A 115343-nucleotide genomic window follows, 5' to 3' on the forward strand; every position below is an offset into this window, starting at 1 on the left:
TGCGTTTCCTTTTGCTAAAGATCGAGCCCTCAAAACGTATAATAGACACCCTTTCCAATTTTGGCTTATTCCAACCCGTATAATTGTTCTAAAATGTCATCAATCTCTTTTTGTGTAGTGGAAATTTCTGTGCCTGATTTACAATTCATTTTATTCGCATCCGTTAATAATCTATAGGAACGATGCAAATCAGTCCGTGCGTTAAACCAATACTCTTTTAATATGAACTGTCCACTACGGTCTACTAATTTCGCAGATTCTTGAATTATGGATGAGCAGGAATTTGTTTGATCAACGTTTAATGCTTCAATTTTTAGCGACACTTCATGACATTGATTTGCAAGAAAGGTTTTTTCTTCCTCGGGCATACCGTATGCTGAGCATGATAATAAGAAAAAAGCAGCAACGGATAGAAGATTTTTTAACATGTGATGATCCTTTATCTATTTAAGTCCAATTTTCACATGGAATTCTTACATGGGATGTTCCACTTTTCAATCCTATTCATTTATTAATTCACGCACTTAGGTAAAAATACAAATCGACTAACAGGATCAATTGATGTACAATAATTCTCATTATTGATCAGTTCAAATTCAATTATGTTCAACTTAATTTATGAATTAGCACTACAAGCAACATCCAAAGAAGACTTACGCTCGAGATTAAAAGGATTACATATTGATGAGAAAAGAGGCGATAATCCATTAATTACTCCAGCAGGTCTTTTAGTATTAAAAGGAAAATTTCAACAAGTTGAGTGGTTGCGGGAACTAGGAGCAAGCGTTGATCACATTGCCTATGCCCATGCATTAGCTGGAAATCATACTCAAGTTGGAGAATATCGCACAAGACATAACGCAAGCGTTGATCTAATTGCTCAAGGTTATGCTTCTGCGGGAGATATATATTTTCTGAAAGTTGAAGAATATCGAGAAACACATAAAGCCAGTGTCCATGCAATTGCAAAAGGTTATGCTTTTTCAGGAAAATATAAAAGAGTAGAAGATTATCGCACAAAATATAATGCAAGCGTTCATGAGATTGCGGAAGCATATGCTTCTGCAGGAAAACATGAAAAGGTTGAATATTATCTAGAAGAACACAATGCCAATATTGATAGCATAGTTAAAGGTTATGCTTTAACTGGAATTCACCCAAGGGTTGAATACTATCGGGAAGCAAGTCAGAAGAAATCATGTGTTGACGCAATTGCGCAAAGTTACGCCAGAGCCGGAAATCATCTTAAAGTTGAACGATATCGTAAGGAGCATGACGCAAGTGTTGATGCCATTGCTCAAGGCTATGCGAGAACGGGCAATCATATTAAAGTAGAAGAATATCGGACGAAATATAACGCAAGCGCAAATGCAATTGCCGAAGGCTACGCGATTGCTAATTGTCATGAGAAAGTTGAAGAGTATCGGATGCAACATTCAGCATCTCCCAGTTCAATTGTTAAAGGTTATGCGCTCGCCGGTAATCATCAAAAAGTTGAAGAATATCGTAAAGAACATCGCGTAAGTGTTCATGCAATTGCTAAATATTATGTTTTAGCAGGAAATGATAAGAAAGTTGACGAGTATCGTATCCGGCACAATGCAAGCGCTTACGGGATTGCTCAAAGCTATGCAATAATTGGGAATCATAATAAGGTCGAGGAATATTTACTTTTACCTAACGTAAGTACTCATATAGTTGATTTAATTGCTCAAGGCTATGCTATAGCTGGTAATCATGACAAAGTTCAAGAATTTCGGAAGCGGTTCAATGCGAGCTTAACGGCGATTGCCCAAGGTTATGCTTTGGCTGGGGATCACAAGAAAGTTGAAGAATACCGTACAAAAAATAATACTGATGACATTGTCAAAAGTTATATTTTAGCTGGAAATCATGAGAAGGTAGAAGAATACCGCGTGAAACATGGTGCAAGCATTGAGAAAATTATCCAAGAGTATACTTCACTTGGAAATAAGAAAAAAGTCAGGGAATATGACATCAGTGCACTCCTTACCGGCTATCTTGAGGATAGAAAAAAAGTAGTGGATTCTGAAGGGAATACTAAAGAGTATTTTCATAATTTTTTTACCCGCTTTCAGAAAAGTTTTAAACAAAAAAGTGAAGCCGTTGATGCCGTACGCAAAGCCTTAAAGGGAGAGCGCGTTGATTTAACCCCGCATATAGCGACTTTGGAAAACGGTAATTTAGGTAAAGAATTAAGCGCCTTTATTAAGGCAGGTAAAGCCGACTGCCTTTTGGGTCAGGAGGTGCGTACAATCAGAAATTTTGTGAGTGCATTGCAACAGAAAAAACAGCCTCAACCTACAGTCCATTGAAATTTATTATAAGGCTCAAATCAGATTTGATAACAGAATAACTTCGAAGTATCGAGTCTGATTCATTGGTTGAGTAACCTCTGTTAGACTCATTTTTAAATTTTAATTTTGTCTAATTTAAAATTGCGGTATATTCTAGATTTTCATCATAGTTCTGGCATATTTTGTAGATTTTGCTTTAACTCGGCCTTTTTATTTCAAGAGGCTGTAGTAAATGAACAGCACATCAACAGAGATAGGTAGCAACAAAAAAGCAGATTATGCAAAAGCTCTTTTATCGATAAGTTATAAGGACAATTATGCACCGGTTTATGAATAGAGTTTTATATAACATCCTTTTTTTAGTGAGCACTTCTGTTCTTGCTTCTCCTGTTGAAATTAATCTTGAGCCTAATAAATCAGTGGTTTTAACGAACACCAATAAACAGAAAATATCTATGCTTTGTGAAGTGCATGCCGTTTCAAGCGTAAAAAGCCAGATTTCTATTCAGATAATTCGTGGGAGAGGGACATTTAATGGAACTACATTTAAACAAGGTGATTTTTTAGTATCAACCGTGTCCAACATGCAACAGATTCCTGTGTTGGCAGAGTCTGGAACTCAAGCGCAAGTTAATAATTTAGGAACTTATCCGATAAGAGCAATCTGTAATTAAATATCCAGTTTGTAGGGCTGGTAGCCCTACATCCGATCTCTTATTCCCTATTTAATCCATCTTCCCGACTCTGTTTTTCCTGCGAGATCATTATCCAAGATATCCTCTCCTGTAAATCCTTTATTCGAGCCCCGTGTTCTTCCGTTTTTATTATGACTATTGTTTTTTATTTAAAAAATTTATTCGATTTAGAAGAATAAAAAATTAAATTTTTAAAAATTCTATAGCTTACCGGTAATACATTGGCTATCCTCAGTGAGGAAGTAATCCATTTACCATCACAAGGAGTGACCGACTATGAATCGTTTCTTTTTAAAAGGAATCGGTATAGCTATTCTTGCAATGTTATGTTCCTTAGCTACTTATGCTGATACGCCGGACGATTTTCAATCTCGTTGTACTAATGCCTGGATGAAAAAAGCAGATGATGTAAAAGACAAAGTAGATTTTAAGAATTTTGGGGAAAAATATTGTGCCTGTGCAGCTAAACAACAATTAGATAGTGAAGCAGCCGTTCAAAAAGCAGCTCAGATGTGTATCTCAAGAACCTTGCTCCATGATGCGATGGATTCCATAGAAGCTGATGTTGGTTTAGATAAAGCCAAAGATAGTGATGTAACTGATTATTGTCAGGATCGCTGGGCCCTGGTTATTCCCAAACAATCTGATGAAGATAAAAAATTAATCACTACTTTCTGCGATTGTGCCAAACCCAAATTAGTGGATTTGCTCAAAAAATCCAATGATATGACGGACAAACAATATGACGCAGAAATTGATACTATTGCTGATGCTTGTGCCGAAAGTACTGCTGCTTCTTCCAAATCTGAGGCTGCACCAGCCACTACATCAGCTCCAACTTCTACACCAGAACCTGCATCTAAACCTGCACATTAAGTAGTTTGAACCGTTGAAACCGTAACCCAGGTTGATTTGATAAATAGATCATCATGGGGTACGGTTCACAACATCACGCTTGATTTTCGCTGCTTTTGCCTTATATCTTATACAATCACGTAGGGTCCGACATATTAATGGAAACGTTCTCTAAGAATAAATACGGTCTTTTTAAGGAGTTAGCCCACCCTCTCCCCCAACAGGTTTGACAAGGTATAAACCGCTTGATACAGGCAATTTTTTCTTTGGTGATATAAATCATGCAGGTTCGAAACGCAATATGATATTCCAAACCCGCGCCAATTTTTTTTGCTATAGCATCACAATCCGGCTCTACCACCTGTGTTGCTAATGCTTCTGTTGCAGCAATTGATGCAACAGGGGTTAAATTACTATAGAGCTGGCTAAATTTATTGTCATAAAAGACCATCTCTTTTTCCAAACAATAAGCATATCTATCGCGAGTCAATGTAAACTGACATCTACCACTATAGTTAAGATAAGTTGCATGTACATGAGCCGAAAATAAAAAAAGACCTGAAAAAACGATATGTGATGTTTTTTTCACAAATATACTCCCTGTTTCGATAGAGTACTTCATACTTCTATCGAGTTAATAGAGCTCCCTTAAAATTACTATAAATGTTAATGCAACATTAATTCAACTAATCCATATGTTATGATAACAACCTGATAAAAGAGATAATAAAAAGCATGCACTACTCTAAATTTGGTTATAGGATAAAACAACAGAAGAAAGGTTTTGGCTATTCCTGGCTATTCTTACCTGCTGGTCCAGGTTTAGGATCGGAATATCTCACTGATTTATGTAACACATTACATTTGCCTGGCTCTTCTTTTCTTTTAGACTTCCCTAAAGATGGCACCAATACTCAAGGTGAACTGGGTATTCAATATTGGCAAGATGGTTTAATTGATTTATTAAAATCATTTCCTAAACCGATATTGGTCACGCACAGTTTTTCAGGAATGTTCGCTTTAAATCTACCCGAATTAAAACACCATCTGGCCGGTTTAGTATTAATGAATACTACTCTGGAAAACAGTTTCTTCCAACATGTACATGCCATGCAGCAACTGCACCATTTACCCGATCTGGTTCCTGCTGCCGGTCAATATCATTTGAATCCATCAAATGATACCTATAAAGAATTTTGGAACACTTATAAATATTATTGCTTTACATCCGATGAATTGGAGGCAGGAGAGAAAGTTATCGCTCTTTTTGCGTTTAATAATGCAGCTTATTATCATGCTATTGAACATTTTTATCCAAATTATTCCTGTAAATGGATTCCAAAATCCATACCTACAATGACAATTGCGAGCGAACATGACTTTATTTGTCCGCCCAAAATCTTTGTCGAAAACCAAAGCTTTCAAGAAAAAAACATTATCAATAAAATAATCACTAAAGCAGGGCATCTACCATGGTTAGTTGCTTTCGAGCAAGTTCAACAGTGCTTTTCGGATTTTATAGATTCATTTTTAGAGGAGGAATAAATGTATCCGGTAACAACCATCAGCAGTTCCTTATTGGCTCTAGCTTATGTTTATCTCTCAATTTATGTTGTGACCTTGCGGCGAAAATATAAAGTGACTATTGGCTGTAACGAATGTGTTGATCTGGAAAAGGCAATAAGAGCTCATGGCAATTTTAACGAATATGTTCCGCTCACATTGATATTGCTTTTTTGTGCGGAAGCAAATAAGGCTAGCTGGATAACTCTGTCTATCTTGGTATTTTTCTTTTTCCTGGGGCGATTTTTCCATGCATATGCATTTCTTAGGAAACAACATCATTTAAAATTTCGTGTCCAGGGAATGATTTTGACCTTTCTCGTAATTGCGTGCCTTTCATTTTTAAATTTGGCATTAATTCTTCTAAAATAATAAGCATACTTCTTATTTGATATTTTTGAGCCGATCCATTATTTTCTTTTAATAAAGATCATAAGCCTAGGTTATGGATGACCAATCACCTTATCAATAAAAATATTGATATTTATAAATTTCCAAATGAGTTGCAATACAATTTAGGCTCTATCACTCTCGGAGATTTACATGGCAATCCAATCAACCTCATACATTTCCTTTTTCGGCATCAAATCATTCGATTTAAAGATTCCGTTAAAAATGCTGAAACAGCCTATCAACAATTTGTAACACTCTATGAAGAATATGGTGGGATCCTTGAAGAGTACCTGGAAGCTCGTACTCTTTTGCAATTAACTCAAATCAAAATAGATAATGCAAAAGAACGCATTGCCCATCTTGATAAATTATTATCCGTTGAAGGCAACAATGAAACTCAACAGTATCAAGCCCTGCGGCAACAAACACTAGAAAAGTTACAAACAGCTGAAAAGGAACACCTAAAATTAAACAACAAGTTAACTGAACCTAAAGATAAGCTGTCTCATTATGTTGCCCAATTTAATCACTTCTTGGAACAGATAGAAGTCCATGATAATCAAACCATGATTCGCCTTCTTGGTGATGAAATTGCGGATCGTGGAAATTGTGATTTCTTCACACTCAAAATTCTCAACTTACTTCAACAAAATCGTTGTCCCTTAAATATTCTTATCTCTAATCATGGCAGTGAGTTCCTCTACGCGTTCGAGCAGTTGATGGCAGGGAAACCCTTTTTGCCTGCAGGTTATATAGGCGATTTCCAAATCCCTTCATTTTGGGGACTTAAGCTCTTACTTGAAAACGATATAATTTCCCATGAAGAGCTAAGGCGTTTAGTCAATGAATGCTATAAACCCACTTTAAAAGTACTGGACTACACAATAAGTGAGCAGGGAATTACTTTATTTAGTCATGCCCCCATCCGTTTTGATGCCATTCAATTGATGGCTAAAAGTTTGGGGGTAAACTATGACGACTCCACCGCTGAAGCTTTAGCAGCAACTATTGAACGAATAAATCATCAATTTCAATTCTATCTTGACAGTAATAGTGTTCACACTCTTTTTCATACGGATGCAATCCACGACAGAACCAATATGTCAGAACAAGAAAGAGCAGCATGGCCTTTAGTTTATCTTTTCTGGAACCGCTGGGATGCAACAAAAGAAACCGAAACAGCAAGACCAGTAATACACAATAACTACCATATTACTTATGTTCACGGACATGATGGTTTTCAAAGTCTCCTAGCACATATTTTCAATTTAGATACACTTTGTGGAAAGGAAGCACGCAAAACTGAAGAGAAACAAATCGAGCAGGTATTTCGCTATATTTTGGAGAATCGTGATAAAGCAGTGGATAAAACAACTGCAGAATTTTACCTGCGCAATGTTTTAAGATGTAAAGTGCTTAATTCAGATGAAGGCCCGTTAGCATATAAAGAACGAAACAAAGCAAGGAGCCAAAAAATTCTTCCGGATAATGAATTAAATAGCAGTATACAAAAACTAAGTCTCCTTGGTAGACCTGTAGTACCATCCCCAATATCATTCATGGAGTTAAACACCTCAAACAAAATCAATCCCAAAGAATTGATCCTTGCATCGAAGGAGGAAGAAATCGTCCTTCCCCCGGTGCGTTTAGTGAACTAAAGATTAAATGAATAATAAATCATGTAGCCTATGCTGCAATCAACTGGGGCTTGATATAAAGATGGCGCCCCTGAGCTTAGGCTACGATTGATGGATTATCTTTGATGCTGAAAGAATAGTTTTTTGTCACCATAATTTGAAGCCAATAAAGGACTTTCCAAGACTAAGGTGCCAATATGGTACTCTGTGCCTTGATATTCTCCATAGACTTCATATAGAGGTCCCATAGGTACTTGCAAGAACGAAACTCTAAAATCCTCTCGAGAGGTTTCCGGAATCAAATCTTTGACAAAGCTAGTGGGTCTAAAATAAAGTCGTTCAGGAAACACAGGTATCCCATTATATTTCCCTTCATTTGACCAGGCGGCTAAATGCCATAGAGGTAGATTATTCGCTGGGTCACGAGTAAATTCGAATATTTTCTCAATGGCAATCAAGGTCCAACTGGTAGGATGGGGGATTTGATTGGAAAAATCTTTTGCAAAATAATTCCAATTCTCTTTTTGTCCCTCAAGCAAATTCATGACGTGTAAATTTAAAGAAGAGTGATTCGAGATTAAAATTTTAATTGCCATTCCCGGAATATAAGTATCATCTGCAGGTGGCGTGGCCAGAGAAAGACGTACAAGCCCAACTCCACCGGATTGATAAATACCCGTGAACGGATGACCCTCTGCAGGAATCCAAGCGATTTTTCCTACCGAACCATTCGCATGAATAATTTTTACCCGCCCCTCGGGCAGTTCATCACTGGCATAATCAAATGTAGGTTTTAAGTTAAAAAGACCTTTTAATTTATCGAGTACTTCGTTAAAACTACTACCCGTTAATGGAGGTAATTGATCTTCTGAATTACTTAAGATGATTTCATTCCATAATAAATTTTGCTTTTCTGCAGCAGATAATTCCTGATAATCACAGGGTAACTGAGCATATAAACCAAAACTCAGGAACAAATAAACGAGTCCATGAATAACCAAAGTCAAACAACGGCGCATCCCAACCTCCTTGTCAAAGTTTAATTTTGTGACAGAGTATACGAAATAAGAGAGCTTTTCTAACATTTTTTTGAAAAATCCGTCGTATTTGGTGCAGCGCAGCAAAACCCGGGTTTATGTGATAGATACCGGGGTTAAATGAATAGGATGACCATTATGACTTCATAAAATGATCATAAATAGCGCGACTGGCAAGTGCAATAGCGCGGCTGCGAGGATAATCACTCGCTGATTTAGATTTAACATATACTGCAATTGCAATGTGTCCCTTATTCTTGGGTAAAGTAATAATCCCAACATCACTGACAAAACGATACAGTTTTTTGGAACCGGGATATCGTAAATAATCTCGTTCATAAATTGACCAAGTCCCCGTTTTATGAGCTACCTTCACATTGGGTGGTAGTAACCCTTTTATTCTACTTCGACCCGTTCGGCATTGCTCCATAATATTCATCAGAAGATCAGTACTCGATTCCGAGAGTGCTTCCTTTTTGTATAATTTAACGAGTAATTTTGCCATATCATCAGGCGTTGTGGTGTCGCGAATATCTTTTTCAAAACGTTGCCATGCTTGCTGCTTTTCTTTGAGAGGCACACGATTGGATATTTTTTGCCAGGAAGAGATAGGTTGACGTTTTCTTAAAAATGAATGGTCTACATGGTTTGTATCCAAAAACATTTCCATAATAGATCGATTAATAAAAATATTTTTAAATCCCAGTACGCTCATCCGTTTTGCTACATATTTAGGCCCATTAGCCGCTTGTAATAACGCATCACTCGCACTGTTATCACTATTTTTGAGTGTATGCATCAATATCTGCTTTAATGAAATGCTGAGTTTTTTCTTTTCAAATAGATAGTGCAATGCTCCAGAACCTGGAACAGAATCACTCGAGTCCATTTTAATCACGCGATCTAAGGAGTCTTTTTTTTCATCGACACGGTGCAGAAATGCCATTGCGATGGGTAACTTGATAGTACTTGCCATGAAAAAACGCTGGTTACTATTGTGTGTAATTGTTTTATTTTTCTCTATGTAGATAGCAGTAATCCCCATTACTGTATTCGAATTCTTTTCGATAGCTTGTAATTTTTTAATGAGTTCAGCCTCGCTAGGAGCCGTAAAACCATTCACTGAAAACACAAAACAAAAAAGCCAACATAGTAAGGTACTTTTTATCCTTAAAATATTGACGCATTGCGCCAGTAATTTTATTTTCATAAAGTATTAATCCATTTCTCATTATTTTTATTCAATATTTTTTAGCGTACCTATTTTATAAATAGGTCCATTTCTGGGTAGTTCAACTCATGTGATCCATATAATTAGACATTTCCCTATCAGCATGTAACAGTCCATAGTTTTATGAAGGTGTGGCCTGAATAAGGGTGTACTTTGTATCAATGAGACGGTACAGATTACTATGCAATTTTTTATTCTATTTTTAGGTTGATTACAACCTATTTTACATTTCAACCCGACAATCTGTTTATTATTTTTTTGAAAATAAATCACTCATGCTTGAGATGATATAATTTTTACGCATGGAACAAAAGATGACACTTCAAAATGTCTTCGATGAAGTTCATATGAGCCCGATAAAGGATATGCCGTTTTGGAACGCTTAATGTATAATCCTGAATCAAATTTGAGCTTCCACCTGAAAATAAGTATGTTCCATATATTCCAGTAATGCTTCCTTATTCACTGGCATTTGAGTTAAACCAATATATTTATCCGGACGAATCAAGACGGCAGTGGCTTGATTGAGTTTAAAGAACTGATGCATTTTTTGATTCTCGTCAATTAATAGCGACATCTCTTCAACAGGTAATGTTATTTCAGAATTAGAACATATTATGTGTGTTTGGATTAACCCTTTAAATCGCTCCTCCATAGCGGCTAATATTTTAAATAAAAGAGCGGATTGATTCGATGCAAGACCAGTAAATAATAATAAATGATGTCGTATCCCTTGGGTTATTTGGTGTAACCCCTTTTTCTCTTTACTGTGGGCATCAATCAAAGGAAAATCAAGAAGAAATCCACCTGTTTTGAACTGCGTCTTTTGACCCAGAACTCTTACGATGGGGCTCTTAGCATAATTCACGGACAATTCAGCCAGATCATTAAGGATGAAATTTTTCATCGCATCAAACGACATGGCAGTATGTAAAATAAAATTGCGTAACCTAATTAGCAATGGATTGCTTATCATAATTAAATGGGTCATTACCCCGGTTTTTTTCAAAACTCCTGCTGCAATGGGGTGACGTTCACTGTGGTAACTATCCAGTAAGGCATCATGTGCCAATCCTTTATGTACGAGCGCTAATTTCCAAGCCAAATTATAGATATCTTGTAAGCCAGTGTTTAAACCTTGTCCCCCCATAGGACTATGAACATGCGCTGCATCACCTGCAAAAAATACCCGACCATAACGATAATTTTGTATCTGTTTGTGATCGATACCGAATTGGCTGATCCAAACAGGATCATGAAGTGTGGCTGGATCCGTACATCGCAATTTAAAAGCCTGGACTATATCCTCCATTGTGGGCTCCTGGCTCATAATTTTTTCGGGGGCGGTCATAACGATACGATACCGTTTTTCTCCCATGGGAAAGCATGCGGCTGGGCCTTTGTCACTGACATAAAGAATAAATTTATCTTCAGGTAATTTCCAATCAATCAATACATCAGCCAACCACCATGTTTGCTTATACGAAGAACCTATAAATTCGGCATTAACTTGCTTTCTTAAGGTGCTGTGTGAACCATCACACGCAATAACCCAACTCACCTGAACTACTTCGATACGGCCATCAACATGTTTTAGGGTAGATACGACATGATTGGAGCCTTGTTCTATTTGTGTAAGTTCCGTTTGCCACTCAACATGCAATCCTCTATCAATCAACCCTTGATGGAGAATTTGTTCTGTTTTACTTTGTGGAAGATCAATAACAAAATGGTAATTTGCTTCTACGTTTGCATAGGTTGCATGAATTAACTCTTGACCTTTAGATTTAAACAAGACGCCATCAACTTTATGTCCTTGAATCAGAATTTCTTCGATAAAACCACAATCCCTAAGAAGATCAAGTGTTCGAATATGAATCGCTAATGCTTTGGATTTATCACTAGTTGTTAACTTTTTATCAATTATCCGACAATTCAAACCCTGACGAGTTAGTTCGTTTGCACAAAATAAACCCACAGGTCCAGCCCCAACAACCAGGACATCTAGTAATTCGTCCGACATTGTCAGTCTCTCATAAGCACACTTATTTATTGTAGCAATTTTATTTCTACAAGTTCGAAGCTCTAAATTTTTCCCTTATAACTATCATTAAAAAGTTGAGTTAATCCTTCTCTATAAGAAGGATAAAGCAGGTCTATCTTTAATTCTTCTTTAATCTTAGCATTAGAAACCCGACGATTACTTGCATAAAATTGTTGTTCCATTGGAGATAGGGTTGCTGTTTCCCATGAGAGAAGTGGTAAAGGCGGCCGATTGAGTAATGATGCAGCGTAGGCATCCACAATATGCGCCGGGGTAGGTTCATCGTCCGCAACATTATAAATTGAATAAGGCTGCGAATTCATTATGGAGGCCTTAATGACTGCAGCAATATCCGCAACATGGATTCTGGAGAAAACTTGTCCCTCTTTGTAAATACTGACTTTTTTTCCGCCGATGATTCGTTCTATTGCATTACGATGTGGTCCATAGATTCCTGCCAATCTAAAAATATGAAATGGAATTCCTTGTGCTCTGGCGAAAATCATCCATTTATTTTCGGCAACTAATCTTAACTTACCTTGACTTCCTGCTGCTTTAGAGTCCGATTCCTCCGTTACCCAAGCCCCCTGATGATCCCCATAAACACTTGTAGAAGAAAGATATCCCATCCATTGAATATGTGTTTTGTTTTGCATGATTAAATCACTAAAACATGAAAGGACAGGATCACCTTGTCCTGAAGGAGGGATACTGATTAAAATGTGAGTTGCCTTATTTAAGAAATAGGTTATTTCCTCCCCATTAAAATCAATGAGTTTGTAATCTTTTTGAACATTATTTAGAATTTTATCTTTATCTCGAGTTGTACCAACCACTCTAAAATTCAATTGAGAAAGTTCTCTTGCTAAAAATTCGGCCGTATAACCAAAGCCAAAGATAAAAAAGTATGGGAATTCAGGAAAATGTTCCATGACTGTAAACCTATAAATTTATAGTAATAGTTGATCTTATTCTTTGACCACCAGGTCCGCTAAACTAAATCCCACCACATTTTAATTCTGTTACTAACCGTGAACTAATTTCATGACACGCTTTCGAAAATTTGGACCGGGATCCTCTTTATCGGTTTGATAATTCGGATCGCGTTCAAGCCAAAGTGAGGTGTTTTTAAAATTCAAATATTCATTATGTCCAATAACATATTCTATTTCAGGATATTTCTTTTTGAGATAACACACTAAAAATGCATTGGCTTTAGTTTGGGCCTCAGTTAGATCATCCTTACCATCTATTCCGCCTATATTTTCAATGCCGATCGCATAATGGTTCAATCCAATAACATGTCTTGCCATCCAGTGTTCTGGCATGAGCTGATAAATACTTCCATCACGATCAACTAAAAAATGACTTGAGACATTCAAGGTACCCGGCAATTCTTTAATACGGGGTGAGTTCTGTGGGAACGTAGGCGAATCAAAAACACGAAAAGTCGCCTTGAGCGTAGAAATACATGTCCAATGCAAGACGATCATTTTCGGTTCAATTTCAATTGAATTAGAGTCAATCCCATAATGAGCTAATTGATATTGGCGTGTTAAAGCAATTCGTTGTTTATTAAATTGGATAGGTTTCTGATGGATAACTTGCGGATCATAACACGAAAATGCATGGGCCAAAGAGTTTAAAAACAATGAGCAGAATATGAAAGTTTTCATTTTTTCAACACCATAAAGTAGGCAGCCACATAATCGGGCAAATGACGAGCTGCTTGGGTGAACTCCTCTCTCCCCGCATAACTCCCTGCTAGAAAATCAACTTGGTATAAATTGTTTTGGAATGCACCACCTGTATCTGCAAAAATACCAGCTCGGGTCACCACTTTACCTGTTCGATCGGGGTATTGTATCAACAACAGTTTCCCTAAACCAAAATGTTCAAGATCTGCGGCAAAAGTGACCTCTGGATTTACTGTAATTTTATGATCTGCGTCTTTTCCATACCCTTTAATTCCTGCTACCCCTTTAAAATACCAGTAACGTTCTTGTTGATAGGGGTTTTTAGCTTTGTCGTATGCAATATTATTGCAACGATGAACATTAAAGATTTTTGTCTGGTTCTTGCCAAAATCTGCGACCAGAGTGCCCTGCATTAATGCCGCTTCTAGATCATCTCGGTTAAAATAAGCCAAAACAGGAACATTCTTATTCGTCAATGCACCTTTTAATATAGCTTGCTTCCCATAGTGGAAACGTGTCAATTCGGGTTTTGCATCGGCCTCTTCAACTGTTAATGATTCCTCATCTCGAGGAAGTCCGTACAGAGCAAATGGATAGGCTGCGCTAGGCTGGGTTGATGCCTTTGCACGGTGTACATAATATTTGGTCATTAAAATTTTATCTTGGGGCAAATGAGCAAGAAGTGATTTTTTTCTCTTCAAAGGTTTCGCTTGTTCCAGATCAGGATACCAGCGAACGAAATCAAAATGTTTTTTTATAAACGCAGGATTGTTCAATTCGTTTTGGTGTTGGCAAATGAATATTAAAGTGGCTTTGACTCGTGCTACGGGTACAGGGAAAACAGTACCCTCATGAATAACACGTGAATCATAATGGTTGCCCTTATTTAAATAAGCCAGGGTTTCTTTAGCAGTTGAACATAATGCAGCTCCGTTGATCTCATACTGACTGGCCGAAGATGGTTCCGCCGGTACAAAATGAGGAGCAGCAAAAACTTGAAGATTTACTAATAATCCATAAAAGAAAATTTTAATTTTCATTCTTTACAATAAGTACGTGTGAAAACAAAATGATACCACATGCACCTCTTGAAATTCTAAGAATTACATAAGAAGAACTTTATACATCCTGGATTATGAATTTAATCAGAGTCTTCCTTGGGTAAATAACGTGCAGACTAGGCAGCTTCTGCCTCACGCAATCCTGAGTCATCCGATTCGGCTGTTAGACGATTAAAATGCCAAGAACTATAAAGCGCACCAAGTCCACAAACAATTAAACCTAAAGGCAAGGCATTTAGCGTTTGCATTAGCAAATAGGCACTTATGATTGTTAAAACCGATGAGCCAAACATACGCACGGTATGGATTATAGCCAGTGCAAGTCCGGTATTTTCTTTATAATCTGCGAGCATGATGGACATGGTAGCAGGAGCAGCTAAGCTAATTCCTAAATTACAAATTAATGCAAAAGATAGAGCATACAAATTGAATTCATAAAAAGCTGCGCACACTAACATCGCAAACCCACCAATAATAATAAACCAAGCTCCAAGATAAATAGTCGATGCCATGCTGAAATATTTACGAAGCCAAATACCTAAATAGTTGCCCACAATTATATTTAAGCCATTAATAATAAAAATAATACCGTATACCAAAGGGGAAAACCCAAATTGATCAATAATAATATAGGACGAATTAATCACCGAAAGCATTACGGCTGCGAAACTAAACATCATAATAAAAGAACCACTCCAAAGAGTGGGAGATGGAATGATCTCTTGGTAGGCTTTAATTACTTTATTAACCATAAAAGATTCTTGAGGTTGTTTCCAAAAAGGAGACTCAAACAATCCTTTACGCGATTGCAGTAATAGTGTTATTCCAATTACCGCCATTAATATGAAATTAGCCTGCCAACCATAATAGGTAAAAATCAGTGAACCCAATACCGGAGCAAGAATAGGTGATATTGAAACAATCATCGAAACATAGGACAGAACCTTAGCTCGCTCTATGGTATCCTCAAAATCCCGAGATATTGAAAAAGCAATCAAATTCGCACAACACAAAGCAAATCCTTGTAAGGCGCGTCCCAGAATGAGTACATAGATATTCGTTGCAAAAGCACAGATTAAACTGGCAAGAACAGCAAGGAACAAGCTGCCTGGTAACAAACGGCGTCGTCCAAAATGATCGATTAATGGTCCCCAGATCAATTGGGTCACACCAAACACAAGCAAATAAATACTTAAGGTTAATTGACTTAAGCTATGAGTGGTACCAAAAACATTAGTGATATAAGGCAGCGAAGGTTGATAAAGGTCAAAGGTAAGTAAGGAAAAGGCTGATAATAATCCAATTAGCAAAATCGAAGTTCGTGGTTGGGACATAATATTCATTTTAAAAAAGAAAGCGGGCCATTATAGTAAAATCTCGCTATTTTTGCTCTAAGTTTAAGAAAAAATTTGGGACCTTCGGCCATGATTTCTTGAGGCTTTGATAAGCGCAGCAAGACCTAAGACATCCCGAATGTTACGGGAGATGGTAGCAAAATTCCCAAGGGTATGCTGCGCCTCCTAGCGCTATTTCCAATTAACCTTTACGAATCAAATAATTACTCCCAGCATGAATTACTTTTTTCATCCGATTATCTTCTTCTGGGTTAGGTTGACATGCTTTAAAGGAGTCTTTTAGTGAGGCTACACTAATAGGTAAGACAGGACGACTATCGGTTTCTAAATAACCTTCTTTATTCTTAAAAATAGTAAAATGGTCCGAGGCAAATTCTTCACATTCGCTTAACGTTTCATCCTGACAAATCGAAAATTTAATCGATCGTTCCACACGGTAAGACTCACCTACTTCATCCGCAAACACCATATCACCATATACTATGCTATGCCGGGTTCCACAAAAATAATAGCCATATTTATATTGACCATTCTCTGTAACATCAGTTCGAATATATCGTCCATCTCCTTGAGTAAGCCCATTGAGTGTCACAATATGGCGGACTTCCTCTTTGGGACCACTTTCCGCAATGGCTCCACCCGTTAGGGCCAATCCCATGATTAACAATGTAATTCTTTTCATTTTTATTCCTTATCTGAAAAAACATCCTCAAGGAACCAGTCTTTAAGGATCAATGATCTACTCTAATATCAATTTGGAGGAAAAAATTTTTACCAAACTGACATCGTGGTCTCATTATCCTAAGAAAAAATCACTTTGAACAGATAAAAAAATATTGCTTTTTGATTAAACGAAAGTCAAGTTGAGCACAATAGTACGAAATCAAAACCTTTTGCACAAAGAGTCTCGGTGTATACCTACAACGAAAACGCACGTATTCTAAATAGACCTTCAGCATTCGCATGATTCATGTTAGAATGATTTTTGTACATTGGGGGTGCCCGTTAATGGCTGAGAGGAATTAAACCAACCCTTTGAACCTGATCTCATTCGTCTGAGCGGAGGAAAATGTGTCTATTGTTATGCTCTCAGGTATGATTGCTTTTATTACTTCCTTTATTGGTTTATTACCCCAAATTATCAAATCGTTAAAAACCCGATCAACCCAAGATCTCTCCATGATTATGCTGATTAATTACCTCATTTGTTCAGTAGCTTGGATCATATATGGAAGTAGCACCGACTCATTTTTTGTAACCAGCTCTAATGTAGTGGGTTTAATTGTCAGTTTGCTCCTTATTTTATTAAAAAGACATTATGATACACGATGTAATTAATTTAACTGGGTATCAATCCATTTTATGCCTCAATGGAAATTTACCTGATTCATCTTTTTTCATTGCGATGAATTTGCCAATTATTGCAGCTGATGGCGCGGCAAATAGTTTATTTGAACAGGGAATTCGTCCTCAATTAATCACTGGGGACTTAGATTCAGTCCATCCAGCTCTTCTGAAAAACCACCCTTTTCTTCATATCCCGGATCAAAGCAGGAGTGATTATCAAAAAGCCCTGGGTTATTTAAAAGACCAGGATTTATTACCCGCTATTGTGGTTGGGGTAAATGGGGGACATTTGGATCATGTACTAAATAACATGAATATCTTTATGGGGACCAACTGTCTTTTATATGCACCACCGATAAGGGGATTTGTGCTGAATGCACAATCCAAGATTAATCTTTCCTTGCCAGTCCATACAAAAATTTCATTAATGGGAATACCAGAAGCAATCCTCTCTTCAATTGGTCTGCGATGGGAGCTCAATAATACTCATCTTTCATTTCCAGGACAAACCTCATGTTTTAATCGAGCTCAAACACCTGATATTGTTTTGGAGGTTCATCATGGTTCAGTTTTAGTTTTGGTTTATGAACAAATGATCGAGGATGCAGCACTATCATTCCGATAGACTCCATCTCGATGATGTTTCATTGAATACATCATAAAGCATGAACTAATTCTACAGTTCCTATTTAATTAACTACAATTGAGCAACTATCACCTTTAGTAATTAAAGTGACAATACTATCTTTAGTTAGAACTTGGGATCCGCATAGCACGTCGGGACCAAAGGCCGAATTTTTCCTAAATCCAAACACATATTCTCTATTTGCCGGCCCTTTTCCTTCATAATACTTTCCTCGAGCTCCTACTTTTTTACCATCTACAGTATATCCTAATGCAGCAGCTGTCTTTTCATTCGTTTTGACATGCACTCGAATCGTATCATGGGCAAGGGCTTGAATTGAAAAAGAAAGAATGACAAGACCACTCAAATTTTTTATGGAATTTCTTATCATAATAAACACTCCTTGTTTATGAACTTTTAATATACCTCATTTAATGAATTAAATTATAGATAAAAATATTATGGCCTCTCTTCAGCTTTTTTTCTAATAAAACGACGAAGCTCAAGAAAAACAAATATTCTTATCTTTCAACGAATACTAGTGAAAACTTAGAAGATCTTCTTGAATTCCAAACTAGATACACTATGATAAATATATGCTCTTATTGATTATTTTATTGCCCGCATAACCAAAGGAAAACTGGAGTCCATTGCGATATATGCACAAAAGTTAAGGATCTAGATTATGTTAGGTCGGTTGAGATTTTTCAGAGGTCGTGTATCTGCAAATGACATTTATTCTACCATTCATGAGGTTCACTCCTCACATAGACCCAACCTTCTGACAGGAAGCTTATCTGGTAATCTTTGGCGCCATGATAGTATCCACGAAACAATAATTAAAGTAACTACTCCCAAGGAATATCTAGATTTACAGAAAACGGCAATTAGTAATTTCGAACGTTGGAAAAAATTAAAACCTGTGGCTTCTTCGGTTGACCCGAAAGTTGAAGTCCAATATCAGGATTGGGGAAGTGCCACGTTAACAGCAACCAAAAAAAATGCGGTAATTTACACCGTATTGAATATGGCAAATTCTCGATATCCCGGAGGTGCTGTCCTAGAAGGTGGGAGTGCTCAAGAAGAAAATATGTGGCACCGAAGTTCATGTTTACTTTCATTGATGGATAAAATCGTCAAACTCGATAAGACTTCAAACCTGTTTATATATACTGAAGAAGGAGCCTCATTAGTAGAAGCTAGAAAAAGGATGACCCAACTCGAGTACGATATTGTAAAAGCACGTTGTCCTACATTAGATACTGCAGATATTTATAAAACCCTCCATAGTGCAGAACCTAGAATATGTTTTAGAGGTCCGGAAGTATTGCTGCCTTCGACGGTAGATGACTATGGAGGATCTGGACTTACATCCAGTCCAGAATTAAGTTATGCGTTTCTCCCTTCAGAGAGTATTTTTTCTTTTTATGAATTAAGATCCGCTGCGCCCGAGCACTTTGCTGAATCGCAATCACAAGAGCCTAGTGTATTAAAAGAACATAGAGAAGATTTACGCCGACGAATTGCGGCTCAACTGGATACCTTAATCCTTGTGGGACAAACCCATGCAGTTCTGGGTGCCTGGGGTTGTGGCGCTTTTAAAAATGAGCCTGAACTTGTAGCAGAGACCTATGCCGAAGAAATCGAAAAAAGAGCCGATTTTTTTCAACATCTACTTTTTCCCATAATTAATACCAATTCCCATTCCAATAATTATGAGGTATTCGAAAAAATACTTAATGGGATGAAGCTTAGCCCCTCAGCCAATAATAGTTTTAAAATGTAAGATGGATACAACTATTCTTTGATTACTTTTTAGCCCAAGAGTTTCCGCTCAGTAACGCTCAGTAAATAATTGTTCTTAAAATACTTTTTTATTAAATATGTGATTTAAATATTGTTTAATTTATAATGTGGCGCGAGGAATAATTTTTTTGGATCACGAATTAGGAGTACTAATAATGTCTTATGAAAAGCAACAACAAACCCCCTCACAATCTGTATCTACGTACAACCTTTTGAACTGGCTCACTGTCTATCGTGGCTACAATGCCATCATTGCAACTTTAGTTATGGTTCAGTATCTTACTAATCCAGATGCCTCAGCAATTGAATATCTTCCCGACGTGGCAATTCACGCATTAGAAGCAATCGCCCCTAACTCATATAACAATTTGGGTATAGGTGGTAATGTTGGCCGAGGAATACAAGCAGGAATCGCCTTTTTTTCAGGTAACTCTACAATTCCCAGGATTGCAAACGCTGTTGATGTCTTTAACCATGGAGTGAATGTTTATCATCGTTTGTCATGATATGCAAAATAAATCCTATGGCATCACTGAAAGTTCCTCATTGGAACTAATCGATTAAATTATTTGTTTCATCTCACTTCATTCATCGTTTACATGCTACTTCATGTGCATGTAAACGTTAGTATTTGCAATTATTATGCTTCCAGTTTTATGGTTCTATGTCTTACTCAAAACTTGATTCTCAATGAAGGGGTGGATACCGTATGAGTCTTGCCTCATGAGTCACTCCTGTTAAAGCTTAGCCCATGGGTTCTTATGAATAGCCCGGGAGTTTTGTCTCCCGGGCTAGGTTAATGTGACTAATGAGTGGTTTCTTTGGTTTTTCCAAACAACCAATCCATACTGACCTCGAGCTCATTAGCAACTTTTTGCATGGAGGTAGAGTCCAAAGCGATGACTCCATGTAAAAGAGCTTCAATTTTAAATTTAGGTAATTGGAACAACTTAGAGCACACTTGTACGCGTTCTGTCATTAAGGCAGGAACTCCAAGCTCATCAAGTTCCCGATTTAAACGTTCAGTTAGTTTCTTGTTTGACATGGTAGTCTCCTCTTGACTTTTTATCAGTGTAAAACACATAAGCTTAAGGATTGATTAACACGGAAAACTTTATATAAAAAAATTAAATTAAATGAAATCCAAAAATTTTAAGGCCTATAGATCTCTCTTTAAACGCCTTGCCCTAAGTTTATTCTTTGAGATGGGATTGAATTGCCAGCTAATTTTTATCTCAAGATGCCTTATGTTTTTTTACACTTACATATAAACGGAGTACGTAGAGCAAATTTTGTTTTTTTGCGGTTCAATCTCAAGTTTGAGAAATTTCTTACACGAATATGAGATAAAAAGGCAATGCTAATTTAAAACATTTTGTTATGCTTACTACAACGAGGAATGACAGTGGATGTCTTAAAAGGAATTTATAGCATCATGGAAGACGCTATACCACAAGGATGTGGTTACTCTCCTCGTTGTAGTCTGCATGTAAGTCTGGTTATGCGCCCATTAATCAGACTTACTCCCATTTCTTTACCTCCTATTTCAATGTATTTCTCATGGATCAAGCTAGAATATTTTTTGCAACTCCCACTAACAACTAAATCCACAAACCTACTGTTTTTTTAATGCATACCATGCTCTATTTTTAGAGTGGTTAATATTTTTTTTCATTACCGATCTTCCAATATCACTGAGCTCAAATTTGACTCTGAAAGCACAAATAATATCTTGACTCAAGATCATTTGTAGTACATCTTATGCTTACGTTACCCTTTCGAGCCAAAAGATGATCACAAAGCTTTTTAACTGGCTTCAAAGTGATGAAAAAATTTTTCATCTATCTAATCAACACCTATCTCGAGAACTTCTCGAACTGGAAGAACTTCAAGCACGTCACACTAACCGTGTGCTTCTGAGAAATGCCCGTCTTGGAAAGCTACAAGGTCTTGATACTCAGGAAGACATTAAGAAGGTAGAGCAACACATTTTATTCATGGATTATCTTCAATTTTGCAGAAAAACATTCGAAGAAAATCCGCAGGATTCTTTATTTTTAATTACCCTTAAATATCTACTACCTAAAGTGGATAAAGAAAATTCGTTGCTCCATGCTAAATTGTTCGAATTGTTTCGGGCTTTATTGCAGGAAGACAGCGGCCATACACTTAATTTTTATCAACAAAATGATGCATTGTTTAAAAATCTTCCTGAAATCCAAAAATGTGTTGATTCTGAGTTGCATAACCAGAAATTTATTGACGACATTCAACAGGTTGAACACCATCTAAGCCTGTTTAACAAAAAGCTATCCCAGCAAAAAAATCCGTTAGGGATCATAGGATTATGTAGAGATTGGATCTCTGATACACAGAAGTTCGCGGCATTTATACTCTGGTTAGTTCAGCGCAATACTAGCCCGGAACAGATTTTGCAAACCTATTTACTTCATGATTTTTTGAAATACAATTTATTTACATTACACTCCGAAGACAACGAAGTGTTTCTCTTATATGCTTTACTTAATCATTTTCCGGAAGCCAAGCCCCTTGTGGAAGCGGTTAAAAAAACAAGTAGTGATGAACGAGGATTTCAAAGCTACTCACTCCAGGGAGTGTTTAGTGAGCACGAACTTCAGAATATTCCTCAAAAAGAAGAACCCCTACAATTTACCTTAACCGCAACGAATTTTTCAGCCCTATATGAACTATTTGGAACAACATTTTTACACGCAGCACTATTAACTTGTGAAGAAGATACCGATTCGAAATGGGTGGAAGCCTTACGAAATACTCTGAATGAGGCTGAGACGCTCACCAAAGTACTACCTGGCCTCATTAATGTAATTGCCCGCGAGTCTTCCCCTGCTATCCTAGAACATTTAGCGCGTTTAATTGACGATCAACATGCACAAGAATTATTATCCAACAATGAAGGCGCCATATTTTACCTATTACCTTATAAACCAAAACTTTCTGAATACATCAATGAAAAAAATATCAGTGAATTTATTCAGCAAATCACGCTAAAACATACTTCTGATCCCGAACTCATTTTCCAATTAATGGCATTATTTTTGATACTTTCAAAGAAAAAAGGGCCCGTGACGCAACTCGTATTCCAAGCAATTATTGATAATCTTGTTCAACATCCATTCCTATTAGAAGATGAAAAATTATTACGCCAACTCAAAAGATACCCAGATTGCGAAGCCATACTTTCCCAACGAAGTGAACAAATAAAACAACGTGTCATCGAATGTATTGTTGAACAAACTAAAGATTGTGAATTTAGTAGTCGTAATTATCAAATTATCGAAGATATTTGGCTTGAAGCGTCTCGCAAACTTAATGTATTTAAACTCATCCAACCGCAAGCAAAATACACCCTCAATAACAAATATGCATTGCAGGCAAAAATCGCTCAAACTGCCTTTCTTTGTCATGGAAATGAATTTAACCTGGATGCCTTTATTGAGGCTCTATCTTTACCCCTTGTAATTCCAGAAGATGGGGTCAGTGAATACGAGCGTGTTCTTATTGAAATTCTAGCGGCCATTGATAACGAATTAATCAGAAAAAAAATCATTAAACAATTAGAAAGTCCCCCAATACAACGGCTTAACTGGACAGAGAAAGAATATGAAGGTAAAAACGTTATTCTTAAGGCTGCAAAATATGGCAATCTTGGTTTAATTACTCTGTTGGAAGAACAAATCCCATTGGAAGATTGTAACCAAGCGATAATTATTGCTGCCAAAGCAAATCAATGGGATGTTGTATCTCACCTCTGTCACCTTGATAGGGTGACCTTAAATGAAGATGAACTGGAACAAATCATTCTCGGGGCAGCAGCAGAAGGTGAATTAAAGATCATCCAGGACCTCTTCGATCTTTACGATTACGAATCCTCCGCTATCAAGATTAAAATCCTTAATCAAGCCATTAGCCGTGGCAAGTTGAACATAGTTCAATATTTTTATAATTCTGGTGTCACTCTCGCAAATCAATCAGCAATCAATAAATGGTTTCATTCGGCAAGCGAATTAGGATATTGGGATATTGCTCTATTTATGGCAGATGCAGAAGAACATCCGCCCTCTCTTTGTGCAATTGAAAAAGCATTCAACCATGCCGTAGCTGGTTTGGATCTAGAAGCAATTCAAGGGCTTTGTAATTTATCAACAAATCCCCCCCGAGGCTCCATCATTCAAAGAGCTTTTGTAAAAGCCTGTCAGTCCGGTTGTTTACCCTTGGTTCGATGTTTTCATGACCTACCGAGAAAAATAGTTCGGGCAGAATTTGAAGAAGCAGTGGATCATGCCATTATGAATGGGCATTTGGAAATTGTTACCTACCTATACAATTCTCCTACTTATTCATCGGATCAGGGTTTGATCAATCATGGCCTGATAACTGCAGCAAAAAAAGGAAAATCAGAACTCGTTGAATTTTTTTGCTCAATGACAACCAAGACAAAACCAACCCAACATAGTTTAAATCAAGCCCTAAATTGGGCGGTGAAAGGCAATCATACGGAGACATTTATTACTTTATGTCGCTCTCCACTGAATCCGCCAAGTAAATCTGCTGTTAAAGCGGCTTTTCTGCTCGCGGTTAAAGAAGGCAGGCAGAGTATTGTTACCTATTTATGCAGTCAGGAAATTAATTCACTCACCCAACGTACTATCGAGGACGCGTTAAAATTAGCAGTTAAATTTAAACATCCTGGAATTGTTCGGTATTTATGTGAACTTTCTAGTAATTCACCGCAAAAAAAATCACTAAGCATTGCTTATAAGAAGGCCGTTGCCAGTATTCAAAATGAAATTGCAGACTATTTAAGAGAGCAACTCAATAAAGTTAACCATAAAAAAATTGATCTTGAAATTGATGAGAGTTCAGGAACTGATCACGATTCGGATGTCAATTCAGAAACCGATGTCCTTTCCGAAATGGACGTAGAAACCGATTATAAGCCAACGCTCGCTCATGACCACAGTTTTGATGTGGAACTAAACTCGGATATTGACGTCGGAATCTCATTAAAAACCTTTGGTTTTTTTAAAAATACCACCTCCAAAGACCTTCCTGTATCAGTCCGGACATCTAAACCAGGCGTTCCCATTAATTAAACGGGAAGCCTAAATACATCCCGGCGCCTATACTAAAAATGAGATAAAGTGAACAGGGAATGGAGATTTAGGTAAGGCTCAAATACAGAATCGAATGAAGGACGCTGTTTACTGGGAGATTTTTATGCAAGGATATTGTATTCAAGCAGCCATGTTTCGGCTGCCAATCCCTTTCTTTAAGCGTGTTGTTCATGATTTTTGGATTTTAAGGGAGATTGAAAGTAATAATGTAGTCGCCCAATTACATGGGCTAGCTACCTCGAGAAAAAGGGGTTGTGTCGTTCCTATTGGATACAATAAAGATCATAGTTTAAGAGCGTACTGTATTGCATATGATCCTCAATTTGCGAATCAATATGGTTTGCAGACCGGTACTTTTGCATTACCTATTCATGCATATTGCACGGTGTACCAAAAAGAAGATTCTGTACAACACTGGTTACAAGGTGTGAAAGCAGTTAAAACCATTAATGCCTTAGATCTTAATTATCCACCCTTCGGATTCCAAATACCTTTATCAGCAACCATCAATAGTAATTCCATTTATCATACTTTTGCTCATGTAATGGATATCCCTTTACATACTTTTGCGGGCTTTTATCATATAGGGATTAAAACTTCTTTGTACGAGAAAATTAAACAAAATTTATAACTAAAGTTCAGTAACTTAATAGTAAAATACCTTTCTCTAATTTGGCTATAATTATCGGCTTTTTTTATAAATAAGGCTTTACCACCCTTAGTATTTTGGGTAGGCTTCGTTTTTTAATGATGAATAAGGATCTTTCATGCCAAACTTCTCTACGTTCAGCATCTATGAAAAAGAAATGCGCGAATTCATAAAAAAGGTTGTTAAAACGACTTCTTTAGACCCAGATGAATTGACTACCTGGCTTTATAGTGACGGAATAATGCAATTTCGTGGCGGCCAACGTGCAGATTATTATCCTTACGTTAATGAAAACCTAAAACAATTTGGTCATCGGCCATTAATCTCCAAACAACATTCCATGGGACAAATATTAACTGGTTTCATCACCCTAAAAAATGCATTTCTCAATCAGTTTGCAAAAGATGAGTCTGAGCTAAAAGCTCATTTAGAACAACTATTTACTCTCAATCTTTATACGGCTATAGAAAATCATTTACCTTTTATTGCCATTCAAAGTGAAATTTCTTCTGAATTGAGTGCTTATCAAGATAAAAATGGCCCGCTAGAACCTGCTGAGGCACTTAAGCTTTCAATTAAGATGTTTGAAGAAAAACGCTTGGTTAATTCTCATCTGAAGGAAGATTTTAAAAATCAATTAACATTAATGGATGAGTTCTTGAAGCATTTAAATCAGTTTACAGCTTCTTCTGGACCACAGTTCTTTAAAACAACTGACAAGAATTCTGATAGCACCCCATCCCAACTATCCTTATTAAAAAATAGTTAATAAGCTTTATTAATTGGTGGTTCACTACTCTGGGTAGGGGTAACCTGGGAAAGGGTGTCCGGGACATAGAGGAAATCATACAAGTATCGCTGGATCCCGTGGAGAAGCCACGGGAATAGCCACAACACATAACTATCCCATATCAGGTTGCAATCACATCGGTTTGTGAGGGGATGGAATAAATCCCTGTTGTGTTCGTATCATTTGAGAAAGTTTCAGTCATACCCAGATTATTTGCAGGTAAGCCATCTAAAAGTACATTAAATGCACCCGTTAAGGGTGTGACTATTAGCATGAACGTTCCAGAAATCACTCCCCCCATAGTTCCTGCCTGATCCCCGTTTGATTCGGGAATAATCGTTCCTGTATTACAGCTTGGTGATGAATTGATTAATACTGCAGGAACGAAATCCACGCTCATGAGCCAAGTACCGATATTCATAAAAGGATTAGGAACACCCCTTGGAGGCATTTTGCAGATATCTATGGGACCGGGAGTCAATACTTCACCACCTAGCATACACGCCATTGTCATTTCATCATCCTAACTGAATTTGTTTCGCAGCAATTTTGGTATCACCCTCAGCATGAATTTCCATTTCATCACAATCAATCCGGTAATTGTGTTTTACAATAGTTCGTATTCGCCCTAAAAATTGATGTTCCAGTTCCTTTACCCAGTGATAAACCCGTAATGCTTGAGTATTAACCGTGTCACTGATGGTATGGATATACTGACAAATCATCTTGAGCGATTGATATGAAAAGTTTAACTCTTGTCCTCGGAAGTGAGCGTGTTGTATCGAAAATTTTCCCGTATCACATTCCATATTTTGTGAGGATGCACTTAAATTAATTGTATCATTTGCCATTAGGCTGATTGTTGGTGCATTAATTTTTAAATGGTTATTTTCACCAACCAGACTTAAATGATTTCCCAATTTTATCGATAAAGCAGCGGTTTGTAGACGATGAATAATCGATAAAATATGATAGTTAGTTCCGTCTTTAAACAGTAATACTTCGTCATCAACTAAAGGCGTAATTAAACAGGAGAATGCTGGCTGAGCACGAACTAATTGTCCCTGGAGAAGGATATGGTAGATATCATCTGAAAAGAATTTGATTTTTCCCTTCAACAATTCGCCTTTGTTATTTAAGTTGGCTACATCCGATTCAAGCATGATGAATTCCTTAATTTTATGTCCATTGTTCTGCTTCCAATAATTCTGGATTGGTTTTCAATACGTTATCAAGATTTGCATCCTCCCAATTAACCCTGACTTCGCTAATATGATGTAATGTGGCTAAATTTAGATTTGCCTTGGAAAAATTGCAAGCAGTTATAACACTGTTATTGAATCGCGCATAACTTAATTCGGCATGGATAAATGAGCTATCGCTTATTTCGGATTCTTCAAATAATGATTGAGTTAAATTAGCAGAATCAAAAAGACAATTTATTATCCTGGACTGATTAAAATTACTTGGATTTAATAGGCATTCAGAAAAATTTACCCCCTCTAATTGGGCCTCCTGGAGACATGCTGCTTCCAAATTCATTCCTTTAAACGTCGTTTGTTTTATGGTCGTTTTAAATAAATTAATGTGTTTTGTTTCCGATGCGTTTGAAAAATCGGTGTCTTGGATTTTCGCCTGAATGAATAAACTTCTATGAAGATTACAGCCGTTAAAATGAATGTCATTAAACTCACTTGCTTCAAAATTTGCCGCAACTAAATTGGCATTTTCAAAAAGTACGCCAGAAAATTTTGCATTTTTGGCAGTTACTCGTTCCATATTGCAATCGATAAATTTACCCTGAGATAGATCACATTTTGAAAGATTGATTTTAGTAAGAGTACAGTTTATGAACTCACAATTTTTAAGGTCCTGTCCACGAAATTTAGTATTAGAGAAATCGGATTCTGTAGCCCCAATATCGATAGAACCTTCATTAGAGTTAAAATCCACACCCAGCCAATTGGACTTGTGACTTTTGAGTTGATTTATTGTAGAAGAAATTATTGTACCTAATTGAATCGTGCATGCTTCCAAGGTGACCTGTTCAAATCGACATTTTTCAAAAACAGATGCAACCAATAAGACGTTTTTAAACATCACATTTTTAAATGTCACATTCAAAAATACTGCACGTCGCGCCTCAATGTTTTCAATGGTTATGAACTCTAGTGATACGTTTTGAATTATTTCTCTTTTGGATAGTTTAATTGCCAATTCTTCAGCATTCATAAGGATTCATCTTCCTTTAACGAAATGGTTCTCATCAAGCAATCCTGTAGTTTTACATTGTTTTTTCGACAGTTTATAAACGGAATGCTGTATAAATTACAATGATTAAATTCAGTATTTTCAAATGTTGAACTGTGAAAAATACCTTGAAAAAAATTAATGTCCTGAAAAAAGCAAGAGTCCACTGTACAATTAACAAATCTAAATTTTTTCGCCTTACATTGACTGAATTTTGATTTAGTAAGGGTACTATTCATAAACTGAGAAGCATTCATTTCACACTGAGCAATAGAGATCTGTTCGTAATGGCCACCCAGAATGGCCCCTTTGCTTAAATCACAATGTTCAAAATTACTTGTTGATATATGAGTTTGATCGTTACACCGTAAATTGGTTATTCCACATTTTATAAAATCACCGCGAATTAATTGAGCATTCATCAGGTTTAAAGAAGACAAGGAGCAGTTGGAGAAACGACATTCAGAAATTTGTGATCCCTTACAGCTTAAATGCTCAAAATTACTATCTTCCATCACCAGATTATCGATAGCACATTTAGTTAGTGAGAGTTTAGGTGCAATGACCTTATTCCCGCTCACTTTAGACAATTTTGTGTCATTAAAATGAGCATGTGATAAATCAGCCTTAATAAAATTGGAATCTATCCAAACACATTTATTAATAGTAGCAAATTGCAGTCGTGACTCAGAAAAATTACAGGAGTCAAAGCTGCAGTCCGAAATATCGAGAAAATTGGCTTTAAGACTGACAAATAAGCTTTCATTAAGCTGACAGTTTTTAAGTTTGGCGTAATTTAAAAAAGCTGCGGAAAAATTGCATTCTTTTGCTGAACACCCTTGAATCTGGGTTCTAAGCATATCGCATTCTTTAAAATCAGTTCGATTTAAATCCGAGTTTTTTATTAAAGCCTGAGTTAAATTGGCCCGAGCCAATATTGCTTCAGATAAATTGGTATTAATCAACGTGGTGGTCGATAAATTTGCATTGTTCAGGCGAGTACGTGCTAAATTACATTCGCTTAAATTACAGCCTGATAAGTTAATGCCTGATAAATCTAAGTCCGATAAATCGATACCCGCCAAATTCTCACTGGAAAATTCCTTTCCTTGTTGAAAAGCATGAATAATCTCTTCTCGTGAATAAGGTGATTTCCCCGCTTTCCCGGTTCGAAATTGTGTAAAGGAGCTGATTTTATCTATACGGTTTAAGGGTTCTTTATATTGTTCCAGGGTTTTTAATAGCTCAGATTGTTTTTCTTCCGGAACTTCTTTTTGGATGATGTGTTTTTTAAGATACTCAAAAAAATTTATATTTTGTGGAGGGATATTTTTTTGAGCCCTTTCAAATGAAAATTTATCAAAAACTGGGACTGTTTGATTTTGATTTTTATAAAACTGCGCTACTTCTTGTAGTATTGCTTCGGGTGTTTTTCCTTTAAAAAACTTGGCTTCTTCAATTTCTTCCAAGGTCTTGCCCGGATGAAAAATTTTAGCAATCTCTTGAAATTCTTTATCGAAATCCAAATCAAGACCAACGCGGCGACTCGCTCGAGCCTTGGTTCTTGACTCATTTAGCTTGGTTTGTACAACTCTTTCTTTGGATGGGTTGCGAAGCTTAATGTAATATTCAATATCCTTTTTCGGTTCATTTAAGGATTCACTTACGCTGTAGATAAAATCAATATCATTGGCAGCTATATCCTGGGTATCGAGTACCCCATGCCAAATGAGAATTCCTTTTTCTTCTTCAGGCAATAACCAAAGTGTATCCAGATTTAGGTTTAATTCACTTAAACTCTCAGTGCTGTCAATACGTTTATAAAAACACCGAACACGTACGCCGGGAAGCTGACTTGTGATCAATGGTTTTTCAGGATGCATGTTGGCACAAGTAAATACTTCATCCCCATTAAAATAATGTTCACTTTGCTGATCCGCTTCTGCAAGATTGAAATAGAGCCAATCAATGTCAGATGGATAATAAGGGCTTTGATTTATTAGCCAATCGTCGTTAAATGTTCCTAATTTATCAAGTTGATATTTGCATGTAGGTGAATGAGGTAACAATAAAGCAGGCTGCGGAGCATCGGATGGGGATCTTATAAGGTGTGTCGGAATTTCAACATTTGGAACCTTCAATTCATTGAAAGAGTCCGTTTTTGCCCATCCTTTACCCTCCGGATTTATTTCATGTTCCTTACCACCATACGCGTTCGTTAACGTTATCGGCATACGGCGGAAGCAAACCGGTTTGGATAAATGGTAATTTGATTCTACTTTTACCCATTGCCTATCGCCAAAAACATTTAATTGTTTTTGCATGTCGCCCAGCGTTACTTTTACAAAACTTGAACTGGTATTGTCGTCATAAGCAAAACAGCACCCTTTAACAAAAAATTCCGCCCTTTTTTTGGGCATGTATAAATCAATAAATTCACCTTGGTTGGAATTAAATGATTTTTTTGCAAGCTTCCAAAAATCCGCATAACTTAAAAATTCGCCTTTTTTGAAAAAAGAAAACAGAGCCATAATAGTAATAGCGAGCTGGGGTTTACCTTGGTGGCGGAAGTTGAATGTAATAATACTGTGTGGTTTATCTCTTAATATCTTCATCTTTGAAGAATAGTCCTGGTGCTGTGGATAACAGCTAAAATTTGTTGACAATATGATTGATGAGAAAATCATTGTCAATCTCGTAAAATAAAAAGTTTTGTTAATTAGTCCCCAAGATAAGCATAAGAATGCTATCTTGACAGAGACAAGAGTACTTCGTTATTGTCATTCTCAATTCGATAGCCCTAACCAATTCAAGGCACAGGAGTGTTAATGAAAACCCAAATAGTGATGCCTCAATTAGAAATTCCAGGAGTTAACGCGTCCGAAATTATTGTTTTAGAGTTCGAAGGTAGGCAGGCTATTTCTGAGTTATATCAGTTTGATATAGAATTTGTGAGTAAGAGCGTAATCCGGGCAAAGCAAGTAATCAACCAGAAAGCACACTTACTATTTGCAAAAAAAATAAGTGGTACCACCCCCTTGAATGGAGAAATTGTATCGTTTTCTCACCTCGATGCGATTGATCAGTACCAAAGATATAAAATTAAATTAATGCCGAAAGTACATCGTCTCCAACATATAAAACAAAATGAAATTTTTCTACAGCAATCGATACCTCAAATTATAAAAAGCATCCTCGATAAAAATGGAATTACGCAAGTTGAACTCGACATAATGATGGAACACCAACCTAAAGCATTTATTTTTCAGTATAATGAAACAGACTGGAATTTCATTTCGCGGTGGATGGAGCGGGAGGGTTTAATTTACTACTTTAGCCAAGACAAAAGTGGCGAAAAACTGGTCATTACAGACAGCAATTCCACGCTAAAAAACAATCAGGATATCAGTATCCTTTATTATCAAGCCTATACCCCACTCAGTGAAAAAAATCCCACCTGCAATCTAGTCTACAATATTCAACTTACCACCCAAGTTCTTCCACAGAAAGTCACCGTAAAATCATACAATCACGCACAATCATCGAAACCCTACACCTCGAAAGCCATGATTGATGAACTGGGTTATGGTGAGGTTGTTTTTTGGGCAGAAAACGTCAAAAGTAATAAAGAAAATCAGCGGATAGCCAATTTTATTAGTGAAAGTTATAAATGTAAAAAGGAAATTTTAACAGGAGTTTCTTCGGGATCACTTATTATTCCGGGAACAATCATCCAACACCAGAATTTCCGAATCCACCCTTTAAATATCCCCATGTTAATTATTGAAAGTACCTATAGGGGTTCTCAAAAAAAATCCTTCTTATCCCTGCATTCAGGGGAAGTGCATTCACCCGAGGATTATTTTAAATGTGAATATCGAGCGATTGATAAATCGGTTGCTTACAGGAGCACAATTCAAGATTATATTCCTCGTATTAATGGCCTATTTCCTGCATTTATTGATCATGAAGGAAATGATGATACCGTACAAATAAATAAAAAAGGAATGTACAAATTTCGCTTTGCAATGAGAGATGACAATCCTGGGAAAGGCTCAGCATGGGTGCGAAAAATGGAGTCATACCTTGGGGATCAATACGCCTTTAATTTACCCCTTCGCAAAGGAAACGAGGTGGTAATCGGTTTCCAATTTGGTAACCCAGACTTACCCATAATACTCGGGACAATAAGTAACTCCACGCATCGAAATATCATTACGGCAAATAGCCAAAATTATATGGGGCTCTATACTAAAGAAAACAATGTGTTCATTATTAATGAGCGGGATGGGAAAACAAAAGGGATGCAATTCTCTACAACGAATAACAATACCACTATGGTATTAGGCACAGATAATATCTTTAATTCACAATTAGATGCAGGATATTGTCTTAGAACAGATAATAGCGTATGCCAGACAGTGGGCAAAAATGCGATTACCGACATTGCTGATCATAGCGCACTAACCGTTGGAGGAAATCATCTGGTGACCGTTAAGGGTACTTCTTCAAACACCATTTATGGAGCCGATTATTACTCTTGCTTTGGCGCTCGCTCGTCTTCTGTGCTCGGACTTGATTTTATTTCAAGAGCTGGCGCAATGATTGATACTACCTCTGGTTTTCAAGTTAAATTAGGTAGCGGTTGGCGATATGAACAAGACTCATCGACGAATTTGAAAACAGCGCCTGTTATTATGCAGGAAGCAGAGGTCTCGATTTCACTAACTGTGGGCGAATCTTCTATTACCATAACTGAAGAGGGAATTACTATTACCGCCCCCACTATTGATCTTGTCTCCGAGGCCGCTATAACTTTGACTACTGATGCAACAATTAATCTAGCAAGTACTGACGTCAATATAATGGGCACTATATCGGGAGGGCCTATGGCGGAGTTAGGGGTCGGCGGGGGAGAACTTGCAGTACCCGCGCAGCTTGCTGCACTGGCCCAAGCGCTAGAAGAAGCAGGTTTAAATACTGCACAAAGTGTACCGTTGATAGGGGGAGCAATGGCTGCATGGGGAAGTGCAAAACATGCGTTTACTGTCGCAACGGACACACTTGTCGACTTAGGTAGTGCGTTAAAATCAGAAGTGGAACCACTTATTGGTAAAGCATCCGCCTTGGTCGAGAAACTGGAGCCTGTAACAGAGAAAATCGAAACCGGGGTAGAGAAAGTAAAGGGTGGTATCGCAACAGTAAAAAAAGCGGCAATATACCCGGCACTGAGTTATGGAGGTTATTTCACCTCCTTGGCGACCAAGTCCCAGCTCTTAAGCCAAGGGCTGGAAGTCCCAAAATACGAAGCAGAGTTTGATGAGGATTAATCGTGTTGAAGGGCTTAACCGATTAGTAAAAAGAATCATTGCAAATAATACATCAAGAAGTAATTCGTAATGACATAAATTAGATTTATCTTCAATTTCATTCACTTAATTAATTGTAGATTAGGAGAATAATTTTGCAAATTTGAAGATTTATGCTAGTTTAATTTATATAAGAAGATTTTTTTATTTTATCATTGCCTACCTTATTCATAAGGAAAAAAAAATGACTAATAAGGATCAATCTGTCGCTCCAAAGGAACGGATTAATATTGTTTATAAAGCGCTCATTGAAGGAGTTGAGGAAGAAATTGAGCTCCCTTTGCGTCAACTGGTTCTAGGTGAGTTTTATCCTCAGGGAATAAATGCTCCTTTAGAAAAACGTCCCACCGTAAATATTAATAAAGATAATTTTAATGATGTGCTCAAAGAACATGACATCAAATTATCTGTTCGCGTACCCAACCGGTTTAGTAAAAACAAAGATGATACCGTCAGTGTTGATTTAAAGTTTGAATCGATCAGAGACTTTGATCCTGATGGGATTCTTCATCAAGTTCCTCAGTTACAAAAACTGTTTGAGTTACGTGAAGCGTTAAAATCGCTTAAGGGACCTCTTGGTAATATTCCAGAATTTCGACGCAAATTGGATGCAATCATCAAAGATTCTGCGGCGCGCGAGGAACTGGTCAAAGAAATTAAAGACAAAAAATAAGCAGTATCGAGTCGCTGAATCAAGGAGACAGCCATGGCTGATGCACAAGATAACGCTAAGAAAAAAGAAGAAAAATCTCTGCAAAAATTATTTGCTGGCACTAATATTACTGAGGATGAGGAACAGTATGCCCTCACCCAGAAAGGATTACTCGCCTTTATCGATAATGTTGTTGAAAGTAAGCTTACTGATGAAACAGTAACTCCTGCTTTAGTGGATGACATTATCGCTCACTTAGATAAACAATTATCTGCCCAAATGGATGAAATACTCCATAACCCTGAATTTCAAAAACTTGAGTCAGCATGGCGCAGCTTAAAGTATTTGGTGGATCGCACAGATTTTCGCGAAAATAGCCTTGTTGAGTTCATCCATGTATCTAAAGACGAGCTTTTTGATGATTTTATTGATGCACCTGAAATTCCAAAATCGGGTTTATATAAACAAGTGTACACAAAAGAATATGGACAATTTGGTGGTAGACCCTATGGTGCAATAATCGGAAACTATTCATTTGGTCCAAGTCATAAAGATGTTACCTTACTCAGAAATATTGCTGCAGTCTGTTCCATGGCCCATACGCCTTTTATTGCCGCTGCGGGCCCTGAGTTTTTTAACATCAAATCAATGTCGGAGTTGCCTCATTTAAATGACATTGAAGCCATATTTGAAAGTCCTGTCTATGTTGCCTGGCGTAGCCTACGTGAATCGGAAGATGCGCGTTATGTAGGTCTGGTTTTACCTCGATTTATGTTACGTATGCCTTATGGCAAAGAATCTTATGGTGTCCGTTCGTTTAATTACGAAGAAAATGTTCGCAAAAGTGAAGAATCCTTCTGTTGGGGAAATAGTGCTTTTGCTTTTGCAGGCTGCTTATCTCAGAGTTTTGCTAAATACCGTTGGTGTGTCAATATTATAGGTCCCCAAGGTGGGGGTGCTGTTGAGAATTTACCTTCCTACTTTTTTGAAGCCATGGGTGAAATTCAAACAAAAATCCCAACGGAATTACTCATTTCAGAACGACGGGAATATGAATTGTCCGAACAAGGATTTATTCCCCTCACCATGCGTAAGGGAGCAGATAATGCTGCTTTTTTCTCTGCGAACTCAATTCAAAAAGCCAAACATTTTCCAGATACTCCTGAAGGTAAAACAGCACAAACCAATTATAGTTTAGGGACTCAGTTTCCTTACATGTTTATTATTTGCAGGCTTGCTCATTACTTAAAAGTAATACAACGTGAAAAAATTGGTCTAGCAAAGGAACGTGATGATATAGAACGTGAATTAAATACTTGGATTGGTGCTTATGTTGTTGATATGGACAATCCAGTTCCCGAAGTGAGAGCAAAAAAACCATTGAGACTGGCCAAAGTAAGTGTAGAGGATGTTCCTGGCGAACCTGGATGGTATAAGTGTGTATTAATTGTTCGTCCTCACTTCAAATTCATGGGTGCGTATATAACACTACAATTAACGGGTAGTCTCGATCTTACACAAGGAGAATAAAAGTGGCTTCAAGAGAAAGCGATGGGAATGAAACAGCCATGCTACCTATGCTCCCAAATAGTGAAGTAGCAAGAACCCAGTATAAGTTAATGGCAAAAATAACTACTCAAGCTTCAGGGGTTGTTAAAGGAAGCAGTACTGTAAAAGGATATGAGGGGTGGGTTGCTCTTCTGGACTTTAAACAGCGGATTACTCGGGCATTTGATGCACAAAATCAACTGATTGGTGTTCCCGATTGCCAATATTTTCGCCTTACCGGGTTATGGGATCAAGCAGGTGTGGTTCCTCATACTCAAAGTATTTTTACAGGTGAAAATATCAATACAGCTCTTATCCATTGCTTGCGCTCCAGTGCTTCTGGCGAAGTTGAAGTGGCGGTCGAAATCACCTTAGAAAATGCTAAGGTATTAGAAGTAGACTATGCCTATTCGCATCCGGCAGGACCATTATTCATCGTGGATATGCGTCCCACAGTTTATAAAGTAATGGATAAAAAGAATAACCAGGAATTTGGCTGGGATTTAACTAAATTAATGCGAGTTGGTTAATGAGAGCAGAGCGTTTAACTGAACGAGTACGGCGCTATGCTCGTCAAGGCACCCTTTTGTCAGCCAAATTGGATTCATCGATATTAATTGAATCGATACGTGACCATCTTGAAAAAATATTATCTACAAGACAAGGTAGCGCATTAATTGACAGAGAATACGGGTTATCTGAATTACCCACTCTAGTTGAGGATTATTCGTTTGCATACCAAGAGGAACTGAGGACTCATTTGGAGAGCACCATTCTTCGCTATGAGCCACGGCTTTCCTCTGTAGAAGTGTCTAAAATCTTAATAGACTCAGGAAAGCAAACCATTACCTGTAATATTTTAGCGCATTTAAATCAATCCTTTGATGGCCTCAAAGTTTATTTTACTACGATTCTAACAAGTAAAGGTCGAGTACTTGTTACGTTGTAACTCAAGGTAGAGACATGATAATCGATTACTACCAGAATGAATTAAACAAAATAAGAAAGCTCGCCAGAGAATATGCCGAGCATTACCCCGCGATTGCTCCTTTGCTCAGAGAACAAAGCACCGATCCCGATGTGGAACGCATCCTGGAAGGGGTCGCTTTTCTTACGAGCCAAGTACGGATGGTAATTGATGAAAAGCTACCTGGAATGGTTGATGATTTAACCCAATTATTTTTCTCTCAATACTCAAAACCTGTACCGAGCACCTCAGTGATCCAGTTTATTCCTAAGGCTAATTTAGGCGAATCGCTTGAAGTGGCTAAAGGTACCGAGTTAGCCTCACTCCCGATAAATGACGTAAAGTGCATCTTTCGCACTACTGTACCTCTCACCGTGGAACCCGTTATAATTACAGATATTAATTTTCAAGACACTATGAGTGGAATAAGTCAGATTGAAATTAATTGTCACCTTTGCGGGATTACCTTAAAAAATTGGCAAGCCTCTTCCCTACGCTTTTTTATTAATCAAAATTGGCATGATGCCAGTAATACCTTTTTTTTACTCCAGCGATATGTGCGTAGAATTACTATTGAAGCACCAGGAGAAGATAAACTGATTTTATCGCCGGATTATTTACAACCTTGTGCATTCGAAAATGAAGAAACTTTATACCCTGCCCCACCAAATATTCACCACCCCCATCGAGTTTTATATGAATATCTTCATCAACCGTATAAATTTTTATTCCTTCGGTTAGTTGGCTTGGAGAATTGGCAAACAAGAACGGATGAGTTCGATTTTAAAATTAATATTGAATTAGAAGAAGTACCCCCATGGGCAGCTAATTTAGATAATTTCCCACTGATCTTGCATGCTGTACCTATAATTAATTTGTTTACTCATCATGCAGAACCTATTGCTTTGGATCATAAACAACCTGATTACCAAATTATCCCTAATAATGATTTTAATGAAAACTACATTGTATATGATGTAAAGAAGGTTACCGGTTATCGCCAACAAGAAAAGCAAAAGATCGCATATGATCACTTATTAAATTTCAATCCGGAGCTCAATCTAAATTATAAGTATATTTATCATCACAGGCCTTCTGTAACGGGACCGGGTCGAAACACCTATATTAGTTTTTTTTATGATTTTGAAAAGGAATTCCCTGTTGATGAAACTTTGTCTATTGAACTCGTATGTAGCAATGGTGCTTTAACCAGGCTCTTAGATAAAGGAGACATTATTTTACCTACGGATAGCTCACCCGAGAATCTAACTTACACAAATCTTATTCCGCCCTCATCGTTCTTAGTCCCAACTTACGATCGCGGTTTAATCTGGAATTTTCAGTCCTTATTAGCGTTAAATTTACTTCAACTCTTAGATAAAAATCACCTGAAGCATATTTTTAATTTATATATCTATGAAAAAGGTGAGAATTATCAACTCAATATGAGCAGGATAAAAGGAATCGAAAATATAATTGTTGATAAAGCACGACGTCTTTATTACGGGGAAATGATCCCAGGATCCCATATTACTTTAATCTGTGATCCTGATTGCTTTAGATGCATTGGAGATATGTATGTATTTGGTTGCATTATGGATGCTTTTTTTGGATCCAACGCGCCATTTAATACGTTTACTCTATTACATTTGCAAAACGCGAGAACTAAAGAGGTATGGAAATGGCAACCGAGGTTGAACAACCCGAGCTTAATATCTTAGATAAACTACTTACTGATCCTAAAAGTTTTAATTTTTACCAAGCAATTCGCTTGATCAGTCATCTCTTGGCTTATGAAGCGAAAAATGGGCTTAAAGGTACCTTAGAGATCATTCCTTTATTGAGCTTGGCCTTTCCAAAAACGGATATTCATCAAATTCAAAAAAATCAGGAGCAGAATCAATTTACCCTAACGGCGACTTTTTTTAGTCTTTATGGGACGACCTCTCCCCTACCTACATTTTATACGGAACAGTTAATCCAAGATGATGATCTGGATTCTAATGAAATGAAATGTTTACTTGATATTTTACATAAGAGGCTTTACAAACTGCTTTTTGAGGCATGGTCAAAAAATAGAATATTCGAACAATTTGCAGAACAAAACGATGAACTTTATAAAAAAGCATTATATGGATTTATTGGATTAGCGGTCAAAGATGTTCGCGAAAAAATACCTGATTACAATTATCTTTTGCGATATGCCAGTCATTGGGTTTCTGATACTAAGTCCATTTGGAGTTTACAGAGTTTCTTAAATGATTACTTTAAAGTACCATTCAAAGTTTATTCGTTTTACCGATCCATGCAAGATATCCCTAGAGAACAATATTGTCTGGTGGGGAAAGAAAATCATTGCTTAAGCAAAACTGCATATTTGGGTAGTCAGTTTAAATCAAACAGCAACAGTTTACTCATTTCTATAGGCCCTTTAAAAGCGGATATTTTTCCTACATTCTTAGCAAATACCGAAAATATAAATCGCCTGAAATTACTCCTTCAACTCTATGTGAGAGAACCATTCTCCTATTTTATTGAAGTCATCTTAGATAAGGGTTGCTTCAAACCCATACGATTGACCTGTGAAACCACAAGTATTTTGGGTGTGGTCAGTTGGCTGTCACCACAAAAAGAGATTGACCTGTTTAAGGTACGCTACTGGCTGAAATGAGTACATAATATACAGCTCTGCTCGCATGAATGTCACTTAACATTAGAGCACGTTGGAATCAGAACATTTAACCACAGTTAGAATTTGAATTTTAGGAGTTGTTAAACGTCGGCTTGACCTCTCATGTGCTTTAATGTCCTTGATAGAATTGTAATTTTAGTTTGGATGAAGGCTATAGGTGGGATCTATTGTTTCCCTAAGAGTTCTGATAATATGGAACTATTCAGCTTGTTACTAATTAACGCTCATCTCATGTTAAGGATAATAAAATTAACATCATGCTAAGAATAATATTTTGTATTTTATTTCTAATGCTCGGTGGATGCACGACAGGTGGAAAAGAAAAAGAGCCGCAGTTAGCCAGCAGCTACCAAGATAATGCTATTCTTATTCGAGCAGTAGCCAGTAAGGATTTGAATCAATATGATCATCGAAAACATACTTTAAAGTTTGCTGTAGTTCAGGTTGAAAAAATAGAAGATGTACAAAATCAAATAGTAACTGCAGAAGGCATTAGTCAATTACTCAATGGTGATACTGAAGCCGATAACATCACGCAAACGAACAAGAAAGTCCATATTCAAACCTTTTTTATCGCGCCGGGGATGACCCAAACCTTTACGCTTGCGCGTTTTGCAGCGGTAAAGAAAATCGTGGTTGTTGCAGGATACTTTAATCTAACCCCTGCGGGTGCTGTACGCGTCTATGAAATCCCAGTATTTAAGAAATGGAGTCCACTGACATTTTGGAAAAAAACAAAAGAGATGGGACGAATTGCCATTTATCTTGAATTTGGGTCACGAGGAATTAACTATACTGAAAGTTCTTCGAAAGCGACAAAAATCACGAAACAGAAAAATCGTGAGTCCTTAAAAAAATATTGGGATAAATAAATATGATTTGGAATACACCAATTGATTGGGAACATGGACTTTTTTTACAGCCACAACATTTCCAATATACTGAACTCAATCAGCATTATATCCACTCTCAATTTTTACGTTATATAACCCCCTTCTTTTGGGGATTTACTGATTTGGTAGTGAATGAAAAATCATTAAAGAGCGGCATTTTTGATGTGGAAAAAATGGCTTTTTTTTTACCCACTGGCGAGTTTGTTGAGATCGATGTTAATGCCAAATTTTTACCTCGTTCCTTTATCTCGGATTGGCCCGCGAATACAAACTCATTAAAAGTATATATCGGTGTCAAAGAACTTTCGAAAAACATAGGCAACGTAACTGCTGTAGAGAGTCTAGATAATTTGAGTAACGTGAATACTCGTTTTATTAGTTGGAATGCGGGCGATGAACTTCCTGACTACTATCATCAAGGAGCACAAGCTCATCTTAGATCTTTATTCTATGTAGTCAAATTATTTTGGGAATTCGAAATTGAAAATACCCATAATTACTCGATCATCCAAGTAGCAGAATTGAGAAGAACAACAAAAGATGAAGTGCTCTATGATCCTAATTTTTATCCATCTTGTGTCAGCCTCTCCGCACACCATAATCTCAGTTCATTAATGAATCAGCTTCTAAGTGATTTGGTTAAAACCACAAGTAAGTTAGAAAAATTCAAACAACCTCTTGATTCGTATAGCACCCAAGTGGATAAAAGTAACTTCGGACGTTTATTTTCCTTACGCTCCTTATTACGAAATGTTCCGGTTATGGAACATTATCTCAATGCCAAAACAGTTCACCCCTGGCAAGTCTATGGCCTTCTCCAACATATGATTGGCGAACTAAGTTTTTATTCTACTGAGATTAACTTTTTCGAAAGCGGAAGTGGTAACGTGTCGGCAATACCGGTCTATGATCACACCAATTTGAGTAAAAGCTTTAATCTGATTGTCGCGTTGTTGAATAAGTTATTAATCGCCATTACGGCAGACCCCGATCGTATTCGACGCATGGTTAAAGAGAAAACCCATTATTGGGCCGATTTGGGTCATAACTTCATCCAAAAAAACAGAAATTATTTCTTAGTCATGTATGCACAAAATGATTTAGAAGAAATTGCTGAAATGATACAAGATTTTGGTAAGTTATGTGCTTATTCAGAAATAGAAAATTATATAGATTTTGCTTTACCCGGAGCTCCAATTTCCCGACTTATTTCCGCTCCAGAAGGAGTACCCAAAGGCGCGAATTGTCTTTATTATCATATTGATCATAAATCGGTGATGTGGTCTAAGATCGAAATGGAACAAAAAGTCGCCTTCTATCTTGGTAAAACACCTGTAGACATAGTGATTGACATTGTCGCGGTAGGAGGGTAAATGAATCTGCAAGCCATTTTTTATGATTTATTTAAATACGTGTGGGATTTAAATAAAAATCAGTTCGCGACGGTTAGTTATGATGAATTCAGAGGGAAGGTCACTTCTTTAATCGCTGAAATTAAAATGAAAGAAAATGAAGTGGATAAGCATAATCTAAATTCCGCTTTATTCGCGGTTTGTGCATGGATTGATGAAGTGGTCCAAAAAACCAGTTGGGCAGGTGTGAGACAGTGGCAAGATAAGTTATTGCAAGCTGAATATTTTAATACAACTAGTGCTGGGGAAGAATTTTTTGTTCGCTTAAGTAAAATTCCAAGCAAACAAGAAGATCTCGTAAGAATTTATTATCGATGTTTGGTTTTGGGATTTGAAGGGGTTTATCATAAACCCTTAGATAAACCTGACTTATTAAAATATAAGAATTTTGCATTAGAACAATTAAGTCAGGGATTTGACATGACAAATTATCCCTCTGAATTTGTTGCATTTCCGTTAGCTTATAAGAATGATAATTTACAAATTATCCCTCCAAAATTAGATCAGTATCGAAGCGTTCTTTGGTGGTTGCTACCTATTCCGGTGATTTTAATTATTTATTTCTTTTTTTATTTTGTAATTAATAATACAGTTACTAATTATTTACATTTAATTAAGTAAGCAAGAGAGTCAAATGGGACGATTAGGACATATCATTTTTTGGATCTTGCTTGTGGTTATTTTGGGGGCGTATGCCACCTTTATAACATTTCATCTAGATTATCCAATATGGGTAGGAATACTCATTTTCTTAGCAATGCTATTGGGATTCTTAATACTCGATAGCATCACGTGGGCAATTCGGAGATGGTATAAAAATAGAAAAGCTGAAAAAGCAAAAGAAACCGGCAAAAAAATAGAGACGGAAGGATTGCGCTTAACTCTAGAAAATGCCCTGAATTATATAGAAACCAATCATATCGCCGGTGGGGCAAAACGTTTTTGGCAAATGCCCTGGATTATTTTTTTTGGTAAAACAACAATTCTTCTTTCTAATGGATTGAAACTACATACCCATTTTATGGTTGGCGATGCTGAGGATGAAGCCCTGCAACGAAATCAAGTCTATGTACTCGACCATTTTGCCATATGGTGCGTTGATGCGGAACTACTAGAATCCAACCCATCAAAAAACGTAGAGAAACAATGGCTTGATTTTCTGAAGTACATTAAGAGTCAAAAAAAAGCAATTACCCCTATTGATCAAATTGTTATCGAACTACCATCCTCCACGCTTTTAAATGGTGATAAATCAAATATAGCCCACTTAGCTCGAACATTGAAAGATAGAGTGGATCAAGTGAGTCTTATGACGGGTTACCGCCAACAAGTACTTTTTTTGATTACTCAATGCAATGAATTGAGTGGTTTTGATGAATACGTAGCCCTTATGCCTGATAACTTATGGAGTCAGGCCATGGGATATATCGTAACCAATCCATTAAAAGATTCAACTTCTACAGCCCCACTGAAATACATCAGCAATCGTGCAGATGAAGTAATTGATATTGTTTTGTTTGATACTCAAAAGCCCATCGATGTCACTGTATTCAACTTTCCTTCAACCGTGAAAAAACTTGAAGAAAACTATTCAAGGTTTACAAGTTTATTTTTTGCTTCCTCGCCTTATACCGAACCCGCAGTACTCCATGGGGTTTATTTGCTGGGTGAATATCAGCATAACGGTAAAAATGAGAGTGTTTTTTATTATGATTTTATTGATCAGATTCAGCTCTCTCTCATCCGTCCTATGTCTTTATTAAACTCTGAAATAAAGCAACGTAATAAACGGCGATGGGAATATCTAGGCGTTTGGTATTTTGCGAGTGCTCTGGCTGCGGGTTATCTAATTTATGTCTATAACGCAACATCAAATCGTTTAGTTGAATTAATCAAACCTTTACCCAAAAAAGAATCGTTCTCGGATCAATTAGAACCAAATTTACTACAATTTGGCGATTATCATGTTTTGATGGGGCAACTTGATCTTTTTAGGAATCAATTGCAAATTAAAATATTGCCTTACCGAGGGGGTTTAAATCGGTTATATACTTATTACAGCGAGCAATATGTAAAGCATTTTAAACAATACATTTTAGTACTTCTTGATAATCGAATGGAGCAAATGCTTACTCAGGGAGGTCTTACGGACACCCAAAAAGCCTATTTGGTCCAGAATATGGTGAGTCGTATTAATTTAATCCAAGCCAAAATAATTAGCGGTGTAAGCCCTGCTACGCTAATGCAAATGCCTAATCCACAAATAAAATACTTAGGATACAATCGATTACCGGAACGTTTTCTCAATACCTTTGGTCCCTTATACAAAGATTATGTAATTTGGAATCCAAATTCCGAAAAACTGCGTAGTGAGGCTGGTAAATTGACCCTCTGGCTTGATCAATCTCATCTCTTGGCGTCCGATTTGCGTTGGCTTCTTGCCTGGGCTAATACTCAAGATAATGTATCTGAGCTTGGATTAAACAGCTTCTGGATAGGGTCCAATATTATCAGAGATTACCTCATAGACCCTGCATACACCAAAGCAGGATTTGCAGCCATTCAATCGTTACTGATACAAATTAATCATGCTTTACCGCTCTACATGGATATGAGCAGATCAAAAAGTAGCTTTGATGTATGGTATTCCGAAACACGTCTTAATGTATGGAAAAATTTTGCCCTTAATTTCTACAAAGGAACTAAAACCCTAGCCTTTCAATACGAATGGGATCAAACCTTCAATGATATGTTGCAAACCACCAGCCCTTATAATGGCTTCTTGCAAGATTTAGCCTCAGAATTCCAAGGCAGCCTTCCCTTCGCTAAGCCTCATTGGATTCAACTCGTTTTGCAATTTTCTGATCTCATGGTGTACAGTCATAGCAGTGAGAAGGGAATAGAGTTTAAGCAGCTTTCCGATTTGATTTCAGATTGGATGAAAAAGCTCCAAGAAAAGCCTTCCCAATGGAACAGCGATAGTCCGAGTAATGTATACAACAGACCGCCCAGTGTTGCCAATAAATTAAATTTCAACACTCAAGTAAACGCAGCCAAGTCGTACATGAAATATCGTGATTTATTAAAGCAACTTTATAAAGAACCCTATGTACAATCAGTGAAAGCGTATACGAACTCCCGAGAGTTATATTTAAGCCAAATTGAAGTAGACAGACAATCTACATTAGTTATGCAGGCCTATCAGTCTTTAGTTGATATGAGACGCGCACTCGAACATTTTGACCAACTCGACGCTTCTAATCCTTTTTGGACCCTCATGCGTGGTCCATTGGATTACTACATTGACTATACAAATCGTTTTGCATCGTGCTATATCCAACAGAAGTGGCTCGATGAGGTGTACCTCCGAACAATTGCTTTAAGTGGTGAAGAATTGAATCAAACTTTATTTGCTAAAGGGGGGCTTGTCTGGATTTTTAATGACAAATATGCGCTTCCCTTCATGAAGCAAATAGGAACCCATTTCCTACCCAGGTATATTCTTGGGCATGAGTTTCCCTTTAAAGAGCAGTATTACCAGTTGTTAACCTTTGGAATGAGAATTAATGAAGATCTGGAAGCGTTAGGCCATTTAAAACAAAAACCTGAAGAGCGCTCTCCCGTGAATTTAATGATTTATGCTCAGCCTACCAATCTTGATGTGAATGCTACGGTACTGCCTTATAAGACAATATTGCATGTTGAATGTAAGGAAAAAGAATATTCCTTAGAAAATTATAATTATCCGTCAAAACAAAAAATTTCTCATTGGCAATTAGAAAGTTGTGGTCCAACTGAGATTACTTTGTTTTTTCCAGGGACTAAATTGGTAATTCCTTATCCAGGGGATGAAGGTTTTTTACACTTCTTACAGGACTTTGATACTGGAGTTAAAGATTTTTATCCGCATAACTTTCCAGAACATGCGAAATTTTTAAAAACACACAAAATTGATAAAATTCGCGTGAGTTACTACATAAAGGGTGGCCATGACATCATGTGGCAAATTGAAAAATACTTTGCCGCGCAAAAAGATTACAAAGTAGCACAAAAGAACCTTACTCATGTCTCTAAGCTTCCAAGGACCATCACGGATTGCTGGGCTCAGGGCGAATACGATGTTTAATATTGACTCAATTAACAAATTAGGAACCCAACCTATTCCTGGGACCAACAAAGCTGGGGAACAATGTTATGAGTTTACTCAATACGCCTTAATTCGCAATGAAGTGCAAAAATTATCGCGAATCGGGCAATCCTCGGATGTGCATTGGCTAAGTATTATTGATAATTCGATTGAGCTTCTCACCTATTACACGAAAGACATTCAAATCGCTGCTTATTTGGCTTATGGTTTATTTCATCAATATCAATTTAAAGGACTGGCTGCGGGGTTAAATTTTCTTTTAGATTTTATTGTAAATTTCTGGGAGGATGCCTATCCCCAAGGACGAATGAAAGCCAAAATTGAGACGCTAAACTGGTATGCAACTCAATCGCTGAATCATTTAAAACAAGTTAAATTAAGTACGGACGACGAAGACCTTCTACATCCAATTATTAACACCTTAAAAAATCTCGAGCGGGAATTACTCACTCGAGGGGTACACATTGATCTTTTTTCAAGTTTACAAAAAAAAATAGAAGCAACCGAGGTAATCACCGTCCACACACCTGTACAAGATAAATCGAGTACAGAATTGCCGAGCTCAAATCTACAGAATCAATCAAGTGTTAATTTAGAACCCGCCCTTATTCTATGTACTCAATTCGCTCGAGAACTTATGGAGAAGGATCGAGCAAATCCTTATGCTTATTATTTAAATCGTGTTGCAGCCTGGGGTGGAATAACCGGAATACCTGTTAACGACAATGGAGTTACCCTTGTAAAGGCTCCTGAATATTTCAATCAAGAACGGATTAAAAAAGTCCAAGATACCGGGGATTGGGCTGAAATAGTAGCTACAGCAGAAGAAATAATCCCTCAAGAACCTTTTTGGCTGGATTTAAATTTAATAAGTCTTAATGCCTTGCAAAAGTTAGATGGGGTATTTAATGCTGCTTATGAAACTGCTAAACAAGAATTGGCTCATTTTATCCAAAGAATTTCTGGAATTGAGAAATTAAGATTTAACGACAAGACTCCTTTTGTAAGTGACCACTATGTAGGGCAACTAAGTCAGATTATTGCTAAAAAAAGCGCCCAAATTTCGAATAGTGAAAAAAATTTATCTGCAATCGAACAAAACCAGCTGCGAGAAATAAAAGAGGTAATTGCTCAATTTAACACGAAAAAGCCAGATATCTCGCGACAACAACTTGAATTGCTCCATAAAGAGTCCATCAGCAACAAAGTAAAATTATTCTCTTATATGGCCCTGTGTGAATCATTGCTTGAAGCAAATGAACAATCTATTTTAAAACCCTATTTGAGGTTGATCCTAGAAATAATCGAGCAACACCATTTGACAACTTGGGAACCTGGCTTGGCATTAGAAGCACTTATTTTGACTTATCGCTCTATGAAATTTTTAAAGAATTCTTTTTCGACCCAGGAAATGGATCACGTATTTTACTTGATCACAAAACTGGATCTGAGTGCAGCAACAGAGCTTGCTCATCTTTAAGAAAAACCTTCTTTAAAATTTTTTATCAAACAATTAAAATTCTTTTAATTTTTAAATGATTCATTACTTTCAATGGATGGTAATGATGGAGGACAGGTAACTTAACAATCTTAATCAAAATTCGATTTTGGCTCTTGAGAAAAGATTATAAGTTAACTATCCTCATGGTTCTCGATGATTATTCCTTCACGTTTTTATCTAGGAATTTAAATCCTGTCCAATCTTATTTTTTCTCATTCGCTTTGTCGCTGGTAACACAGGTTTTGTATGTGCATAACAGAGCGATATTGCTTATTCAAAATCCCCTTGACTGTCTTTATGAAATGGAATTACATCATGAAAAAATTAAATGAATATCAAATTAAAAAAATCTATCCTGAGATGTCAGGTCTTGGAGGTTTAATTAATACAGCGGATCGATTGATTCCCGAACTGCGTAAATTGCATGACTTTTGTGATACTTATGGGGTTCCAAACGATTTATTCAATGAAGATAATGAACTGTTTTCATCTGCAATGATTCACATCCTATTGTCCTTAAAAAAAAGGATAAATCACTTCAATAACTGGATGACCTTCATTGATACAATCTATAAAATTGATAATCTCATCTGCATAATTGTTACACAAAATGAACTTAATGAAATACACTTTCGAAATCATTGGGCGGGCTTTTTTTTAGTGTGCGATGAGCTTACCAAAAATATTGATGACCTTTTTAATAAAAGGCTATCGGGTAATCGTTGTACAAAAGACATTGATGAACTATGCCAAATGATGAGCCATGTATATGCACAGATTAGGGAGCTTAAGAAGAACACTGGGGAACTCATTATTCTTTTGAACGATTCCGAATTCAGTAAACAACAGGACTCTATTGCTCCCAATATACCAACCAACGAGCACCCTTTTTTTTCATTACCGGAAGAAGTAAAAAATAGTATTTTGAGTCATTTGGATATAGAAGATTTAATATCAGTGCAACTTACAGCGAGAAATTTATCGAAAACTGTAGCGACATCTATGGTTCAACGCTTTAACAAAACCCCTTCCCAGGTTATCGCCCATTTAACTCAAATTCCTCCTGAAAAAGCCTACACCTTTGTTGAGGGCTACCGACGTACATGTGAATATAAGGCTTTAATGAGTCTGGTTAAACATAAAATGCCGATGTCTGATCAGGAAGTGGTCTGTTACATGCTGACTCGACACCATTCAAATCTTCCTGACATCGCCCAATTCCGGTCTATTTGTAACGCTTCCAATATAGATGAAAAAACAAGAAGACACCTCCGTATTCTACTCCAAAATGCTGTGGAAGTTGATATAGCAAGGCGAGCTGATTTTTCAGCAAAAAATCCGCTAAAAGCAAATGAATTGTTCGCTTTATTTTTGGAAAATTATAAGAAAGTCTACCTTAATGTTTTACCCTCCATCGCACTGGAAGAAGTTAACCTTGCAGGTACTGATGTATCTTATGCACCGCTATCCCACGGGCAGATGCCTAGGATGGATTTATCCGCAACAAAATTGTGTGGAGCAAACTTAAGTTATACAAATTTGGCTTCCAGCACGCTAATGAAGGCAAATTTGTGGCAGGCAAATTTATGCCATGCCAGCCTTTTAGAAGTTTGTTTGGACAATGCTGTACTTGAGGATGCCAATTTAAGTCATGCAGATTTGAGATACAGCACTCTTCGTAAAGCATGTTTGAAACAGGCAAATTTGCGATGGGCAGATTTGAGTGGGGCAACACTTGATCATTGCATCATTGATGCAGCAGATTTTACAGGCACAAACTTGGCCTATGCTCAACTTACTAACCTGGATATGCGTACCATCGATGTGAGTCAATTTAACGTGGAATGGACCTATTTGAAAAACCTGCGTCTGGTTCCCGATGCAGCTCTAGAACATCCCCATGCATTAGAAAATTTCTTTAGCTCCTTTGAAAAAAATCTTGAGAGTCATACGCCTGGGAGCCAAATGAAATGGCGAACCCAGATGTTAAAGGATCTCAAACGATTAATGAGCGCAGCATCACTTAGCCCTGAAATCCAAAAGCTCTTTTTAAGTAAAATACTCACTTATTACCCTCCCCACCTATTATCAAGCACTATTTTTAGCAACAAACACCCATTTAAAAAATTATTTGAACAATACAAACTCATTACTGTAGATGACTCAGGAGACAAAGTAGAGCACCCTCTACAAGCTGAGGTGATTTCCATATTAGACAGGTTGCAGGATCGTATTGATAATACCATCCCTGACATGCACATTCGGTTCAAGAAACTAAGATTCAAATTCAACGAATGTGTTGTCAAGGCTCCAGGTATCACTAACGTCAATCAAATTTGTCAGCTCTCCCACCACCATTTTTTCCTTCTGCAATTATTCTATTTCATAGGCACGAATGAAAACGCACTCTTTAAGCCATATTTAGTGGGGTACCCCCAAAATAATTTGCTGACATTGAAACATTCACAGCGGTATGCGAGTCAAATATTTGATGGTGAGCTCTTTCATCTGGAGATGTTACAAAAAATTCCTCCCGAACAATTAAATAACTATCTTTATGGCGATGAAGATTTTTTTATCAAGCAAAGCGACCGCACCTTAAACCAAGTTAAATTGGGAGGATTACTCATCAGCTTCACACCGGGAGGTAAAGGCTCCTGTTTTTCTAAAGTTGAGATTATTGATTTTGCAAACAGGCGATTGACCTTTGGTTTTACCATAGATGCCGACCGGTATCCCTCCTTAAAAACAGAATTGTATCTTCCGATCCAAATACTCGATGATTCGATGACCCATGTTGAATGTAATTTATATGCTGATGATATTCCCGCCATCCGAGCGGCTCTTGAATTGAGAACCAACCTGACTCATTATATTTTTACGACACAAAAAGGACCTGTCCCTGAGTTGAACGAAAAAATTAAAGCCTTGGCTTTAAATGCTAAAGTTGAACAGCCCTTACAAGGAGAAAACCGCTTTGGCCTATATCGCCAAAAATCCCCAAAAAATCATTTGGAGGTCTCTAAAAAAAGGACTTGTGTGTTGATCTAAGTAAATTGAGATTTTTTATATCGTTGAGAAAACTGAAGTATAGGGGTCTATGACACTTAATCTAAAAATCTGTTTAAAATTAGCAATTAAGCAATTACAATTCGCTTAATTTTTTAACTTATTTCATTACTCACATAGAGCTCAGTAATGATGGAGGACAGGTAACTTAGCAATCTTGATCAGAATACAGCTTTGGCTGTTGAGAAAGATTATAAGTTAACTGTACTCGGGTTCTCGGTGATCCGTTTCACCTTTATTCAGGAATCTAAAAAAACCGTTCACTTGTATTTTTCTCAGTTAATTTGTCAATTGATTTAACCCATAAACCCTTAAGTTCAAACTAAGAAAACATTGTCTACGAAATGTATTACAAGCCATATGCTTCGAAAAGGAATTACATAATGAAAAATTTAAAATCTCAAATCCTAAAGATGTCTCGACATCTCCATTATTTAAAGGTAAAAGAGTTGCTATATCAAGTAGAGCGATTTATTCCCCAACTCAAAGAATTACAAAACTTCTTTGAGGTTTATAGCGTTCTAAGTGATGAAATACTCAAAAGTACCCACCCTTTTTCCTATAACATGATTCATATTCTTTTATCATTAAAGAAAAGAATAGTAAATCTAGAGGAATTTTATAAAGAAAATGATCTCATCTTGATGATTACTCTCGGTAATGAACTAGATGAAGTACAACTTCGCAACCATTGGACTGCTTTTTTTTCAACCTGTGAAGAACTGCAAACCAATATGGTCAACGCCTTTGCTAAAAGGCTTCCAAATACGGACAACAATCATCACGCTGAAGCTATACCCCATTATGAGATTGATGATGAACTGCGACAATTGCTAAATCAGCTTCGTGCACGGATTAGTGATTTACAGTTAAAAACTCAACAATTATTTGAACTTGTAAAGGATTCTGAAATTAGTGCACCCCAGAGTGCAATTTCTTCCATCCCTCCAACTAATGAGGAACATCTTTTTTTTTCGCTGCCTGAAGAGGTAAAGGTCAGTATTTTCACTCACTTGGATGTAGAAGATTTAATCTCAGCCCAACTTGCATCAACAAATTTATCAAATACGGCAGCCACAGCCTTTGCAGTACGCTTTAAAAAAAATCCATCGCAAGTCCTAGCACATTTGAATGAAATCAGTCCTGAAGAAGCCTATAAATTTGTCGAAGGATACCAACACACTGCTGAATACAAGGCTCTAAAAAGTCTGGTTGAGCATAAAATGCCTATGAGTGATCATGAGGTGGCCTGTTATATGTTGACTCGGCATCATCAACAGCTCCCGGATATTGAACAATTAAAAAGAATTTGCGCCAGCCAACATATCGATGAAAAGACGAGAGACCAGCTTCTAATTATCCAAAATATTTTAGAGAGTATTCCAGAAAATCAATCGGATTATTCATCTACTGCAGCGGTTGAAGCAACAGCATTATTCGATTTATTTCTAAAAACTTTTCCCCAAAGCTATCTCAATCTTTTACCCTTCATCCATCTTTCACATGTCAAATGGGCAAATGCTGATTTATCTAAAGCCCCCTTGCCCCATATTGATCTCAGCTATGCGGATATGTCTGGAATCAACTTATTTCAAACGGACTTAAGGTATACAAATTTAAGTAAAAGCTCATTGAAGGCAGCCAATATGCAGCATGCAAATTTACATCATGCCGACCTGGCTCAAGTCTGTTTGGATAATGCACTGCTTGAACAAGCCAACTTAAGCCATGCGGATTTGGGGAATGCAACATTGAGACAAAGCAATTTGCAGCAAGCAAATTTGAGATGGGCTAATTTAAGTGGAGCTATCCTGGATGGCACCATCATTGATGGAGCTGATTTTAGCGGCACTAGGCTTCCCTATGCTCAGCTTATTAACCTCGATATGCGCACCATCGATTTGAGTCAACTCCATGTTGAATGGAGTTATTTAAAAAAATTGCGTCTGGTTCCTGATACAGCTTTGAAAGATGCGGAAGCATTAGAAGATTTTTTCAACTCCTTTGAAAAAAGTCTAGGGAGTCATATGCAGGAAAGTCAAATAAAATGGCGGATCCAGATGTTAAAAGATCTAAAACGCTTAATAAATTCATCCGAAGATGCTCCTGAAACGAAGGTACTATTTTTAAAAAAAATACTCGCGCATTATCCTTCGCAAACATTATCAAGCACCATTTTTACCCAGAAACATCCATTGAAACATCTATTTGAACAGTTTCAATTAATTGAAGTTGATAATCCAATGGACGAGATAGATCCTTCTCTTCAAAAAGAAGTAATATCCATACTGGATGAGTGGCAACATCACCTTGATCCTACGACTTATGCTGACTGCCGGGTTACAGTTCAGAACTTAGATACAAGATTCGAGAATTGTTTCGCCAAAGTGCCTGGGTTAACTAACGTCAATCAAATTTGTCAGCTGTCCAGCAACCATTTTTTTCTTTTGCAACTGTTTTATTTAGACTGCAAATACTCAAAGTTAAGACCCTATTTAATAAATTATCCGCATCGTTATCTGAGGGTGGGGGAAGATTACTCACGGTATGCCAGCCAAATATTTAATGGCGATGTGTTTCACATTGAGCAATTACAAAAAATCCAGCCAGATGAATTGGAGACTTATCTTTATGGCGACGAAGATTTTTTGATCAAGCACTGCGATCACGACTTAAACAAAGTGAAATTGGGCGGCTTGTTGATAACCTTTGCCCCGGGAAGGAAAGGCATTTGCCCAGCAAAGGTTGAAATGATTGATTTTCAGAACAAGCGCTTAAAATTTTGTTTCGAAATTGGACATAGTCCTTCAATAGGATCAGAAATCTACCTTCCTATAGACTTAGTCAATTATCAGTCAACTCGATATGGATTTTATTTATATCCCAAAAATGTGGCCGCGATCAGAGCAGCGCTCGCATTAAGAGCAAGCGTCACTCATTATATTTTTTCGACTCAAAAGGGCCCCATACCCGAGTTAGCGCCAATTACCAAAATCGCGCCGCCCCTCCCCAAAAATGAAAAGACCGAAGTCAAAACTCTAAATGATGAAGCTAAAAGTCCATTACTGGGAAATAATCATTATGGCTTATATCATCGAAGAACCAAAAAGCCATGCTTGATGGCGTCTGAAAAAATGCTTTGCACATTGACGTAAAGTTTGGGGTCACATTTTGTGACTCCATCAAACTGTTAATACATAGATAAGTCATGATAATTATTATTAGCACCGAAGTAGCCTAATTAACTCATTTAATTCATGAGCAATTTCAGATAGATGACCTAGACAAGAAATGAACTCATTTTTTTAAATGGATTCAGCATAAAGCGTGATGAATTGGCTATTATTCCCTTTTATTTCTGTGTATTATCCCCAGCAAATTGTGTTTATTTTAATAAAAGGGGAGTTTTATGAAGCATCTTGCTAATAATATGCTGCGCACAAAAAATATGTTGGAATTGTTGCACGCGATGGGTGTCCATTTGGACAATACCAAAGTCGTTTGTCATGATGAACGGGTGGTTTTTCATCCCCCATCAACAAAGGATAATGAAAGTCTGGCCGCTGAATTGCAAGAACTTTTACAACAAAATACTGTAAAACCTCCCCTAAAAAAAGTAACCCTGACTGAACTTCTGACTGATGAGATAAATCAAGCAACCTGTGTTGATAGTATAACAGCGGATACCCACAAAAAATCCTGCCTTGCGGTATTGAATGTTTTACAGCTCAGCGGACTCGATTTTAACATCGATGAACAACAGGAATTCTTGAATATACCTTTACCGTCTGCCGCTTTCGCCCCCTTATTTAATTCATTGAATTATAAATTCATTCATATTGAAGACGAAAAAATTAAATTTAATTTGAAAGAGTTTCTTAGAAGTCACAAACAAGAACTCATTTTAATTGATGGTAAAAAGCCTTTACTATTAGCGCACTCAAATTCATTTGAAGAAAAAAAGGTTTTTTATGCAGAAAAACGGGTTAGCGAGGACACGCTTGAAGTAACTCCTTACTTTTTTGTTCCTGAAGCGCTGACACCCCCAACCTATCATTTTGTTTTAGATACCAGCAGCAGTATGGAAGGTGAACGCTTAACCAAGTTGCAAAAGAGTGTGATTGAATTTGCCGACGCCCTGTTCAAATTCCAACCTGATGCCGTCATTAATATTACCGAATTTAACGATGAGACGAAAAAGGTGGGCATGGGCAGTTATCAAAGAAAGGACCTTGTTCAATTGTCCGAAGATATCAATGGTTTAAGAGCCACAGGTCTAACTCGTCTTTTTGCTACAGTTTCCGAGCAACTATCCATGCTTAGAAAATCATCGCTACACAATAATGTTTTATTATTTACCGATGGCGAAAATACTATAGGCCACAATCAAAAACTAAGTACTGATATAGAAGAATCTATCGATGCCTTAAAAAAAGACTCATTTCTGGTTTCAGTGCGTAATAAATTTTTCATTTTGAGTTATGGTAGAACTCAACCGGAGGTTTTGCATAAAGTCGCTGAGCTATTTGCATCACTCGTCCTTACGACGGATACTGTCGATTTTGTGGAGGCTTTAGATAAAAAAGATAAGCTGCAGGAATGGGCTGCTGCACGGGAGTTATTTAACTGTCGTATGGAAGTGATTGATAATACCACTCTTGATGCGAAATCAGAGGAGTATGTTTGTTCCTTTGACATGTCGGGTCAATTTGTGGCACTTAAGCCAAAACAATACCAAAACAATGAAACCCTGCATTTAACGATCAATGACAGTAATGGTAAAGTACTACTGGATGATAAAAAGCTGCTTGCTAAAAAATCAATGGAGACATCTGTGATGCCGGGTAGTGCAAAAACAGCAACCCAACTCGGTGTTTTTGCCGTTCAAGGAAATAAATCCAAAGAAGAAGAAGGGACTCTTACAACGACATACTCATCTAATTTATAATTTATAAACGGGTGGCTTATAGATAACTCTTGCTCCCCTCTTCGAGCCTTTCCCAAAGGCAGGTCGAAGGGGGGGATGTTGAGTAGTGGGCAACATAGAGGATCAAGGATATATAATTGAGTGCAACCGATGAGGATTTTTTTGGTAGAACAATAATTTATCAGACCTATGATTCTTGGGGCAATATTTTTGTTCTTGATAGAGGAAATATTAGGGCGCTAAACTTCGATCCAGTTTATGATCAGACGGGTATTTATATTCAATACCCCCATATCCCTGTACATGAATACACACGTGCCATGCTGTTAGTCCTTGCATTTATAGATCCTGAGCATATTACTTTATTAGGTTTAGGAGGCGGAAGTTTGATTCATTGCCTTCATTTTCTTTTCCCCCAGTGCTCGCTTTTCTGTATTGAATTACGTGAGAAGGTTTATGAAGTAGCACTGGATTTTTTTCAATTACCACAAAACCCAAATATCGAAATATTAATTGCAGACGCCCACGTTGCCATGAAATTTCAAAAAAATAAGACAACGCAAGTCATTTTCGCTGATATGTATCACGAATATGGAATGGACGGATTTCAAATTCAACAAAAGTTTATCGAACAAGCTTATCGTGTTTTGGACGATTCAGGTTGGTTGGTTATTAATTTTCATGAACTTCCTGAGTTACACTCTACCTTCATCCAATACATGCGCGATTATTTTGCTGAACTATTCATTTGCCCTACTATAAGTGATAATTATATTTTATTTGCAAGTAAGGCTACTGTCTCTGACGTGCATGCAGATCACTATCAAAATGTCCTTTCTGAATTTGAAAATAAACTCAACATTAAATTAATACGTTTACTAAAAAAAGTGAGACGCTATAGCGAATAGAAAAAATCAATTGTGATTCTGATTACTCCATTACCAAACTGCTTTACAATATAAAGAAATCAACTATGAGTTTCTTACTACTCAAACTATAGAATACAACTATGAAAAAAATATTCTTACCATTCATTATACTCATCTCTGCTTTTTTATTAACGGGATGCTGGTCCGTACAAAAAGGACAAAAATCTGGGGTTATTGTCAAGGTTGCCAAAGAAGGTAGATTTTGGGGAACCTATGAAGGAGAAATGATTCTTGGCGGTTTGGAAAATGCGAGTGGAGCAAGTGGGCGTGCTTTTCATTTCACCCTTGGACAATTCAAATCCAAACTGGTAGAACAAGCTGACTTTGCCATGCAAAATAATAAACATGTGGTTATCAGCTATCATTGTGATGCATTTACTCTTCCCTGGAGTGGCGAAACCAAATGCTTTGTAAACAAAATTGATGTATTACCGGATAAATAGAATTGGCTTCTTAAATTGCTCTTATAGAAAAAACCAATTATGCATGTCCATTTTAAGAAATCTCTTACAAACCTTTAAGCATTGCGGATTATGAGCTTTAGAGGATTTTTGCTATGCTTTACATAACGAGGAAATAACAGTGGATGTTTGAAACGGAATTGAAGGCGTCATGGATGATGCAAAACCACAGGGAAGTGGTAGCTCCTCCTCGTATAACTTCTCCACAATTGAACCGACTTAATTATCATCTTCCTTTCTCAAAAAATCTTTATGAAGCCTTAGTTTGTCATCCTAAATTGCACAGGGTCAAACCCCTGAGTAATGCAATAAATGAGCAAAAGCAGACTTCACCCTTTAGGATTTACTTTATTTGAATCCTCAATTATTTTGAGAGCATCCTTAACAATATCATTAATAGCGTCGACTGAAGATGTAGTAATCAAACTACTAAGAGCAACTTTATGAGCTCCTCGAGTAAACGCCCCTTGCCCAGTCGCAAGAGTTTGATATTCCGGGCTTAGTTTATAAGCTTCCAAAAACTCTTTAATATCTTGTTTCGTGGTAAATTGTTCAATCTGTGATTTAAAATCTTTTAAGATACTAATTTTTAATCCATCGCCTTTAAGCGCTTGATATTTTTGTTTAAATTCATCTGTTGTATTATTGGCAGTATCTGTGGTCACTTCATATTGCGCATGATCTCTTGGCTGTTCTAGGTTAGCAGGACTATATACCGTTTTAATATAAAGCGCTCTGAATGTCTCTTTTAATTCTGTAAGCGTTTGGACGGATGCTTTGGACAGATAAACTGCAACAGGATCGTTTTCACTCTTAAGCACCTTATGGAAATTAGTAACTGCTGTTTTATGCGGCCCTCTCCATTCCTCGATGTCTTTGGCACTCGCTTCCTTTACCGTAATTCCAAACTTGTCTTTCAACAGCATTTCATATTGTTTTCTTAAATCGGATAGTTCTTTTTTTATGATCTCAACATTTTTTAAAAAATCAGGATGGCTTATTTTATCTAGTTCCTCTTTAATCCCCATAATACTATTGGTTTTTGATTGTGCTGACATATAAAATTCTGCGGTGCTTAGAGCTTTCCCAAAACTATTTTCCTCTTTAATTGCAGTCTGAATATCATCCAGTTTTTGTAAATTTACCACGGCAGTTTTATGCGGCTCCGGTAATTGGCCCTTTTCCTTGTAACTCATCTTGACGGCACGATCCGGAGGTATGCCAAGCTCCTGAATTGTAAGTTCCAATTGACTTCTTATCGTGGCTATTTCATCATTTATTTTGATGAGTTTAAGCTCCACTTCTTCAAAAGACATTATTCTGCCTTTTGATACCACGAAACGATTTGGTTTCTTCTCAAGTCCTTCGAGTTCCTGTAGATTTAAATAATTGTCATCAAAATAGTCTTCTTCCAATTCTGAACCATCTTGAGTCAAGGTTTCGCGCAAATTTATTAGTTGTTGTTCCTTGTTCACAGGATATCCATCTACGTCCGTAGTTTTATATTCTTCATGCGTAGATTGATATCCAGCGACGACTTTTTTTTCCTCACTAATTTCATTTTCTAATTGATTTTTTAATTTCTTTATTTCTGCTAACTCATTATCCGTGAGTAAACGTTGTCTGATGACTTCTATTTCTTTTAATTTATCACGTTGAGATTCTGCCTCTCTGCCCAGTTCCTCTATTTTTTTTAAGTCTGCTTGATGGGAACGAAATTTGGCTAAATCACTTGTATTCTTGAGAATGAGTTCTTCAGTAGTTTTTAATTGATCAAAATAAGTAAACGGTCCATCAAACATAAAATCTACAGAAGTAGATACCTTAACAGGCTTTCCTAGTGCATCTGACAGGTGTGAAACGGCATCATTCGTGGTTTTAATTTCATCTTCTGAGAGTTGTCTCGGTAGACTTAATGACTGAACAAATTTACTTCTCTGGGTAAATAAAATGATTTCATCGTACCCCCCCTGACGAAGTCGCTCTACCAGATCAGTATTAAGCTTACCCTCTATAATAAGACATCCATCAATATCAACGAGCGCTACTTTTTTTTTATTATGGACTTTAACTTGTTCCAGAGTTTCAAGTTTGCCATCACTCATATTTTTTACCTTATAACAGCGTTTGCATGATGTGCGATTGATCTTTACTATTATTCTATAATTGTATATTAAACGACCCCTGTGTTCAATTTTTATAATCAATCCTTTTGTCATTACAGTAGCTTCCCAGAGTATCTTTCCGCAATATTAAAAAATATGATCCAGTTTGGTTTATAATATGGGGAGAAGAACATTTTGAACTCTATGAGGGAATATTATGATCAAAGGTTCCGAGCTCTTAGTTGCAGCCCTTGAGAATGAGGGCGTCCAACACATTTTTGGTATTCCTGGCGAAGAAAATCTCGATGTTGTCGAGGCCCTTCGCAACTCATCAATCGAACTGGTGCTTACTCGACACGAACAAGCAGCCGCATTTATGGCAGCGACCTATGGGCGACTAACCGGAAAGCCCGGCGTATGTATGACCACTCTTGGCCCTGGAGCACTAAATCTCACTACTGGAGCTGCCTATGCGCTTTTGGGTGAGATGCCTATGATCATGATAACGGGACAAAAGGGAATATTATCCTCCCATCAGGCGCGATTTCAAATGGTGAATACCGTAGCTACCATGCAACCTTTAACAAAGATGTCGCGCCAAATTATATCACCGTCGATGATCCCCACTATTGTGCGCGAAGCGTTTCATCTTGCTCAAGCAGAAACACCAGGACCTGTGCATTTAGAACTTCCTGAAGACATTGCCGCAGAACGAATCAAGAACGTTCCTCTCATTCCACCACACACTATTGAATATCCTGTAGCAAGTGAAGCGGCTATAAAACGCGCTGCAGAAATGATTATACAAGCCAAGCGACCACTGGTGATGCTCGGTGCAGCAGCATCTCGTCCACGAGCGACTAATGCGCTTGCCCAATTTATTTTGCGAACAAAAATTCCTTATTTCACCACCCAGATGGGGAAAGGGACTGTTTCGGGAGCAACCGAGCTTTACATGGGAACCGCAGCCCTTTCAGAACGAGACTACGTACATGAAGCGATAGAACAAGCGGATCTAATTATAACTATTGGTCATAGTACTGTAGAAAAACCCCCCTTTATCATGTGCAGTCATCTTAAGGTCATTCATGTTGGGTATCAATCTGCTACAGTGGAACAAATTTATTTTCCACAAGCCGAAGTTATAGGTGATATGGGGCCTTCATTAAATTTGCTTGCGGACAAACTCGAAGGCAAGCTTCCCCATGCAAACGCACTGTTACATTTACGTGAAGATATTTTGAACAAAATCGCTGCGCGAGCAACTGAAGATCGCTTTACCCCGCAACGCATGGTCTATGACGTACGGCAAGTCATGCCACATGATGGAATTCTCGCATTGGATAATGGTATGTATAAAATCTGGTTTGCCCGCAATTATCGGACGCAAATGGCAAACACCCTCCTTCTTGACAATGCTCTGGCAACAATGGGAGCTGGCCTTCCATCAGCAATCATGGCCTCACTTTTATATCCTAATCGCCGGGTAATGGCGGTATGTGGCGATGGAGGGTTTATGATGAACAGCCAAGAGTTAGAAACCGCGGTTCGGCTGAAATTAAACCTGGTAGTCCTAGTGATTGAAGATCATGCATTTGGAATGATTCGCTGGAAGCAGGCGGTGGATCATTTCCCTGATTTCGGCATGACATTTACAAATCCTGATTTAATAAAATATGCTGAGGCATATGGAGCACATGGAACCCGAGTGGAAAAAATAGAGGATTTTCGATCCATTCTGGAGAACGCATTTACTGCTGGGGGAGTTCAGCTTGTTATTTTCCCAATTGATTATTCAGAAAATAAACGTGTCCTGGTCGATGAGTTACAAAAACGTCTACCCCCAGCATCAATGAAAAAGGGAACTTCATGAAAAAAATACTGCAAGTGGTTCAAGCATTTGATCGGGTCTTAATTAAAGAAATTCCTGTCGATGATGAGCACACGCTTAAATTAAAGCTGGATACCGCTGCATCAACACTAAAAAATCGCAAAAATTGGCTCAAGCCCTATGAGCGCATGGACATTTTAAAACGCGCAGCCCAATTATTAACCTCTAAGCAGGATCATTTTGCCAAACTCATTGCGCAAGAAGGTGGAAAACCATTAACTGACGCAGCAATTGAAGTAACACGGGCCATAGATGGCTTAAACGATGCCGCAGAAGAATTGCGACATTTCGCGGGCCAAGAAATTCCTATGGGGCTTACTCCTGCAAGCGAGCATCGCTGGGCGTTTACGATTAAAGAACCTATTGGCGTTGTAGCAGCTATTTCTGCATTTAACCATCCTTTAAATCTCATTGTACATCAAGTTGCTCCAGCAATCGCAGTGGGATGCCCGGTCATCATTAAGCCTGCTTCCACCACTCCTTTATGTTGCATTGAACTCATCAACTTAGTCCGCGATGCCGGACTTCCCGAAGGATGGTGTCAAACCTTGATTACGGAAGATAATACCCTGGCGGAACAACTTGCAACCGATGAACGAATAGCTTTCTTAAGCTTTATTGGCTCTGCTAAAGTGGGATGGAGTTTACGAAGCAAGCTGTCCCCTGGCACCCGTTGTGCCTTAGAGCATGGGGGTGCAGCACCCGTAATTGTAGATCGCAGCGCGAACATTCAGAAAACCACGCAATCGCTTGTCAAAGGTGGGTATTACCATGCCGGCCAAGTGTGTGTTTCCGTACAGCGTATTTTTGTGCATAAAGATATTATCACCCCTTTTATGGATGAATTCGTGAAACGAGTCACATCATTAAAGGTCGGGGATCCACTCTTTAAAGAAACCGAAGTAGGTCCATTGATTCTCCCACGTGAAACAGAACGTGTCATCTCTTGGATTGATGAAGCAGTTGCCAAAGGCGCAAAATTATTTGGTGGAGGCCGTCTTTCTGAGACAACCTTGCTTCCAGCCGTATTACTCAATCCACCTGCTGATGCTAAAGTGTCTCAATTGGAAATTTTTGGTCCTGTAACCTGTGTTTATGAATATGAACAACTCGATGAGGCAATTCGTATTGCGAACTCCCTACCGGTTGCTTTTCAATCCAGCGTATTTTCTGAGGATATAGAACCTGCACTAAAAGCAGCAGAATACCTAGAGGCTTCTACCGTACTGATTAATGATCATACTGCCTTTCGTGCGGATTGGATGCCCTTTGCAGGATTAAAACAATCAGGTTACGGCATCGGAGGGATCCCATGGACAATGCACGATATGTCCAAGGAAAAAATGATTGTTTTGAAAAAGAATTAAATATTGTGCATCAAGGATATTTGAGAGCTTAACTAGGAATTTATCATACAACTCGATTCTTTTGGGTAAAATTTAAATTATCGTTATCAGCCGACTATACTTAACATAACGTGTTGAAAAAATTTGATGATGGCACCCATTCTAGTTTTACAACATTCTCCTTATGAACCCTTAGGTATAATTATTAATACCTTAAAGAGTACGAATTTGCGTATTCGCTATGTCAATTTTGCTAAAGAACCCCATCGACGATTAGATATGAATTGTTATCATGGTATTGTTGTACTGGGAGGAATGATGCATCCTAGTGAGATTGATCTATACCCGCACTTAACTCATGAAATAGAATTATTGCAAGTAGCAATTGCTAAGGAAATACCCATATTGGGGATTTGTTTAGGCTCTCAACTATTGAATTTAGCTCTGGGCGGGAACTGTTATGCCTTAGAAAGGCCTGAATTTGGATGGGTAAGTGTCAACAGACGTGGGGAACATGATCTATTTGGAGCTTTTGCACAGCCAATACATGTTTTTCAATGGCATCAATTTGCAAGTGAGACAGCTCCAGGTGTGGAAGTTCTTTTAGAAAACTCTCAATGTGTGCAAGCCTTTTGTTATCATCAAAATAGCATAGGGATACAATTTCATTTGGAAGTCGATCCTCATCTGATTCAGCGCTGGCTAGAGCATCCCGACTATTTAGAGCATTTGCTTCGTCATCTACAACCAGAAGATATTAGTGCCATTCGCGCTGAGACCCAACTGCATTTACCTCAATCAATGACTATAGCACAACATTTTTTTACTAACTTTTGCAATTTATTTCACAGGGAAACCTCATTGCCACAAAGAACCCGGAGAGAGCTATTTTGATTGTCAAATCACAAGTAAGCGAATCTCAAAGGATGCAGCATAAGTTTATGCAAAACCTATCACCAAGACCCCGATAAAAATTAAAAAACCTCCAAGAATGACGGAAAAATTCACATGAACTTGATTAAATAAAAACCAAGTAAAAATAATGGTAAATATAGGGTAGGTTAATTCAACGATTCCCGCAATTGTAGCGTTTTTAAGTGTAATGGAGGTCGCAATAAAATAACTGGCGATGAGAACAATTGCAATCTCAGCTCCAGTTAACAAAAGAAGACCTGAGTCTGTTGTTAGTATTTGAATGTCTCTTTTCATCGTTGTAAAAAAAGAAATTACTGTAAACAATATCGCTCCAATGGTCATTTCCAATGCCAATAAGGTGATCGGTGAAATGCTATTTAATATTTTTTCCGCTAATGCGTAATTAAATCCCCATAAGATAGCGGCAAAGAGAGCGAAAGTGAACCACATGATGTACTCCATGGACAAACGAATTTCTTTTTTGATTTATTCTTATTTGTAATACGAGATCGAGTCTAAAGCTGATCTGGACTCAACAACGAATGCCTATTATAACAACAAATAGATAAAAAATCAATCACCTGTTGCGTGAGCAAATACCCCAACCGGTGTTAGACCTCAAATAGTTCGCCGGATTTATGGATGATAATTTCTTGTTGGCCTATTTTTGAATAAACAAAAACGATTTGTTTAAACCTACTCGTACATTTCAAAAAGTTCGAGCATACTCTATATTAAGTGCTGTATTTATTACTCAAGTGCGTTATCGCAAAAGAGAAGAAAATGGACAATAGGAAATTTAATTTAATCTTTGATTTTGATGGAACATTAGCGGATAGTTTTCCCGTTGCCATTGAAAAATTAACGCTCTTGGCTGATGAGCTTAATCTACGCAAAATCGATCCCTCAGAATTAGAAACATTAAGGAATCTGACCTCCAAAGAACTCATCCATTATCTAAAAATTCCATTTTATAAACTACCTCATATAATGCATCGAGCTAGAGAGCATATGAAAAAGGAAATTCCTATCTTGTCTACGTTTATCGATCTACCTGAAGTACTTACTGAATTAAAAAATTTAGATTGTATCTTAGGGATTGTAACCTCAAATTCATTAGCAAATGTCTCAACCTGGCTTGAACAACATCAAATGCAGAATATATTTAATTTTATTCACGCAGAATCAAGTTATTTTGGTAAACGATATTTATTAAAAAAAGCAATTAAATCGTACACCATGAACTTACAGGATACTTTTTATATAGGAGATGAAACACGAGACATTGAAGCGGCTAAAAAATGTCATATTCTATCCATAGCGGTCACCTGGGGATTTAATTCAGAATCATTGCTAACCCGTTATAATCCAACCCATATTGCTAGAAGCCCCCAAAATATATTAACTATTGTGAAAGATCTACTTTAATTTTATGTCAACCCATTACAAACGAGAACTTGTTTACACAGTCAAATCACAACATTTTTTATGTTTAAATAAAAGTGAGCCACTTTGTAACAACTCAGAGGATATTCTTTTTTCAACACGTAAATGTCTAATTACCTTCGAAAATATAAGGCGCACCCATACTCATGAATTCCTAAATGCAGCGGAAAGTAACGGTACTTTAAAATCATTTTGCAAGTTATTGATTTCTAAAAAAGCATCAGAGAACTGATGAGCAATCACATGATGAGGACACAGGTTCACACAAAACTGGACTTGTTTAAACCAGGATGATTGGGTAAATTTTTGGATTTCCCTGCGAGTTGATTCAAGAATTTGATGCAATTGGCTGTTTTGTGGACCCGAAAAAAAAGAAACCATCGTACTGGTCCCATACTCACGCGCTATAGCTCTTTGAACTTCTTCCAATCTTTTTTCGCATCGAAATAATTTTGCAAGCGGCAATTTCAAGGAACTAACTTCTTTCTTTAAATTCTTTATCTCCTCCACCTGATCTGGCCGCCTTCGAGTTTTTTGGGAGTAACTCTCAACATTCTTTATCAAACTGTTCAACATTGCCTCAAATTTCTCAATTGAAATTACCGTGGGTTTGTCACGCGCAACATCATTAAGAAAGAGTTCTGCCGCAGATACTCCTAATTTCTGCCACTCTTTGCTTACCTTAAATAATGAAATCCAATCCCGAATAGGGAGAAAAGTAAGGAGCTCGCATTTTACTTCTGCAGGTAGGAGACCGATAAAAGGAGTAATTTTTTTCAGCACTTCTGAGATATGAGTATCCGCATAACTTTTATTTCGAATTAACTCAATACTTAAGAACGGATCTTGAGCCACTCGAGCAAGTATCATATCTTGCAAGCTGTTTGGAGAGGTTGTTATTCCGTCTTCGGATGGCTCTGCTGAGGCATCCATCGCTTCGGACAACTTCTTTTCTTCATAGTTCTTATCGTAATTTGTTGAATCCCGAGAATTATCATGCATTTTATTTAACCACTCACTCAATAAGAAACACAGTGTACAACAATTTATAAAAACACAAAACTTGGTTGTTTTGTGGTGAATTGCTCTGTCACTAACAATCACCAAGTTGGACTCTGCTTACAATACTCGCGTGGATAATTACATTATGACCCTGCCGCAAAATGTATTATATTTAAGCCAACAATTAATTTATTAGGTATTTAGAAAAAAATATGAACTCACGCATATCCTACTTTCAAGAACAAATTAATCTTATTCAAGCTGTTTATGTGCGATTAGCACAATCGTATGACTATTTAAAACGATTTGACCTACAAGGCATTAATCAGTTTCATGGGGTGAGTCAATTATTCAAAATTAAACTGGCTCTGGAGCACTATACGGAACGTGTGAGCAAGGTACAGGAGATGCTCCATGAGCTAAAACAAAAAAAAGACGACAAATCAGCATTTAATTCTCTGGGCGCTGAGCTAGGGATGCGAGTAGAGCAACTACTCACTGAACTCATTGATCTGAGCTGCCCTTCTTCATCCCAAACAGCTCTCAAAAAACAATATAGTATGCTTCTTGCTAAAACCTTTAGCGCACTTCAGTCTCAAGAAAAATCTTTATTAACTCAATTTACCTCAACTTTTACAGGTTTTCCTGCTATCAAACAATTTAAAGATGGAGTAAAAAAATATATTGCTGAATTAGCTGTAGCAATGCAACAACAACAAAAATCCATGGAACGTGAATTACCTCAAGAAATGCAAAACCAATTAATTACTATAAGAGCGGGTAGTTTTGCTAAATTACCTCGGGAAATATCAGCCTATATGACTTCTTTTCTCAACCCACATGACGTATGCAGACTTTCAGAAACGGGGCAGTTTTTTAGAAAGATGACCGAGATTACCCGGGCAAATTATAAAACCTTTTTTGAAAAAAATGTCCCCAGAATTATGATTAATTTGATTGGCGATACAGGAATTGGTATTAGAAGCCTGATCTGTCAACTCACCGAAAACGAATTCATTGATTCGAATATCATACAGATTGAGAAAAGTCAGATTCAGCATCATAAGAAATATGGAACATTGTTGTTGTGTTATGAAAGCCCTTTGGTTCAAGGACGCGATTATCCAATGACACATAATGCAACTGCTTATTATAGAAGGCAATATTTGGGGGATAAAATTCATCTTCTTTGCTTTGATATAAGTTCTCGCGAGAGTTTTAATAATTTAAAATTCTGGTCTCAGGATGTTTTTCACTACAATGAACATAATCCGCATTTCAGATTTTTATTCGTGGGATTAAAAAGCGATACGGCGGAGCGTCTGGTAAGTAAACATGAAGCCACCGAATTTGCGGAAACGTTTTCTACAGTTTATATCGAAACCTCTGCGAAAAAAGCGATTGGGCTTGATCAATTAAAATCTCATATTATCGAAACGTACGTGGCAGACCATAAAGCACTGTTTGGAAAATTAAAAGAAGAATCCCATTCTTCTGCAAAGCCTTAAGTAATGATGGGGCTCCCTGTGACAGCAAAATGGAGTTGGAATCTTCACAGGGAAATCTCCTCAACTCGAAGCGGTTATGTTTCACTTTGTACAATTTTGGTCAAATAGTATATATATTATATAGTGTTCAAATTAATGATATGGCTATTCCTATGAAAACCTCGGAACTATTAGAAATAGCGAAAGAAGCCTGCGCTTATGCTAGGGAACATATAAAACAAGGAGAGACCACACCGCGGATTAAGTTTTATAAGAAGAATGCTGCATTATTGGATAACGATTTAACCTCCGTAAGAAAAGAAGAACTGAAAAATAAATATGCAGAGCGGTATAACCAACGTAAAAGCTCCGGATATTATGAAAGCTCTATTTTCCATAACTTACAGTATTTGGATAGATTAGCTCTTGCAAATGAAGTAGCTGATATACGGAAACAAGCGGATGAGTTATGGATGGCTTTTTGCGCCTTTAAAGGGGTGGAGGAAGACTCTACACGCGGTCAATCAATTAGAAGGCATTGTTTAGAACTCTGTGTTTTAGAGAAAAAAATAGGCAATTGCGGGGAGTTTGCCACTTTGGCCTTTCACTATATCCAAAAAATGTATCCTGAACAACTTGAGGAAATGAATCTCACTGTCCTTGGTGTTAACATCAATAGACATGTGGTGGTCAGTCTGGGGAAAGATGAAGATCGAGTGATATGTGATCCTACGTTAAATCTTGTTTTTGAATTAAATAAAGAGCCTGAAAAGTTACATAGCTTTAGTCAATCTCGCGGCAAAAACACTTATTATCCGTACAATCCCGAGTTTGATACGCTTAATCCTTTAGTCACTTATTCCCCAGAAGGAATGCTTTCTCGGGAAGAGATAGAGGAATTAAACCAATTCAAAATAGGACAAAGTCAAGCTGTAAGTCCATCATCTACTCTAGGAAAAAATTGAGTTTGTAGCTAGCAATGTCGCCTGGTTGTCTCCAACCAGGGCAATTTATCTATTTAAATATGAGTACTTTGTGACTTTAAATACCACATAGGGTGTTGCTGGGTACGTCCTTTTCAAGCATCAGCTCCACATTAGGATAGCTAGTTAAGAAATTTATACCTGCATCAATCTCATTTAGTTGTTTATCCCCTATAAATCGTGCATCTACATAAACACTATAGGCAGCAATGGTTAAAACAAGTGTCGACAAGAGGGCCATCCCTATTCCTAAAAGAGCAATACCTAAGGGTCCAGTTACTGCAGCAGCCCCAAATAAAACAACACCCAGAGCAGCTGCCGAAGTCACAATTGAATTCGCGAACACGTTGCATCCAGAAAAACACTTTTCTAGATTCTTATGTTCTTCAACCTCATCTTTTAATAATGAAAATTTATTGTTCAATACATTAGAATGCTGACTTCCATCGAAGGAAGGATTGGATATTGCTTCTTTAATCACCTCCTGAATGAGCTCATCCATCGAGTCAATTTGTTGAGCCTCGGTAACTTTTTTTAACTCCTCAAGACTTGATATCATGCGAGAAGCATGCTTCTTTAAGTTCAATAAAGCTTTGTATCGAGTTCGTTCCCAATTCAAAGTATCGGTGTCACCAAGCTTGTCTTGAATTGCTTTTTCAAGGGTTGTTGGAAAAAAACGCGGAAAATATATTTTGGAATAAAAAAACATAATTTAATTAGATGATTAACATTTTGGCATTATAGAAACTTAATGTGAGTTTTCAAGTATAATTAACTTAACCTCTCCGGAAACTCCGGTTTACATTTTCCAGATGATTTGCAAAATACTCTGTTGGCCTTTAGCACGGAAAATGCACCCTGTAACCCAGGAATTTGCGTGAAAGCCCAGGTTACGTCAAATCAAGGTAAGGCAAAATGCCAATTCATGGCTTTAGACAAGCCTTCAAGCATGATTTCACCACGAATACTGTTGCCCTTAGCATTTACTCGTGGACTTAATACTACAATCCCAGCTTTCCCAGGAACAACCGCAATGGTATAGCCCGATACCCCGCTTTTAGCCGGCATTCCGGTTTTAACCATATGGGTTCCTGTCTCATCATAGAGTCCACACGTTGCCATAATTGCCAAAGTAATTTTAGCGGTTTCGGTGGAAATGATTTGCTCCCCGTTGTCAGGATTTCGTCCTGCATTGGCTAATAGAGTAGGTAGAAAAAGCATCTGCTCTAACTTAGCTTCATAGGAACATAGGGCAAAATATAAATCCAAAGTTTCATGAACATCTGCTTTAAGGTTATTCCTACTCTTTAATAAATAAGCGAGTGCACGATTGCGATTACCAGTACGTTTTTCAGAAGCAAAAACTAAAGGATTAATACTCAGGCGTTGATTAAATAATTTTTGCGTCCAATGTTCTAACCATCCAAATTGTTGCTCGCCCTTGCCTGGAATTTGAGAACATAAAGTAATTGCCCCTGCATTCAGCATTGGATTTGAGGGTTTAGGTCCAAATTGTTCTAAGCGGGTAATCGAAGCAAAATCATCCCCAGAGGGCTCAACTTTAACCCATTCGAACACCTGTTCATCGCCAAACTCTTCAAGTAACCCAATCAAAGGGATCATCTTAGAGGTACTTTGCAATGTCACCGGATTTAAAAGGTTATTACTGTATGAAAGAGGATCCCCTCCCAAAGGTTGGACAGCAATCGCGGTTAAATCTGCATCCACATTAGCAAGTTCAGGAATATAATCTGCTGTCTTACCTTCTTGATTCAACTCAGCGGCACGAACTAAATCCTCTAGCAAATTGATAGTAAGCAATGATGACATAAGATCCTTAGACTCAAAAAGCAGCATTATGATAAATTTAGCACATTAAAACAAATAAATTTGCAATACGAATTAATTTGGAGAAGCCCATAATGATCTGTTTATGCTAAAATCAAAATTTATATTAAACCTCTTTTGTAAAGATTGAAGATCATGAACATCGATAAAATCACTTGTCCTATTTGTGGGAAACAAAATACCTGGCGTCCGGATAACCAGTTCAAACCTTTTTGCTCACATCGATGTAAGCTTATTGACTTGGGTGAATGGGCTAGTGAAACAAGAAAAATTTCTGGTCCCCCAATTGATCCAGACCTCATTGTGGATGCTCATAATGGTGAAGACTAATAGTTTTTCTTAATTCAATAGAACTCAAAGATCCTTATTTAATTGATTTTTGTTTTAGTTGGTCTTCGGTAGGCAACTTGATTTCTTGAACTAGGCCAATACATGAGAGTAAATATATTAATATATAAGATAGATCTATCTGCCATTTTTTTAGCCCATGTCTGGCGGAGCTTGGAAAAGCATGATGTCCATTATGCCAACCCTCGCCATAAGCAAGAATCGCCAAAAGCCAATTATTTTTACTGTTGTCCTGCGTTTTAAAATCTTTTCTTCCCCAAATGTGACAAACTGAATTAATGGACCAGGTAACATGCTGTTGGAAACAGATTCTGACAAATCCACAAACAATAACCCCTTCCCAGAACGAATACCAATTCATGTACAACAATCCATTGATAATTCCGGGAACAATTATCCCACTCAGGGCAATAAGGCCATAGTGTTTGTTTATAAACAATAAATCGCGATCGCGAAGCAAATCGCCTAAATAATATCGCCAGTTCTCTAGGGTGTGGTCCACCATCCATCCCATATGGGCGTGATAAAAACCATATAGCCACCCTTTCTTTGTCGAAAGAGGTGAATGCGGATCAAACTGCGTTTCTGTATATTTATGATGTCTTCGGTGAGCGGCTATCCAAAAGAATGGAGGACCTTCATAAGCCATGCAACCAAAACAAGCAAACACAATCTTCACCCATCGCTTTGTTTTGAATGAATGATGCGTTAACAAACGGTGAAAACCGATCGTAATTCCTAAAACAGTACAACTGTAACAAATCAAAAATAATACTAATGTACCCATACTGATATTAAATAACATCCCTGAAATAATACTATAGAGGGTCACTAATAAAGGGATCCCAATGATGGCTCTACTGTATCGCTTTTCCGAACTGGTTAAACCACGATACAAATGCAATTCGGTCTGATTCATAACTACTTTTTATAGAAGACTGTTAAGTCACTCCAGAGTGGTTTTTTATAAATATAGGTAATGAATTTCCACAATTCAACCAAATAGAGCGATATTTATACACAAATCTCCGATCATACGAGGTACTCCAATTCCTGGACTCAATAGTTTGGTGCCCTCCTTCTATCAAAAAAACCATCAAAATCTGACTATTTTTTGAACATTTATAAAAAACGACTACACTCATAAAATATGAGAAAACAATGATAGAGATGAGTTGTATTTTGTATTTGTAACTATTTGGTTGTGAAATGAACGCAAGGAAAAAAATCGAAAATATGGTTGAGCTGTTCAAAGAACGGGCTTTCGCAAACCCATCAGCTCCCTTATATTACTTTTCAACAACGGGGCTGTTTGAAAACAGTGAACAATATACTTACGGGGAACTTCAACAAAAAATTTATTCTATAGCGGCATTGATTCAACAATATGCTAAACCTGGAGACCGTGTGTTGTTGATCTTTACGCCCGGCATTGATTATATAGTCACTTTATGGGCTTGCTTATTTTCTGGTGTACTTGCAGTACCCGCATACCCTCCATTTGATAAAAGTACTGTTGAAAAATTACAAGCAATTATTAACAACTCGAAACCATCTATTATCCTATCCAACACAGAAATAACCCAAAAAATTAAAAAATTGGGATTTATAAAAAATCTTGCCTCTATTCCTTTAATTCAAAAATTTGTGAGTAAATTTTCTACAAAAATAGACCATCTAATGGAATGGGATTTTCAAAATTTCCGCTGGGTTGACATCAATAAGGCTACCATTGCAATGGCTGATTTATATAAACCTTTATCATTTAAAGGTTCCGATATGTGTTATTTACAGTATACCTCGGGCTCAACCGCTTTGCCTAAAGGTGTCATCGTACGACATGGAAACCTATTGGATAATTTGAGCTTAGTTTATGAAACTATAGGAAAAACAAGCAAAGAACGGATGGTTTCCTGGTTACCCCCATATCATGATATGGGATTAATCGGCAATTTATTGTTCCCTGTATATACAGACTTTAGCATTTTTATGATGTCCCCTATTTCATTTCTTAAGCATCCTTACCTATGGTTAAAAGCCATTTCTGATTTTAAGGCCAATATCAGTGGGGGGCCCAATTTTGCGTATGAAATCTGCGAAAAAAGGATCAATGAACAATTTATCGAACCTAATTTTCAATTAGATTCATGGAGAGTGGCATACAACGGAGCAGAATATATTAATCATAAAACTTTAAATAATTTTTATAACAAATTTAGTCAATATGGATTTCAAAAAAAATCTTTTTATCCAATTTATGGGTTGGCTGAGTCAACCGTATTTGTTAGTGGCCACAAAAATGGGCATGAGCATCCGCAATTTTTGAATATAGAAATGGATTCCTTACATCAAAATAAGGTAGTGCTTGCTGATGAAGCGAATAATAATACACAAAGCGTTCTTGTGGGATGTGGTAAACCCATGGTCCCTGTAGTGATCGTATCTAAACCTCCTTTTAGAAGATGTGCCGAAGGTGAAATTGGAGAAATTTGGTTGTGTGGTCCGAGTGTTACCTCAGGCTATTGGGAAAATGAGCAGGCAACCAAGGAATCATTTCATGCAGATATCGATTCAGATACTACCAAATTCCTTAGAACGGGTGACTTAGGATTTTTATATAAAGATAATTTATTTATTACCGGAAGAATAAAAGAACTTATTATAATCAATGGTAAGAATCACTATCCCTATGACATTGAAATACACCTTGGATCTTCAGATTCACGTTTGAAAACGGGTTGTATCGCTGCATTTTCTGTTAACATGGATAATTCGGAGCAATTGGCTATTGTAGCCGAAGTCAGACAACTGTTCCCTAATAATGAACTTGAAGACATTGTCAACACAATAAAATCAAATATTAGTTCAAGCTTTGGCTTAAGCCCTCAGTTCATTGCCTTATTACCTCCTAAAAAAATTCCTAAAACTACTAGTGGTAAATTGAGAAGAAACATCATTAAAAAATTAGTGACTGATAATGAGTTAACCCCCCTTTTTGTATGGCAATCTGGAACTAAAGACTATGATAAGTAAAGAACACCTTACCGTTTGCAAAATCGAAGATTATTTACAAAGTAGTATTGCAAACATTTTAAATCAACCTAAAGAAAATATTGATACAACATCCGCTTTAATCAATTTTGGGTTTGATTCTTTGCACGTCCAACAATTCATTGCCAATATTGAAGATGGCTTACAAATTACAGTCGACAATGATTTAATCATTAATTTCGAAAATATTAGAGAGCTTGCCGGCTATTTACTAGAATGCATTAATGAACAAGCAAAACCCGATTTGAGCAGTTTTTTTGATACCAAACTCAAGAGCATAGAAAAAATTAATGGGAATTATACCGAGTTTAAAGCATACCCCCCTTATCTGCAGCTGAAGAAGTTACAAGCAAACCTCGGTAATACTATTTTTTTTGATGCACAACAAGGAGTTTCCAATAGTACATGCATTATTAATGGAAAAGAATACATTAATTTTACCTCTTATAACTATTTGGGTCTGGCCTCTCATCCAGAGGTTATTGCAGCAAGCTGTGAAGCAATTAAAACTTATGGTACCTCTGTTTCTGCAAGCCGGCTTGTCTCTGGACAAAAAGTAATTCATCAAGAATTGGAGGCTGAATTAGCGAAGCTGTTGGGAGTTGAAGATGCAATCGTATTTACGAGTGGCCATGCTACCAATGTTATGACCATTGCTCATCTCTATGGACCGGATGATTTAATATTGCATGATGAACTGGCCCATAACAGTCTGGTCTTAGGTGCAGTTTATTCTCGAGCCACACGCATTGCTTTTCCGCACAACGATTGGCAGGCTATTGATACTATTTTAACTAAAGATCGGGATTTTTATAAAAGAGTTTTAATTGTTGTCGAAGGTGTTTATAGCATGGATGGTGATATCGCGAAACTCAACGAACTCATTAGCATAAAAAACCGTCATGGTGCCTGGCTCATGGTAGACGAAGCGCATTCCATGGGCGTTCTTGGAAAAACCGGCAAGGGTATTAGTGAGCATTATGGCATTAATTCCACGGATGTAGAAATATGGATGGGAACTTTAAGTAAATCTTTTGCAAGTTGTGGGGGCTATATTGCAGGTAAAAAAGAGTTAATTGAATACTTAAAATATACCTGTCCTGGGTTTGTATTTACCGTAGGATTACCTCCAGCCAATACCGCTGCTTCTTTAGCCTCAATAAAAATCATGGAAAGAGAACCCGAGCGAATTAAGCGATTAAATGAGTTGAGTCAGTTGGCAAGAGAGACCGCAATTCAATATGGTTTCGATATAGGATTAAATGAGAGTACACCAATTTTACCCATTATTTTGGGAGACTCGAAAAAATGCATCACTACCTCAAAACAATGTTTTCAACAAGGATTGAATGTTAAACCCATTATATATCCTGCAGTTCCTGAAAATTCAGCTCGATTACGATTTTTTATTACCGCTACTCATACACCAGAACAAATTCTAAAATCGTTAGAAATTTTATCCCAATCAATTTGACGATAAAATAGTCTATCGAATTTAGGTCCATTATTTTAAATTCCCTTCGCGATGAACAAAACCTTTGGGGTAAATCCGTACTTTAATAATTTTTGAAGGCGTTGCTTTTTCAATTTTGGCATTAAATTCTGGGAATTCAATGCTTTCCCCTTCTTTAGGTAAGTACCCTAGTCGATGAAGGAATAATCCATTTAAAATATCAATTTCATCTTCTACATCAATCTCTTGATTAATTGCTTGTTCTAAAAAATAAATCGAACAATTCCCTGAAGCAGAGATGCTTCCATCCTCATTTAAGACCCAATCCACTTTAGTACGATGAAATTCATCTTTAATACGGCCAAGCATTACTTGAAGCAAATTATCAAGAGTGACAAAGCCCAGAATGCTTCCTTTGCCGCTGTACACCACAGCAAAATGAGACATTCCTTCACGAAATTTGTTTAATAAATCTAAAGCAGGTACACGACGGGATATTTTAATAACGGGTCTAAGTAGTGAGTGCAACTCTTTGATTTCGCCATGCTGATAGAAAATGGGCAGTAAATCTTTTACATGAATAATACCGATCACCTCTTTTTTATCTGGATCATAAACCGGATATCGACTGTAACGATGCTGCATGATCACATCGATAATGTGTTGTATGGGCTTATTTAGGTTAATCATAATCATTTCTTCACTAGATCGCATAACTTCAGTGACCTTAAGGTCGGCTAAATCAAGAGTATGTTCAATAATTTCGACTTCTTCTTCAGTAAGCTCACCATGTAAATGACTGGCGCCCAAGAGCAATTTGATTTCCTCGGTGGAATGAAAATATTCTGTATGATGAACTTCATCTAATTTAAAAACTTTTAAAAGAAAATTAGAGCAGTTATTAAGTATCCATATAGCCGGATACATTATCCAATAAAAGCCATATAAAGGAAGGGCCGTCCATACCGATACTCGTTCTGATTGACGAACTGCAAGGGATTTAGGCATTAACTCTCCCACCACTATATGGAGAAAGGAAATAAATGAAAACGCCACAAAAAAAGCAATTACTGTAATTAATCGCGGGGAATCTATGCCAATAAAAAGTAGAACAGGCTTTAGTAATTCAGCAAAAGCAGGTTCACCTACCCATCCCAATCCAAGAGATGCGATAGTGATTCCGAGCTGGCATGCAGATAAATAGGCATCAAGATGTTTATGAATATGAACTAAAATAGTTCCTCGCAAACCATAATTATCCTTGATTGCCTCGACGCGAGTAGCACGAAGTTTTACCATACCGAATTCGGCAGCAACAAAAAATGCATTGAGTAAAACCAACAGGAATGCCAACAAAACCTGTACTAAGTGAATCACTTATAGTTCCTTACCGAAAAGCTAGGGGTTTTTATCCTTTTTAAGGGACTCTTTCCATGCTTGCTCTTCAGACTCGGTTGAAAAAATTTCTGTGTCTGATTTTTTCGACAAATCTTCCGCTACTTTTTTATGCTTAGGAACAGGCATGCCACGCGGTTCATTTCGAACTTTATTGACTCGTTCGACTGCATGTGGCTGGGGATTCAAATAGTTTTTCATATAAGTCCTTTCTAAAGTTTCACTATAAATATAAGTATAGACCTCTCCACTAAAGTGAGCATATGAGTTGAAAAGGTCAGAATTTGCATGAATTTACCAAATGGAGCAAATCTTAGCCTTGGCCTGCACCGTGGAACCGAGAGAAATGGGTGCTAAACCAGGTTCCACTGCTCTTCCCAGCGCAGATTATTAATGGGTTCTTGGTGCTCGGCTATTGTAAGTTGCAACCCGGGCTCCCCACTCCAACAAATTTTTATTGCAATCATCTTTGTCTAAAATGACCTCAATAAAGCATAAAGCGTCAGTTTTTTTTGTTTCTTCAATTGCATCAAGAAGCGTTTGATGGGTAGGGGCCCTAAACGCACGAGCGTTTACTTGCTCGCCATTAAATACCTCTACTAAATCTGCGTACCGCCAATTATTAATCACATTATAGGGACCATCATGAATTTGAACTTCAATCGTATACGAAGCATTATTCATTAGAAAAATTATCGGTTTATATCCATAACGAATGATCGTTGAGAGCTCTTGGGCACTCATTTGAAAAGATCCATCGCCAATCAAAGCAATTACGCGCTTTTTATTATGAAGTGCTGCTTGCATGCCCAGAAGCGCACCAACAGACCACCCAATAGATCCGTATTGCATTTGGATTTCGAATGGGCAGCCTTCGGGTAGATTCAGCCGCATGCCATTAAACCATGAGTCGCCAGTCTCTGCTAACACCCCATAATCGCTATTTAATAGCTTTTGAATTTGCCCAAATAGAAATCGAGTGGTTAGTGGTGAATTCAAATCATCAGGTTCATTGTATAAAGGGGGAGAACCGGCGATTCGTTTATATGCTTTAAGAGAGGCGTCATTGAATTTTAATTGATCCTTTAAACCGGATAAAAACTCATTCATATACACATCGGTATAGACCTTTCCTGCGATTGAAACACTGCCATCTGCAATAACAATAATCTTTTTTGGCTGGATATTACATACATGGCCTACCGTTGTATAATCATTAAAATTAGGTCCTATAAAGAAATACAGGTCACTTGATTCTACAATTTCTCCACATCCCGGTGAGCTCACTGGCCCCCAATAAATACCAATGTAATTGGGATGCTGTTCTGAAACAAAACCTTTAGCATCAGGCATTGCCGCTAAGGCATAACCACAGGATTGACTTAAAGCTTCGATCATCGCTGTTGCTTCGCAAGGACGAGATTTACTGCCGGCGATAAGTACAGGTTTCACCGCGGCGTTGAGTTTAGCAGCCGCATCTTCAATTGCAGCAGCAAGGGATGAAGTATCGCTAAATCGTTTCACATTCAGTGCCCGTTGCGTGGGTGGCGAAACACTAAGCCCTGCAATATTACAAGCGATTTCAATATATACGGGTTTTTTCTTTGCAAGTGCAATCGCCAGCGCGGTATCAATTTGCATGGGCGCATCACTGGGTCTGTGGATAAACACACTATGTGCGGTAATTTTCGCAAAGATTTCGCGAACATAGCTGTAATTTTCGGTGGCCAGAGTATGATGTAAAATTTCCGCATCTTGCACGGAGTTTGTATTCGGCCCTCCTGAAATAACGATAATGGGCAGATTCTCAGCATAAGCACCAGCAACAGCATTGACCGCACTTAAGCCCCCTACACTAAAGGTAACCAGCAGAGCTGAAACACCTTTTATACGTGCATACCCATCCGCTGCATAACCTGCATTCAACTCATTACAACAGTTGATCATTTTTAGTGATTCGTTTTTTAATAGCTCATCCAATAAGCCCAAATTATAGTCACCAGGAATAGCGAAATAATCAGTCATACCTAATTCATGGAGGCGTTGTGCGAGATAAGTACCTACAGTAGCCATAAGGAATCCTTTTCTTAAAATACTGCTAGAGCGTTAAATTTATTATGGCAGCGGACTACTCTTTCTTCAAGAATTACCTTGAACGCGCAGTGGTAATCCGAAAGTGATACCGTAGTTAGCTTTTTAAATGCTCCACAAAATAATCCCAAATTCTACGCCAAACATAAGGGTGCATAAAATACAAACCATGGTTTGCATTAGGAACTAATAACATATCAAAATTTTTATCTGCCTTAATCAATGCATCAACAAATTGCAGCATATTGGAGGGATGAACATTATCATCTAAATCACCATGGATCAGAAATAATTTACCTTTAAGTTGGTCCGCAAGGGAATAATTTGATTGCAAGGTATAGTCTACATCGTGCGGAAGGCCATGATATCGCTCCCCCCAAAATGCTAAATAACTCCGTAAATCCTGTAATCCGGAAACACAGACTCCCACGCGATAAAAATCAGGATAATCCAATAACGCTCGAGTCGCCGCATATCCCCCTGCTGATTGACCTAAAATACCTACTCGATTTAGATCAATATAAGAGCAATGCTTTGCGAGGCATTTAATAACTGCAACATGATCTTCTAATCCTCCTGCAGTTTCTAAATGTTGATAGGAATATTCATGGAATTTTTTTGAACGCAAGGGCGTTCCTCGGCCATCGATGTTGACCACGATAAAACCTAATTCTGCTATGCTTTGTGGCCACCAACAGCCATAAAAATATTCAGGAGGATCATAACAATATGTTTTAGGAACTCGCGTTAATTGCGGTCCTGGATAAATATCATCAATTATAGGATAGGTGTTCTTCGGATCAAAATCAGTAGGGAAATAAATAAGACCATGAATATCGGTTTCTCCATCCGCGCCTTTTAGACAAAAAGGCTCAGGGTGTTTATATCCTAAGGAAAAAAGCTGTGAAAAATCAGCCTTTTCTAATGTATCGATTTCTTGGCCATTTTTATCGCGTAATTTTGTGATTGGTAGGGACTCCATAGAAGAATAATAATCAACAAAATATTCTTGAGTAGGTGAGAAAACAATCGAATGGTCTGCAGTTTCAGGTGTCATCAATTGCACCTCACTTCCATCCAAACGAGCACGATATAAATAACGGAAGTAGGGATCACTTCCAGGCTCTTTTCCATTACCCAAAAAATAAACCCATCGATGTTTCTCATCAACATGGAACACTTTACGAACCGTCCAGGTACCTTGCGTGATCGGATTTTTTATTTCTCCCGTTCGTAAATCGTGTAAATAAAGATGCGCCCAACCTTGATGAGTGGATAACCAAATAAACTCATTCGACGGCTCCAGAATTCGCGTGTAATTCTGCCACAAAATTAATTGACTAGGCTCGACATACTCTTTGGCTTTTTCGGTAAAAATAACGCGCAACTTTTGGGAGCCCACATTGAATTCACATAAAGAAAGTTGATGATTACCTCGCTCTTCTTTTAAAAAAAAGATTTTTGTACTATCCGCACTCCACCAGACATAGCCTGCTTCGATTGGAGAACCCACCAAGGCTGGCATCAGGGGAGGCATGTCAATTTCATTTACCTTTTTTTCCTGGACATCAATCCAACATAATTTAATTTCCGGAATGAATTCATCACCTAAAAAAGGAATATGTGCCTCATGTACTTGAGGGCGAAAAGAACCATCTTCAGGCACATGTTGTAATAATGCCAATTTTTTTACATGTCCTTGTTTGCATTGGAAGCTTACAATTTTTTTTGAATCAGGAGACCAAATAGCCATAGGAGGGAGTTCGGTTTGCATACGACGCAAGGTAAGTGAACTTAAATTAGTATCCGGGGAAACTCCATAAGCATTCGTTGCAGTACCTTCGGTCGTAAGTTGATATTCTTTATTTTCCTTAAATGAAAAAAGAAATAGATTATGCTGTTTACAGTATAAATCCCAACATGCATCGGGTGAGCGAACTCTAGGAACAATGAGAGTGGGTAAAAGTCCCCATAGCTCCATGATTGTGGGACATCGAGGCATCGCCGCCGGTTTTTCTGCCTGGGAAATCTGCGAGAGCACCTGCGTTGTTCGTTCATATTTAAAAATAAATTGCTCAATGTGCAAGTACAAAATGTGTTCCTCGACACATTCGATTTGGTTGATTGGCAAGGCAACAGCTTGTACTTCTCGATTTAATAGTTCCGCAATTTGTTTTGCCAGGGCTGAATGATCAAAAGCGAGTTCCTTAATCCTAGTTTGTAGATTAAAAATAAAATACTCATAACCTTCAGTGGTATCATGACGATAACAAATATATTTATCCTGCGGCGACCAGGCAATTGCAGGTTGGAGATTTTTTATCAAACTCACAACATTTTGTGGAAGAAATTTTTTTGCACGCTCATAACGCTTTTCCCAATCTTTTTCCATAATCACGCCTGTTATTTTTGACCTTGTTGCATTTGGATGATCATCTCGTTTAAATCACTATACACCCAAGCTTCAGTAATTTGATGATTAGTATCTAAGCGAAAAATAGTAATGCCACTATAAAATACAGGGCTTCCTGTGGCGGGAATTCCAGAAAATTCAGCTTTATGGGTACCCTGACCGTGCCAGCGAGCCACAACTTTATCTTCACTCACTATTAAATCATCAATGGAATGCATCAGATCTGGAAAAGCATGGAACCATTGAAGTAATGCTTCCTTAAATTCTTGCAAATTCGCCGCTTGATCGTAACTAAAATGAATTAAGGTCTTTGCTGAAAAGAGCTCATCTGCTAAGGCTGCCTTTTGCTGGTTCCACATCTCATCAAAAACTCTTCGCACTGTTTTTTCAATTGTTATTGCAGTCTTGTTCATTTCTGTTTTTCCCTAATCTATAAGATTCATTAAATCCAAGGGTTCTGCTGGATTGTGAATAATTACATTATAGTGTACTTCATTGCGATTTTTATGGTGCAGACTTGCTGAGCCCCGTAGTTGCCGCAAGTGCACTCACCGTAGTTAATCCTAGAGCCAATGCAGGTTTAAAAAAAACAAAATGATTTGATTTTTTTTCTACTTCTTCCTTAGGTTCTTGAAGCATTGTGGGACCGTATGGCGGGCTTGCATTCACAATCATTCCTTTACGTGCTTTGATTGCTACTTTAGAAAAAGGAATATTGTCCTTTTTGGCTTCCATTACGTAATCACCGGGTGGGACATTGATGAAAGCAACTCCGCCATCTAGTGAAGTCGATTTCAATTTGTGAATAAATGGATTTGTTTTGTGAACTATAGGAAAAATACCAAAATAAAAGGTTTCTGCATTAACTTTTGGCGTTAGAGTAACGGTTACTCCTTCCACTCCTTGCGGGATATCATCCATCGTGGTATTGGGTGGGGTAACTGTTGCAGCGATTTGGCATGCGTGCGGATCTTCAGTTTTCCACATCGCGTAAGATAGGAATTGATAAGCCATGTTTGAAGGCACTTGGAAGGAAATATTTTTTAAAAAATTCTCATTATTTATTCCTTCGGGGGGAACGATTAGAGTTGCTGTTTGTATGGTTTTATATCCAGTCCAAAAAGATCCAGGTTTCTCAAAAACTAAGGTGATCGGCTCTCCAACCGGCCATTCAAAGGGGCCAAATCTTCCTGAAGAGTCAGTTTTTAATGCTAATTGCTCATTTTCAAGAACTGTAATTGTTGCATCTGCGATGGGCCAACCGGATATAAATGAACGAGCAAATCCAGATACCAATGCTGTTTTCATAATAATTCCTTTTAATCAATTGAATGGAAATCCTAATTCAATATGCATCAGGTTAACAAGCCCGATTTTATTTAAATTGTTAATGCCTATCGGGCTCCATGACTGTACCTTTTATCTTTGTTTAATTGTGTAATGCATTATGTTCCCATTCAACAGGTTCCAATTGATTTCCCATCGCCCCTGTTCCCCCAACAGATCGTTCAAGAAGTTCCTCCGGATGAGATTCTCCCCCGGCAGTCAGAGACCTAGCCTCAGTGGAGAAAAACATTTTTTTATGCACCAAAGAACTTACATGCCGCCAGGATGATCTTCGTGTTTTCTTAAGAGTAGCTTGATCAAACGAAGACGATTGCTGCATTAAGCCCTTTATTTTAGCCTGATACAATTCTGGACTGAGAGGTTCCATTAGTTTTTGTTTGACATAGAAGGTCCTATTTACCTCGATGATCCGTTCAACCGTTTTTCCAAGCTGCTCAATCAACTGGTCCAATTTTTCGTGTTCTTCTTTTAATTTGAGCTGCGCGGTGGAGAACTCCCCAACTTCGTTCAATTCCTTAACCGCTTTACCCATACTTTTTATACGAGTACTGAAATAGGAGATTAAACGATTTGCCAATTGAATCGGGGGATGAAGTTGTCCTTTAAAAAGAACGGATGGAATTAAATTATCGTTTAAAAAATTAGTGTTCAATTCCTCCAAAATGGACTGACAATCTTCACTTGAGTCATCCAGATTAATCACATCAGTTTTTCTTGGTTGAATTCTAAGAGAAGCTAAATATAAGTCGTCCTCACTGGCTTCAGGATTATTATTTATAAAAACTATGAGATCCGTAATATTGCTGCTGTATTTATTGTTTAATAAAGTCTTAAGTTCGAGTATTCTCATTAAGATTGCGCCCACGGTTTCAAACTGGCCCAAAGGATAAGGATTTCCATCACGAGCAAAGGTAACATCAGTCAAAATCATACCTAAAAAAGGCAGGGTAGTTCGATAAAGTCGATAGACTTCACGCATCCATTTTGAATTCGCTTCCTTACTAACTATTTGCTCTAGTTCAGCAAGTGTTCTTCTTTCTTTGGATGACAAAAGTTCGAATGAATGGGACAGGCGTATAATATTAGAATTATTCAATACGCTGCAAATTAAGATCAGATTATTTAAATCAGGGTATTTTTCACCATCTAAAAGACAAAGCTCATGAGCCAATTCCAGCATGAATTGTAGAGCATTTTTAATATTATCATGGGGCTGACTTAATATTTTTTTTACAAAATAGGAGCTTAACCTATTAAAAAATTGAGTTACCTGTTTAATATGCGGCACATTATTTTCATATTCTGCTTTGGTCCAATCGCTTCCGAATTCTTTTATAAGAACTTTTTGGTAGAAACTGATCGTAAACAGGCGCATTTCTTGAGCAATTAGTTTTAACTCATACTCTCGTTCGCCTTTTTTAAAATCTAATGCTCGATTCACGAGCTGATCAAAAGAATTTTGTGAGATGTGACATTCTGTAAGCCAGTTGGTGATTATTTGGTAATTAATTAATGCCGGATCCTTGAACACATCCGAATTACATTCGATCAATCCTTCAAAAAGAGAGTTTATGTGAAATCCCAACAAACCTAAGCCTATTTCCTCATCAACATTAGATTTCAAAAAGAATTTCATTTGTAAAAAAAACGAGGAATTAGATCTAAGTCCTTCAATACATTGATAGGAAAATAATTGCCAAACAACATAATTGGCTACTAGCTTCTGATGATAATCGAGGTCCTTGTATAATCGTCTTAAGTTAATCAGAATGGGTACCAAATCATAAACACTTAACAAACCCAAAGTTCTATGGGCGATTCGTTCAAAGTCAAATTCGCGTATTGACTCTGGTGTCTCCTTGCAGGCTGTTAACAAGTTTAGGGAGTTAATAAGCGATTCTTCTTCGGAAACTTCTATTTCTTTTTCCTCAGGAAGCATTAAATTATGGCTGAGTAACAAAGAAGAAAAGTCTTTAAATAATTTGTAATTTCTGTTTTGAATTTGTTTATATCGCGTGTTTACAGCCAAATGCGAAGAAGAAAGAAGATTCAGAAGTACCTCTTGAACGGTATCAGCTGAAAACTCAGTTAAATCGAGAGCATCACTTAAATGATATTTACAAAGTAGCTTACTCACTTGTTCAAATAGTTCTTGATAAGAAGAGTCTTTAGTTTGATGTGCCGCAAGTAAATCCTTGAAATAAGGGGTTAACGAATACGGTTCTGCAGGCTTACTAGCAAAAACTTCTGTGCTACCTTGCTCCTCCATTAACTCAAAATTGAGTGTCCGCAAGTTGATTTCTTGTAATTTATATAAGGGACTGGAAGAGTCGTAACTCTCTGGAGAAGCTAAACTATCCGAGGAAGCACTCCTGGAAGACATCAAAGGAAATGATTCATGAAAACTATCAAGAGAACTAGAGTCAGCACTACTTGGACGCTTGCGTAAATCGAGCAATTGAATTTTTGACAAATCAATATTAAGTATTGCCTGTCTTAGCGCAGGATTTTCAACAGCCAATTCCGGGGCTGTTTTCATATCTCCATTTTTAATTGAACGCTTCGTTTGCTTATGATTAAGAAAAATTTGCACCGCCCAAAGCTGATTGAAAAGAACCGCATCATGAAAAGGGGTATTTTTATTGCTATTTTGGCTGTTAACCATTTCAGGGAAATGCTTCAGCACAATATTCAAGACATCTTGATTTCCTTCTCCATCCCTAACAGCTAAATGTAAAATGGTGTTCCCTAACCGATCCGATTTTTGCGCAACTTCTTTTCGATGCTCATCGGATAACAATTTATCAAGAACCTTCGCTTTGTTTTTTAATACTAAAAGATGAAAAATGTTGCGCTCAAAAATGTAGGTTTTTTCAATTAATTGAGGCTTTTTACTAAACCATGAATCTAATTTTTTGAAGAGCAATTCTTGATCGTCTTCCTTAGAAATTAAATTTAGTATTTTTTTTGCTTTCATTTTTGCACATCCTGTTTATCTACATACGACCTGACCGATTTAAAATGTCCCAATTTTAACCTTTATTAGTGAGATTGATAGATGCATCAGTCAGTTTTTTTTAGATAAAGCCATGTCCTATTCTGTTAAAAAAATAAGATTGGATCAAAAGAATGGGGGGCAAACAGTTTAATTGACACATTGCAGAAAAACGTTGAATCTGAGTTATAAAATATGCTTAATGTATTGGTCTTTTTTCATTTTAAATATAATTCGGAACGAAATCGCAATGACCCCTATTAAAAAAATAATTTTCTTCTTCTTATATTTGTTTTTAACTATCAACTCCTATAGCCAATCACAAGAAAATGAGCAAAAAATTCTTGTGAGTTACACTTATTTAGGCGAGTTTTCTAAAGAGATGGCGCAAATGGCATTAAAAAAATCGCCGCCGCTTAATGTACTTGAAGCCAAATACGATGTAACTCTTTATAAAATCAACTACAACACTCCCGCCCCGAATGGTTCTACCACTACCGCTTCTGGTTTGGTTGCTGTACCCAGTGTAGCCGGTACTCTGGGAATCGTCAGCTATCAGCATGGAACGCGTTTCAATCATGAGGACGCACCTTCGAGGGTGAAGGAAGGTGATGCAATATATCCGGCTCTATTTTCCAGTCATGGCGGTTATCTGACCGTTATGCCAGATTACCTGGGTTTCGGAGACAATGAGTTAGCACTTCATCCTTATGTACAATATGAAACCCTGGCCAGTTGCAGTATAAATATGCTATTAGCTGCCAAGGAGCTTACTAAAATAATAAAGATTGATCTCAATGACCAGCTGTATATTGGTGGCTACTCAGAGGGCGGATTTTCTTCTTTAGTACTGTTTGAATCCCTTGCCACCCAGTATCCTGATATCCCAATTACTGCAGTTGCTTTAGGTTCGGCCCCTTATGACTGGAATGAAACAATGCAATTTATTATGCGCGATCCGGGGCCTCGAGCAACCGCATATTTAGCCTATTTTTTCTATTCACTACAAACCTATAAAAACTATTGGGCTGATTTAAATCAGCTATTTGTTTCTCCTTATAACAGTATGATCCCAGAGCTTTTTGATGGACATCATTCTACTAAAGAAATAATCAATGCTTTGCCGCAAAATCCCGCATTAATTTTTCAAACCGAATTTTTTGAGGCCATTTTAAATCATACTGAAAACAATTCTGAAACCTTGAAGGACTATTTCAATCATTATAGTTTTTCCCCATCCGCACCTTTATTGCTCGTGGGCACCAAGGGGGATCGGGATGTTCCTTATCATGGAGCAGAAATAGCCTATGAACAGTTTAGAAAAACGGGGCGTAATGTATTTATTCATTCAGTAAGTGACACACTTGACCATCGAGATGCAGGGCCCTATGTCTTTTATGAAATGCTTCAATTTTTTAAACGATATCATCCTAAATAAGAGCAAGATGAAATCGATACCCAAAGAATTCTCCTGCTCCAGTGGGGAGAAGAATGTTTCCCTCCTTTTTCTGGACTGCGGGAGGGAAACCTACTTATTCGTTAATTTCTTCCCGCCATAACCCCACCATCAACATTAACAATTTCTCCAGTGATCCAGCTGGATTTATCGGATAGCAGGAATTCAATAGTGTTTGCAACATCGGTGGCCTTCCCTATTCTACCAATAGGGTGAAAGCTATTAAAATCTTGCAGCGAGACTTCAATTTGATCTTCGGCAATGAAAGACTTATAAATAGGTGTTACGACCACTGCAGGTGCTACCGCATTCACTCGGATATTGTACTCTGCCAGCTCCATAGCTAAATGCTGGGTTAGTGAATGAAGACCTGCTTTTTGCATCGAATAGGCTGAGGAGGGAGTAGCCTTGATGGCTTGATTTGCCCACATGGATCCAATGTTAACGATTGCGCCGCCGCCCTCTTGTTTCATTTTTTTTGCAACGGCCTGCGTAATAAAGAAAAATGCTTTGTTGAGGTTTACTTGTAGATCATAATCCTCTTCTTTGTGGTCTAAAAAACTTATGGGTTTAAAATATCCCGCCGCATTAATGAGATATTTTATTTTGCGCGTCTCATTTTTTATGTTCATAACCAATTGTGCAACCCGCGCCTTATCATAAAGATCAATAACGAACTCTTCGACTTTAACGCCCATCCGTCTTATTTGATTGGCAGCATGGTGCAACTTGTGCTCATCCCTTCCCGTGATGAGTAAATCAAGATCACTACTTGCGGCAAGCTTTTTTGCTGTTTCCAATCCCATACCACTAGAACCACCTATAATAAGGGCTAAATTATGATGTACCATGTCCTTCACCTTTTAGTTAATAAAAATCTGTTCCGCGGAGTATGGGAGATATATAATCCTAAAAAAAGTAGGTACTTAGTGGTACAGTAGGTACTTATTGGTATACTTTATTGAATTACTTGAAGAACACATTGAAAGAAAAAAAACCTTTAAAAACAGCAAATATGGTTGAGACAATTTACGGTTGCAAGTGGTCTCTTACCATTTATTCTCTTTTGCGAGATGGAATCAACCGTCCCGGGGAAATGGTTCGCTGTGTCGAAGGTCTCACCACTAAGGTTTTAAATCAATGCCTTAGAAAAAATCTTGAATTTGGTATCCTTGGCAAAACAACGTTCCACGAACTTCCCCCCAGGGTTGAGTATTTCGTTACCCCATTTGGAGAAAAATTTCTAAAGATTCTCGATGAAATCGAAGCACTCAATCGTTCGCTTGAACCTTAGCGAGCCCTCCTATGAACCCTAATTATTTTAAGGTACAGGAAAGCAGACCATTATCCAGTTGCAGTTCATTGCCGCCAGAATCCGTCATAAATTGGCCAATATAAGCTTGTTTTTGTTTATTAAATTGTGCTGAAAAGAAAATCCGTGGGCGATCTTTCTCATCCTGATCCATAGCGACGAGCAGTAAATTATCCGTTCGCAGGCTGAATCGGGTGACATTCACTGGGTAATCAAAATCAATTTTGGGTAAATCTCCGATTTTATTAGGGGCTAAAAAAGAGAGAGCATCTTCTATTCCTTGCATATGACAGACAACTGTCTTTTGCGCGGCAGACGCCACACCGAAGCCAACCAGAATCAGTAGCAATGATAAACTCAGACGTTTCATTAAAAATGAACTCCTATCCTGCAAAACCTTCTCCTTGAGAATAAATAATAACTTAATCGGTATTACTTCTCCAGTGACGTGTCAGGGATATTAATCGTTTGTCCATTTTCTTTGTTGTCATAAATTCTCGCTTAAAGATATTAGTTCTTATGAAGCTCCGGCGGAGGGGACGACACCTTAAACCGAAAAAATTTATTTGCAATGGTTATAATTTGCCAACCGTATCTGTAACCTGGAGTAGCAAATACGGTTGATTCAGAGTATTAATTTATGAAATTAAGCAACTTCCATTGCTTAAAACATCAATCGCAATTGGCTTAGGGAAACAGGGATCAGAATCGCCTTGAGTCCTATCTTGGACTGTTTCCACTCTTCTTTGCTCCGGAAACATTCTTAGTCCCAGATTTGGAACTGTGTTTTTAGATACCTTTTCGCCTGTATGAGAAGCAGCTTTTGTACTTGATGAAGGCGATACTTTCTGATCATTCTGTTCTAAAGCAGCCGATATCCTTTGCTCTGAGGCCCTTGACGGTGCAACAGGCCCTGTGCTGTCCTGGTTGAGTCCATTTTGAGTCTCTGTAAATAATCCTTGAGCTCTTGGTGCAGCAAGCTTTGCAGCAGATTTAGGTTGCTGGTTTTCCATAGCGTTTATCTTATTTCCTTTTTCCATGGAGCTTGAGCCGGCGTGGCGATTTGCAGTCTGCTCTTCTAATGATTTGGCTCTTTCCCTGAAAAACTGCCCGTGTAACTCACCTACTTGGACTAAAGAGGTAGTATTTTTGTGCGACCTAAATTGGTTCTTATGAACATAGGCACAAACCATATCAAGCAATTCCGTGGGCAGCACAGCTAATTGATTTTCATTTTTATCTTCATGTTGTTCAAAAATCGGAAAAAATAGCTCTTTCTTACGATTTCGATTGACTCGCTCAGATGCAAACACTCTTTCTATAATTTGTTTTTTTAATGCATAGACTTCTGGTAAATATTGAATATCATCCACGGTCAACCCAAAATTTGTAATGCCTGCCAGTGCATCTATATCAAAGAGGTCGAATGGTAAGAATGTCTCGAAAGGTATGTTCCCATAATGCGCTAAGTTAATTGAAAAAGCGAGTTGAAGTTGGCGACGTTCATAATCAATCACTTCAAATTTGGGAAAATCACTACCCTTCGCATAAGGACAAAAAGTAATCAATAAATCACCCAATTTTACTTTTTTTTCTTCAAACTCATTGCCTTCCAATATAACAAAATCTTCTTCTTCGTATAAATATTGGTCTAACTCGGTCCACTTTACTTTTTGTAATAAGCCGATATTAAACTTATGGCCATTAAACACCTCACTGGCATAATGCCTCGTTTCATCATCCGTTTGTTGGGTCTCTCGAGGGTAATCGACTAAAATTGGCGAATACGAGGGATGCCAATTAAAAAAAGCCGGATATGTAGTATAAAGCATATGCCACATTTCAGGACTAATACCAAGCGCTTTGGTAACCTTAAGGCCATCGTTTAACTCAGGATATTTACTAATACATTCGATCAATGACCTGCATTCCTGTTTATAGGCATAAATGTTAATTTCTTTCCGTATTGGAAACCAGCTTGGTTTTTTTTCTTCAGCTTTGTCCGTTCCGTGAAGCATACCCCAAATACGATCCAGAATATCCTTAGCCTCTTTTTTCAGCGGATGTTCTGGAGTGTTCTGAGTAGGTTGCGCTAAGCTCATCTTTTCTTTTAAATTTTGACACGCATTTTGGAAAGGAAATAGTCCTACAATCAGCTCGGCTGGCTTAATCGCTGCTAAAGCAACATCCAGCAAGTCCATTTTTTCCCTTAAACTGTGTTTGGTGGAGATTTCAAGCTGCTGCGCAATTTCTGCTAATATGCATTCTTGTAATTTTCGCTTGCTACCAGACGAGTGTTTTGCAATGCTTTGTGCAAATTGAGCTAATGTCGCACTTAATTCTTCGGCGCTATTTAGGGCATCGACCGGTAATAATTTCGCGCCACAGACATAGGCCCATTCAAAATCAATCCCTTCCAAATTATTTGCAGACAGGTCAACCCCAGCAAAGTTTGCCCCATTTAACTGCATATCTCTTAGTTGTTCATCAGTAAAATGAACACCTTTTAATAAAGCTCTACTTAGATCTGCACCAGCTAAACAAGCCCTATTAAAATTAGCCCCCCGAAGATCCGCATCTCTAAATTGTATGCCTCGTAGATTGAGATAAGAAAAATCCTGACCTGAAAATTGCCCACCACTAAAATTGGATCCAGCAATTAAATTAACGAATTGGAGGGGATGTAGGTGTTTTAAAGTGGCCAATAGATTTGAATAAGCCTGCTCCATGATGCTGCGAATTGTGACCAAGTTATTAAATTGAAGCTCGTTTATTTTGGCATCAATTGCACGAATTTCCTCTGATGCAGTGCTAATCAGTTCCAAATGGTTCCTGGTGGTTTCATCTAATGAAAGTTTCTGCATTGCCTCTTTCAAGTTCGCGGGCAAAACATTGCAATCACGGGTGAGCGTATAGCAAATAGCCTCTTCGGCAGTAAGAGGCTCATTTGCCAGAACTTTGCGCTTTAGCTCTTGATAACGCTGGGTTCGCTGGTAAAACGCTGTAAATTGATGGCCGACCATTCCATCCGCATGGCTTAAGTAATCAATGATAAAATGAGGTCGGGTTATGAGTTCAAATGTGGCATCAACTACTCCAGTTTTTGACTTGGCCACCCCTCGTGCATTAAGCAAATCCTGGGGCGATAATTGAAGCAGAATGTACATCATTATTTCATCAGGAAGCGCAAAGAAGGCATTGCCTTGATTGATATCGTCAACGCCTTCTGCTGCCTCAAGTGAGGTACTCGGTGCGGTCGAAACGACTGAAACCGTCAGTTCATCAACATCATGCAATGGCTCTCCAGATAACTGAAGCAGAATGTGCTGCAAGTGCTCCTGAAGCATGTTCACGTCGACGATAATACTCTGATCATGATAACGTCGCTCTTCATCTCGGTCATTAATATGCGCCGTAACCTCATTTAAATGCTCCTTCAGCATTGGAAGACCTTTAAAAAACTGCGTTAATTCATGTTCAAATGAAGCGCCCAAACCACTGGATTTGCCACTAGCCAGCAATTGCATCGCATGACTGAGCAGCCTCAGATCGGATTCAATACCGTCCCATTCTTGGATTAACTCATTAAGTACGGGTTGTAACTCGAGCACTGCGGTTACGTATTTGTCGGTACTTTGTGTTGTTGCATAAATATCTTCATTTTTGTTTGTGGGGAATGAATAGTGATGGAAGAATTCATTAAACAAATTTAAATGTGCTAACAATCCTTTTGCTTCTTCCTTTGCTTTTTGCTCTGCAAATTGTCGCGCTCGTTCTGCTCTTATCATCGCTATTTGCTCTTGTTGATTCAGTTCGTGTTTGTCGTTCATGGGATACCTATTCAAAATTTAATTGCACAGCCAAAATGCTGCAGTCTGCTAAGTAATTCTCTTCTGTGTTTGAGACTTGCCAACCGTATATAAAATACGGTTGGCTCAACAGGAGTTTAAGTTTAAGAAATCAAACAACTTCCAGAGGTAGTTACATCGACTGCAATCGGCTTATGCGCATTTTTTGCTGATTTTTTTTGCCCTTCATCTACTCTAGAATGCGGTACGCTTTGCTCGCCAGCAGGAAACATTCTTGATCCCTGATTTGACGCAGTTCTTTTGGGTTCGTTTGTCGCATGAAGAGCGGTTGTGCCAACTTGAGCAATGTTCTGTTGTGCGGCAGGAGATACCCTTGGCCCTAAAACCTCTCTTTTGGGAGGTAAAGTAGAACGAGATTCTATGTGCTTGCGAGCAACTCTTTTTCCCGTTTCCGCAAATAAACCATGGCTTTTTGGGGAAGACGATTTGACCAGCCCAGTCTGCTGATTCTGGTTCACAATTTCTTTTTCTTTACCTTTTTCTGAAGTAGAGGATACAACACGCTGAGAGGGTGCTTTCACTTTAGGAATGTGTGACCTGATTTGCGGAAGAGGTATCCTCCCTTGAGGCATTACCGATACGCCTCCAGGCAGGAGTGCGTTCACCTGAGGGACAGATGGTACGACACGCTGAGTAGATCTCTTCGCTTGAGGAGTAGTAGATATGACTCGCCGGGGCTGTGCAGTCATTTGAACACGATTCGTTTTATCTTTAAAAAACTTATCGTGCAATTCATAAACTTCACTAAGAGGCGAATTGTTATTGCGTCGAGTATATGTGTTTGCATAAACATGGGCACAAACCCTATCCACTAACTCCATAGGTAATTCAGCCATCAGACTTTTTTGTCGATTCTCGTTTTGTTCAAAAATCGAATTAAATATAGCTTGCTTAGGATAGCGATTAATTTTTTCAGAAGTAAATATCCGCTCTATTATTTGTTTTTTTAATGCATAAGCCTCTTCGATATAGGGCATATCTTCGACAGAGATATTCCAAGGGGATACAGTTGCAGCAGCATAATTAAGATAAGGATTTAGTGGCATAAATGCCTCGAAGGGAATATGCCTACCGCGTTGTAAGTTAACAGAGAACCCCGGCATTAATTTTTTATGTGCAAAATCAATAACCTCAACCTTTGAAATAACACTTCCCTTACCACCTGGGCAAAAAGTAATAAATAAATCACCCAGTTTTACGCGCACATTTGTACGGTCATTTGCTTCTAAAATAAGAAAATCTTCCTCTTCATATAAATATTGCTGCAAATCCTTTAATTTTATTTGTTGCAATGCTCGAATATTAAACTCAAAACCATCGAACACTTGACTGGCATAACGCTTGCTCGCTCTTGGCTGTTGAGTTTCCAGATTGTACCCCGCCATAATAGGGGTTACTAATCCATGTTTTAGCATAATTGCGGGACATGAAATAAAAAGCATATGCCACATTTCAGCACTAATTCCTAATGCTTGCGTAAGCTTAATACTATTGTCTAATTCAGGGTATTTTAAAATACATTGCTTTAACAATGTGAATTGATCCTTATAAGCATTATGACGAGTTTTTAGCGATGCTCCTGCAAGACTTTCATCTGTTCCATAGAGAATAGCCTCAATACGCTCAAGAATCTCTTTAGCCTCCGTTTGCAGTGGATGGTCAGGAGTATGGGTTTGAGATTCTCCCAAGCTCAATTTATCTTTTAACTCCTGGCAAGCATTTTGAAAGAGAAATAGACCTACAATTTGATCACCGGGTTTTATTATCGATAAAGCAATATCAAGCAAAGTTATTTTTTCCCTTTTACTGTATCGGGTAGAATTTTCAAGCTGGTGCGCAATCTCCATCAGGATGCGTTCATGTAATTTACGTTTGCTTCCAGACGAGTGTGTTGCAATTTTTTGTTCAAATTGGTGTAACGCCGTAATTAGTTTCCAGGGGCTATTTAAGGCATCAGCACGTAAAAATTTAGCATTGCGGATATAGGCCCATTCGAAATCGAGTCCGCTCAAGTCCATTGCCGACAGATCCACATCCTCAAAATTTGTTGTGTTTAATTGCATCCCTCTAAGTTCTGCATCAGTAAAATCTACTCCCTGCAATAGAGCACCGTTGAAATTGGCTCCAGAGAGACAAGCACCTATAAAATGAGCCCCCCTAAGGTCTGCATCGTTAAAGTTAATGCCTCTTAGATTAAGATAAGAAAAATCCAGACCTGATAACTGCAAATTACTGAAATTAGCACCTACAATTAAATTAACAAATTGATGGGGATGCGGTTTTAAAAGAACTAATAAATTATTTAATTTATCTCGCATTAGCTCACTGAGCTCATCCCTGGGTAAGCAAGATTTTTTTTCCAATTTGCGATTAAAAGTACGAATGTTTGCTGAGGTAGTTATAATGAGTTCTAAATGCTTCCTAGTATCCTCATCCAACTCGATTTCCTGCATCGCTTCTTTTAAATTAACAGGCAGTTCATTACAATCACGAGTAAGTGTATAACAAATGGCCTCCTCCGGAGTGAGGAATTTTTGGGCAAGGACTTTACTTTTTAAATCTTGATAGCGTTGGGTTTTCTGATAAAACGCTGTAAATTGATGACCTGTGATTCCGTCCGCTTGACTTAGGAAACCGATGATATAAAGGGGTTGGGTTATCATTTTAAGGGTGTCATCAACTAATGCAGTTTTTGATTTAGCCATTTGCCGTACATTGAGCAGATCCTGTGGAGGAACTTGACTTAAAATGTACATCATCATTTCATTAGGAAGTGCAAAAAAAGGATTGTCTTGATTTATATCCTCATCAGATTCAACAGCCTCCACTGATTGAACTGGTGCAGTAACCAGGGGTTCGCTCTTTTTTTTCTCACTATCATTGAATTGCTTTCCAGATAACTGGAGCAGGATATGTTGCAAATGCTCCTGAATTATCTTGACCTCAACAATAATATTCTTATCCTGATTGCGTCGTTCTACATTTCGATCATTAATATGCGACACTACTTCATTTAAATGGTCTTGCAGCAAAAGGACATATTTAAAAAACTGTACGAAATCGTGTTCGAATGAAGCATCCAAATCACACGATTTTCCAGTGGTACCCAATTGTTCACTCATTGCTTGACCCAGAGGTTTTAAATCGGATTCCCTACTGCTCCATATATTAATTAACTCATTGATTTGATGTTGTAACTCGATAACTGCAGTTAGATATTTAGTCGCACGTTCTGCTGAGGCATAAATATCTTCACTGCTGTCTTTGGGAAATGGATTGCGTTGAAAACATTCATTAAGTGAATTTAAATGACCCAAGAGCCCTGAGGCCTCTTTCTTTGCTTTTTGTTCTGCAAATCGCTGAGCCCGTTCTGCTCTTATCATAGCCATTTGCTCTTGTTGCTTCAGATCGTGCTTATTATTCATGTGAAACCTACTTAAAATTTAATATGGAAACTCAGCAAACGCCGAAGTCTGTTTCGTAAATCGAGAAATAAGTTGGGAATAATCTCTTGCCCCAAGAAATCTTATTCAATTCGCTGTAGATAGTTTTAATTTAAGAAAGTTTATGAATACAAGTTGATCAAGATGTAAACCGGCATACGTACTGCTTTTTCCTTAGAATCTAATTTTTATTATTGGATTGTTTTGAGCACACTGATAACTTAAAAAATCTATCTCAACATAATTCCAGCTTATTGATTTAAGATTGCCTAAGTTGTATCAGTCCTCCGCTCATTCAGATATTTTACTATTTGGAGATTATCTGCATGAATAGCCCATAAATTGACAGCATTATAATCGAGCAATCCTTAAGAAAATATTAAATGCACTCATTGGTTCAAAAGTTTTACTTTCCTGACGTTTTATTATTTATATAGAAAATCATGCTTAGCGCGCTGGTGTAGACGGATTCTCATCCACTAAAAAATATATCTCGATTAAACTTAATCGATTAGGATTATTCTTTTGCAATGGAACCCATTATCCTCATTGGTTGTAAATCCAATGTTCAATACTTATTGGTTTATTTGAGTGCAGCATCTTTCATACAGTTGCCTTTATGCCGGATAATTTAAAAAGCCCCGGCACCAAAGCAAACTCCATACGATTCATTTAATTTTTATATTTCAAAACGACTGGATAAAATTATCCTTTCTTCCCAAAGTTCCTTCCCGTTCTTTATCACCTTGTTTCTGAGTAAATAAGGTTATACCTGTTACAAAAACAGAAATGTGTTCTTGATGTTTTGTGGGAGGCGTCATTTCTTCAAGTTTAAATTCGTATTTTATTGAGCGAACCAAGTCTGCAAGGTATTTATTAGAAATTTCTTTAGTATAAAAAGGTAGACGCTCTTTAAAAAATGCTTGAAGGTCAGGAGCAGTACAACCAAATAGCAAAGGGCTTTTCATTTTAAACAACTTCCGCAGCACTTCGATTTCATAGATATATGCATTGGCTTCCGAATTAGCAATTTTTGCAGCTACATTAAACGCATGACCTGCTTCATGAACAATTGCTCCGATAATATTAATTGTTTTTTGTTCTAAAAAGCTTATCTTTAAGGCAATAGTCTGATTAATTATCCAATCCTTATGATGTTGTCCTAATAATTTGTAGGTGTTTTTATTTACAAAAATCGCAGGATTACCTTGCGCACCTAAAAAATCATGTGGGGGTTTTAAGATATCAATTTGAAGTTGTGGCATAGCAGCGGTGACACCACTATCGAGTCCACTCCCACCTATTTCCCGACATTTTTCTATAAGTAATCTAAGGTGATAACTTGTCAGCATGATATTCTCCTGGTTTGCAGATTAACAGAGTGCATCAAATTGAGATCAAAATGACTAAATAATTACAAAATCATTATTGCGAATAGAAATTTTCCAGTCAATACACTTTTTGATCATTAAGAGTTTATTTAGAATATCTTGTTGGAAATCATGGAAATAGAATTGATTAATATACATAAAACCAAATTTTTGACTTATTGGTAATTAAAAACTACAGATTTATTTTGGATAGACTAGGTTTAAAAAGGTCTCATTTAGATTTAGACACGCTTTAACCCATCCCTTGAGCATAACGATCATATCGTGGGTAGAAACTGGAGAAGGTTATTTTTATGGCAACAAAGAACATAAACTCTAAGTTTGTTTTCATGAAACAATTAACTCATTGCGAATAATGATGTACCCCTCATCTGTTGGACAACATCTTACTGCAGCTAGGGTATCGATTAGGTCATGCAAGGATTTTTTTTCAATTGGCTTGATTAGATAGCCTGCAGCTCCTAGTGCGGCAGATTTTTCTCTGTCTTTACTATAATCTGATCCGGTGCACATTATGACTGGCGTTTTATTGAGCTGTTTATCCGTTTGAATTTGTTTCAAAATTTCGAAACCATCCATCCCCGGCAAGTTGATATCAAGAAATATCAAATCAATCGGATTATTGCGAGCGCACTGGTCATGTAATAGATTAAGTGCATCTGTCCCGCTTTGCGCTATAAATAGATTAAATTTTATACGCGCGCGTTCTAAAATAATTTTAGTGAACTCTAGATCTTCTTTAAGATCATCTACAAATAAAATATTAGCCAAGGTAGTAATAGGTATATTAACTGGGCTCGCTGAGATGTTTTTTACTTTTCTTCGTCTCTTTATTTTTAGAGCACAGGGGAGAGTAAAGGAAAATATGGTTCCTCCCTCAAGTTTGGATTTACACGTTATAGTTCCACCATTTAATTCTAAAATTTTGGAACATATCGCTAACCCTAACCCAGACCCCTTACTTATAAGAGTAGCGCGTTTAAATGGCTGAAAAATGAGCTCATGGTCTTTAGCATCAATACCTAAACCATTATCCGATACGTGAAACTCTACAAATTGTTTTTTGGGGTTTGCCGAAATCGATATTTCGGGAATATTTTCATTATAATAAATGGCATTGCTAATTAAATTTTGCATTAATTGGATCATTTGGGTTCGATTTGCACTTACATGAGGGACCTTTTCGGCAATAATATGCACATTTTTTTCTCGAATGAGGTAGTCAAGGTTTTTTGAAACTTCTTCGATTACCTCATTCATATCACATTCTTCCCTATATTCTTTTTTAAACTGATCAAGTTGCATGTAATTAAAAACGGTATCGATAAGCGTCAACATGCGTTTGCTGGCATTGTAAATATGCTGAAAATAATCAGCGACCCTACCCGAAAAATGAGGTTGTTCTTGGGCAATAACATCCACGAAAGAACTCATAGTTCGTGCAGGTTCTCTTAGATCATGTGCTAACGCACGAGTAAAAATCTCCAGAGTATCTCGTTGTGCTCGGGCATGCGCCTCCCGCTCGCGTATGGTTTCTATATGTTTATTGAGATCAATGTAAAGGTCGGCATTTTTCAGTGCAACCGATGTGGTATCTGCTAGTGCTTGTAAAATATGGAGCTCTTCTGGCGTGGGTAGACGTTTTTTAGCCCAGTAATTACCAATAGCACCTATCGGATCCTCTCTTCGTATAGGGACCATTGCCAAACTCTTAACAAATGTAGGTCGATATGCATCTTGTGGAATTCGCGGATCACAATAGATATCCTCAATGACGGCTAATTCTTGATGCAGCATAACCCAACCACTGATGCAGGTTTCCATTGGAAAACGCTTACCTTTCCATAATGGACCGATCGCATTTTCCTCCACATAGTAACAACAGTTGTCCTCCCTTAGGACAAATGTTGCACCATCTGCTCCCGTAAGTTCGCGGGCAGCATGGCGTACAATTTCGGTGATCGCTTGAATATCATTTGCCTGAGATAAATCCTGTACGACCTTAACCAAATGTTCCATTGCTGAAACATACCAAGTAGAAGATTTAATGTTAGAAGGTAATTTGGCATCCTGCATACAAAAAACTCGCTGAGTGAATTAATTTAAGTATAGCAGGATGCAAATAGGAAAATTGCTCCTATTGAGTAGTCCTTTTATTTAACCATCCACAATCAATTCGGAAAAATTAAACACCTTGACACTGAACCTGGCGCACTGTAGAAATTAAAACAATAAAGGATAGAGTAGGAGAAATTATGGAAGGAAAACTGGAACTCCACCGACAAGAAATAAACAAGGTAATTCAACCAATTTTTACCCGTCTTGATCACTATAAGATGGCGATGTTTAAAATAAGGGAGTTATTAAAAAACTATTTCTTTAATGAAGGACGAACACAAAAACTCACCGAAGTGGCTCAGGGAGAAGAACAAGTTTTTAGTTTCAATATGGTTCGTGCAGGGATGGAACAATGTCTGATTGACGAGCGTTTATTAGTGAGAACTGCAGAAGAAATTATGGGTTCAGCAGAACACCCAAGTCTCGTCGCAGCTTTTGATAAACATGTTTCAGGAAGTGGCTTACCGTTAGAGTTTCACCAACAAGAAGGTACCTATCTGTTTAAACCCGAAAAAAAATATACTCCAGAAGCACAAGCTTTTATGCGTCAATTTGCTTATGCTTTGGGTGCTTACAGAGTAGGCTTGGGAATTGGTGAGATCTATTTTGCTATCTATAGTCATCGAAGCATAAAAACGGAACAACTCCCGAATTACATTGATTCAGCGCACTATTTGAAACAACAACTTAATGAAGACGTCGATTTAATTTCGTTATATAAACAAGTAAAAGCAATACAAAAAGAAATCAAGAGCTTGCTTCGAGCGAATAAAGTGCATGAAGGATTAACTCAATTCGAGAACGATATTAGCTTGCTTAAAAGGAAATTGATTGACCTGTTAGAGTCTGGGGCTGTTCATTTAGAGAATTGCTATAAAGAATTTCCTAACAACCCCATATTATGGATGCTGCATGATCGCAGCTGGCATACCTTACTTAAAACCCTTTCCGGACTGCTCTATGCAGAGCAATATACCTATTCGACTTTATATGGCACATTGGAGATTAAGAAAGAATTTATGGGTCTTATCAAAGCCGAAATCGATCAGTTCGAAACTACTCACAGAGAGCAGATCCCCTTACTTAAAATTGAACTCTTAAGAAACGCTGCAAAGATAATTGCTGAAACAAAAATTGATATACAAGCAAAGCTTGCTGAAAATGGAATCGAGTTGATTGAAGCACCTGCAGTAGGTATGTTTTCTACACCTCTATCGAATAGTATTTATGGATTAATGCTTGCCTATCACCAAAGACAATTAACCGGTATAAATGCAGCAGAGGATGATAAGTTCGATAAGGATGAAGAGTCTGATCAAGGTATTCCATTAAATAGCTTTTCATAAGCATCTTGTCATGACAAAAGGAGACTCTCACGAAGACTCCTTTGATTCTTTTTCGAAAAACGAATCGTTTTAGAATACATTAAACATACAAACGCAAGAGCAATAATAAAAAACTCATCATTGTAGTTCCTAAGATATTGGTTTCATAGAAAATTTTGTTCACCATGAATTTCTTTCAAAAGAGCATTGCTCATCCTTCCTGCTAAATTGGTCAAAATATAATCGTCTATACTATTATTAAATCCAAATGAACTTATTTAGATCATGAGAGAGAAAATTGAGGTTATTTCTAAACAATTATCAGAGCTGGGTATTAAGCATCAAAGCGAATTTCCTCAAAACAATAATCCTGACCTAATGCAACAAGCCGCTTATGTAGATCAGTTAAACCACACATTGTATAGGGCAATCGAAGCAGAATATGCACAATTTAACCCTCAAGCGACAAAAGATGATCAAATTATATTTTTTAAACGAATTCTCGCGATAAAAAATCTTTTAAGAGGTTTACAAGTTGTCCATAATGATTTGGCTAAGAATTTATATGAAAATTCAGCGCTCTATATTCATAATGAACAAGAGGTTGCCTTAAACCCACAATACATTCTTCCTGAATTGAAAGAAAAGGAAACTGCAGAAGTTGTACGCGCCAATTTTTATCAACTTATTGCTAACCTACGTAAAAATAATTCACTAACTAACGAAGAATTCAACTATATAAATTCTCTGTTAATGCAACTTGCCTCGAGACCAGAAGGAATAAAACTGATTGTAAAACTCAATTATTTACTTACAACTAAAGACGCTCAGTTAATACTAACGCGCAGCAATAATTTTGAATGTTCCATGGCCGCAGGAGGACTCGCAGAAACAAGTCCGGAATATGCCAGGAAAAAAATAACCCCTGAGCAAGATTTTAAAACCATTTTTAAAAGAGAGACCGTTCGTGGCCCTGGTACACGAAGGGTAAATATCGGAGTAGATTATCGCTATAACGATAAAGTTTCGTCTTTGAATTTAGAAGTCTATGCCTCCCCCGGAAAGGGGCTAACGGATATTGGCCCAGCATTTATCTTATTGGGTCATGAGCTTATTCATGCCCTGCACAATCTTACTGGCAAAGCGAGACATAATTTTGGACCTTTTTTCCAAGGACCAAAATATAGTGATGATCCCTTACTTCAGACATTATATCCTACCAATTCCATGTACAGTTATGGTCCTTCGGCTGAGGAATATTGGACCATTGAAGGTGGAACTCTTTGTGAAAATTCGCTTCGCAAAGAAAATGGACTCTTTAATAGAACCGGCCATATCAGCACCGAGCCGGGTAGCAGGGCCATTCGAGATCTTTATTACATTGGCTTAGCTCGAAGTTATTCACAATCTGATTTGGAAACCATCGCACGATACGTCACACAGGCCGATACCCTAGACGAGCTTAGCGAAGAAGATCAAGAAATTGAACGGTTTCTGCAACTTGAAAAATTTAATTATATGACTTATTCCTTTGCTAATCTAATTGTCTTATGCAAAATCCCTTCCTACCAACTCAAAAAAATGGGAAGAATCATCGACCAATTGAAAAGCTCAACTAATGGATCGATGGATGATGAAGAGGTCTTACATATTTTATTAATGAACGCACCACCGAAAATAACTCAGTTATTTATTGCCGTTCAGCGTTATGAGGAGCTGGAGAGCGATGCAGAAATTGATGCTCAAACTCTTCATGAGATAGTACCTAATCTTCAAAAAATGAATGAAATGCTACAATCCTTAAACTTGCCGGAGCATTTTTTAAATACTTTTAATCGGATCACTGAAGAAATAGAAACAAAATCGGCTAAGCCTCATTATTCGCTATAGCTTTGCATGTACAATAGCTTAGGATTCGAAGGGGACACAATTGTATCCATACATAGGCAGTTTAAATCACGGTTTTAGTTGGCATAGCGTTTTGAACTACAACGCTTGAATCCAATGGTTCTGGCTGCTTATTTACCCTATTATTATTCATTTCATCTTTAAAATTCTTAATCTTTTCAACTCCCTTTGAAATAATATTATCATCAAAAATTGAAGCCACTTTTAAAAAAAACTCAGATATTTTTCTTAAAACCCTAGGTAGTTTGTGTTTTAGGCTGGAAGCAAAGTGCAAATCCACCTCATCTTGTAATAAATCTTTGTTCTCAATTCTATCAACCAGTACATTACAAAATTTTTTAAGCTGATCTTTTCTCATGATTTTATGGGATGGGTCGACCCTTTGGACTTCTTTATCGAGTAACCACACCAAATTATAAATATCCTTCTTATATAAAATAACCTCACTCAGATGTTGAACTTTTTCTTTTCCTTCTTCTTCAAGTCTGTTATTGACCACCTCTAACAATCGGCTTCGAATTCCATAGGTAAAATTCCCCCCTTTAGGAATCCCAGTAAGCTCACTTAGCACTCGAATTAAGTCCTTTGCTTTAAAATTAAATTGAGCATTTCCTTCAACCAATTCCGCGATATCTTTTGGAATTTTTACATCCCCGAGAACTAAACAACACCCTAACTCTAAGCTCTCATAAATTATTTCTCGATCCGTGCGACTGTACCTTTCTACATCGGCTAAAAGCCCCCTCACCTTCTCCCATTGGCCGCTTTGTGCATACAAGGGCATCAATTGCCGCTGAACTTCAATATTATCTTGAGTTCCAAGATGTTCTAAAGCCGTAATTTTCTGAGGACGACTATGTAGGTGATGAATCCGGTCAAACTCCATTTTAATCTCGGGCGTAACTCTAGGAATAATCGATATTTTTGAGGGAACCATAAGCGCTTTTTCCTTAGGTAACTCCTCAATTGCATCTTGAATTTCCTTGGCTGCTTTATACCAAGTTATTCCATTGGCATGCTTAAACGCTTGGTTTAAAAGCTTAGTAATTTTTTCATATCCAGGGGTGTCTTCGAGGATATTTTTTACATACAAACAATATGCCTCAGGAGAACAATAAGTGTTACGCTGTAAATCATCTATCTCTCGAGCGCGAGTATGGAACATAAATTTCATATAGGGATCTTGCCCAACCACCGCTGAGCCCACAACTCCTATATTTTTTTTCCATACATCAAATGGGATTGATGCGGATTGCTCCCTTCCCCACGTCAAAATGCGAACATTGACCTTATCACTTTGTTCATCATATTCAATATTTCTAATAATAAAAAAATGACCATCCATAAAGCGTTGTATTAGGTTTTTTCTCTGGGGCTCTCCTTCCTCTGGATCAAGAATATATGAAGCAAGGCTTCCGGTACCTGCAAAACCCACCCTATAACCGTCCTGGATGAGTAATTGTAATTGTTTTATTGCTTCTCGATTATGAATAGGAATATTTTGCACATGGTGATAACCTGCTTGTTTCATCCAACGATTGATTTCCTGATGAGTAGTAACACCAAACAACTGTTTGGCCAGCTCAGCACCTTCTGCACTATAGCGAACAATTGAATTTTCCGAAGAGCGTATCCCATTTAAAATGATATGATCTACATCCCGAATCGTATCTTCCTGGCCACTTTTTTTATTTGCAACCGCATCCGTTACTTCAATACGCAATACGCCTTCTTTGCCAGCAAATTCTTTAAGATCACACACCCCTTTAGAGGCAAGTTCCGAGACTATTTTCACGTAATTTAATGGATTAAACAAAGCAATGTTGTGTACAAAAGCATTGACACCGCAGACCTGCTCATCGCGCTGATTGATATAACGGGGATCCAATATCCGAATCATCATTTGCAATGCAAGTAAATTACGGTCAAAATTCTTAAATTTAAGCGGATCTAAATTATTTAAAAAGTTCTCATGGCTATACGCTTCATAATCACATTTAACTGATTGTAATAAGGGAAATTCTGCGCGTATTTGTTTCATTGCTTCTTGTTCGCCTATTAGAAAAGCAAAGGCTTCCAACTGTTTTGCTACGGTGTAGATTTGAGGATTGTTTTTATCATACCAATCGCTTTGCGTTGCCCTAAGATGCTCTTGGAATTTTTCCAATAAAACTTTAGCCAGATTCTTCACGTACGCCGGAGATAAGGGAGCATCCTCTTCGTTTTGACAAATTTGCGTAACATTATCTAAAACAAGTAAATAATCTTGATAAGAAGTGGCTTCTTTTCCATTGATGAATGCATTTAATTGGACTTGCCCGTTCGCATCATAATCTAAAAATTCAGATAGTGAAAATCCCATGTGATCCTCTAATAAAACTGTATTTCTCAATAAGCGAACCCCTGAAATGTCTTCGATATTGAAGAAAATTCATTATTTTTTTCATCAGATTAAAAACACCAGGTTGCTCTATGCTTCACTTATAATCTTATTATAGTTGAACATTTTGGGTTTAAATTGTTTTAATAGGGAGGAACACTACTCGGTTTTATATGCTATATTTATTGGATTTTAAAAAAGAATGCAACACGTGACATGGGTTGCATTCTCTTGAGGTGCAAAATAATAATATAGCGTGTTTTTGTCCAACCGATCCTGGTAAGGAAACTCTTTATCACTTAATAAATGATTCAGCCATGAAGCATTCATATTAAGGGATGAATTATAAAATGTGCAGAGGTCTGTTTCAGTTAAGCGAAAAATTGTACCTATCCAGGGATCAAGCAAAAAATCTTTGGTGATAACCACTGTATGTTCAATATCTTCAATATCATAAATAAATGCGGGAATTTTTTGGTCTCGAAGTAATGCAGCTAAATAGAATGCTTGGTGTTCACAGTTTCCAGCCCTACATCCAGACATGGTATATTTTATGGAGGCTCGCGCATCAAGAAAATTAATCTCCCTATTTTCAAGGTATTGGGACACTTTAAACAAAAAAGATCGGAGCTTGCCTATTTCTTGCACAGCCATAAAACTATTTTCGTTATATTGAGCCATTCGGTAGGTACAAATTTTTGCTGTTAATGGATTAATCACTAGTGCAGAAGTACTCGCAACACACACCCTCATGGTTGCCTCTAGTGCTTTATGTAGGGCAGGATAATATTCATTTGGCGGATCGACCGACTTTTTTTTATCTTTAAAAAAGTTAACCATAACTAAGCCCTCCTTTGAATAATACAGTAGTTCAATTGTAAAAAATTTAAAATAGCTTCCGGTATGAACTTCATAACATCCTGTAATATCTCGACTTTTCCCTAATATTTTCGGCAACAAAACGAGATTTTTTTTACTCAAGAAAATAACTTTTACTGTAACTCACAATGAGTTAATATTAGGCACTATGATTATCCTAACTATTTTCATAGCTTCATTTTGAATACTCGTTTCCTGCTTTAATTGAACAATTCGTTATGAAGTATTCGTAAAACTACTTTTAATAATTTAATAATAAGGACAAATATATCGCGTTTAGAACATAGGCTGTTGTTATCGAAAAATGTAACTTTTTTGTTCAGCCTATCATTTGACATTCGTGTTTTTGAAAACAATGCTGTGAACGGAAGAATGGATGTCCTCGAGAACAAAATAAAATTGAGGATTTTTCTGGCTAACTAAAGAAGAGAGGGATAATGGGCATTTTTAAAGATATGACAGACCGTTATTGTCAAAAAATATTGGAAACCTATCAAACGCAAGCGGATGAAAAAACTTATAAAGGCAAAGAAGCAGAGTTATTGGTTCAAAGGAATGATTTTGCCAAACGTTTAATTAAAAAAATAAAAGAAATAGAAGTTAAGGATAATGATTATCTGGCCTATTTTGATCTGATTTTAAAAGAAATCCACTTACATCGGAAAGAGGTTAAGACTGCAGTCAAAGAATACAATAAAGAAAATAAGACAGAATTCACACTGGATCTTTATGAAAGTCTTTTTCATACCGGCCTCGTCAATTTTATTAATGCCTTACGCAATCTATTTGAAAGCAGCCCTCCTCTCATCACTGAAATTAAAGAGCAAGATAAATCGCTATTTAGCAACGAGAGAGGAGTCCCCTGGGTTTGGCAATTTTCAGCTGTTTTATATGAATATATTCTTGAAAGAGAGTTTGACATGGCGATCAATAAAGCGGATAGAGATATTTTTGATGCAAAAAAACAAATGATCTTTAAGTACATTAAAAGCGTAGATGATCTCTGTTCCCGTGTGAAGGAAGATGATACCAGCTATGCAGAATTAATGAAGGCGTTATTGAAGAGCATGCGGATGGAAGAACAAAAAATACAACGACGCCAAGAGGACAATTCGTCAGGTTATAGTGTCATGTCTTATTTTTATAAAGCCTCTGAAAAAATCGTGGGGAAAAATCAATTAGGACAAAAAATCGAGCTCTTAGTGAGTGAATTTGATGAAAGAGCGGAAAAGGGATTTGTGTGTAAATAAATCCCTTTTCCAGTACTATTAATAACGTGTCCCTGAGTTTTATTCGTTCTTTATATGGTACTGTAGATACTCGTACGCTTTTCGCGCGTACACAAGTGGGGGCGCTTTAGCCGGATCTTGTTCCGCCTCCACGATCATCCAACCCGAATAGTGATGTTTTTTTAGCACTTTAATGATAGAGGCAAAATCAATGCCACCATCACCAGGAACAGTAAATACCCCAGCACGTACAGCATCCATAAAGTTCATATGTTCATTCTTAACTCGGTTAAGAACTTCTGCACGAATATCCTTTAAATGCACATACATTATGCGATCATGATGTTTATGGATTAAATCAAGCGAATCAATATTAGCAAAAGCGGCATGGCCCGTATCAAGCAATAATGAAATCAATTGAGGACTGGTGTTTTCCATTAAATGATCAATTTCATGTTCATAAAAAACACCAGTCCCTGCATGATAGTGATATGCAAGACGCATATTGTGATCCTGAGCAATTCGGCCAATAGCATGCAAACCTTGAATTAGTTTTTCCCATTGTGTCTCACTAAATTCAGGCTTGTGGGGGCTTAAAATAGGCAGCCCAGTTCCTTGAATTGAATGGCCGCACTCGCACACATTGATAAACGAGGCCCCCATAGCCTTCATAAAACTCAAATGCTCCATAAAACGCGATAACGTGTGCTCATACTGCTCTGACTCAGTAAAAAAAGTACTGAACCAGGCGCTTGATAAGTGTAATCCATGCACATCTAATGCTTTTTTTAAAACAGGTACCTCACGCGGATATTTATGACCGAGTTCCGTACCTATATAACCCGAATCCGCCATTTCGCTAATGCATTGTTCAAAACTAATTTCTTTGCCTAACTCATGATCATCATCATTGCACCAATTAATTGGTGCTATTCCCAGTTTAATGTGCATACCTTGGTCCTTAATATTCTCTAACTCTTTTTAATTGTTCCTGCATCCTGTGATGCGCTTTCGACACTTCTTCAGAATTGGATATTTCTGCAACCGCAACACGCCACCAAGTTTGATAACCATTACTCATCGTTTTAGGCAGTATAGGCACTACTATCACTGAAGAATGTTTTTCATTGCGTGCGGCCTGCGTAGCAACTGCTAACTGATCATAAGAATCTACAAAAAAAGCTTTAGCGCCTAGTCCTTCAGCATACTTACAAAAGTCTATGGGTAAATAATCACCCGATAACTTATTGGTGTTAGCCTCTCGATATCGAAACTCATTACCAAAACCTTGGCTACCCTGACTTTCCTGTAAATTTCTAATGCATTGAAAACCATGGTTGTCAAAAATGACAATGGTAATTTTTTTTCCTTCTTGAATGCTCGTCAGCAATTCTGAATGCATCATCACAAAGCTGCCATCGCCCACCAAAACGTATACCTCGCCCGGCGCATTTTCTTTAGCTAATCGCACCCCTAGACCGGCCGCGACTTCGTAACCCATGCAAGAATATGCATATTCCAAATGGTAATCTTTAGCCTTTTTGGATTTCCAAAGTCGATGTAAATCACCGGGTAAACTGCCGGCGGCACAGATTATGACATCCTCTTCAGTCACCATTTCATTTAATAAGCTGAGCACCTTTACTTGTGATAACCCCCCCGCTACAGGATGAGACGAAGTACAGATGCGTTTTAATTCATGCTGCCATTCATTTTGATAATGTTGCACCTGCTGCTGATATTCTTCGGGGGATTGGTACGCTCCTAGTTTTTTTCCTAATTGCTCTAAGCCTATCTTTGCATCCCCTTGCAACATCAAACCATTCATTTTGATTGCATCAAAACGAGAAACATTGAGATGAATAATTCGACACTCTTGGTTTTTAAAAACCCATTTAGACGCAGTAGTAAAATCTTGCAACCGGGAGCCAACCACTAAAATCACATCGGCTTGTGCGGCCAGCGAATTTGCAACTTCAGAACCCGTAACCCCGACTCCCCCCACATTCATGCAATGACTTGCTGGCAAAGCACTTTTCCCTGCTTGAGTTTCAGCAACGGGAATTTTATGATGCGCAGCAAATTGCGATAAGACATTGGTTGCTAAGGAATAATGCACGCCACCTCCGGCAATAATGAAGGGCTTTTGAGCTCTAAGAATAAGCTGAGCCGCTTCTTCAAGCGCACGTTCACTGATCGGTGTTCTATCAATGTGCCAAAAACGTTTTTCGAAAAAAGAAGCGTCATAATCATAAGCTTCAGATTGCACATCTTGCGGTAAACATAAAGTGACTGCCCCTGTTTCGACAGGATCAGTAAGCACTCTCATTGCATTGATAACAGCCGTCATCAATTGCTCTGGGCGAGTAATACGATCCCAATATTTACTCACCGGTTTGAAACAATCATTAACCGATAAAGTATAGTCATGGGACGCTTCAAGTTGTTGTAATACGGGATCCGGTTGTCTGCAACTGAATATGTCTCCGGGCAATAACAATAATGGAATTCGATTAGTTGTTGCAGTAGCCGCTGCAGTAATCATATTGGTCGCACCCGGACCTATTGAAGAGGTGCACGCAAAAATACTTAATCTATTTTTTTGTTTCGCATAAGCCGTCGCGGCATGAGCCATTCCTTGTTCGTTATGTCCCTGGTAATAAATCAAACCATAATTATCGTATTCCAGGGCTTCTCCTAATCCAGTCACATTACCATGCCCAAAAATTCCAAATACCCCAGCAACAAACTGATGTGATTTACCATCCAACACCACATATTGATTTGCCAAAAATCTCAATAATGCCTGTGCCATTGTCAATCTAATCTTCATGAAACCCACCATTAAACATTATTTTTCCAGGCTTGAAGCACCGCCTTACCCTAGCTGCAAAGTCTACTCATAACCTCAGTCGAGGTTTTTTTTCCATACTCTATTATTTGCTTTATGTGTTCGCGTCCATTCATGCTCTTTGATAAAGGTTGGCGTCGTATAAGGATTATCTTTTAAATGACGTATAAACCATAAGGTATAAAGAGCATATCCCGGGGCTGCACAATGAGCATGGGTCTGCCCATTCATAATTCGATAGGTGTCATAATTTTCGATACGTAGCACCTCATTCCCATTTTCACCAAATGCATAACCTTGCGGTTCTGAAAAACGATAATGGTAGATTTCTGGCTGATCGTGATAATGAGAAGGATAACTTGACCAGCGTCCTTGGAAGGTAATAATTTCGCCAACAACCAAATTAGATTCAGGTCTATTGCGCTTATCAAATACAGTTCTTACAATGCGATACGAGCTATCGTCTAATAGGTCTTTTCCTCGATTGTCCAACTCCAAGAGATTGGCCTGATTAAATAATAAAGGAGTAAAAGATGCATCATTCTCTGTTTCAATCAATAGAATTTCACAATCAGTCAATGCTTCAACAGCAGCTATTTGACCGGAAGGGCAATGCAAGACTATAGGTTCTTGAGAAAAATAATCATAGCGGGCTACACGCTGACTTTGATGTGCAAAATAAAACTCGACGCGTCCCGTCATTAATAATGCAGCAAACTCATAATGCTCACTGAAGAAATATTTTTCTCCAGCAGCGAGTTTAAGCGAGCTAAAATTCATATTGTCATTTGATAAACGATCTATAGTAACAATCGGATTGAAGCCTCTAATAAACCCTAGTGGATTTTTAATAAGCACCTGAGGAAGTTTCTTCTTTTGGTGTAATTGCATTAAATGAGTACTGTTCCAGATCTGGGGATGCTCATCAAAATGTTGTATAAAATATTCTAATTCATCTTTATAGGGAATGGCGGGGGCGCAACCATGTCGCGTGACGACTAAAGCACCACTCGCATTTGCAAAAGTAGTAGCAAGCTCCCAGGATTTTCCTCGTAAAAGAGCTGATAAAAGGCCGGCCATAAATCCATCCCCAGCGCCTAGTACGTTAAGTATTTCCACTGGAAACGGTTTAGTGGGTAGATTCTGGCTACTGTGAGCAAAATTAACTTCACACCCTTTTGCACCTAGTTTAATCACTACAGGCGCTTGGGTTAACTCTCTTATTTTCCTTAAGGCGCTCTTAACCTCATCGCATCCCCCAGCAATACAAATTTCTTCTTCAGTACCCACAATTAAATCACACAGAGGCAGAATTCGTTGGTAGGTTTGACTCACGTTTTGGCTTTGGAGATATCGCGTTTCTCCATCGCCCAATGCGGTTAATCCCCAAAGAACCGGACGATAATCCAAGTCCAGAACTACTGCAGTTTCGGCGTGTCGGGCACGTTGCGTCACTTCTTCCGTAGTTTGCAGCATATCTTTTGTGGATAATCCCGTGCCCGTAATTAAAATGGCTTTTGCCTGCTGCAATACATTTTGGTTTATTTGGTGCGACTTAATTTGCATATCCGCACAATCAGTGCGATAAAACATCAATGGAAATTCATCAGGCGGCTTAATTCCAAGCAAAACAAGACCCGTCAAATGATGAGCCGTCTCTTGCAATAGATTCGTGTTAACGCCCTCACTTTCAAGTTCATTTTTTAAAAAACGGCCCATTTCATCTTGGCCAATACACGAAAACATCATGCAGTTTAGACCCAGACGAGCCGCTCCTACAGCGATATTTCCCGCGCAACCGCCTAAGTATTTTTTAAAACTCTGGACCTCACTGAGTGCAACTCCAATTTGCTCGGCATAAAGATCAACAGCCACCCGTCCCATACAAATTAAATCTACAGGTCGGGTTGCATCAAAATAGAATGATGGATGTATCATGCCGGCCTCAACTCAAAAAAACAGGTAATTTAGTTACGAGCGATTGTTTCGCTGCTTGAGCTATGCGTAAAGCATAAAGCCCATCCCTTCCTGGCACTGGACTGGGTTGATTATCTCGCCACGCATCATAAAATGAACTTAACTCTGCTTTAAACGCCTGATGATAGCGCTCTAGGAAAAAATATTCTGGATTCGCTTGTTCTGTAAATGTATTAGTAAAATGCATCACTGAATGTTTCAATTGATTATTTGCCAGCAACATTCCTTCTTTCCCGAAAACTTCAATCCGCTGATCATAACCATACACAGCCTGGCGACTGTTATCGATTACTCCTAAAGCCCCACTGGCAAAACGCATTTGAATGATTGCTGTATCCACATCATCCAATGCCTCAAAATCAGGATTAATAAGTACTGCTCCTGTTGCATACACCTCAACCACTTCGGATTGGGTTAGAAAACGGGCCATATCAAAATCATGAATGGTCATATCCATAAACATACCGCCGGAAGTAGCGCAATATTCCTTAGATGGACAAGCAGGATCCCTGGAGGTAATTTTAATTAGATGAATCGCTCCAATGTCACCGGCCTCTACCTGTTTTTGTAAATGGGCAAAACTAGGATCAAAACGTCGATTAAACCCCAGCTGTAATAAAGTATTATTTGCTTGTACGGTTTGTAAGGCGTCTAAAATTTCTTCTTCATTCAACCCAATTGGTTTTTCACAAAATATCGCTTTGCCTGCTTCACTTGCTGCTTTAATCTGCTCCACATGTAAATTTGAAGGTGAGGCAATCAAAATCGCATCCAAATTAGGATGAAACAATACTTGCTCAAAATGAGCGTATTGGCCCGCAATAGATAATTTATCGGCCCACGCTTTATTCAAAAATGGATCGGCGATGGCTTGTAATTCAAATTGGGGTAAATAATTTTTGATATTTTCTGCATGGAGTTTACCGATTCGTCCCGCACCAATGATTCCTATACGACATTTTCGTTGCTGATTTTCATTATCCATTTTTAATCTCTCACTAATTCCAATTCATTTGTTTTTATTTCCGATATAGGCCTTCCAATGTCTCTGATTTTTTTACCTGCTCGCAAATTTTTTTCTATTTTTTCTAAAGACACTCCTGTTGTTTCAGGTACAAAATGATAAATAAAGAAAAAGGCTACTAAGCATAATGAACCGAATAAAGCAAAAGTAAGCATTTCTCCTAAATTTTGATAAATCGTCAAAAAGGATATAGACACTACAAAGTTAGCGCCCCACTGCACCACAGTCGCAATGCTCATCGCAAGACCCCGGACGGATAAAGGATAGATTTCGGAGATTAACACCCAAAATAAAGATCCAACACTAATGCAGTAACCTATTACATAGGCAGAGAAAGCGCCCAATATCCAGAATTTTTGGCCCGGTAATGGTGTATTAAATAATAAACAAACCACAAAAAGACTCAATGTAGCGATCATCGTCCCGCTTAATAATAAGAAACGCCGACCTAATTTATCAATATAAAATAAAGTGAGTAACGTAAATAAAAAATTAACAGCCCCCATACAAAAAGTTGCCAGAATAGCATTAGTCACCGGATAAAAACCTGCCGATTCAAAGATCACCGGCCCGTAATACATTACGGCATTAATTCCTGAAAACTGTTGAAAAACTCCTAAAGCAACGCCCACAGCAAGTACAAAAATAATGGGCGCTTTAAATAATAAATTATTCGTCGAGTGACTTTGTTTTAAATTACTCTGTATTTCATCGATTTCTTTTTGAATGTCATAACCTGAAGGGCGGATTCTTTTTAAGAGCTGTAACGTTTTGTTCACTCCCTGTTTCTTCATAATCCACCGCGGGGAATGGGGGACAAAATACATCCCAATAAACAAAATCAAAGCGGGGATACTCCCCATACCAAATAACAACCGCCAACTGTTTGTAGAATAATCATGAAGCAAATAACCGATTAAATAGGCTATAGCTTGACCAAAGGTAATCGTTAAACCATTCATCAGCACTAAAGCCCCTCTTTTATTTGGAGGAGCAATTTCTGCGATAAACAACGGAGCAATATAAGAAGCAATTCCGATACAGATACCAATGATGAATCGACCTGCTAATAATACGATGAAGTCATCGGAGAGAGCACAAAGAACAGTCCCCAAAATAAAGCCTATTGCCACTGTTTTGAGTAAGAAACGCCGACTGAGTCTGTCAGCAAAGAAACCACTTAAAGGAATACCAAGAACACAACCCAGGATGCTGATGCTTACTATTTGAGACCATTGCCACTCAGATAGAGATAATTGGCCAATAACTTGATCTTTAACATCCGCTATAACACTCGAATCAAATCCAAATAAAAACCCTCCAAATCCTGCAATGAGGGCTATAAAAAAAATGAATGAATTGACTCCTTCCTTCATGGATCACTTTCCTTAGCTTATCCTTAATCGTTGCAGATGTTATCACCCTAATTAGCGAATAAACAGATGTTAATTGTAAGAATAATTTAACAAATTTATCAGGCCAAAGACTTTTATGAATACAGTTTGTCGAAAATATATTTCAAGTGATATACTAAATATCTTTAATCTTTTTAGTTCAGGCCATAATGCTACAAAAAACGGAGATTGAGAGAGTAGATAAAGTTAAATTTTCTCCTGCTCAGAATTCAGGAGATTGTGGTTACCATGTGGTTGTCATTGGTATTTTTTATTTAGCGCTCAAAGCCGCAGTAGATGAATCTATAAGGTCCGCACTTAACTCCAGTAAGCTGCTCACCAAAATTTTGGAAGCACAACCAAGTTCTCTTAAGGGCTGTCTTGTAAAGTCGTTTAAAACCAATCATGAATGCTTACTCAGTTATCTGGACGCAATGGCTGCACATGGTTTTGAGCAACTTTCTTTTAACGAAATTTTATCTAATTTCACACTACAATTAAAACAAGCGAATACCAATTCCCCCTGGTTACATGAACGTCTAAAAAATGAAATTAAAAGCGGTTTATGGCTTGAGGATAATCGAGTTTGGGAAAAGTTAGCTTCATTCAAAAGCATCATGAAAAAAATTGAAGCTAAATCAGATGAACTCTATGAGAAAGCCACTCGGGAAAAAAGCCTTAAATCAGATAACGATTCATTGTATGCCATTATTTTCCAAGCGCAAATCGAAGTGTGTAATGCGTTAGCCGATGAAGAATTGAGTGCTGCGGCCCAAGAGGTAATTACTCATTTTTATACGGGAGATGCACCAAAAGTCTGGGTAGACAGTGAATTTCTCAAAACTCTGGTGGGTGATTTACTGGGCACATCTTCCTTCATGTTTGATAAGGATGGGGCTTATATCACAAGTAACGGGCCAAGTGAAAGTCATTGGTATGTAAATCTCCCTAATGATGAGTACACAAAACAATTTATGTCAATTTATAAGTCAGGTTATCACTCGGGACTTACCATAGTGTTACCGGGAACCAAACTTGAAGTAAGTTTATCAAGTTATAGCTCCCTCTTTTCACCCGCAACGAACATCAATATCAATATCAATAATGATTTTGAAGGCTCGATTTTCTTCCCTTATCAATAAAGAGTCTATTAAGTTGGTAACCCTTTATTATTGGGACGCTTTTCGCGACCCTCAAGTTCCTCGGATGTATCATGAGTCGAGGTTTTTCTATGCCCTCTAAAAGACATACCTGCACTAATAAGAGAAGTAGCAGAGGTTTTGTCTTTTTTTAATTCAAGCTCCTTTTCAACTTTGCTGATTTTTTGGTTGAGCTCCACAATTGACTTCCGCGCCATAGACAATTCGGTATATGCTGGAAAACTCGTATCATCATGTGAAATAATTATAAGTAAAACCTTATCTATAGTTTCTTGATCCGGAGGGTCTTTATCAAAGCAACTTAATACAGAAAGATCGAATTTTAAATCTTCTGAAAATGAAGAATCCAGATGTTTTACATAAAGCCCTGAAGCCGTAACTTTAAATTCGGAAATTGCTTTCTTTTGTGCTTTAAGTAGCTCATGATGTTCCCGG

Annotated in this window: 88 protein-coding genes and 1 riboswitch (1 of these 89 only partly in view); of the genes, 45 read left to right on the forward strand and 43 right to left on the reverse strand. The window is 37.7% G+C overall.

The annotated features are described in order from the left end of the window. Nucleotides 1–65 precede the first annotated feature (65 nt). Complete coding sequence (locus ACWTE2_RS05370; RefSeq protein WP_182391728.1) at nt 66–428, reverse strand: hypothetical protein; 363 nt, start codon at nt 426–428, stop codon at nt 66–68. 174 nt (nt 429–602) lie between these two features. On the opposite strand from ACWTE2_RS05370, the gene ACWTE2_RS05375 reads away from it, so the two are divergent. The 3 genes from ACWTE2_RS05375 (at nt 603) to ACWTE2_RS05385 (ending at nt 3889) form a co-directional block, all read left to right on the forward strand. Beyond that, on the forward strand, nt 603–2336 hold the full coding sequence (locus ACWTE2_RS05375) for a hypothetical protein (RefSeq protein ID WP_454784493.1): 1734 nt from the start codon (nt 603–605) through the stop codon (nt 2334–2336). A 311-nt stretch (nt 2337–2647) separates the two neighbouring features. Continuing rightward, nucleotides 2648–2992, forward strand: a complete 345-nt coding sequence (locus ACWTE2_RS05380; RefSeq protein ID WP_483099542.1) for a hypothetical protein — start codon at nt 2648–2650, stop codon at nt 2990–2992. 297 nt (nt 2993–3289) lie between these two features. Further along, nucleotides 3290–3889 (forward strand): hypothetical protein, encoded by a 600-nt coding sequence (locus tag ACWTE2_RS05385; protein WP_454784495.1) that lies wholly within the window; start codon nt 3290–3292, stop codon nt 3887–3889. Nucleotides 3890–4004: 115 nt separating this feature from the next. Here ACWTE2_RS05385 and ACWTE2_RS05390 read toward each other — a convergent pair whose 3' ends face one another. Further along, nucleotides 4005–4457, reverse strand: coding sequence for a hypothetical protein (locus tag ACWTE2_RS05390; RefSeq protein WP_255464233.1), 453 nt, complete (start codon nt 4455–4457; stop codon nt 4005–4007). Nucleotides 4458–4603: 146 nt separating this feature from the next. Between ACWTE2_RS05390 and ACWTE2_RS05395 the strand changes: the two genes are divergently transcribed. The 3 genes from ACWTE2_RS05395 to wip all read left to right on the forward strand — a co-directional run bounded on the left by ACWTE2_RS05395 (nt 4604) and on the right by wip (nt 7482). Next, the gene (locus ACWTE2_RS05395) at nt 4604–5413 is read left to right on the forward strand and encodes an alpha/beta hydrolase (RefSeq protein ID WP_454784496.1); all 810 of its coding nucleotides are present in this window, start codon (nt 4604–4606) and stop codon (nt 5411–5413) included. Further along, nucleotides 5414–5803: an MAPEG family protein gene (locus ACWTE2_RS05400; protein WP_454784497.1), complete on the forward strand. Its 390-nt coding sequence runs from the start codon at nt 5414–5416 to the stop codon at nt 5801–5803. Between the two features lie 77 nt (nt 5804–5880). Further along, a complete protein-coding gene (gene wip, locus ACWTE2_RS05405) occupies nt 5881–7482 on the forward strand; it encodes a Dot/Icm T4SS effector Wip (protein WP_454784498.1) in 1602 nt (533 codons plus the stop codon). A gap of 95 nt (nt 7483–7577) precedes the next feature. Here the strand turns inward: wip and ACWTE2_RS05410 are convergent, their stop codons facing one another. From ACWTE2_RS05410 to ACWTE2_RS05445, 8 genes are all read right to left on the reverse strand, one after another. Continuing rightward, a complete protein-coding gene (locus ACWTE2_RS05410; protein ID WP_454784499.1) occupies nt 7578–8480 on the reverse strand; it encodes a hypothetical protein in 903 nt (300 codons plus the stop codon). A 154-nt stretch (nt 8481–8634) separates the two neighbouring features. Beyond that, nucleotides 8635–9708 carry a class A beta-lactamase gene (gene bla / locus ACWTE2_RS05415; protein WP_454784500.1) on the reverse strand — a complete coding sequence of 358 codons (1074 nt, stop codon included), beginning with the start codon at nt 9706–9708 and terminating at the stop codon, nt 8635–8637. A gap of 421 nt (nt 9709–10129) precedes the next feature. Further along, the gene (locus tag ACWTE2_RS05420) at nt 10130–11752 is read right to left on the reverse strand and encodes an FAD-dependent monooxygenase (RefSeq protein WP_454784501.1); all 1623 of its coding nucleotides are present in this window, start codon (nt 11750–11752) and stop codon (nt 10130–10132) included. Nucleotides 11753–11814: 62 nt separating this feature from the next. Then, the gene (locus ACWTE2_RS05425) at nt 11815–12705 is read right to left on the reverse strand and encodes an SDR family oxidoreductase (RefSeq protein WP_454784502.1); all 891 of its coding nucleotides are present in this window, start codon (nt 12703–12705) and stop codon (nt 11815–11817) included. Between the two features lie 93 nt (nt 12706–12798). Continuing rightward, a complete protein-coding gene (locus ACWTE2_RS05430; RefSeq protein ID WP_454784503.1) occupies nt 12799–13449 on the reverse strand; it encodes an N-acetylmuramoyl-L-alanine amidase in 651 nt (216 codons plus the stop codon). Further along, on the reverse strand, nt 13446–14510 hold the full coding sequence (locus ACWTE2_RS05435; RefSeq protein WP_454784504.1) for a hypothetical protein: 1065 nt from the start codon (nt 14508–14510) through the stop codon (nt 13446–13448). Before ACWTE2_RS05435 ends, ACWTE2_RS05430 begins: the two co-directional genes overlap by 4 nt. Before the next feature lie 137 nt (nt 14511–14647). Further along, the gene (locus ACWTE2_RS05440; RefSeq protein ID WP_454784505.1) at nt 14648–15865 is read right to left on the reverse strand and encodes a multidrug effflux MFS transporter; all 1218 of its coding nucleotides are present in this window, start codon (nt 15863–15865) and stop codon (nt 14648–14650) included. Between the two features lie 202 nt (nt 15866–16067). Then, nucleotides 16068–16568 carry a hypothetical protein gene (locus tag ACWTE2_RS05445; protein ID WP_454784506.1) on the reverse strand — a complete coding sequence of 167 codons (501 nt, stop codon included), beginning with the start codon at nt 16566–16568 and terminating at the stop codon, nt 16068–16070. 302 nt (nt 16569–16870) lie between these two features. After that, nucleotides 16871–16971: riboswitch (TPP riboswitch) on the forward strand. Between ACWTE2_RS05445 and ACWTE2_RS05450 the strand changes: the two genes are divergently transcribed. Further along, nucleotides 16958–17224, forward strand: coding sequence for a SemiSWEET family sugar transporter (locus ACWTE2_RS05450; RefSeq protein WP_454784507.1), 267 nt, complete (start codon nt 16958–16960; stop codon nt 17222–17224). Its footprint overlaps the riboswitch before it by 14 nt. Next, entirely contained in the window at nt 17205–17858 is a 654-nt protein-coding gene (locus ACWTE2_RS05455) for a thiamine diphosphokinase (RefSeq protein WP_454784508.1), read from the forward strand. Before ACWTE2_RS05450 ends, ACWTE2_RS05455 begins: the two co-directional genes overlap by 20 nt. Nucleotides 17859–17922: 64 nt before the next feature. Here the strand turns inward: ACWTE2_RS05455 and ACWTE2_RS05460 are convergent, their stop codons facing one another. Continuing rightward, the gene (locus ACWTE2_RS05460) at nt 17923–18249 is read right to left on the reverse strand and encodes a hypothetical protein (RefSeq protein ID WP_454784509.1); all 327 of its coding nucleotides are present in this window, start codon (nt 18247–18249) and stop codon (nt 17923–17925) included. 294 nt (nt 18250–18543) lie between these two features. On the opposite strand from ACWTE2_RS05460, the gene ACWTE2_RS05465 reads away from it, so the two are divergent. Further along, complete coding sequence (locus ACWTE2_RS05465; RefSeq protein ID WP_454784510.1) at nt 18544–19644, forward strand: poly(ADP-ribose) glycohydrolase domain-containing protein; 1101 nt, start codon at nt 18544–18546, stop codon at nt 19642–19644. 175 nt (nt 19645–19819) lie between these two features. Next, the gene (locus tag ACWTE2_RS05470) at nt 19820–20170 is read left to right on the forward strand and encodes a hypothetical protein (protein WP_454784511.1); all 351 of its coding nucleotides are present in this window, start codon (nt 19820–19822) and stop codon (nt 20168–20170) included. Between the two features lie 299 nt (nt 20171–20469). On the opposite strand, the gene ACWTE2_RS05475 is transcribed toward ACWTE2_RS05470, so the two are convergent. Beyond that, a complete protein-coding gene (locus tag ACWTE2_RS05475; RefSeq protein WP_454784512.1) occupies nt 20470–20709 on the reverse strand; it encodes a hypothetical protein in 240 nt (79 codons plus the stop codon). Nucleotides 20710–21454: 745 nt separating this feature from the next. Here ACWTE2_RS05475 and ACWTE2_RS05480 point away from each other — a divergent pair. The 3 genes from ACWTE2_RS05480 (at nt 21455) to ACWTE2_RS05490 (ending at nt 26238) form a co-directional block, all read left to right on the forward strand. After that, complete coding sequence (locus ACWTE2_RS05480) at nt 21455–24799, forward strand: ankyrin repeat domain-containing protein (RefSeq protein ID WP_454784513.1); 3345 nt, start codon at nt 21455–21457, stop codon at nt 24797–24799. Nucleotides 24800–24923: 124 nt separating this feature from the next. After that, the gene (locus ACWTE2_RS05485) at nt 24924–25451 is read left to right on the forward strand and encodes a hypothetical protein (RefSeq protein WP_454784514.1); all 528 of its coding nucleotides are present in this window, start codon (nt 24924–24926) and stop codon (nt 25449–25451) included. A 136-nt stretch (nt 25452–25587) separates the two neighbouring features. Continuing rightward, the gene (locus tag ACWTE2_RS05490) at nt 25588–26238 is read left to right on the forward strand and encodes a hypothetical protein (RefSeq protein ID WP_454784515.1); all 651 of its coding nucleotides are present in this window, start codon (nt 25588–25590) and stop codon (nt 26236–26238) included. 142 nt (nt 26239–26380) lie between these two features. On the opposite strand, the gene ACWTE2_RS05495 is transcribed toward ACWTE2_RS05490, so the two are convergent. The 4 genes from ACWTE2_RS05495 to ACWTE2_RS05510 are packed head-to-tail and all read right to left on the reverse strand — an operon-like array spanning nt 26381 to nt 31124. Further along, nucleotides 26381–26773 (reverse strand): PAAR-like domain-containing protein, encoded by a 393-nt coding sequence (locus ACWTE2_RS05495; RefSeq protein ID WP_454784516.1) that lies wholly within the window; start codon nt 26771–26773, stop codon nt 26381–26383. Between the two features lie 4 nt (nt 26774–26777). Continuing rightward, nucleotides 26778–27422 (reverse strand): DUF3540 domain-containing protein, encoded by a 645-nt coding sequence (locus ACWTE2_RS05500; RefSeq protein WP_454784517.1) that lies wholly within the window; start codon nt 27420–27422, stop codon nt 26778–26780. A 16-nt stretch (nt 27423–27438) separates the two neighbouring features. Then, nucleotides 27439–28491: a pentapeptide repeat-containing protein gene (locus ACWTE2_RS05505; RefSeq protein ID WP_454784518.1), complete on the reverse strand. Its 1053-nt coding sequence runs from the start codon at nt 28489–28491 to the stop codon at nt 27439–27441. After that, on the reverse strand, nt 28488–31124 hold the full coding sequence (locus tag ACWTE2_RS05510) for a DUF2169 family type VI secretion system accessory protein (protein ID WP_454784519.1): 2637 nt from the start codon (nt 31122–31124) through the stop codon (nt 28488–28490). Before ACWTE2_RS05510 ends, ACWTE2_RS05505 begins: the two co-directional genes overlap by 4 nt. Before the next feature lie 213 nt (nt 31125–31337). Here ACWTE2_RS05510 and ACWTE2_RS05515 point away from each other — a divergent pair, with 213 nt between their 5' ends. The 17 genes from ACWTE2_RS05515 (at nt 31338) to ACWTE2_RS05595 (ending at nt 57058) form a co-directional block, all read left to right on the forward strand. Beyond that, the gene (locus ACWTE2_RS05515; protein ID WP_454784520.1) at nt 31338–33839 is read left to right on the forward strand and encodes a type VI secretion system Vgr family protein; all 2502 of its coding nucleotides are present in this window, start codon (nt 31338–31340) and stop codon (nt 33837–33839) included. 223 nt (nt 33840–34062) lie between these two features. Then, on the forward strand, nt 34063–34551 hold the full coding sequence (tssB, locus tag ACWTE2_RS05520) for a type VI secretion system contractile sheath small subunit (protein ID WP_182391764.1): 489 nt from the start codon (nt 34063–34065) through the stop codon (nt 34549–34551). 33 nt (nt 34552–34584) lie between these two features. Beyond that, on the forward strand, nt 34585–36060 hold the full coding sequence (tssC, locus tag ACWTE2_RS05525; RefSeq protein ID WP_454784521.1) for a type VI secretion system contractile sheath large subunit: 1476 nt from the start codon (nt 34585–34587) through the stop codon (nt 36058–36060). Between the two features lie 2 nt (nt 36061–36062). Further along, a complete protein-coding gene (locus ACWTE2_RS05530; RefSeq protein ID WP_182391766.1) occupies nt 36063–36608 on the forward strand; it encodes a type VI secretion system tube protein Hcp in 546 nt (181 codons plus the stop codon). Beyond that, nucleotides 36608–37027, forward strand: coding sequence for a type VI secretion system baseplate subunit TssE (tssE, locus tag ACWTE2_RS05535; protein WP_454784522.1), 420 nt, complete (start codon nt 36608–36610; stop codon nt 37025–37027). Before ACWTE2_RS05530 ends, tssE begins: the two co-directional genes overlap by 1 nt. Before the next feature lie 14 nt (nt 37028–37041). Next, nucleotides 37042–38766 (forward strand): type VI secretion system baseplate subunit TssF, encoded by a 1725-nt coding sequence (tssF, locus tag ACWTE2_RS05540; protein WP_182391768.1) that lies wholly within the window; start codon nt 37042–37044, stop codon nt 38764–38766. Next, nucleotides 38727–39716, forward strand: a complete 990-nt coding sequence (tssG, locus tag ACWTE2_RS05545; RefSeq protein WP_182391769.1) for a type VI secretion system baseplate subunit TssG — start codon at nt 38727–38729, stop codon at nt 39714–39716. Before tssF ends, tssG begins: the two co-directional genes overlap by 40 nt. Nucleotides 39717–39994: 278 nt before the next feature. Continuing rightward, the gene (locus ACWTE2_RS05550; RefSeq protein WP_454784523.1) at nt 39995–40609 is read left to right on the forward strand and encodes a hypothetical protein; all 615 of its coding nucleotides are present in this window, start codon (nt 39995–39997) and stop codon (nt 40607–40609) included. A 2-nt stretch (nt 40610–40611) separates the two neighbouring features. Then, nucleotides 40612–42003, forward strand: a complete 1392-nt coding sequence (gene tssK / locus ACWTE2_RS05555; protein ID WP_454784524.1) for a type VI secretion system baseplate subunit TssK — start codon at nt 40612–40614, stop codon at nt 42001–42003. Further along, nucleotides 42004–42663 (forward strand): DotU family type IV/VI secretion system protein, encoded by a 660-nt coding sequence (locus ACWTE2_RS05560; protein WP_454784525.1) that lies wholly within the window; start codon nt 42004–42006, stop codon nt 42661–42663. Nucleotides 42664–42676: 13 nt separating this feature from the next. Beyond that, nucleotides 42677–46168, forward strand: a complete 3492-nt coding sequence (locus tag ACWTE2_RS05565; protein WP_454784526.1) for a type VI secretion protein IcmF/TssM N-terminal domain-containing protein — start codon at nt 42677–42679, stop codon at nt 46166–46168. Beyond that, nucleotides 46161–47669, forward strand: a complete 1509-nt coding sequence (locus tag ACWTE2_RS05570) for a TssA family type VI secretion system protein (RefSeq protein ID WP_454784527.1) — start codon at nt 46161–46163, stop codon at nt 47667–47669. Before ACWTE2_RS05565 ends, ACWTE2_RS05570 begins: the two co-directional genes overlap by 8 nt. A 336-nt stretch (nt 47670–48005) precedes the next feature. Beyond that, a complete protein-coding gene (locus ACWTE2_RS05575; protein WP_454784528.1) occupies nt 48006–50741 on the forward strand; it encodes a pentapeptide repeat-containing protein in 2736 nt (911 codons plus the stop codon). Between the two features lie 401 nt (nt 50742–51142). Then, a complete protein-coding gene (locus ACWTE2_RS05580) occupies nt 51143–53914 on the forward strand; it encodes a pentapeptide repeat-containing protein (RefSeq protein WP_454784529.1) in 2772 nt (923 codons plus the stop codon). Nucleotides 53915–54168: 254 nt separating this feature from the next. Continuing rightward, nucleotides 54169–55707 carry a VWA domain-containing protein gene (locus tag ACWTE2_RS05585; RefSeq protein WP_454784530.1) on the forward strand — a complete coding sequence of 513 codons (1539 nt, stop codon included), beginning with the start codon at nt 54169–54171 and terminating at the stop codon, nt 55705–55707. A gap of 116 nt (nt 55708–55823) precedes the next feature. Then, entirely contained in the window at nt 55824–56594 is a 771-nt protein-coding gene (locus ACWTE2_RS05590) for a methyltransferase domain-containing protein (protein WP_454784531.1), read from the forward strand. A 101-nt stretch (nt 56595–56695) separates the two neighbouring features. Then, nucleotides 56696–57058: a hypothetical protein gene (locus ACWTE2_RS05595; RefSeq protein ID WP_182391780.1), complete on the forward strand. Its 363-nt coding sequence runs from the start codon at nt 56696–56698 to the stop codon at nt 57056–57058. Between the two features lie 347 nt (nt 57059–57405). On the opposite strand, the gene ACWTE2_RS05600 is transcribed toward ACWTE2_RS05595, so the two are convergent. Beyond that, nucleotides 57406–59181: a hypothetical protein gene (locus ACWTE2_RS05600; protein ID WP_454784532.1), complete on the reverse strand. Its 1776-nt coding sequence runs from the start codon at nt 59179–59181 to the stop codon at nt 57406–57408. Nucleotides 59182–59398: 217 nt separating this feature from the next. Here ACWTE2_RS05600 and ACWTE2_RS05605 point away from each other — a divergent pair, with 217 nt between their 5' ends. The 3 genes from ACWTE2_RS05605 to ACWTE2_RS05615 all read left to right on the forward strand — a co-directional run bounded on the left by ACWTE2_RS05605 (nt 59399) and on the right by ACWTE2_RS05615 (nt 63312). Next, nucleotides 59399–61054: an acetolactate synthase large subunit gene (locus ACWTE2_RS05605; RefSeq protein WP_454784533.1), complete on the forward strand. Its 1656-nt coding sequence runs from the start codon at nt 59399–59401 to the stop codon at nt 61052–61054. Beyond that, nucleotides 61051–62439 (forward strand): aldehyde dehydrogenase family protein, encoded by a 1389-nt coding sequence (locus ACWTE2_RS05610; RefSeq protein WP_454784534.1) that lies wholly within the window; start codon nt 61051–61053, stop codon nt 62437–62439. The genes ACWTE2_RS05605 and ACWTE2_RS05610 overlap by 4 nt, the downstream gene beginning before the upstream one ends. 126 nt (nt 62440–62565) lie before the next feature. Next, a complete protein-coding gene (locus ACWTE2_RS05615; protein WP_454784535.1) occupies nt 62566–63312 on the forward strand; it encodes a type 1 glutamine amidotransferase in 747 nt (248 codons plus the stop codon). 45 nt (nt 63313–63357) lie between these two features. Here ACWTE2_RS05615 and ACWTE2_RS05620 read toward each other — a convergent pair whose 3' ends face one another. Further along, nucleotides 63358–63783 carry a DMT family transporter gene (locus tag ACWTE2_RS05620; protein ID WP_454784536.1) on the reverse strand — a complete coding sequence of 142 codons (426 nt, stop codon included), beginning with the start codon at nt 63781–63783 and terminating at the stop codon, nt 63358–63360. A gap of 333 nt (nt 63784–64116) precedes the next feature. On the opposite strand from ACWTE2_RS05620, the gene ACWTE2_RS05625 reads away from it, so the two are divergent. Then, complete coding sequence (locus ACWTE2_RS05625) at nt 64117–64761, forward strand: HAD hydrolase-like protein (protein ID WP_454784537.1); 645 nt, start codon at nt 64117–64119, stop codon at nt 64759–64761. A gap of 162 nt (nt 64762–64923) precedes the next feature. On the opposite strand, the gene ACWTE2_RS05630 is transcribed toward ACWTE2_RS05625, so the two are convergent. After that, a complete protein-coding gene (locus ACWTE2_RS05630) occupies nt 64924–65781 on the reverse strand; it encodes an F-box protein (RefSeq protein WP_454784538.1) in 858 nt (285 codons plus the stop codon). Nucleotides 65782–65993: 212 nt separating this feature from the next. Here ACWTE2_RS05630 and ACWTE2_RS05635 point away from each other — a divergent pair, with 212 nt between their 5' ends. After that, complete coding sequence (locus ACWTE2_RS05635; protein ID WP_454784539.1) at nt 65994–67289, forward strand: hypothetical protein; 1296 nt, start codon at nt 65994–65996, stop codon at nt 67287–67289. Between the two features lie 152 nt (nt 67290–67441). Then, nucleotides 67442–68233 carry a hypothetical protein gene (locus ACWTE2_RS05640; RefSeq protein WP_454784540.1) on the forward strand — a complete coding sequence of 264 codons (792 nt, stop codon included), beginning with the start codon at nt 67442–67444 and terminating at the stop codon, nt 68231–68233. Nucleotides 68234–68309: 76 nt separating this feature from the next. Here the strand turns inward: ACWTE2_RS05640 and ACWTE2_RS05645 are convergent, their stop codons facing one another. Together ACWTE2_RS05645 and glsA are read right to left on the reverse strand one after the other, a co-directional pair. Continuing rightward, nucleotides 68310–68960, reverse strand: a complete 651-nt coding sequence (locus ACWTE2_RS05645; RefSeq protein ID WP_454784541.1) for a hypothetical protein — start codon at nt 68958–68960, stop codon at nt 68310–68312. A gap of 191 nt (nt 68961–69151) precedes the next feature. Beyond that, nucleotides 69152–70081, reverse strand: coding sequence for a glutaminase A (gene glsA / locus ACWTE2_RS05650; RefSeq protein ID WP_454784542.1), 930 nt, complete (start codon nt 70079–70081; stop codon nt 69152–69154). 150 nt (nt 70082–70231) lie between these two features. Here glsA and ACWTE2_RS05655 point away from each other — a divergent pair, with 150 nt between their 5' ends. Continuing rightward, nucleotides 70232–70429: a DNA gyrase inhibitor YacG gene (locus ACWTE2_RS05655; RefSeq protein WP_454785014.1), complete on the forward strand. Its 198-nt coding sequence runs from the start codon at nt 70232–70234 to the stop codon at nt 70427–70429. A gap of 34 nt (nt 70430–70463) precedes the next feature. Here the strand turns inward: ACWTE2_RS05655 and ACWTE2_RS05660 are convergent, their stop codons facing one another. Next, the gene (locus ACWTE2_RS05660) at nt 70464–71366 is read right to left on the reverse strand and encodes an acyl-CoA desaturase (RefSeq protein ID WP_454784543.1); all 903 of its coding nucleotides are present in this window, start codon (nt 71364–71366) and stop codon (nt 70464–70466) included. Between the two features lie 290 nt (nt 71367–71656). On the opposite strand from ACWTE2_RS05660, the gene ACWTE2_RS05665 reads away from it, so the two are divergent. Both ACWTE2_RS05665 and ACWTE2_RS05670 read left to right on the forward strand, forming a co-directional pair. Next, nucleotides 71657–73480 (forward strand): fatty acyl-AMP ligase, encoded by a 1824-nt coding sequence (locus tag ACWTE2_RS05665; protein ID WP_454784544.1) that lies wholly within the window; start codon nt 71657–71659, stop codon nt 73478–73480. Then, entirely contained in the window at nt 73470–74972 is a 1503-nt protein-coding gene (locus ACWTE2_RS05670; RefSeq protein ID WP_454784545.1) for an aminotransferase class I/II-fold pyridoxal phosphate-dependent enzyme, read from the forward strand. The genes ACWTE2_RS05665 and ACWTE2_RS05670 overlap by 11 nt, the downstream gene beginning before the upstream one ends. A 30-nt stretch (nt 74973–75002) precedes the next feature. Here the strand turns inward: ACWTE2_RS05670 and ACWTE2_RS05675 are convergent, their stop codons facing one another. From ACWTE2_RS05675 to ACWTE2_RS05705, 7 genes are all read right to left on the reverse strand, one after another. Beyond that, nucleotides 75003–76328 (reverse strand): hemolysin family protein, encoded by a 1326-nt coding sequence (locus tag ACWTE2_RS05675; RefSeq protein ID WP_454784546.1) that lies wholly within the window; start codon nt 76326–76328, stop codon nt 75003–75005. A 21-nt stretch (nt 76329–76349) separates the two neighbouring features. Then, entirely contained in the window at nt 76350–76547 is a 198-nt protein-coding gene (locus ACWTE2_RS05680; RefSeq protein ID WP_454784547.1) for a hypothetical protein, read from the reverse strand. Nucleotides 76548–76736: 189 nt separating this feature from the next. Next, nucleotides 76737–78419, reverse strand: coding sequence for a thiamine pyrophosphate-binding protein (locus ACWTE2_RS05685; protein ID WP_454784548.1), 1683 nt, complete (start codon nt 78417–78419; stop codon nt 76737–76739). Nucleotides 78420–78534: 115 nt separating this feature from the next. Continuing rightward, complete coding sequence (locus tag ACWTE2_RS05690; RefSeq protein WP_454784549.1) at nt 78535–80829, reverse strand: S9 family peptidase; 2295 nt, start codon at nt 80827–80829, stop codon at nt 78535–78537. A gap of 11 nt (nt 80830–80840) precedes the next feature. Beyond that, nucleotides 80841–81263, reverse strand: coding sequence for an ester cyclase (locus ACWTE2_RS05695; protein ID WP_454784550.1), 423 nt, complete (start codon nt 81261–81263; stop codon nt 80841–80843). A 91-nt stretch (nt 81264–81354) separates the two neighbouring features. After that, nucleotides 81355–82158, reverse strand: coding sequence for a carboxypeptidase regulatory-like domain-containing protein (locus ACWTE2_RS05700; protein ID WP_454784551.1), 804 nt, complete (start codon nt 82156–82158; stop codon nt 81355–81357). Between the two features lie 121 nt (nt 82159–82279). Then, nucleotides 82280–85174 carry a RasGEF domain-containing protein gene (locus tag ACWTE2_RS05705; protein WP_454784552.1) on the reverse strand — a complete coding sequence of 965 codons (2895 nt, stop codon included), beginning with the start codon at nt 85172–85174 and terminating at the stop codon, nt 82280–82282. A 268-nt stretch (nt 85175–85442) separates the two neighbouring features. Between ACWTE2_RS05705 and ACWTE2_RS05710 the strand changes: the two genes are divergently transcribed. Next, nucleotides 85443–86630 (forward strand): alpha/beta hydrolase family protein, encoded by a 1188-nt coding sequence (locus ACWTE2_RS05710; protein WP_454784553.1) that lies wholly within the window; start codon nt 85443–85445, stop codon nt 86628–86630. Between the two features lie 101 nt (nt 86631–86731). On the opposite strand, the gene ACWTE2_RS05715 is transcribed toward ACWTE2_RS05710, so the two are convergent. Further along, nucleotides 86732–87499, reverse strand: coding sequence for an SDR family NAD(P)-dependent oxidoreductase (locus ACWTE2_RS05715; protein ID WP_182391801.1), 768 nt, complete (start codon nt 87497–87499; stop codon nt 86732–86734). Nucleotides 87500–87663: 164 nt separating this feature from the next. Here ACWTE2_RS05715 and ACWTE2_RS05720 point away from each other — a divergent pair, with 164 nt between their 5' ends. Beyond that, nucleotides 87664–87942: a winged helix-turn-helix transcriptional regulator gene (locus ACWTE2_RS05720; RefSeq protein ID WP_454785015.1), complete on the forward strand. Its 279-nt coding sequence runs from the start codon at nt 87664–87666 to the stop codon at nt 87940–87942. Nucleotides 87943–87964: 22 nt separating this feature from the next. On the opposite strand, the gene ACWTE2_RS05725 is transcribed toward ACWTE2_RS05720, so the two are convergent. From ACWTE2_RS05725 to ACWTE2_RS05745, 5 genes are all read right to left on the reverse strand, one after another. Next, a complete protein-coding gene (locus ACWTE2_RS05725; RefSeq protein ID WP_454784554.1) occupies nt 87965–88330 on the reverse strand; it encodes a hypothetical protein in 366 nt (121 codons plus the stop codon). 268 nt (nt 88331–88598) lie between these two features. Continuing rightward, complete coding sequence (locus tag ACWTE2_RS05730; protein WP_454784555.1) at nt 88599–91790, reverse strand: pentapeptide repeat-containing protein; 3192 nt, start codon at nt 91788–91790, stop codon at nt 88599–88601. A 122-nt stretch (nt 91791–91912) separates the two neighbouring features. Beyond that, a complete protein-coding gene (locus ACWTE2_RS05735) occupies nt 91913–95254 on the reverse strand; it encodes a pentapeptide repeat-containing protein (RefSeq protein ID WP_454784556.1) in 3342 nt (1113 codons plus the stop codon). Between the two features lie 704 nt (nt 95255–95958). Beyond that, a complete protein-coding gene (locus ACWTE2_RS05740) occupies nt 95959–96624 on the reverse strand; it encodes a hypothetical protein (protein ID WP_454784557.1) in 666 nt (221 codons plus the stop codon). 366 nt (nt 96625–96990) lie between these two features. Then, on the reverse strand, nt 96991–98739 hold the full coding sequence (locus ACWTE2_RS05745; protein ID WP_454784558.1) for an ATP-binding protein: 1749 nt from the start codon (nt 98737–98739) through the stop codon (nt 96991–96993). Between the two features lie 179 nt (nt 98740–98918). On the opposite strand from ACWTE2_RS05745, the gene ACWTE2_RS05750 reads away from it, so the two are divergent. Beyond that, nucleotides 98919–100127, forward strand: a complete 1209-nt coding sequence (locus ACWTE2_RS05750; protein WP_454784559.1) for a hypothetical protein — start codon at nt 98919–98921, stop codon at nt 100125–100127. A gap of 264 nt (nt 100128–100391) precedes the next feature. Beyond that, nucleotides 100392–101996, forward strand: coding sequence for a type III secretion system effector protein (locus ACWTE2_RS05755; RefSeq protein ID WP_454784560.1), 1605 nt, complete (start codon nt 100392–100394; stop codon nt 101994–101996). A gap of 61 nt (nt 101997–102057) precedes the next feature. Here the strand turns inward: ACWTE2_RS05755 and ACWTE2_RS05760 are convergent, their stop codons facing one another. After that, entirely contained in the window at nt 102058–104376 is a 2319-nt protein-coding gene (locus tag ACWTE2_RS05760; protein ID WP_454784561.1) for a hypothetical protein, read from the reverse strand. A 210-nt stretch (nt 104377–104586) separates the two neighbouring features. Further along, nucleotides 104587–105234, reverse strand: coding sequence for a hypothetical protein (locus tag ACWTE2_RS05765; protein WP_454784562.1), 648 nt, complete (start codon nt 105232–105234; stop codon nt 104587–104589). A 476-nt stretch (nt 105235–105710) separates the two neighbouring features. Here ACWTE2_RS05765 and ACWTE2_RS05770 point away from each other — a divergent pair, with 476 nt between their 5' ends. Beyond that, nucleotides 105711–106523, forward strand: a complete 813-nt coding sequence (locus tag ACWTE2_RS05770; protein ID WP_454784563.1) for a hypothetical protein — start codon at nt 105711–105713, stop codon at nt 106521–106523. A 39-nt stretch (nt 106524–106562) separates the two neighbouring features. On the opposite strand, the gene iolE is transcribed toward ACWTE2_RS05770, so the two are convergent. The 5 genes from iolE to ACWTE2_RS05795 form a co-directional block, all read right to left on the reverse strand. Then, nucleotides 106563–107453 (reverse strand): myo-inosose-2 dehydratase, encoded by an 891-nt coding sequence (gene iolE / locus ACWTE2_RS05775; protein ID WP_454784564.1) that lies wholly within the window; start codon nt 107451–107453, stop codon nt 106563–106565. Nucleotides 107454–107463: 10 nt separating this feature from the next. Next, nucleotides 107464–109335, reverse strand: coding sequence for a 3D-(3,5/4)-trihydroxycyclohexane-1,2-dione acylhydrolase (decyclizing) (gene iolD / locus ACWTE2_RS05780; RefSeq protein ID WP_454784565.1), 1872 nt, complete (start codon nt 109333–109335; stop codon nt 107464–107466). A gap of 75 nt (nt 109336–109410) precedes the next feature. Then, entirely contained in the window at nt 109411–111291 is a 1881-nt protein-coding gene (gene iolC, locus ACWTE2_RS05785; protein ID WP_454784566.1) for a 5-dehydro-2-deoxygluconokinase, read from the reverse strand. Nucleotides 111292–111298: 7 nt separating this feature from the next. Beyond that, nucleotides 111299–112315 carry an inositol 2-dehydrogenase gene (iolG, locus tag ACWTE2_RS05790; RefSeq protein WP_454784567.1) on the reverse strand — a complete coding sequence of 339 codons (1017 nt, stop codon included), beginning with the start codon at nt 112313–112315 and terminating at the stop codon, nt 111299–111301. Between the two features lie 2 nt (nt 112316–112317). Then, nucleotides 112318–113730 (reverse strand): sugar porter family MFS transporter, encoded by a 1413-nt coding sequence (locus ACWTE2_RS05795; RefSeq protein WP_454784568.1) that lies wholly within the window; start codon nt 113728–113730, stop codon nt 112318–112320. A 188-nt stretch (nt 113731–113918) separates the two neighbouring features. Here ACWTE2_RS05795 and ACWTE2_RS05800 point away from each other — a divergent pair, with 188 nt between their 5' ends. Continuing rightward, the gene (locus ACWTE2_RS05800; protein ID WP_454784569.1) at nt 113919–114890 is read left to right on the forward strand and encodes a hypothetical protein; all 972 of its coding nucleotides are present in this window, start codon (nt 113919–113921) and stop codon (nt 114888–114890) included. Nucleotides 114891–114898: 8 nt separating this feature from the next. Here ACWTE2_RS05800 and ACWTE2_RS05805 read toward each other — a convergent pair whose 3' ends face one another. Continuing rightward, nucleotides 114899–115343, reverse strand: the final stretch of a protein-coding gene (locus ACWTE2_RS05805) for a hypothetical protein (protein ID WP_454784570.1). It continues 884 nt past the right edge of the window; the window shows 445 of its 1329 coding nt (coding positions 885–1329); its start codon lies beyond the right edge, outside the window — the gene reads right to left on this strand; its stop codon occupies nt 114899–114901.

The organism is Legionella nigrisilvae, assembly GCF_977063395.2.

Excerpts from the sequence above, each read along its gene's own strand:
- ACWTE2_RS05370 (WP_182391728.1), bottom strand. The coding sequence starts at position 428 with ATGTTAAAAAATCTTCTATCCGTTGCTGCTTTTTTCTTATTATCATGC.
- ACWTE2_RS05375 (WP_454784493.1), top strand. The coding sequence starts at position 603 with ATGTTCAACTTAATTTATGAATTAGCACTACAAGCAACATCCAAAGAA.
- ACWTE2_RS05380 (WP_483099542.1), top strand. The coding sequence starts at position 2,648 with ATGAATAGAGTTTTATATAACATCCTTTTTTTAGTGAGCACTTCTGTT.
- ACWTE2_RS05385 (WP_454784495.1), top strand. The coding sequence starts at position 3,290 with ATGAATCGTTTCTTTTTAAAAGGAATCGGTATAGCTATTCTTGCAATG.
- ACWTE2_RS05395 (WP_454784496.1), top strand. The coding sequence starts at position 4,604 with ATGCACTACTCTAAATTTGGTTATAGGATAAAACAACAGAAGAAAGGT.
- ACWTE2_RS05400 (WP_454784497.1), top strand. The coding sequence starts at position 5,414 with ATGTATCCGGTAACAACCATCAGCAGTTCCTTATTGGCTCTAGCTTAT.
- wip (WP_454784498.1), top strand. The coding sequence starts at position 5,881 with ATGACCAATCACCTTATCAATAAAAATATTGATATTTATAAATTTCCA.
- ACWTE2_RS05410 (WP_454784499.1), bottom strand. The coding sequence starts at position 8,480 with ATGCGCCGTTGTTTGACTTTGGTTATTCATGGACTCGTTTATTTGTTC.
- bla (WP_454784500.1), bottom strand. The coding sequence starts at position 9,708 with ATGAAAATAAAATTACTGGCGCAATGCGTCAATATTTTAAGGATAAAA.
- ACWTE2_RS05420 (WP_454784501.1), bottom strand. The coding sequence starts at position 11,752 with ATGTCGGACGAATTACTAGATGTCCTGGTTGTTGGGGCTGGACCTGTG.
- ACWTE2_RS05425 (WP_454784502.1), bottom strand. The coding sequence starts at position 12,705 with ATGGAACATTTTCCTGAATTCCCATACTTTTTTATCTTTGGCTTTGGT.
- ACWTE2_RS05430 (WP_454784503.1), bottom strand. The coding sequence starts at position 13,449 with ATGAAAACTTTCATATTCTGCTCATTGTTTTTAAACTCTTTGGCCCAT.
- ACWTE2_RS05435 (WP_454784504.1), bottom strand. The coding sequence starts at position 14,510 with ATGAAAATTAAAATTTTCTTTTATGGATTATTAGTAAATCTTCAAGTT.
- ACWTE2_RS05440 (WP_454784505.1), bottom strand. The coding sequence starts at position 15,865 with ATGTCCCAACCACGAACTTCGATTTTGCTAATTGGATTATTATCAGCC.
- ACWTE2_RS05445 (WP_454784506.1), bottom strand. The coding sequence starts at position 16,568 with ATGAAAAGAATTACATTGTTAATCATGGGATTGGCCCTAACGGGTGGA.
- ACWTE2_RS05455 (WP_454784508.1), top strand. The coding sequence starts at position 17,205 with ATGATACACGATGTAATTAATTTAACTGGGTATCAATCCATTTTATGC.
- ACWTE2_RS05460 (WP_454784509.1), bottom strand. The coding sequence starts at position 18,249 with ATGATAAGAAATTCCATAAAAAATTTGAGTGGTCTTGTCATTCTTTCT.
- ACWTE2_RS05465 (WP_454784510.1), top strand. The coding sequence starts at position 18,544 with ATGTTAGGTCGGTTGAGATTTTTCAGAGGTCGTGTATCTGCAAATGAC.
- ACWTE2_RS05470 (WP_454784511.1), top strand. The coding sequence starts at position 19,820 with ATGTCTTATGAAAAGCAACAACAAACCCCCTCACAATCTGTATCTACG.
- ACWTE2_RS05475 (WP_454784512.1), bottom strand. The coding sequence starts at position 20,709 with ATGTCAAACAAGAAACTAACTGAACGTTTAAATCGGGAACTTGATGAG.
- ACWTE2_RS05480 (WP_454784513.1), top strand. The coding sequence starts at position 21,455 with ATGATCACAAAGCTTTTTAACTGGCTTCAAAGTGATGAAAAAATTTTT.
- ACWTE2_RS05485 (WP_454784514.1), top strand. The coding sequence starts at position 24,924 with ATGCAAGGATATTGTATTCAAGCAGCCATGTTTCGGCTGCCAATCCCT.
- ACWTE2_RS05490 (WP_454784515.1), top strand. The coding sequence starts at position 25,588 with ATGCCAAACTTCTCTACGTTCAGCATCTATGAAAAAGAAATGCGCGAA.
- ACWTE2_RS05495 (WP_454784516.1), bottom strand. The coding sequence starts at position 26,773 with ATGACAATGGCGTGTATGCTAGGTGGTGAAGTATTGACTCCCGGTCCC.
- ACWTE2_RS05500 (WP_454784517.1), bottom strand. The coding sequence starts at position 27,422 with ATGCTTGAATCGGATGTAGCCAACTTAAATAACAAAGGCGAATTGTTG.
- ACWTE2_RS05505 (WP_454784518.1), bottom strand. The coding sequence starts at position 28,491 with ATGAATGCTGAAGAATTGGCAATTAAACTATCCAAAAGAGAAATAATT.
- ACWTE2_RS05510 (WP_454784519.1), bottom strand. The coding sequence starts at position 31,124 with ATGAAGATATTAAGAGATAAACCACACAGTATTATTACATTCAACTTC.
- ACWTE2_RS05515 (WP_454784520.1), top strand. The coding sequence starts at position 31,338 with ATGAAAACCCAAATAGTGATGCCTCAATTAGAAATTCCAGGAGTTAAC.
- tssB (WP_182391764.1), top strand. The coding sequence starts at position 34,063 with ATGACTAATAAGGATCAATCTGTCGCTCCAAAGGAACGGATTAATATT.
- tssC (WP_454784521.1), top strand. The coding sequence starts at position 34,585 with ATGGCTGATGCACAAGATAACGCTAAGAAAAAAGAAGAAAAATCTCTG.
- tssE (WP_454784522.1), top strand. The coding sequence starts at position 36,608 with ATGAGAGCAGAGCGTTTAACTGAACGAGTACGGCGCTATGCTCGTCAA.
- tssF (WP_182391768.1), top strand. The coding sequence starts at position 37,042 with ATGATAATCGATTACTACCAGAATGAATTAAACAAAATAAGAAAGCTC.
- tssG (WP_182391769.1), top strand. The coding sequence starts at position 38,727 with ATGGCAACCGAGGTTGAACAACCCGAGCTTAATATCTTAGATAAACTA.
- ACWTE2_RS05550 (WP_454784523.1), top strand. The coding sequence starts at position 39,995 with ATGCTAAGAATAATATTTTGTATTTTATTTCTAATGCTCGGTGGATGC.
- tssK (WP_454784524.1), top strand. The coding sequence starts at position 40,612 with ATGATTTGGAATACACCAATTGATTGGGAACATGGACTTTTTTTACAG.
- ACWTE2_RS05560 (WP_454784525.1), top strand. The coding sequence starts at position 42,004 with ATGAATCTGCAAGCCATTTTTTATGATTTATTTAAATACGTGTGGGAT.
- ACWTE2_RS05565 (WP_454784526.1), top strand. The coding sequence starts at position 42,677 with ATGGGACGATTAGGACATATCATTTTTTGGATCTTGCTTGTGGTTATT.
- ACWTE2_RS05570 (WP_454784527.1), top strand. The coding sequence starts at position 46,161 with ATGTTTAATATTGACTCAATTAACAAATTAGGAACCCAACCTATTCCT.
- ACWTE2_RS05575 (WP_454784528.1), top strand. The coding sequence starts at position 48,006 with ATGAAAAAATTAAATGAATATCAAATTAAAAAAATCTATCCTGAGATG.
- ACWTE2_RS05580 (WP_454784529.1), top strand. The coding sequence starts at position 51,143 with ATGAAAAATTTAAAATCTCAAATCCTAAAGATGTCTCGACATCTCCAT.
- ACWTE2_RS05585 (WP_454784530.1), top strand. The coding sequence starts at position 54,169 with ATGAAGCATCTTGCTAATAATATGCTGCGCACAAAAAATATGTTGGAA.
- ACWTE2_RS05595 (WP_182391780.1), top strand. The coding sequence starts at position 56,696 with ATGAAAAAAATATTCTTACCATTCATTATACTCATCTCTGCTTTTTTA.
- ACWTE2_RS05600 (WP_454784532.1), bottom strand. The coding sequence starts at position 59,181 with ATGAGTGATGGCAAACTTGAAACTCTGGAACAAGTTAAAGTCCATAAT.
- ACWTE2_RS05605 (WP_454784533.1), top strand. The coding sequence starts at position 59,399 with ATGATCAAAGGTTCCGAGCTCTTAGTTGCAGCCCTTGAGAATGAGGGC.
- ACWTE2_RS05610 (WP_454784534.1), top strand. The coding sequence starts at position 61,051 with ATGAAAAAAATACTGCAAGTGGTTCAAGCATTTGATCGGGTCTTAATT.
- ACWTE2_RS05615 (WP_454784535.1), top strand. The coding sequence starts at position 62,566 with ATGATGGCACCCATTCTAGTTTTACAACATTCTCCTTATGAACCCTTA.
- ACWTE2_RS05620 (WP_454784536.1), bottom strand. The coding sequence starts at position 63,783 with ATGTGGTTCACTTTCGCTCTCTTTGCCGCTATCTTATGGGGATTTAAT.
- ACWTE2_RS05625 (WP_454784537.1), top strand. The coding sequence starts at position 64,117 with ATGGACAATAGGAAATTTAATTTAATCTTTGATTTTGATGGAACATTA.
- ACWTE2_RS05630 (WP_454784538.1), bottom strand. The coding sequence starts at position 65,781 with ATGCATGATAATTCTCGGGATTCAACAAATTACGATAAGAACTATGAA.
- ACWTE2_RS05635 (WP_454784539.1), top strand. The coding sequence starts at position 65,994 with ATGAACTCACGCATATCCTACTTTCAAGAACAAATTAATCTTATTCAA.
- ACWTE2_RS05640 (WP_454784540.1), top strand. The coding sequence starts at position 67,442 with ATGAAAACCTCGGAACTATTAGAAATAGCGAAAGAAGCCTGCGCTTAT.
- ACWTE2_RS05645 (WP_454784541.1), bottom strand. The coding sequence starts at position 68,960 with ATGTTTTTTTATTCCAAAATATATTTTCCGCGTTTTTTTCCAACAACC.
- glsA (WP_454784542.1), bottom strand. The coding sequence starts at position 70,081 with ATGTCATCATTGCTTACTATCAATTTGCTAGAGGATTTAGTTCGTGCC.
- ACWTE2_RS05660 (WP_454784543.1), bottom strand. The coding sequence starts at position 71,366 with ATGAATCAGACCGAATTGCATTTGTATCGTGGTTTAACCAGTTCGGAA.
- ACWTE2_RS05665 (WP_454784544.1), top strand. The coding sequence starts at position 71,657 with ATGAACGCAAGGAAAAAAATCGAAAATATGGTTGAGCTGTTCAAAGAA.
- ACWTE2_RS05670 (WP_454784545.1), top strand. The coding sequence starts at position 73,470 with ATGATAAGTAAAGAACACCTTACCGTTTGCAAAATCGAAGATTATTTA.
- ACWTE2_RS05680 (WP_454784547.1), bottom strand. The coding sequence starts at position 76,547 with ATGAAAAACTATTTGAATCCCCAGCCACATGCAGTCGAACGAGTCAAT.
- ACWTE2_RS05685 (WP_454784548.1), bottom strand. The coding sequence starts at position 78,419 with ATGGCTACTGTAGGTACTTATCTCGCACAACGCCTCCATGAATTAGGT.
- ACWTE2_RS05690 (WP_454784549.1), bottom strand. The coding sequence starts at position 80,829 with ATGGAAAAAGATTGGGAAAAGCGTTATGAGCGTGCAAAAAAATTTCTT.
- ACWTE2_RS05695 (WP_454784550.1), bottom strand. The coding sequence starts at position 81,263 with ATGAACAAGACTGCAATAACAATTGAAAAAACAGTGCGAAGAGTTTTT.
- ACWTE2_RS05700 (WP_454784551.1), bottom strand. The coding sequence starts at position 82,158 with ATGAAAACAGCATTGGTATCTGGATTTGCTCGTTCATTTATATCCGGT.
- ACWTE2_RS05705 (WP_454784552.1), bottom strand. The coding sequence starts at position 85,174 with ATGAAAGCAAAAAAAATACTAAATTTAATTTCTAAGGAAGACGATCAA.
- ACWTE2_RS05710 (WP_454784553.1), top strand. The coding sequence starts at position 85,443 with ATGACCCCTATTAAAAAAATAATTTTCTTCTTCTTATATTTGTTTTTA.
- ACWTE2_RS05715 (WP_182391801.1), bottom strand. The coding sequence starts at position 87,499 with ATGGTACATCATAATTTAGCCCTTATTATAGGTGGTTCTAGTGGTATG.
- ACWTE2_RS05720 (WP_454785015.1), top strand. The coding sequence starts at position 87,664 with ATGGTTGAGACAATTTACGGTTGCAAGTGGTCTCTTACCATTTATTCT.
- ACWTE2_RS05725 (WP_454784554.1), bottom strand. The coding sequence starts at position 88,330 with ATGAAACGTCTGAGTTTATCATTGCTACTGATTCTGGTTGGCTTCGGT.
- ACWTE2_RS05730 (WP_454784555.1), bottom strand. The coding sequence starts at position 91,790 with ATGAACGACAAACACGAACTGAATCAACAAGAGCAAATAGCGATGATA.
- ACWTE2_RS05735 (WP_454784556.1), bottom strand. The coding sequence starts at position 95,254 with ATGAATAATAAGCACGATCTGAAGCAACAAGAGCAAATGGCTATGATA.
- ACWTE2_RS05740 (WP_454784557.1), bottom strand. The coding sequence starts at position 96,624 with ATGCTGACAAGTTATCACCTTAGATTACTTATAGAAAAATGTCGGGAA.
- ACWTE2_RS05745 (WP_454784558.1), bottom strand. The coding sequence starts at position 98,739 with ATGCAGGATGCCAAATTACCTTCTAACATTAAATCTTCTACTTGGTAT.
- ACWTE2_RS05750 (WP_454784559.1), top strand. The coding sequence starts at position 98,919 with ATGGAAGGAAAACTGGAACTCCACCGACAAGAAATAAACAAGGTAATT.
- ACWTE2_RS05755 (WP_454784560.1), top strand. The coding sequence starts at position 100,392 with ATGAGAGAGAAAATTGAGGTTATTTCTAAACAATTATCAGAGCTGGGT.
- ACWTE2_RS05760 (WP_454784561.1), bottom strand. The coding sequence starts at position 104,376 with ATGGGATTTTCACTATCTGAATTTTTAGATTATGATGCGAACGGGCAA.
- ACWTE2_RS05765 (WP_454784562.1), bottom strand. The coding sequence starts at position 105,234 with ATGGTTAACTTTTTTAAAGATAAAAAAAAGTCGGTCGATCCGCCAAAT.
- ACWTE2_RS05770 (WP_454784563.1), top strand. The coding sequence starts at position 105,711 with ATGGGCATTTTTAAAGATATGACAGACCGTTATTGTCAAAAAATATTG.
- iolE (WP_454784564.1), bottom strand. The coding sequence starts at position 107,453 with ATGCACATTAAACTGGGAATAGCACCAATTAATTGGTGCAATGATGAT.
- iolD (WP_454784565.1), bottom strand. The coding sequence starts at position 109,335 with ATGAAGATTAGATTGACAATGGCACAGGCATTATTGAGATTTTTGGCA.
- iolC (WP_454784566.1), bottom strand. The coding sequence starts at position 111,291 with ATGATACATCCATCATTCTATTTTGATGCAACCCGACCTGTAGATTTA.
- iolG (WP_454784567.1), bottom strand. The coding sequence starts at position 112,315 with ATGGATAATGAAAATCAGCAACGAAAATGTCGTATAGGAATCATTGGT.
- ACWTE2_RS05795 (WP_454784568.1), bottom strand. The coding sequence starts at position 113,730 with ATGAAGGAAGGAGTCAATTCATTCATTTTTTTTATAGCCCTCATTGCA.
- ACWTE2_RS05800 (WP_454784569.1), top strand. The coding sequence starts at position 113,919 with ATGCTACAAAAAACGGAGATTGAGAGAGTAGATAAAGTTAAATTTTCT.